The 111,936-nt window shown below is 73.9% G+C and carries 112 protein-coding genes and 6 pseudogenes (1 of these 118 only partly in view); 56 read left to right on the forward strand and 62 right to left on the reverse strand.

The genetic code is table 11. From position 1 onward, the window contains the following. The 6 genes and pseudogenes from BLW04_RS05045 to BLW04_RS29300 form a co-directional block, all read left to right on the forward strand. Nucleotides 1-251: pseudogene (locus BLW04_RS05045) on the forward strand (IS256 family transposase); the annotation flags it as partial. Nucleotides 252-277: 26 nt separating this feature from the next. Further along, nucleotides 278-622 (forward strand): annotated as a pseudogene (locus BLW04_RS05050) (thioesterase family protein); the annotation flags it as partial. A gap of 39 nt (nt 623-661) precedes the next feature. Beyond that, on the forward strand, nt 662-871 hold the full coding sequence (locus tag BLW04_RS05055) for a hypothetical protein (protein ID WP_091537704.1): 210 nt from the start codon (nt 662-664) through the stop codon (nt 869-871). 76 nt (nt 872-947) lie between these two features. Further along, nucleotides 948-2,342, forward strand: coding sequence for an amidase (locus BLW04_RS05060; protein ID WP_091537705.1), 1,395 nt, complete (start codon nt 948-950; stop codon nt 2,340-2,342). Nucleotides 2,343-2,419: 77 nt separating this feature from the next. After that, complete coding sequence (locus BLW04_RS05065; RefSeq protein ID WP_091537706.1) at nt 2,420-2,653, forward strand: ribbon-helix-helix domain-containing protein; 234 nt, start codon at nt 2,420-2,422, stop codon at nt 2,651-2,653. After that, nucleotides 2,653-2,751 (forward strand): annotated as a pseudogene (locus tag BLW04_RS29300) (type II toxin-antitoxin system PemK/MazF family toxin); the annotation flags it as partial. The gene BLW04_RS05065 and the pseudogene BLW04_RS29300, both read left to right, overlap by 1 nt. Nucleotides 2,752-2,989: 238 nt before the next feature. Here BLW04_RS29300 and BLW04_RS05075 read toward each other — a convergent pair. Both BLW04_RS05075 and BLW04_RS28060 read right to left on the reverse strand, forming a co-directional pair. Next, complete coding sequence (locus BLW04_RS05075; RefSeq protein WP_091537707.1) at nt 2,990-4,534, reverse strand: DUF4407 domain-containing protein; 1,545 nt, start codon at nt 4,532-4,534, stop codon at nt 2,990-2,992. Nucleotides 4,535-4,610: 76 nt separating this feature from the next. Continuing rightward, nucleotides 4,611-4,706, reverse strand: a complete 96-nt coding sequence (locus tag BLW04_RS28060; protein WP_254781072.1) for a hypothetical protein — start codon at nt 4,704-4,706, stop codon at nt 4,611-4,613. 52 nt (nt 4,707-4,758) lie between these two features. Between BLW04_RS28060 and BLW04_RS28065 the strand changes: the two genes are divergently transcribed. From BLW04_RS28065 to BLW04_RS28070, 5 genes are all read left to right on the forward strand, one after another. Continuing rightward, nucleotides 4,759-4,941, forward strand: a complete 183-nt coding sequence (locus BLW04_RS28065; RefSeq protein WP_254781073.1) for a hypothetical protein — start codon at nt 4,759-4,761, stop codon at nt 4,939-4,941. Between the two features lie 256 nt (nt 4,942-5,197). Then, nucleotides 5,198-5,323, forward strand: a complete 126-nt coding sequence (locus tag BLW04_RS29120) for a PIN domain-containing protein (protein ID WP_256375465.1) — start codon at nt 5,198-5,200, stop codon at nt 5,321-5,323. A gap of 62 nt (nt 5,324-5,385) precedes the next feature. Continuing rightward, on the forward strand, nt 5,386-6,393 hold the full coding sequence (locus BLW04_RS05095) for an alpha/beta fold hydrolase (RefSeq protein ID WP_091537709.1): 1,008 nt from the start codon (nt 5,386-5,388) through the stop codon (nt 6,391-6,393). A gap of 72 nt (nt 6,394-6,465) precedes the next feature. After that, nucleotides 6,466-7,011 carry a Fic family protein gene (locus tag BLW04_RS05100; RefSeq protein WP_254781074.1) on the forward strand — a complete coding sequence of 182 codons (546 nt, stop codon included), beginning with the start codon at nt 6,466-6,468 and terminating at the stop codon, nt 7,009-7,011. Then, complete coding sequence (locus tag BLW04_RS28070) at nt 6,968-7,159, forward strand: hypothetical protein (protein ID WP_254781106.1); 192 nt, start codon at nt 6,968-6,970, stop codon at nt 7,157-7,159. Before BLW04_RS05100 ends, BLW04_RS28070 begins: the two co-directional genes overlap by 44 nt. Here the strand turns inward: BLW04_RS28070 and BLW04_RS05105 are convergent. Then, nucleotides 7,149-7,580, reverse strand: coding sequence for a hypothetical protein (locus BLW04_RS05105; protein WP_091537710.1), 432 nt, complete (start codon nt 7,578-7,580; stop codon nt 7,149-7,151). The genes BLW04_RS28070 and BLW04_RS05105 overlap by 11 nt on opposite strands. After that, entirely contained in the window at nt 7,577-8,485 is a 909-nt protein-coding gene (locus BLW04_RS05110) for an alpha/beta fold hydrolase (protein ID WP_175483904.1), read from the reverse strand. Before BLW04_RS05110 ends, BLW04_RS05105 begins: the two co-directional genes overlap by 4 nt. A gap of 388 nt (nt 8,486-8,873) precedes the next feature. Between BLW04_RS05110 and BLW04_RS05115 the strand changes: the two genes are divergently transcribed. Then, a complete protein-coding gene (locus tag BLW04_RS05115; RefSeq protein ID WP_091537712.1) occupies nt 8,874-9,626 on the forward strand; it encodes a 2-keto-4-pentenoate hydratase in 753 nt (250 codons plus the stop codon). Nucleotides 9,627-9,629: 3 nt separating this feature from the next. Here the strand turns inward: BLW04_RS05115 and BLW04_RS05120 are convergent, their stop codons facing one another. Then, nucleotides 9,630-10,643, reverse strand: coding sequence for an LLM class flavin-dependent oxidoreductase (locus tag BLW04_RS05120; protein WP_091537713.1), 1,014 nt, complete (start codon nt 10,641-10,643; stop codon nt 9,630-9,632). A gap of 172 nt (nt 10,644-10,815) precedes the next feature. On the opposite strand from BLW04_RS05120, the gene BLW04_RS05125 reads away from it, so the two are divergent. The 4 genes from BLW04_RS05125 to BLW04_RS05140 all read left to right on the forward strand — a co-directional run bounded on the left by BLW04_RS05125 (nt 10,816) and on the right by BLW04_RS05140 (nt 14,336). After that, nucleotides 10,816-11,217, forward strand: coding sequence for a hypothetical protein (locus tag BLW04_RS05125; RefSeq protein WP_091537714.1), 402 nt, complete (start codon nt 10,816-10,818; stop codon nt 11,215-11,217). Between the two features lie 9 nt (nt 11,218-11,226). Beyond that, nucleotides 11,227-12,021: a class F sortase gene (locus BLW04_RS05130; RefSeq protein WP_254781075.1), complete on the forward strand. Its 795-nt coding sequence runs from the start codon at nt 11,227-11,229 to the stop codon at nt 12,019-12,021. 236 nt (nt 12,022-12,257) lie between these two features. Then, the gene (locus BLW04_RS05135; protein WP_254781076.1) at nt 12,258-13,781 is read left to right on the forward strand and encodes a protein kinase domain-containing protein; all 1,524 of its coding nucleotides are present in this window, start codon (nt 12,258-12,260) and stop codon (nt 13,779-13,781) included. A 129-nt stretch (nt 13,782-13,910) separates the two neighbouring features. Continuing rightward, nucleotides 13,911-14,336, forward strand: coding sequence for a hypothetical protein (locus tag BLW04_RS05140; protein ID WP_139306738.1), 426 nt, complete (start codon nt 13,911-13,913; stop codon nt 14,334-14,336). A 29-nt stretch (nt 14,337-14,365) separates the two neighbouring features. Here BLW04_RS05140 and BLW04_RS05145 read toward each other — a convergent pair whose 3' ends face one another. Beyond that, nucleotides 14,366-14,650 (reverse strand): hypothetical protein, encoded by a 285-nt coding sequence (locus BLW04_RS05145; protein WP_139306739.1) that lies wholly within the window; start codon nt 14,648-14,650, stop codon nt 14,366-14,368. 244 nt (nt 14,651-14,894) lie between these two features. Between BLW04_RS05145 and BLW04_RS05150 the strand changes: the two genes are divergently transcribed. Beyond that, nucleotides 14,895-15,143 carry a hypothetical protein gene (locus BLW04_RS05150; RefSeq protein ID WP_091537718.1) on the forward strand — a complete coding sequence of 83 codons (249 nt, stop codon included), beginning with the start codon at nt 14,895-14,897 and terminating at the stop codon, nt 15,141-15,143. A gap of 254 nt (nt 15,144-15,397) precedes the next feature. Here the strand turns inward: BLW04_RS05150 and BLW04_RS05155 are convergent, their stop codons facing one another. Both BLW04_RS05155 and BLW04_RS05160 read right to left on the reverse strand, forming a co-directional pair. Next, nucleotides 15,398-15,649, reverse strand: a complete 252-nt coding sequence (locus BLW04_RS05155) for a hypothetical protein (RefSeq protein WP_091537719.1) — start codon at nt 15,647-15,649, stop codon at nt 15,398-15,400. A 40-nt stretch (nt 15,650-15,689) separates the two neighbouring features. Continuing rightward, a complete protein-coding gene (locus BLW04_RS05160; protein WP_091537720.1) occupies nt 15,690-18,311 on the reverse strand; it encodes an ExeM/NucH family extracellular endonuclease in 2,622 nt (873 codons plus the stop codon). 261 nt (nt 18,312-18,572) lie between these two features. Here BLW04_RS05160 and BLW04_RS05165 point away from each other — a divergent pair, with 261 nt between their 5' ends. From BLW04_RS05165 to BLW04_RS05175, 3 genes are all read left to right on the forward strand, one after another. Further along, nucleotides 18,573-19,616 (forward strand): glutathione S-transferase family protein, encoded by a 1,044-nt coding sequence (locus BLW04_RS05165; protein ID WP_091537721.1) that lies wholly within the window; start codon nt 18,573-18,575, stop codon nt 19,614-19,616. Between the two features lie 71 nt (nt 19,617-19,687). Beyond that, the gene (locus BLW04_RS05170) at nt 19,688-20,008 is read left to right on the forward strand and encodes an EthD family reductase (protein WP_091537722.1); all 321 of its coding nucleotides are present in this window, start codon (nt 19,688-19,690) and stop codon (nt 20,006-20,008) included. 115 nt (nt 20,009-20,123) lie between these two features. Continuing rightward, nucleotides 20,124-20,969 carry a hypothetical protein gene (locus BLW04_RS05175; RefSeq protein ID WP_091537723.1) on the forward strand — a complete coding sequence of 282 codons (846 nt, stop codon included), beginning with the start codon at nt 20,124-20,126 and terminating at the stop codon, nt 20,967-20,969. Nucleotides 20,970-21,234: 265 nt separating this feature from the next. Here the strand turns inward: BLW04_RS05175 and BLW04_RS05180 are convergent, their stop codons facing one another. The 9 genes from BLW04_RS05180 to BLW04_RS05220 form a co-directional block, all read right to left on the reverse strand. Further along, nucleotides 21,235-22,401 carry a S53 family peptidase gene (locus BLW04_RS05180; protein ID WP_217630849.1) on the reverse strand — a complete coding sequence of 389 codons (1,167 nt, stop codon included), beginning with the start codon at nt 22,399-22,401 and terminating at the stop codon, nt 21,235-21,237. Between the two features lie 168 nt (nt 22,402-22,569). Then, entirely contained in the window at nt 22,570-23,613 is a 1,044-nt protein-coding gene (locus BLW04_RS05185) for a hypothetical protein (protein WP_091537814.1), read from the reverse strand. After that, nucleotides 23,610-24,644 carry a hypothetical protein gene (locus BLW04_RS05190; RefSeq protein WP_091537725.1) on the reverse strand — a complete coding sequence of 345 codons (1,035 nt, stop codon included), beginning with the start codon at nt 24,642-24,644 and terminating at the stop codon, nt 23,610-23,612. The genes BLW04_RS05185 and BLW04_RS05190 overlap by 4 nt, the downstream gene beginning before the upstream one ends. Continuing rightward, a complete protein-coding gene (locus BLW04_RS05195) occupies nt 24,641-24,859 on the reverse strand; it encodes a UGSC family (seleno)protein (protein WP_175483905.1) in 219 nt (72 codons plus the stop codon). The genes BLW04_RS05190 and BLW04_RS05195 overlap by 4 nt, the downstream gene beginning before the upstream one ends. Before the next feature lie 33 nt (nt 24,860-24,892). Next, nucleotides 24,893-26,095 carry an NAD(P)/FAD-dependent oxidoreductase gene (locus tag BLW04_RS05200; protein ID WP_091537816.1) on the reverse strand — a complete coding sequence of 401 codons (1,203 nt, stop codon included), beginning with the start codon at nt 26,093-26,095 and terminating at the stop codon, nt 24,893-24,895. Next, complete coding sequence (locus BLW04_RS05205) at nt 26,092-27,171, reverse strand: acyl-CoA dehydrogenase family protein (protein WP_091537726.1); 1,080 nt, start codon at nt 27,169-27,171, stop codon at nt 26,092-26,094. Before BLW04_RS05205 ends, BLW04_RS05200 begins: the two co-directional genes overlap by 4 nt. Continuing rightward, complete coding sequence (locus tag BLW04_RS05210; protein ID WP_091537727.1) at nt 27,168-28,307, reverse strand: acyl-CoA dehydrogenase family protein; 1,140 nt, start codon at nt 28,305-28,307, stop codon at nt 27,168-27,170. The genes BLW04_RS05205 and BLW04_RS05210 overlap by 4 nt, the downstream gene beginning before the upstream one ends. A gap of 64 nt (nt 28,308-28,371) precedes the next feature. Continuing rightward, nucleotides 28,372-29,109: an enoyl-CoA hydratase/isomerase family protein gene (locus BLW04_RS05215; protein ID WP_091537728.1), complete on the reverse strand. Its 738-nt coding sequence runs from the start codon at nt 29,107-29,109 to the stop codon at nt 28,372-28,374. A 50-nt stretch (nt 29,110-29,159) separates the two neighbouring features. After that, nucleotides 29,160-31,343, reverse strand: a complete 2,184-nt coding sequence (locus tag BLW04_RS05220) for an acetate--CoA ligase family protein (RefSeq protein ID WP_091537729.1) — start codon at nt 31,341-31,343, stop codon at nt 29,160-29,162. A gap of 129 nt (nt 31,344-31,472) precedes the next feature. Between BLW04_RS05220 and BLW04_RS05225 the strand changes: the two genes are divergently transcribed. Next, entirely contained in the window at nt 31,473-32,144 is a 672-nt protein-coding gene (locus BLW04_RS05225) for a TetR/AcrR family transcriptional regulator (RefSeq protein WP_091537730.1), read from the forward strand. Between the two features lie 42 nt (nt 32,145-32,186). Here the strand turns inward: BLW04_RS05225 and BLW04_RS05230 are convergent, their stop codons facing one another. The 4 genes from BLW04_RS05230 to BLW04_RS05245 are packed head-to-tail and all read right to left on the reverse strand — an operon-like array spanning nt 32,187 to nt 35,553. Beyond that, entirely contained in the window at nt 32,187-32,963 is a 777-nt protein-coding gene (locus tag BLW04_RS05230) for a fumarylacetoacetate hydrolase family protein (RefSeq protein WP_091537731.1), read from the reverse strand. Between the two features lie 24 nt (nt 32,964-32,987). Next, nucleotides 32,988-33,776, reverse strand: coding sequence for an SDR family oxidoreductase (locus BLW04_RS05235; RefSeq protein ID WP_091537732.1), 789 nt, complete (start codon nt 33,774-33,776; stop codon nt 32,988-32,990). A 4-nt stretch (nt 33,777-33,780) separates the two neighbouring features. Next, nucleotides 33,781-34,635, reverse strand: coding sequence for a fumarylacetoacetate hydrolase family protein (locus BLW04_RS05240; RefSeq protein ID WP_091537733.1), 855 nt, complete (start codon nt 34,633-34,635; stop codon nt 33,781-33,783). Nucleotides 34,636-34,665: 30 nt separating this feature from the next. Next, the gene (locus BLW04_RS05245; RefSeq protein ID WP_091537734.1) at nt 34,666-35,553 is read right to left on the reverse strand and encodes a dihydrodipicolinate synthase family protein; all 888 of its coding nucleotides are present in this window, start codon (nt 35,551-35,553) and stop codon (nt 34,666-34,668) included. Nucleotides 35,554-35,702: 149 nt separating this feature from the next. On the opposite strand from BLW04_RS05245, the gene lhgO reads away from it, so the two are divergent. From lhgO to BLW04_RS05260, 4 genes are read left to right on the forward strand one after another with little or no spacing between them, the layout of a single operon-like run. Then, on the forward strand, nt 35,703-36,920 hold the full coding sequence (gene lhgO / locus BLW04_RS05250) for an L-2-hydroxyglutarate oxidase (RefSeq protein WP_091537735.1): 1,218 nt from the start codon (nt 35,703-35,705) through the stop codon (nt 36,918-36,920). Then, nucleotides 36,917-38,128 carry an FAD-binding oxidoreductase gene (locus BLW04_RS05255; RefSeq protein WP_217630850.1) on the forward strand — a complete coding sequence of 404 codons (1,212 nt, stop codon included), beginning with the start codon at nt 36,917-36,919 and terminating at the stop codon, nt 38,126-38,128. The genes lhgO and BLW04_RS05255 overlap by 4 nt, the downstream gene beginning before the upstream one ends. Next, the gene (locus BLW04_RS27345; RefSeq protein ID WP_217630851.1) at nt 38,094-38,345 is read left to right on the forward strand and encodes an FAD-linked oxidase C-terminal domain-containing protein; all 252 of its coding nucleotides are present in this window, start codon (nt 38,094-38,096) and stop codon (nt 38,343-38,345) included. The genes BLW04_RS05255 and BLW04_RS27345 overlap by 35 nt, the downstream gene beginning before the upstream one ends. Beyond that, on the forward strand, nt 38,342-39,568 hold the full coding sequence (locus BLW04_RS05260; protein WP_091537736.1) for an MFS transporter: 1,227 nt from the start codon (nt 38,342-38,344) through the stop codon (nt 39,566-39,568). Before BLW04_RS27345 ends, BLW04_RS05260 begins: the two co-directional genes overlap by 4 nt. A gap of 22 nt (nt 39,569-39,590) precedes the next feature. Here BLW04_RS05260 and BLW04_RS05265 read toward each other — a convergent pair whose 3' ends face one another. From BLW04_RS05265 to BLW04_RS05300, 8 genes are read right to left on the reverse strand one after another with little or no spacing between them, the layout of a single operon-like run. Beyond that, entirely contained in the window at nt 39,591-40,484 is an 894-nt protein-coding gene (locus tag BLW04_RS05265) for an NAD(P)-dependent oxidoreductase (protein ID WP_091537737.1), read from the reverse strand. Beyond that, nucleotides 40,481-41,164, reverse strand: a complete 684-nt coding sequence (locus tag BLW04_RS05270) for an RraA family protein (RefSeq protein WP_091537738.1) — start codon at nt 41,162-41,164, stop codon at nt 40,481-40,483. The genes BLW04_RS05265 and BLW04_RS05270 overlap by 4 nt, the downstream gene beginning before the upstream one ends. Further along, nucleotides 41,161-42,426 (reverse strand): MFS transporter, encoded by a 1,266-nt coding sequence (locus tag BLW04_RS05275; RefSeq protein WP_091537739.1) that lies wholly within the window; start codon nt 42,424-42,426, stop codon nt 41,161-41,163. The genes BLW04_RS05270 and BLW04_RS05275 overlap by 4 nt, the downstream gene beginning before the upstream one ends. Beyond that, nucleotides 42,423-44,627: an Ldh family oxidoreductase gene (locus tag BLW04_RS05280; RefSeq protein ID WP_175483906.1), complete on the reverse strand. Its 2,205-nt coding sequence runs from the start codon at nt 44,625-44,627 to the stop codon at nt 42,423-42,425. The genes BLW04_RS05275 and BLW04_RS05280 overlap by 4 nt, the downstream gene beginning before the upstream one ends. Further along, the gene (locus tag BLW04_RS05285) at nt 44,624-45,466 is read right to left on the reverse strand and encodes a DUF6282 family protein (RefSeq protein WP_091537817.1); all 843 of its coding nucleotides are present in this window, start codon (nt 45,464-45,466) and stop codon (nt 44,624-44,626) included. The genes BLW04_RS05280 and BLW04_RS05285 overlap by 4 nt, the downstream gene beginning before the upstream one ends. A gap of 28 nt (nt 45,467-45,494) precedes the next feature. Beyond that, on the reverse strand, nt 45,495-47,738 hold the full coding sequence (locus BLW04_RS05290; protein ID WP_091537741.1) for a TRAP transporter permease: 2,244 nt from the start codon (nt 47,736-47,738) through the stop codon (nt 45,495-45,497). Next, nucleotides 47,738-48,316 (reverse strand): hypothetical protein, encoded by a 579-nt coding sequence (locus BLW04_RS05295; RefSeq protein WP_254781077.1) that lies wholly within the window; start codon nt 48,314-48,316, stop codon nt 47,738-47,740. The genes BLW04_RS05290 and BLW04_RS05295 overlap by 1 nt, the downstream gene beginning before the upstream one ends. Then, entirely contained in the window at nt 48,313-49,317 is a 1,005-nt protein-coding gene (locus tag BLW04_RS05300) for a TAXI family TRAP transporter solute-binding subunit (RefSeq protein WP_091537742.1), read from the reverse strand. The genes BLW04_RS05295 and BLW04_RS05300 overlap by 4 nt, the downstream gene beginning before the upstream one ends. A 172-nt stretch (nt 49,318-49,489) precedes the next feature. Here BLW04_RS05300 and BLW04_RS05305 point away from each other — a divergent pair, with 172 nt between their 5' ends. The 4 genes and pseudogenes from BLW04_RS05305 to BLW04_RS28075 all read left to right on the forward strand — a co-directional run. Further along, nucleotides 49,490-50,254 (forward strand): GntR family transcriptional regulator, encoded by a 765-nt coding sequence (locus tag BLW04_RS05305; protein WP_254781078.1) that lies wholly within the window; start codon nt 49,490-49,492, stop codon nt 50,252-50,254. A 69-nt stretch (nt 50,255-50,323) separates the two neighbouring features. Further along, a complete protein-coding gene (locus BLW04_RS05310; protein ID WP_091537744.1) occupies nt 50,324-51,082 on the forward strand; it encodes an SDR family NAD(P)-dependent oxidoreductase in 759 nt (252 codons plus the stop codon). Nucleotides 51,083-51,134: 52 nt separating this feature from the next. Beyond that, nucleotides 51,135-51,485: pseudogene (locus BLW04_RS29470) on the forward strand (MFS transporter); the annotation flags it as partial. Between the two features lie 46 nt (nt 51,486-51,531). Beyond that, nucleotides 51,532-52,050: pseudogene (locus tag BLW04_RS28075) on the forward strand (MFS transporter); the annotation flags it as partial. Between the two features lie 156 nt (nt 52,051-52,206). Here the strand turns inward: BLW04_RS28075 and BLW04_RS05320 are convergent. The 3 genes from BLW04_RS05320 to BLW04_RS05330 all read right to left on the reverse strand — a co-directional run bounded on the left by BLW04_RS05320 (nt 52,207) and on the right by BLW04_RS05330 (nt 55,731). Continuing rightward, nucleotides 52,207-53,430: a CaiB/BaiF CoA transferase family protein gene (locus BLW04_RS05320; RefSeq protein ID WP_091537745.1), complete on the reverse strand. Its 1,224-nt coding sequence runs from the start codon at nt 53,428-53,430 to the stop codon at nt 52,207-52,209. A 73-nt stretch (nt 53,431-53,503) separates the two neighbouring features. After that, nucleotides 53,504-54,568 (reverse strand): acyl-CoA dehydrogenase family protein, encoded by a 1,065-nt coding sequence (locus tag BLW04_RS05325; protein ID WP_091537746.1) that lies wholly within the window; start codon nt 54,566-54,568, stop codon nt 53,504-53,506. After that, nucleotides 54,568-55,731 (reverse strand): acyl-CoA dehydrogenase family protein, encoded by a 1,164-nt coding sequence (locus tag BLW04_RS05330; protein WP_091537747.1) that lies wholly within the window; start codon nt 55,729-55,731, stop codon nt 54,568-54,570. The genes BLW04_RS05325 and BLW04_RS05330 overlap by 1 nt, the downstream gene beginning before the upstream one ends. A gap of 170 nt (nt 55,732-55,901) precedes the next feature. On the opposite strand from BLW04_RS05330, the gene BLW04_RS05335 reads away from it, so the two are divergent. The 3 genes from BLW04_RS05335 to BLW04_RS05345 all read left to right on the forward strand — a co-directional run bounded on the left by BLW04_RS05335 (nt 55,902) and on the right by BLW04_RS05345 (nt 57,708). Further along, nucleotides 55,902-56,318 (forward strand): hypothetical protein, encoded by a 417-nt coding sequence (locus BLW04_RS05335; RefSeq protein ID WP_091537748.1) that lies wholly within the window; start codon nt 55,902-55,904, stop codon nt 56,316-56,318. A gap of 13 nt (nt 56,319-56,331) precedes the next feature. Next, nucleotides 56,332-56,757 carry a DUF1810 domain-containing protein gene (locus BLW04_RS05340; protein WP_091537819.1) on the forward strand — a complete coding sequence of 142 codons (426 nt, stop codon included), beginning with the start codon at nt 56,332-56,334 and terminating at the stop codon, nt 56,755-56,757. Nucleotides 56,758-57,084: 327 nt separating this feature from the next. Further along, the gene (locus tag BLW04_RS05345; RefSeq protein WP_175483907.1) at nt 57,085-57,708 is read left to right on the forward strand and encodes an antibiotic biosynthesis monooxygenase; all 624 of its coding nucleotides are present in this window, start codon (nt 57,085-57,087) and stop codon (nt 57,706-57,708) included. A gap of 36 nt (nt 57,709-57,744) precedes the next feature. Here BLW04_RS05345 and BLW04_RS05350 read toward each other — a convergent pair whose 3' ends face one another. Beyond that, a complete protein-coding gene (locus BLW04_RS05350) occupies nt 57,745-58,476 on the reverse strand; it encodes an alanyl-tRNA editing protein (protein ID WP_254781079.1) in 732 nt (243 codons plus the stop codon). A gap of 108 nt (nt 58,477-58,584) precedes the next feature. Here BLW04_RS05350 and BLW04_RS05355 point away from each other — a divergent pair, with 108 nt between their 5' ends. After that, nucleotides 58,585-60,993 carry a HelD family protein gene (locus BLW04_RS05355; RefSeq protein ID WP_254781080.1) on the forward strand — a complete coding sequence of 803 codons (2,409 nt, stop codon included), beginning with the start codon at nt 58,585-58,587 and terminating at the stop codon, nt 60,991-60,993. A 10-nt stretch (nt 60,994-61,003) separates the two neighbouring features. Here BLW04_RS05355 and BLW04_RS05360 read toward each other — a convergent pair whose 3' ends face one another. From BLW04_RS05360 to BLW04_RS05370, 3 genes are read right to left on the reverse strand one after another with little or no spacing between them, the layout of a single operon-like run. After that, a complete protein-coding gene (locus BLW04_RS05360; protein WP_091537750.1) occupies nt 61,004-63,259 on the reverse strand; it encodes a SpoIIE family protein phosphatase in 2,256 nt (751 codons plus the stop codon). 8 nt (nt 63,260-63,267) lie between these two features. Next, nucleotides 63,268-64,032 carry an alpha/beta fold hydrolase gene (locus BLW04_RS05365; RefSeq protein ID WP_254781081.1) on the reverse strand — a complete coding sequence of 255 codons (765 nt, stop codon included), beginning with the start codon at nt 64,030-64,032 and terminating at the stop codon, nt 63,268-63,270. Between the two features lie 39 nt (nt 64,033-64,071). Then, nucleotides 64,072-64,668 carry a cytochrome P450 gene (locus BLW04_RS05370; protein WP_254781082.1) on the reverse strand — a complete coding sequence of 199 codons (597 nt, stop codon included), beginning with the start codon at nt 64,666-64,668 and terminating at the stop codon, nt 64,072-64,074. On the opposite strand from BLW04_RS05370, the gene BLW04_RS28080 reads away from it, so the two are divergent. Next, nucleotides 64,655-64,921 (forward strand): hypothetical protein, encoded by a 267-nt coding sequence (locus tag BLW04_RS28080; protein ID WP_254781083.1) that lies wholly within the window; start codon nt 64,655-64,657, stop codon nt 64,919-64,921. The genes BLW04_RS05370 and BLW04_RS28080 overlap by 14 nt on opposite strands. 87 nt (nt 64,922-65,008) lie before the next feature. Here BLW04_RS28080 and BLW04_RS05375 read toward each other — a convergent pair whose 3' ends face one another. After that, entirely contained in the window at nt 65,009-65,644 is a 636-nt protein-coding gene (locus tag BLW04_RS05375; RefSeq protein ID WP_091537752.1) for a hypothetical protein, read from the reverse strand. A 91-nt stretch (nt 65,645-65,735) separates the two neighbouring features. On the opposite strand from BLW04_RS05375, the gene BLW04_RS29475 reads away from it, so the two are divergent. The 4 genes from BLW04_RS29475 (at nt 65,736) to BLW04_RS05395 (ending at nt 68,441) form a co-directional block, all read left to right on the forward strand. Further along, nucleotides 65,736-66,119: a DUF1206 domain-containing protein gene (locus BLW04_RS29475; RefSeq protein ID WP_091537753.1), complete on the forward strand. Its 384-nt coding sequence runs from the start codon at nt 65,736-65,738 to the stop codon at nt 66,117-66,119. Further along, a complete protein-coding gene (locus tag BLW04_RS05385) occupies nt 66,014-66,577 on the forward strand; it encodes a DUF1206 domain-containing protein (protein WP_091537754.1) in 564 nt (187 codons plus the stop codon). The genes BLW04_RS29475 and BLW04_RS05385 overlap by 106 nt, the downstream gene beginning before the upstream one ends. 118 nt (nt 66,578-66,695) lie before the next feature. Further along, nucleotides 66,696-67,532, forward strand: a complete 837-nt coding sequence (locus BLW04_RS05390) for a DUF1206 domain-containing protein (RefSeq protein WP_091537755.1) — start codon at nt 66,696-66,698, stop codon at nt 67,530-67,532. A 45-nt stretch (nt 67,533-67,577) separates the two neighbouring features. Next, nucleotides 67,578-68,441 (forward strand): DUF1206 domain-containing protein, encoded by an 864-nt coding sequence (locus BLW04_RS05395; protein WP_091537756.1) that lies wholly within the window; start codon nt 67,578-67,580, stop codon nt 68,439-68,441. Nucleotides 68,442-68,452: 11 nt separating this feature from the next. Here BLW04_RS05395 and BLW04_RS05400 read toward each other — a convergent pair whose 3' ends face one another. From BLW04_RS05400 to BLW04_RS05410, 3 genes are all read right to left on the reverse strand, one after another. Beyond that, the gene (locus BLW04_RS05400) at nt 68,453-69,406 is read right to left on the reverse strand and encodes an alpha/beta hydrolase (protein ID WP_091537757.1); all 954 of its coding nucleotides are present in this window, start codon (nt 69,404-69,406) and stop codon (nt 68,453-68,455) included. 76 nt (nt 69,407-69,482) lie between these two features. Continuing rightward, nucleotides 69,483-69,830, reverse strand: a complete 348-nt coding sequence (locus BLW04_RS05405) for an STAS domain-containing protein (protein ID WP_091537758.1) — start codon at nt 69,828-69,830, stop codon at nt 69,483-69,485. 200 nt (nt 69,831-70,030) lie between these two features. Continuing rightward, complete coding sequence (locus tag BLW04_RS05410; protein ID WP_091537759.1) at nt 70,031-71,152, reverse strand: 5-methyltetrahydropteroyltriglutamate--homocysteine S-methyltransferase; 1,122 nt, start codon at nt 71,150-71,152, stop codon at nt 70,031-70,033. 86 nt (nt 71,153-71,238) lie between these two features. Here BLW04_RS05410 and BLW04_RS05415 point away from each other — a divergent pair, with 86 nt between their 5' ends. Both BLW04_RS05415 and BLW04_RS05420 read left to right on the forward strand, forming a co-directional pair. After that, complete coding sequence (locus BLW04_RS05415; protein WP_139306741.1) at nt 71,239-71,577, forward strand: hypothetical protein; 339 nt, start codon at nt 71,239-71,241, stop codon at nt 71,575-71,577. A 196-nt stretch (nt 71,578-71,773) separates the two neighbouring features. After that, complete coding sequence (locus tag BLW04_RS05420) at nt 71,774-72,148, forward strand: hypothetical protein (protein WP_091537761.1); 375 nt, start codon at nt 71,774-71,776, stop codon at nt 72,146-72,148. 43 nt (nt 72,149-72,191) lie between these two features. Here BLW04_RS05420 and BLW04_RS05425 read toward each other — a convergent pair whose 3' ends face one another. Beyond that, the gene (locus BLW04_RS05425) at nt 72,192-75,155 is read right to left on the reverse strand and encodes a sacsin N-terminal ATP-binding-like domain-containing protein (protein ID WP_254781084.1); all 2,964 of its coding nucleotides are present in this window, start codon (nt 75,153-75,155) and stop codon (nt 72,192-72,194) included. Nucleotides 75,156-75,364: 209 nt separating this feature from the next. Here BLW04_RS05425 and BLW04_RS05430 point away from each other — a divergent pair, with 209 nt between their 5' ends. Next, a complete protein-coding gene (locus BLW04_RS05430) occupies nt 75,365-75,778 on the forward strand; it encodes a hypothetical protein (RefSeq protein ID WP_139306742.1) in 414 nt (137 codons plus the stop codon). 167 nt (nt 75,779-75,945) lie between these two features. Here the strand turns inward: BLW04_RS05430 and BLW04_RS05435 are convergent, their stop codons facing one another. Continuing rightward, nucleotides 75,946-77,133: an HNH endonuclease gene (locus BLW04_RS05435; RefSeq protein WP_091537764.1), complete on the reverse strand. Its 1,188-nt coding sequence runs from the start codon at nt 77,131-77,133 to the stop codon at nt 75,946-75,948. Between the two features lie 110 nt (nt 77,134-77,243). Continuing rightward, entirely contained in the window at nt 77,244-77,468 is a 225-nt protein-coding gene (locus tag BLW04_RS05440) for a hotdog family protein (protein WP_091537765.1), read from the reverse strand. Nucleotides 77,469-77,547: 79 nt separating this feature from the next. Here BLW04_RS05440 and BLW04_RS05445 point away from each other — a divergent pair, with 79 nt between their 5' ends. The 4 genes and pseudogenes from BLW04_RS05445 (at nt 77,548) to BLW04_RS28095 (ending at nt 80,499) form a co-directional block, all read left to right on the forward strand. Beyond that, entirely contained in the window at nt 77,548-79,143 is a 1,596-nt protein-coding gene (locus BLW04_RS05445) for an aldehyde dehydrogenase family protein (RefSeq protein ID WP_091537766.1), read from the forward strand. 119 nt (nt 79,144-79,262) lie between these two features. Further along, on the forward strand, nt 79,263-79,700 hold the full coding sequence (locus tag BLW04_RS28085) for a GMC family oxidoreductase N-terminal domain-containing protein (protein ID WP_371327772.1): 438 nt from the start codon (nt 79,263-79,265) through the stop codon (nt 79,698-79,700). Continuing rightward, nucleotides 79,612-79,929: pseudogene (locus tag BLW04_RS28090) on the forward strand (GMC family oxidoreductase N-terminal domain-containing protein); the annotation flags it as partial. The gene BLW04_RS28085 and the pseudogene BLW04_RS28090, both read left to right, overlap by 89 nt. 336 nt (nt 79,930-80,265) lie before the next feature. Next, nucleotides 80,266-80,499, forward strand: a complete 234-nt coding sequence (locus tag BLW04_RS28095; protein WP_254781103.1) for a GMC oxidoreductase — start codon at nt 80,266-80,268, stop codon at nt 80,497-80,499. A gap of 119 nt (nt 80,500-80,618) precedes the next feature. Here BLW04_RS28095 and BLW04_RS05455 read toward each other — a convergent pair whose 3' ends face one another. Then, nucleotides 80,619-81,941, reverse strand: a complete 1,323-nt coding sequence (locus BLW04_RS05455; protein WP_254781086.1) for an MFS transporter — start codon at nt 81,939-81,941, stop codon at nt 80,619-80,621. Between the two features lie 71 nt (nt 81,942-82,012). Between BLW04_RS05455 and BLW04_RS05460 the strand changes: the two genes are divergently transcribed. The 3 genes from BLW04_RS05460 (at nt 82,013) to BLW04_RS05470 (ending at nt 85,618) form a co-directional block, all read left to right on the forward strand. Then, nucleotides 82,013-83,029, forward strand: coding sequence for a GlxA family transcriptional regulator (locus BLW04_RS05460; protein ID WP_217630852.1), 1,017 nt, complete (start codon nt 82,013-82,015; stop codon nt 83,027-83,029). 201 nt (nt 83,030-83,230) lie between these two features. Beyond that, a complete protein-coding gene (locus BLW04_RS05465; RefSeq protein WP_217630853.1) occupies nt 83,231-84,964 on the forward strand; it encodes a DEAD/DEAH box helicase in 1,734 nt (577 codons plus the stop codon). A 168-nt stretch (nt 84,965-85,132) separates the two neighbouring features. Beyond that, nucleotides 85,133-85,618, forward strand: coding sequence for a hypothetical protein (locus tag BLW04_RS05470; protein ID WP_254781087.1), 486 nt, complete (start codon nt 85,133-85,135; stop codon nt 85,616-85,618). A 2-nt stretch (nt 85,619-85,620) separates the two neighbouring features. On the opposite strand, the gene BLW04_RS05475 is transcribed toward BLW04_RS05470, so the two are convergent. Next, nucleotides 85,621-86,319, reverse strand: a complete 699-nt coding sequence (locus tag BLW04_RS05475; protein ID WP_091537769.1) for an alpha/beta fold hydrolase — start codon at nt 86,317-86,319, stop codon at nt 85,621-85,623. A gap of 111 nt (nt 86,320-86,430) precedes the next feature. On the opposite strand from BLW04_RS05475, the gene BLW04_RS05480 reads away from it, so the two are divergent. Beyond that, nucleotides 86,431-87,828: an NAD(P)/FAD-dependent oxidoreductase gene (locus BLW04_RS05480; protein WP_254781088.1), complete on the forward strand. Its 1,398-nt coding sequence runs from the start codon at nt 86,431-86,433 to the stop codon at nt 87,826-87,828. Between the two features lie 132 nt (nt 87,829-87,960). Here BLW04_RS05480 and BLW04_RS05485 read toward each other — a convergent pair whose 3' ends face one another. From BLW04_RS05485 to BLW04_RS05495, 3 genes are all read right to left on the reverse strand, one after another. After that, complete coding sequence (locus tag BLW04_RS05485) at nt 87,961-88,920, reverse strand: hypothetical protein (protein WP_091537771.1); 960 nt, start codon at nt 88,918-88,920, stop codon at nt 87,961-87,963. 103 nt (nt 88,921-89,023) lie between these two features. Further along, complete coding sequence (locus BLW04_RS05490; protein ID WP_139306743.1) at nt 89,024-89,650, reverse strand: hypothetical protein; 627 nt, start codon at nt 89,648-89,650, stop codon at nt 89,024-89,026. A gap of 74 nt (nt 89,651-89,724) precedes the next feature. Continuing rightward, nucleotides 89,725-90,537 carry a sulfurtransferase gene (locus BLW04_RS05495; RefSeq protein ID WP_091537773.1) on the reverse strand — a complete coding sequence of 271 codons (813 nt, stop codon included), beginning with the start codon at nt 90,535-90,537 and terminating at the stop codon, nt 89,725-89,727. Nucleotides 90,538-90,725: 188 nt separating this feature from the next. Between BLW04_RS05495 and BLW04_RS05500 the strand changes: the two genes are divergently transcribed. After that, entirely contained in the window at nt 90,726-91,610 is an 885-nt protein-coding gene (locus tag BLW04_RS05500) for an alpha/beta hydrolase fold domain-containing protein (protein WP_091537774.1), read from the forward strand. A 31-nt stretch (nt 91,611-91,641) separates the two neighbouring features. On the opposite strand, the gene BLW04_RS27350 is transcribed toward BLW04_RS05500, so the two are convergent. The 5 genes from BLW04_RS27350 to BLW04_RS05525 form a co-directional block, all read right to left on the reverse strand. Further along, the gene (locus tag BLW04_RS27350; protein WP_217630855.1) at nt 91,642-91,869 is read right to left on the reverse strand and encodes a cupin domain-containing protein; all 228 of its coding nucleotides are present in this window, start codon (nt 91,867-91,869) and stop codon (nt 91,642-91,644) included. Nucleotides 91,870-92,089: 220 nt separating this feature from the next. Continuing rightward, nucleotides 92,090-92,410: an MDR/zinc-dependent alcohol dehydrogenase-like family protein gene (locus BLW04_RS05510; RefSeq protein ID WP_217630856.1), complete on the reverse strand. Its 321-nt coding sequence runs from the start codon at nt 92,408-92,410 to the stop codon at nt 92,090-92,092. 223 nt (nt 92,411-92,633) lie between these two features. Further along, a complete protein-coding gene (locus BLW04_RS05515; protein WP_091537775.1) occupies nt 92,634-95,519 on the reverse strand; it encodes a vitamin B12-dependent ribonucleotide reductase in 2,886 nt (961 codons plus the stop codon). Nucleotides 95,520-95,662: 143 nt separating this feature from the next. Then, a complete protein-coding gene (nrdR, locus tag BLW04_RS05520; RefSeq protein WP_254781089.1) occupies nt 95,663-96,160 on the reverse strand; it encodes a transcriptional regulator NrdR in 498 nt (165 codons plus the stop codon). A gap of 385 nt (nt 96,161-96,545) precedes the next feature. Next, nucleotides 96,546-97,139, reverse strand: a complete 594-nt coding sequence (locus tag BLW04_RS05525) for a LysM peptidoglycan-binding domain-containing protein (protein WP_091537776.1) — start codon at nt 97,137-97,139, stop codon at nt 96,546-96,548. Nucleotides 97,140-97,344: 205 nt separating this feature from the next. On the opposite strand from BLW04_RS05525, the gene lexA reads away from it, so the two are divergent. Next, nucleotides 97,345-98,145, forward strand: a complete 801-nt coding sequence (lexA, locus tag BLW04_RS05530) for a transcriptional repressor LexA (protein ID WP_091537777.1) — start codon at nt 97,345-97,347, stop codon at nt 98,143-98,145. Nucleotides 98,146-98,169: 24 nt separating this feature from the next. On the opposite strand, the gene BLW04_RS05535 is transcribed toward lexA, so the two are convergent. The 4 genes from BLW04_RS05535 to BLW04_RS05550 form a co-directional block, all read right to left on the reverse strand. Further along, nucleotides 98,170-99,249 carry a hypothetical protein gene (locus BLW04_RS05535; protein WP_254781090.1) on the reverse strand — a complete coding sequence of 360 codons (1,080 nt, stop codon included), beginning with the start codon at nt 99,247-99,249 and terminating at the stop codon, nt 98,170-98,172. Beyond that, nucleotides 99,221-99,910: a phosphatase PAP2 family protein gene (locus BLW04_RS05540; RefSeq protein ID WP_091537824.1), complete on the reverse strand. Its 690-nt coding sequence runs from the start codon at nt 99,908-99,910 to the stop codon at nt 99,221-99,223. The genes BLW04_RS05535 and BLW04_RS05540 overlap by 29 nt, the downstream gene beginning before the upstream one ends. A 163-nt stretch (nt 99,911-100,073) precedes the next feature. Next, complete coding sequence (gene hflX / locus BLW04_RS05545; protein WP_091537826.1) at nt 100,074-101,546, reverse strand: GTPase HflX; 1,473 nt, start codon at nt 101,544-101,546, stop codon at nt 100,074-100,076. 64 nt (nt 101,547-101,610) lie between these two features. Then, complete coding sequence (locus BLW04_RS05550; protein ID WP_091537778.1) at nt 101,611-102,147, reverse strand: ArsR/SmtB family transcription factor; 537 nt, start codon at nt 102,145-102,147, stop codon at nt 101,611-101,613. Nucleotides 102,148-102,217: 70 nt separating this feature from the next. On the opposite strand from BLW04_RS05550, the gene BLW04_RS05555 reads away from it, so the two are divergent. The 3 genes from BLW04_RS05555 (at nt 102,218) to BLW04_RS05565 (ending at nt 104,673) form a co-directional block, all read left to right on the forward strand. Beyond that, nucleotides 102,218-103,525 carry an MFS transporter gene (locus BLW04_RS05555; protein ID WP_091537779.1) on the forward strand — a complete coding sequence of 436 codons (1,308 nt, stop codon included), beginning with the start codon at nt 102,218-102,220 and terminating at the stop codon, nt 103,523-103,525. A 373-nt stretch (nt 103,526-103,898) separates the two neighbouring features. Then, the gene (locus BLW04_RS28105; RefSeq protein ID WP_254781091.1) at nt 103,899-104,390 is read left to right on the forward strand and encodes an MFS transporter; all 492 of its coding nucleotides are present in this window, start codon (nt 103,899-103,901) and stop codon (nt 104,388-104,390) included. A 97-nt stretch (nt 104,391-104,487) separates the two neighbouring features. Next, the gene (locus tag BLW04_RS05565; RefSeq protein ID WP_091537781.1) at nt 104,488-104,673 is read left to right on the forward strand and encodes a hypothetical protein; all 186 of its coding nucleotides are present in this window, start codon (nt 104,488-104,490) and stop codon (nt 104,671-104,673) included. A 51-nt stretch (nt 104,674-104,724) separates the two neighbouring features. Here BLW04_RS05565 and dapF read toward each other — a convergent pair whose 3' ends face one another. From dapF to BLW04_RS05580, 3 genes are read right to left on the reverse strand one after another with little or no spacing between them, the layout of a single operon-like run. Beyond that, nucleotides 104,725-105,615, reverse strand: a complete 891-nt coding sequence (gene dapF / locus BLW04_RS05570; RefSeq protein WP_091537782.1) for a diaminopimelate epimerase — start codon at nt 105,613-105,615, stop codon at nt 104,725-104,727. Continuing rightward, nucleotides 105,612-106,556: a tRNA (adenosine(37)-N6)-dimethylallyltransferase MiaA gene (gene miaA, locus BLW04_RS05575; protein ID WP_217630857.1), complete on the reverse strand. Its 945-nt coding sequence runs from the start codon at nt 106,554-106,556 to the stop codon at nt 105,612-105,614. The genes dapF and miaA overlap by 4 nt, the downstream gene beginning before the upstream one ends. Then, nucleotides 106,553-107,245 (reverse strand): class III extradiol ring-cleavage dioxygenase family protein, encoded by a 693-nt coding sequence (locus tag BLW04_RS05580; RefSeq protein WP_091537784.1) that lies wholly within the window; start codon nt 107,243-107,245, stop codon nt 106,553-106,555. Before BLW04_RS05580 ends, miaA begins: the two co-directional genes overlap by 4 nt. A 41-nt stretch (nt 107,246-107,286) precedes the next feature. Here BLW04_RS05580 and BLW04_RS05585 point away from each other — a divergent pair, with 41 nt between their 5' ends. Continuing rightward, nucleotides 107,287-109,023, forward strand: a complete 1,737-nt coding sequence (locus BLW04_RS05585) for a DUF349 domain-containing protein (RefSeq protein WP_254781092.1) — start codon at nt 107,287-107,289, stop codon at nt 109,021-109,023. Nucleotides 109,024-109,119: 96 nt separating this feature from the next. Here BLW04_RS05585 and miaB read toward each other — a convergent pair whose 3' ends face one another. Next, the gene (gene miaB, locus BLW04_RS05590) at nt 109,120-110,517 is read right to left on the reverse strand and encodes a tRNA (N6-isopentenyl adenosine(37)-C2)-methylthiotransferase MiaB (RefSeq protein ID WP_091537828.1); all 1,398 of its coding nucleotides are present in this window, start codon (nt 110,515-110,517) and stop codon (nt 109,120-109,122) included. A 91-nt stretch (nt 110,518-110,608) separates the two neighbouring features. Then, nucleotides 110,609-110,998: a hypothetical protein gene (locus BLW04_RS05595; protein ID WP_254781093.1), complete on the reverse strand. Its 390-nt coding sequence runs from the start codon at nt 110,996-110,998 to the stop codon at nt 110,609-110,611. Between the two features lie 201 nt (nt 110,999-111,199). Here BLW04_RS05595 and BLW04_RS05600 point away from each other — a divergent pair, with 201 nt between their 5' ends. Continuing rightward, a protein-coding gene (locus BLW04_RS05600) for an amino acid ABC transporter ATP-binding protein (protein WP_175483908.1) crosses the window boundary here: on the forward strand, nt 111,200-111,936 show its 5' portion. It continues 19 nt past the right edge of the window; 737 of the gene's 756 nt are visible here — the first part of the coding sequence; its start codon is at nt 111,200-111,202; the stop codon falls past the right edge of the window.

Below are 111,936 nucleotides of genomic sequence, written 5' to 3' on the forward strand. Positions count from 1 at the left end.
CGATGCGGTCGACGAACATGATCGAGTCGATGATCTCCATCTGCCGGGATCACGCCGGCAACGTCAAGCGCTGGCGCGACGGGCAGATGGCGCTGCGCTGGTGCGCCGCCGGGATGGTCGAGGCCGGCAAGCAGTTCCGCCGCGTCAACGGCCACCTCCACCTGCCCGTGCTACGCACCGCCCTCGAGCAGGCCACCACCGCAACCGTCCTACCCGCCGTGCATGATGAGCCCGTCAGCAACGCCGCCTAGTTGATCAACGGGCCGCCACCGAAGTTCCACGGAACTCGGGACATCCTCCGAACAAGCCCGGCCCCGCCGACGTCTGGACCCGCGTCCGCGTCCCCCTCATCGCCGACCAGGAACTCACCGGGCTCGACCGCACCCTCATCGCCGCCGACGCCGCCAACGGCATCTCCGCCGAGCTCCCGATCAGCGACTGGCTCTCCATCCCACCCGGCATGACCACCCACCTCACCCGCGAACCGGACGGCGAGTGGGTGCACCTCGCCTGCCGCACCCAGATCGCCGCCGACGGCATCGGCCTGTGCCTCGGCACGCTCTCCGACGCCCGCGGCTCGATCGGCGAGGTCTCCCAGCCGCTGCTCGTCCGGGCCCGCTGACCGGTTCCGAACGCCCGGTGCCCTGCCGAGAACAGCACCATGAGGACTCGGGGCAGTCTTGACGACAAGACGGACGGCGGGGACCTGGAGAGCTGGATCTCCGGCCTGACCGATGGAGAGACGTCCGCGCGCCGACTCCGGAAGCGCATCGGCTCCGCCGGCACCGCGGAGTGCCAGGCGTGCGAGCAGGCGGCGACCGGCGAGTTGCACCACGACCACGGAGACGGATCCCGCCGGCTGACCGCCTGACCTCAAGGGCTCCGCGAACTAGGGTCCGGCCGGACGGAGGCGGCCAGGTCCGCGCGCCGCGGAGCCGAGGAGCCCCATGCCCAGCACCGCCGACGACGTCGCGGCCACGCTCTCCGGGCTACCCGCCGCTGAGGCCGTCGCCGACCCGCGCTGGGCCGACCTGTGGCCGGCCCTCCCACGCCTGGCCGGGCACGTCGCGGCGCTGGCGAAAGGCATCGAGGACGGCGGTCGACTCCCCCAGCCGGCCAACCTCGACCTGCTCGCCGCCTACGAGAAGCTCGACCGCCTGGGCCGCCCGCTGGGCGCCGTCGTCCAGGTTCTCGACGCGCCGGCACGGGCAACGGACGGCCCGCTCCTCGGCATCGCAACAGCCGTCAAGGACATGATCGACGTCGCCGGCTGCGTCCGCGGCGACGGCAACCCGACGGCGATGGGCGGCTCCCCCGCCGCGCACGACGCCCCGGTCATCGCCCGCCTGCGGAACGCCGGCGCCGACGTCTTCGCCACCACCAGCCTGCTCGAGTACGCCGCCGGCGCTGCGCACCCCGACCTGCCCGAGGCGCTCAACCCCGTCCGCCCGGACCGCACCGCGGGCGGCTCCAGCGGCGGATCGGCCGCCCTCGTCGGCGCCGGCGTCTGCCCAGCCGCGCTCGGCACCGACACCGGCGGCTCGATCCGGCTCCCGGCGCACTACTGCGGCGTCGTCGGCGTCAAGCCGACCTTCGGGCTCGTCCCACTCGCCGGCGTGACCCCGCTGTCGCCGTCCCTCGACCACCTCGGGGTGCTGGCACGAGACGTGCAGACCGCCGCCCGCGTGCTGGCGGTCCTGGCCGACCGGCCTGCCATCGCAGCAGCCCAAAGCAGCAAGCCGCGGATCGGCGTCCTCACCGGTCAGCTCGCGCACCCCGCGCTCGACCCGGAGCTCGCCCGCCGCACCCGCGAGGTCATCGAAAGGCTGGCCGCCGCCGGAGCCACCGTTGTCGAGAGGGACGACGACGTCCTCGCCGAGCTCGGCGACCTGCTGGTGCCGATCCTGCTGCCCGAGGCCTGGGCCGTCCACGGCGAGCGCGTGACGGCCCGACCGGGCTGGTACGGCGCCGACACGCTGCGCCTCTTCCAAACCGCCGGCGAGGCCGACCCCGCCGAGCGCGAGGGAGCACTCCGACGGCGCGACGAGCTGCTGCCGCACGCCGAGGCCCTGCTCGACGGCATCGACGTCCTGCTCGGGCCGGTCGCCCCGTTCGCCGCCCCGGAGCTGACCCCGCCGATCGACACGCCTGAGGGCGAGGTGGAGGGCCTCTTCACCGGCCCGTTCAACGTCACCGGGCAGCCGGCCGTCTCGCTGCCGGCGGGCCTCACTGACGACGGGTTGCCCTTCGGCGTCCAGCTCGCCGGCCGGGTCGGCGGGGACGCCGAGCTACTGGCGGCGTGCGCCTGGATCGAGCGGGTCCTCGCTTCAGCGAAGTCCTGACGGCGGCCTAGCGGTGGACCGCAGCGACTGAGGGCGAGTGGTACCGGTCTGCATCCCACAGCGGTACCGTCCATCACGTGAGCACTCAGATGGCGGTACGCCTGCCCGACGAGCTGGTTCGCTTCGTGGACCAGCTGGTGGCTGACGGCCGCGCACCGTCCCGGGCGGCCGTGGTCAGCCAGGCGCTGCAGCGCGAACGACGCCGCGAGGTGGCCGAGCGGGACGCCGCGATCCTGGCGGCCGCTGACGACGACGATCTCGACGCACTGGCCGAACACGCCGCCCGGACGTCGCTCGACGACCTCGACTGATGCGCCCGATCCACCTCGCGTCCCTGGACAAGACGCGACCGGTGCTCGTGCTTACGCGGGAGCTGGTGCGCCCGCATCTCGCCCGGGTCACCGTTGCACCGATCACCAGCACAATCCGCGGCCTGTCCACCGAAGTGTCCGTTCGGCACCGCCAATGGGCTGGAGCACGCGAGCGTCATCAGCTGCGACAACGTGGTGACGGTGCCGACGACCGCCCTCGGCCGTCAGATCGGCCGCCTCCTGCCCGAGCAGGAAGTCGCGCTCACCGCAGCGCTGCACGCCGCCTTCGACCTGGACGACCTGCCGCCTCCGCGCTGAGGCGGAGCGGCTCGCCGGTCAGCGGTCGGCCGCCGCGCCGGTCAGCATGACGCCCTCCGCAGCCCGCGGCGCCGGCACGGCCGGCCGCCCCAGCGCGTCGCGCAGCACCTCGGCGGAGGTGGTCTGCGACGTCCCCCACATGCCCAGCGTCGTCGAGCCGGCGGTCAGCTGGTCGAAGAGATCGACCTCCGGCGCCGGCGCCGGAGCGACCTCGTCGGAGCGCCGCCGCAGCCCGCGCAGCACCCGGCCCAGCCCGCGCCGCTGCTTGCGACGCGCCGCCTCCTCGGCCGCCCGGGCCGCCTCGTCTCGGGCCGCGATCTCCCGGTCCAGCAGCTCCCGCGCCATCCGGTCGGTCTCGGCCGCGACCACCAGGTCCGCCCGGGCCTGCTGGGCGCGGCGCCGGCCCTCGCGGCGGATCTCCTCGAACTCGACCTCTTCGGCCTCGCGCAGCTCGACCAGCCGGTCGTACGCCGCCGGCTGCGCCATGTTCAGCAGCACCTTCACCAGCACCGGCAACAACTCGATCGAGAGGAACAGCAGGAACAGCACCAGGTGCGCCGCCCCGACCAGCGGCCGGTCCTGCGACAGCCGGTCCATCGCCTCCAGCCGGGCCAGGATCCCGGTGTTGTCGCTGTTCTCCGCCTCGAAGTTCGCCTGCCCGGCGGTGCGCGCATCGGTCAGCCGGGTCAACGAGGCCTGGTCGGTGACCAGGTCCGCCTGCGCGATCACCACGCTGCGCGCGTCCGCGCTCTCCGCCGCCGCCTCAGCGGCGTCCCGAGCCGACGCCAGCGAGACCTCGGACGCGTCGAGCGCGGCCTGCGCCGCGTCCCGCACCGCCGCCTGCTGACCGGCCGCAGCCGCCGCCGACAGGTAGGCGTCGCCAGCACCGGCGTGCCCGGACCCGCACGTACCGTCCAGCTCGCACTGCGCCTTCGCCTGCAGCTCGGCGAACGTCGTGGTGGCCGCGTCGAACACCGCCTGCTTGGCGTCCCGCTCCGCCTGGGCCGCGACGACCAGGGGATCGGCGTTCGGGTCCGCGGTGCCGCCGCTGGCGATCACCGCCTGCTCGTCGGCGACCTTCTGCTGCAGCTCCGGGATCGGCGCGTACCGGGGGTCGGCGTCCAGGCCGGCGGTGAACTGCTGCGCCGCCTCGGCCTGCAGCGTCACCATCGTCGCCTCGATCTCCTTGCTGAAGACCTGCAGCGTCAGCGGCGTCGAGATCACGGTCCCCAGCAGGACGGCGAGGGCGAGCCGCGGCACCGCCATCCCCAGGTTCCGTAGCCACGACGAGTCGTGCCCCATGCCGACCAGCAGCATGCGGTCCAGGTTGACAATGACCACGCCCCAGCCGAGGCCGAGCAGCAGCGCCAGCGGCCACCACGCGCTCAGCGCCATGTGCAGCGCGAACGACATCGACACGGCCGCCAGCGCACCGGTGCTCAGCAGAACGCCGCCGAGGGCGACGTACTTGCTGCGCGCGCCGGGCGTGACCTTCAGCAGGTCGAGCCGCGCGCCGGCGAGCACGGCCAGCCGATCGCCGGACGTACGGGTGCTGACCCTCATCGGGGACGTCCTCTCGCTGGGATCCATCAGACCCAGGTATCGGTCGCCCTCCCCCGATCCGGTACCGCCCGAGCCCTCACAACTGGAGATGCGTCCGCAGCGCCTCGTCCAACTCGAGCATCAGCTCCGGTGGGACCCGACCCAGCACCGGACCGACGCGCCCGACCGACACCGACCGGACCTGCTCGGCCTGGGCCTTGGAGTCCGTCCGCAGACCCGTGCTGGTGGAACGCCTGGAACGTCTGGCTGCCCGAGACGCGACGTCGGTCAGCGCGGTGGCCCTGCGCGAGCTGGCCGAGATCTCCCGGCGGGTCGACAACCCGATGCTCTTGGACGCCCTACCCGACCGCGATGTCGGCCCCGTGGTCATCACCGACGAGTTGGACGCGGAGCGCGCAGAGCGGTGATCGTGGTCGACGCCTCGGCGGCCTTGTCCGCGTTGCTCAATGCGGGACAGGCGCGGGCGGTGCTGGCGGGCGAGCAGGTGCACGTCCCTCATCTCATCGACTCGGAGATCGCCAGCCGGATGCGACGACACGTCCGCAGCGGGGCCGTGACGGCCGACGAGGGATGGACGGCGCTGGACACCTGGCGACGGCTCGGCCTCACCCGTCATCCGGTCGCCGGACTTCTCCCCAGAGGGTCTGGGAGCTCAGGGACAACGTGCCCGCCTACGACGCCTCGTACGTCGCCCTCGCCGAGGTACTCGGTTGCGCCGTGCTGACCGCCGACGCCCGGCTCAGCCGAGCTCCCGGGTTGCGGTGCGCCATCACCGTCGTCCCGCGGTGAGTGCCACACCGCCACCACCGGGCGCTGAAGGCCGCCTCGCCGCCGGCCGATAGCGTCCGGGCATGACCTGGCCGGTGGACCGCGGTGTGCTCGAGCTCGGCGACGTGACGGTGGAGCGGGGCGGGACGATCCGAGACGCGCAGCTGGCCTGGCAGACCCACGGGACCCTCAACGCCGCCCGGGACAACGTGATCGTCTACCCGTGCAGCTTCGGGGCGACCTCCGACGAGCTGGCCTGGCTGATCGGTCCCGATGGGGTGCTGGACCCGACGCGCTGGTTCGTCGTCGTCCCGGACATGTTCTCCAACGGCCGGTCCAGCAGCGCCTCGCGGGCCGACGACTACCCGTCCGTCGTGACGGCTGCCGACAACGTGCGCGCCCAGCACAGACTGGTCGCCGAGCACTTCGGCGCCTCGACGGTCGCGGCCGTCTACGGCTTCTCGATGGGCGGCATCCAGGCCTACCACTGGGCCGCGCTGTACCCCGACGAGGTGCAGCGGGCGATCGTCGTCTGCGGCAGCGCCCGCACCGCCGACCACAACAAGGTCTTCCTGTCCGGCCTGCTGCGCATCCTCGAGGCCGCCCCGGAGCACCTCGGCGGCGGCCGCTTCTCCGCGGAGCCGCAGGCCGCACTGCGCGCCTTCGCCCACGTCTACGCCGGCTGGGGGTTGAGCCAGGACTTCTATCGGGAGGGCCTCTACCGCACCGCCCTGGGCGCACCGGACCTCGAGACGTTCCTGCGCACCGACTGGGAGGGCCGCTTCGGCCTGGCCGCGGCCGATCTGTACGCCGAGCTGCAGACGTGGTCGCACGCCGACATCAGCGCGTCGCGGTACGACGGCGACCTGACCCACGCGCTGCAGGCCGTGCGGGCACGCGTGCTGCTGCTCCCGAGCGAGACCGACCTGTACTTCCGCGTCGCCGACAACGCAGCCGAGCTGCCGCACCTCGCCGCGGCCGAACTGCGCCCCATCCCCAGCGTGTGGGGGCACCGCGCCGGCAACCCGAGCACGAACCCGGCCGACTTCGCCTTCCTGCGCGCGGCCGTTCGGGAGTGGCTCGACGCCTGATCGGCGGACGAGCCGCCGCCCTGCTGTCGGAAGCCGGACGAGATCTCCGAAAGCCTTGGCTCCGTCGGCTATTTGGGCAAGGATCAACTTGATTCTTCGCCCGAGCGACTCCAGGCGGCCCTCGTCCATGCCCAGTTCGAGGCGATCCACCCGTTCACCGACGGCAATGGTCGAGTCGGCCGCGCGCTGATCCACACCGGCCTCACGCGGCGCGGATTGACGTCCGCATCCGTGCTGCCGGTGAGTCTCGTCCTCGCCACGCTCGGCCAGACCTACGTCGGCGGACTGACGAGTTGCCGCTATGAGGGAGCCTCCGACAGCGACGCGGCTCACCGGGCGGTGGAGGCCTGGCTGCGCGTGTTCCTCGATGCAGCGATCTTGGCCGCGGAGCAGGCCCAGCAGATCTCCGCGGACGTCGCCGCCCTCGCTGAGGAGTGGACCCAGCGTGTGCATGCGCACCGGACGAGCCTGGGACGGCGCGCATCTCCACGCACCGACTCCGCGACGCCCGGCTTCTCCTGCTGCTGCCCGAGGCGCCAGTCCCGACCATCCGCACAGTCCAGCGATCCTCGACGTGTCCGACGTCGCCGCCCGCAGCGGTCTCGACGAGCTGGCTGATGCCGGCGTGCTGGTGCGCAGGACGGTCGGTCCAGGAGTTACGGGCTACTCGGCCACGGAGGTCTTCTCCCTGCTCGGTCACGCCGAACGCACCCTGGCCAGCACCCAGTTCGACACCCGAATGTCCCCGCCACTGGCTACGGGCTGACCGGGCCGTCAGTGCTCGGCTCGGCCTCAGGGATGCGGTACAGCGCGGCCAGGCGGTCGAGCCCCTCCGGCGTCCACGGCTCGCCTGCCCGCTCGACGACCCAGCGGAGGAACTCCCACAGGTCGCGGTCGACAGCGCCCTGGTCCAGTGGGGTGAAGCGCTCCGGAAGTGCGGCGACCTCCAGGCCACCCGGGACCGGCTCGCCCGACCTCGCGGTGAGCACCACCTCGTAGAGGTTCCCCGCCGGAGTACGGAACCATCCGGGCGCCTCGGGCAGCGCGCGGCCGGTGACGGCGAAGTGGTCGACGAACACCTGGCGGAACGCCGGCACGTGGCCGAGCCCGAACTCGGTCAGCACGACCTGGCGCCGCAGCGCCGAGCGGTCCCCGAGCTCGCTGGGGTCCAGCCACTGGATGCTCATGCCTGCCCTTCCTCGACCTCGGCGAGGAAGCGCGCGACGAGCTCGCCGATCTCCCCGCCGGAGTCCTCCTGCAGGAAATGCCGCCCGGTGACCAGCACGGGGCCGCGGGCGTTGCCCAGGGCCTGCACGAAACGGTCGGCGTAGGACGGCGGGAACACCTCGTCCTCGCGGCCCCAGATCACCAGGGCCGGCATCTGCAGGGACGGCAGTTGCCCCTGCAGCCAGGAGAAGAAGCCGAAGGTCGGGGACTCCGGGTCCAGTGGAATCAACCGCGGGAACAGCACCGTGGGCAGCCGGCTTGCCGGGTCGGGCATGGCTTCGGCGTAGGCCCGACCGGCCCGTTCCCGGAAGCCTGCGCGGTCGACGACCGACAGGTAGACGCCCCGGTCGGCCAGGCTGTTGTGCCGGCCCAGCAGGTGCGGGCCGACGACGGGGGCGTGCAGCATCCGCCACGGCACGATCGAGGTGTGGAACGGCGAGGGCTCCGGCCAGGCCCACGTGCTCATCACCACCAGCGCCCGCACCGACTCCGGGTGCGCGGCGGCGAAGGCCAGGCCGATCGGACCGCCCCAGTCGTGCAGGACCAGGGTCACCTCGTCCAGCCCCAGCGCCTGCACCAACCCGGCCAGGTCGGCGACGCGGACCTCCAGCAGGTCATCGTGCGGGCTGCCCATCGGCATCGAGTGCCCGAACCCGCGTTGGTCAGGAACGAGGACCCGGTGCCCGGCCCGGACCAGCGGCTCGATCGCGTCGCGCCACAGGTAGGACCAGGTCGGATTGCCGTGCAGCAGCAGGACCGGCGGCCCCTCGCCCTCGTCGAGCACGTGCAGCCGGGTGTCGTTGACCGGAACGTCGTACCCGCGGGCGGCAAACTCCTCGACCGCCGACCGCTCCTGGCTTCCCATCGACCGACCGTATCCGATCGGAATCCCGGCCGGTGCGGTCGGAGCCGGGCGGGTGCCGTGGCCCGTTCGGATCCCACCGCGCGGTTCTGGTGCAGGTGACGATCGGCCAGGCGACGCCGTCGTAACAGCCGGACGAGCGCATGACCGTCGATCCTGGGGACGTCGGCTGTCCCTACCGTGACCGCGATGTCTCCTGCGGAAGCTCGTGCTCTGAGCCACCGGGCGACTCAGAGCACGAGCTTCCGCAGTGGACCCGTGCCGGTGCATGCCGCGACCGCCGCCGGACTGGCCCTCGGTGCCGCCGCCGACCTGCTGTTCGCCGACCCCCGCCGCGGCCATCCGGTGGCCGGCTTCGGCAGGGTGCCCGTTCCAGGGAAAGGATGCGGGCATGACCGAGTCCATACGCGTACTGGCCGCCCGTCAGCTGGCCGACTACCGGGCCGGGACGCCGGGCACGTTCTTCGCCGACCCCGGACGGCCCCAGCTCAGCCTGGACGACGCCTACCGGGTGCAGGCCGAGGTGGCGGCGCTGCGCGCTCCAGCGGAGCGGGTGATCGGTTACAAGGTGGGATGCACCGGGCCGGGAACCCGCGCGCAGTTCGGCTTGGACGGGCCGGTCCGCGGACTCCTGTACGACACCGAGCTGCACCCCTCCGGCAGCAAGATCTCCTATGCCGCCCACGCCGATCTGGCCATCGAGGGCGAACTGGCCGTGCGCCTGGGCGACGACGGCCGGATCGCCCAGGCCTTCCCCGTCATCGAGCTGCACAACTACGTCTTCCGCGGCCAGCCGCCGACGCTGCCGGAGCTCGTGGCCAACAACGGCATCCACGCCGGAGTGGTGCTCCCGCCCCCGGCGGCGGAGATGCCGTGGCGCGGGGACGAGCCGTTGACCGGGCGGTTGACGGTCCAGATCGACGGGGTCCGTGTCGAGGAAGGACCGATGGACGGCGTCCCCGGCGGACCGGCGGGGTCGCTGCGGTGGCTGGCGCGGCATCTGGCCGACCACGGCCTGTCCGTGCGCCCCGGCCAGCTGATCCTCACCGGCACGCCACTGGGACTGATCCGGGTGCGACCGGGCGACTCCATCCAGGTGACCGCCGAGCACCTCGGTACCGTCGAGGCCACGATCGGCGCCTGAGCATCACCCCGCCGGCTGCCACCCCAGCGCCGGGCCGAGCTTCGTGGCGATGTCGGTGAGGATCTGCACGTAGTCCTCGGCCTCGAAACTGAACGGCAGCGCGAAGACGACCTCGCTCACCTCGCGGAAGCCGGCGTGCGCGTACAGCTGCTCGGCGATCTCCGCCGACGTCCCCAGCAGGTCCGCGGCGAACATCATCCGCGCCGGGCCCTGCGGCGACCGGGTCCGCGGCGTGCGAGCCGCCACGTAGGCGGCGTACTTCTCCCGCTGCGCCGCCGACGCGGAGTCGGTCGGGATCACCACCAGCCCCTGCGACACCCGGCCGGCCGGGTGAGCGGCCTTGAACGCCTGCACCTGCGCCGTCTGCTCGGCGGCAAAATCAGCAGACGACTCCGCCTTCACCACGCTCGAGGTCAGGAAATTCATCCCGTTCTCCCCGGCCCACTGTGCCGAGCGCAGCGACGCCCCGCCGTACCAGAGCCGCGAGCGCAGCCCCGGCGAGTGCGGCTGCACCCGGTCCGACCACTCCTCGACCACGCCCTCGCGGCCGGCGAACGTGGACGCCGGCTCCCCAGCGATGAGCCGCAGCAGCCGGGACACCCGCTCGTAGCTGAAGTCCTCGACCTCGGCGGTGTCCGGGTAGAGAGCGGAACGGACGTCGTCCCAGTGCATCGGCGTCCCCACGCTGACCCCCGGGTTGAGCCGTCCGCCGGAGAGCACGTCGACCGTGGCCAGGTCCTCGGCCAGCCGCAGCGGGTTCTCCCACGCCAGCGGGATCACCGCCGTCCCCAGCTCGATCCGGGAGGTGCGCTGCGTGGCCGCCGCCAGGACGGCGACCGGTGAGGAGATGCCGTACTGCAGGTGCCGGTTCCGCAGCCAGGCGCTGTCGAATCCCAGCCGCTCTCCCAGCTCGATCACCTGCAGCGTGGTCTCGTGCCCCGGCCCGGGGTCGACGCCGTCGAACAGGCCGATGGTCAGGAAGCCCAGTTTCTGCAGCGGTACGCCGGGAGAAGGCATGCGCCGATCATCGTCGACGGCGCTGAGGCACCCCCGTGCCGGGCTGCGCAACAACAGCACCTGCCAAACCACCCGTCACACAGGCATCACGGCTCACCGTGCGAGCGCGCCGGCGCCGAACCGCGCCCCCACCAGGCTGAGACGTCCCAGCAGACGACCTCCGGGAGCGAACATGCGCCGCCGAACCACCGCAGCAGCCGGTGTCCTTCTCACCGCCGCCCTGTCCACCGGCTTCGCCGGCACGGCCAACGCCGCCGACCGGGACTGCGCGGACTTCCCCAGCCAGGCGGCCGCGCAGGCCGCCTACGACGCGGTGCCCGGCGACCCCGAGCGCCTCGATGCCAACAGCAACGGCCGCGCCTGCGAGGACTACCCCTACGCCGCCGCGGCCCCGGCCGCAGCGGTCACCTCCGCGGCCCAGGTCGCCACCCGCCCCGCCGGTGCCGTCGCCGCCGGTGACGGCAGCGCCGCCGATCAGAGCAGCGCGCTGCCCTACGTCCTCGGCGGCGTCACCCTGGTGGCCGCCGGCGGCGCCGCGCTGGCCGCCCGGCGCAGCTCCCGCGCCACGGCCTGACCTGCAACCGTGCGACACCGCGCACCCGAGACCACCCGCCCCGACCTCGACGAGGACGGGGCGGGTGGTCCGCTGCGCATCGGCGGGGCCTATCCCCCACGCCTGACGCCCACCCGGTACGACAGGTCGAGAGCGCACGCGCCCCGCGCCGCGCGGACCTGGGCGGGCACCTCCGCGCTGCTCGCCGTCGCGGGGGCGGCCAGCATCGTCGTCGGCCTCCAGGACGGCGCCCGGCCGACCCGGCTCGACGTCCCGGTCGCCGTCGTCGCGGCGCCGTTCCCCGCGCCGACTCCGGCCATGAACCGGATCACCCTTCCCCGGACGACCGAAGCTCCCCCGGTGCTGCAGCTGCCGGCCAGCGACCCGGTGCAGGTCCGGATCCCGGCGCTCGGCATCACGTCCCGGGTCATGCACCTGGGCCTGCAGCGCGACGGCTCGATGGAGGTCCCGCCCGCCGCCTACCCGGTCGGCTGGTACGACCACAGCCCCACGCCCGGCCAGCTCGGCCCCGCCGTCCTGGCCGGGCACGTCGACTGGAACGGGAACCCGGGCGCCTTCTACGGCCTGGCCGAGCTGCTGCCCGGCGACGAGGTCGTCGTCGACCGCGCCGACGGCACGGTCGCGACCTTCCGGGTCGACCGGGTCGAGGAGCACGCCAAGGACGAGTTCCCCGCCGACGCGGTCTACGACGACATCGACTCCGCCGGCCTGCGGCTGATCACCTGCGGCGGCAGCTTCGACGAGGACGCCGGCGACTACCGGGACAACGTCATCGTCTTCGCCAGCCTGGTCACCACATCCTGAACCGCAGGCGTCAGCCGCTGAGGCCGGCGAACAGCTCGGCGGCCAGGCCGGCGACGCGGGCGACATCCTCCCGGCGTCCAGGTGCCCGGGCCGCCCGGGCCGCCCGGGACGACCCGCACGGGTGGTCCCCGCCCCGATCAGGTGCCGTAGGGCTGCCGCCGAACCGCCTTGATGGGATGGTCGTTGTTCAAGCGACGCCCGCCGTGGACGCCGACCGAACCTGCAGGAGGACCGTCGTGGAACCGAGGGGCCGCACCTTCGGTGGCCGCTACGAGCTGGGCGACCTCATCGCCACCGGCGGCATGGGCCAGGTCTGGAAGGCCCGCGACACGGTGCTGAGCCGGGACGTCGCGGTGAAGGTCCTGCGCAGCGAGTACACCGGCGACCCGACGTTCCTGGCCCGCTTCCGGTCCGAGGCCCAGCTGTCGGCGAGCCTGGTGCACCCGAACATCGCGACGCTGTTCGACTACGGCGAGGTCGACCCCGGGAACGGGGGCGCCGAGCACCTCGCCTACCTGGTGATGGAACTGGTCCGCGGCGAGTCGCTGTCGGCGCTGATGGGCCGCGAGCACCGGTTGCCCGCAGACCGCACGCTCGACGTCCTCCGGCAGAGCGCCGCCGGGCTGGCCGCCGCGCACGAGGCGGGCGTCGTCCACCGCGACGTGAAGCCGGGCAACGTGCTCCTCGGCTCCGACGGCCGGGTCAAGATCACCGACTTCGGCGTCGCTCGGTCGGCCGCCACCGTCCCGCTCACCCAGACCGGCGCGGTGATCGGGACGGCGCACTACCTCTCCCCCGAACAGGCCCAGGGCGCCCGCGCCACCCCGGCCAGCGACGTCTACGCCCTCGGCATGGTCGCCTACGAGGCCCTCTCCGGGCGTCGCGCCTTCGAGGGCGAGAACCCCGTCCAGATCGCGCTGCTGCAGATCCGTGAGACCCCTGCCCCGCTTCCGGACGACGTTCCCGAGCCCGTCCGCCGGCTGGTCGAGCGCGCCCTGGCCAAGGAGCCCGCCGAGCGCTTTCCCGACGGCGCCGCGTTCCGGAACGCGGTCGACGACGTCATCGCCGGACGCCCGCTCGACGGCGCCGTCCCCTACGCCCCGACGGCGGTCCTCCCGGCCCTCGGCAGTCTCCCGCCCACCGGGACGGCACCGATCACCACGGCCAACGGAGAACGGCCCCAGGACGACGGACGACGGCGACGCCGGCTGCTCGTCCCGCTGTTCGCGCTGCTGTTCCTCGCCACCGTCGTCGTCGGCGCGCTGCAGCTGTCCGGCGGCACCACGCCCGCCGCCGACGGTGCCCCCGCCACCACCACGGTCGCCCCGACAACGACGCCGGCACCGACGACCAGCGCCGCCCCGACCGTGCAGCAGATCGCGCTGACCCTCGGCGACTACGTCGGCCGGCCCTATCCCGAGGTCCAGGCCGAGCTCCAGGCGCGCGGGCTCCAGGTCACCCTCCGCCCGCTGCAGACCGCCGACGTCCCCGACGGCCAGGTCATCGCCCTCGACCCGGTCGGCGAGCTCACCCCGGGAACCGCCGTCACGCTCACCCACGCCGTCGCCCCGCCGGTGCCCACCACCGTCGCTCCGCCGGTGGTCCCCGCCCCGCCCGCCGCTCCCCCGGCCGCCGCTCCCCCGCCCGCCGCGAACGACGACCAGTCGGGCGGGGACCAGGGAGGGAACGGGAACGGCAAGGGAACCGGCGGCGACAACGGCAAGGGGAACGGGAAGGGCAACGGCAAGAAGGACGGCTGACCCGCCTCTCCCCGACGATCATGGGGCTGCGGTGGCGACGCGCCGCCGTCGCCCGGGGTGTCGCCACGCCAGCGCCATGATCACGGCGCCGCCACCGGCGACGAACCGGCCGGGTTCAGGAAACCATCGGTGCCGCAGGGCAGGATGGCCGCCGTGGGCTACTTCGGCACCTTCATCTACCGCGACGGCCAGTGGCAGCAGCGCAGCGGCGCGAGCCCCGAGCTCGTCGTCGACGTCCACGACAGCGACATCGCGACGATCGACTACCGCCCGGCGCCGGCCGGCCTCGGCCGGTTCTACCTCGGCCATCAGCCGCGGAACTACTTCGGCGACCCCGAGGCCAGCAGGCCGGTCGACGTCCCGGCCGAGGTCGAGGCGTTCCGTGGCTGGGCGACCGACACGCTGGGCCGGGCCCCCCGGGAAGAGGACATTCGCCCGCTGCTGGCCGAGCGCGACGGGCAGCAGCCGGCCGACGATGCCGTGGAGGACACCGTCGTCCGGCTGCTGGACCTGCTGGGCGTTCCGGTGCCCGAGGGCTTCGCCGCGGCGGACTGACCGGCGGGGCGCCGGTTCGTCCGCCGGGGTCAGAACGCCAGCCCGCTGCAGGACAACGCGCAGTTGACCTTCCAGATCGACGACCCGAGCGAGCGGAGCGCCGCGGAGCGGACCAGCCGCTCGCCGTGCGGCCCGGGAATCCAGGTGGGGTCCGCCGGGGCCGAAGTCGTCGAGCCACTGCCCGGCGCGCTGCTGGCGGTGCTGCCGGCCGACGGCGACGGTGCGCTGCTCGCCGCCAGGTAGGTCAGCCCGCCGTCCAGCTCCGACGACCGGCCGTCGGGCGCGAACACGTACACGTCGTACGTGCCGGCCACCAGCGCCGGGTGGTGAACACCAGCCGCGTCGCCGACGCGGTGGACACCACTGCCGGGGAGGTGAGCCCGATCCGGACCGTGGCGCCGGCCGGGATGGCCGTGCCGGTGATGGTCACCCCGGGTGCCGCCGTCGACCGTCACCCGGGCCGGGCTGATCGAGGCGAGCCCGAAGTCTCCGACCGGCGGATAGCTGAAGCTGCCACCGGGCCCGCGGGCGCTGCTGCTCGACGGGGTCGCCGCCCGGGTGCCCGTCGGGGTCGCCGCCGCGGAGCTGCTGGTCGGGGCTGCGGCCGGAGCGCTGGTCGGGGCGCCCGGCGCCGAGGTGGTGGACGCCGGGGACGCGGACGTCGCGGGAGGCGTGGACCCGCCGACCCGCGGGGTGGCCGAGGCGCCGACGCTGGGGACGGCGACCGGTGCGGAGCTGGCCGACGAGCACGGCGTCGTCGGGCCGCGGCCCGCCGACGGCGCGCCGCCCGAGGTCGGTACCGCGTAGCCTGCGGTCGGTGCCGCGCCGGCCGCGGGCGTCGCCGGCCGGCCCACCAGCAGGGGGGCGGCGAACCGCAGCCAGGCCGGTGTACCGGCGGATGCCGTCCGGTCCGGTCACCATGCCGCTCCGGTCGAACGGGCCGAGGGGTGCAGCTGCGTCACGGTGGGACACGTCGTCTCCAGTTCCAGGCGGCTGGTTGCTGCCGGAAACCGTTCTGCGCGGGGTGTCCGCCCGTTGTGCCGGGTGGTCCGGCAGACCGGTCAGTCGGTGGGCTCCGCGGGTGCGTCGTCAGCCTGTTCCCCCGCCGCGTCCTGCTGCCGCCGGAACCGCAGCGACTCGATCGCCACGTAGCCGAACAGGACGCTCCAGGCGAAGGCGAGGAACGCCGCGCCCCACTCGCCGTCCACCAGCCGCAGGACGAGCCGCACGGCGTTGTAGATCAACGCCCCGGCAGCGAGCAGCTGCACCCCCCGGTTGGCGAACCAGGGCGGGCGGTACGGATCGGTGGCCACGAGGACGACGCTAGCCGCCGTACGGACCGAGGTCAGCCGATCAGGACTCCGGCCCCTCCGGCTCGACCGGGCCGGTGCCCAGCCCCTGATCGAGCACGTCGGTACCCGGGCCGCCGATCAGGGTGTCGCTGCCGTTCTCGCCACGCACGACGTCCTCGCCGAAGCCACCGAGCAGGACGTCGTCGCCGTTGTCACCGGCGATCGTGTCGTCGCCGGCGCCGCCGCAGATCACGTCGTCGGCGTTGCCGCCGGTGATCGTGTCGTCGCCCCCGAGCCCCATGATCACGTCGACGCCGTTGCCGCCGCGGAGCACGTCGTCGCCGGCGGTGCCGCGGATCGTCGGGACGAGACCGTGGCAGCGCTCCGCCAGGTCGATTCCGATGACCAGCGGGTCGTGGTCGCTGGAGCGGTAGGGGTCCGCCGCGTACAGGGCGGGGTCGCCGGTGTACTGGTAGGCGAAGGACTCCACCGAGTTGATGTTCCAGTGCGCCACGTCGGTGATCTTCGCGGTCAGCTCCGCCGTCGCCAGCGCGTGGTCCAGCGAGCCGGACAGCGCGTCGAACACGTAGCTGTACCGGCCGGCGTCGAACTCCTCGCCCAGGTCGGTGTAGCCCGCCGTCCGCAGCTCCTCGATCGGGTCCTCCTGGCTGTAGGCGTTGAAGTCGCCCATCAGCACCACGTCCGGGTCACCGGACTGCGCGCGCAGCGTCTCGGTGAACGCGGCCAACGAGGCGGCCTGCCGGACCCGGTCGCCGTTGTACGACCCCTGCCCGGTGTCGTCGGCGTTGTCGCCGGTGCCGTCCCCGCCCTTGGACTTGAAGTGGTTGGCCACCACCGTGAACGCGTCGCCGTCCTTGGCGAACGTCTGCGCGATCGGCTCGCGGGCGTTGGACCACACGGTCTCGTCGACCAGCCCGGCCGGCGCACCGACCGGTTGGACGACGCCCTGCTGGTAGATGATCCCGCTGCGGATCACGTCCCGGTCGACGGCGTAGAGCTCGGCCGGCAGCGGGACGTAGCTCCACTTGTCGTAACCGGCGGCCGCGTCGAGCCGGCCGACCAACTCGGCGAGCGCCGCGTCGGCGTTGCCGGGAGCGTAACCGGTGGAGTCGGTGTCCTCGATCTCCATCAACGTCACCACGTCGGCGCCGAGCGCCTCGATGGCCGGCACGATCTTGCCGGCCTGCTTCTCCAGCTGGGCCTGGTTCCGCGCACCGCGCCCCTCACCGCCGGAGGTGAGGAAGTAGTTCAGTACGTTGAAGGCGCCGAGCTGAACGTCACCGCCCACCTGCTCGGGTGCCACGGTGCGGGTGTTCTGTGGGGTGAAGACGCCGGCGGCGGTGCCGTCGGCCGGTTGCAGCCGGTAGGTGCCGAACCCGAAGCCCAGCACCAGCGGCTCGGTGAAGGTGAGTTCGTCGCCCACCCGCACCGGAGTCATCGGTGACAGGTACGGCCGGCTCTTCACGCTCGTCCCGGCGCTGGCCCCGTCGTCCAGGGTGATGCTGCGGAGCGCGTTGTCGGCGGCGACGGCCGTGGCCTCCGGGGTACCCGGCCGGGCGGCCTCGGTCGGCTGCACCAGGACCCCACCCTGCGACAGGACGAGCTCCCCGAACCGGGTCAGGCCGAAGACCTCGCTGACCGTGAGCGCGTCGACCGGGCTGACGAGCATGCCTTCGAGCCGCTCGCGGTCGGCGTCATCGGCGGGCAGGTCCAGCAGTGCCGGCGCGGGCAGTTGGACCAGCGGGAGGTCCGTGCAGACCTGGACGTCGTTGCTGGAGACGATCTGCGTCTGGCCGCCGAACTCCAGCGCCTCGCCGGTGACTCCCACGGTGTCGCCCCGGTCCACGGCCACCGGGCTGTAGACGAACACGCCGTCGGAGGTGGCGGTGTCCCCGTCTCCGTCGGCGTCCTGCAGGTAGAAGCCGGACAGGCCCGGCTCGTCGCCGACGACGACGCCGCGGACGGTGACCTGCTGACCGGCCAGCGGCGTCTGGGCACCGGCGCCCTGGACGGCGCCGATCTCGTGCGTGGGGGTGGTGTCGCAGGCGGCGGTGACCGGCTCCTCCGACGGGGGCGCCACGTCGGGGTTCACCTCGCCCGGGGTGGCGGCCGCCGGGCCTCCCCAGACGAATGCGTCGATGGCGGCGCTGTAGCCGCGCGACAGTGACTGTCCGGCTTGTGTGCTGGAGCCCTCCGTGACCCTGATGTCCGTGCTGGTCCGCCCGGCCGCTGGGCCGGCTGTGGCAGCGAACGCGCCCTCGTAGGAGAGGAACTCCAGGACCTCGCTGCCCCGCACGAGCGCGAGCCCATCCGGAGCACCGTTCTGGATGCCGGCTGTGGGTCCGTCGACGGTCACCACCGCAGCTCCACCGGCCAGCGCGGTGACCACCGGGAGCGGCAGCGTCGCGTAGGGAGCGCCCCCGCTGCCGTTGTAGAGCACGACGCTCAACCCGGTCGAGGTCGTCCCGTGCGGCAGCTGCACCTCGACGAACTCGCCGGTGTCGGTGTCAGCGTTGTCGTAGTGCAGCTCGGAGAGGAACGGGGTGCCGGGCGGAGCCGCGGAGGCGACCGCCGGGACGGCAAGGACGGCCAGTGACACGGCTGCGCTGCCGATGGCCGCGCGCCTCGCGAGGCTGCGGGTCCTGCCGGGGCGAACGGACACGGAGGATCCTCTCGGAGGCGGGCACAGCCAGCGGGACGCTTGGAGCCTGAGCCCGCGCTGTGAACGGTAGATCGACCCTAAGTGATGACGCGGTCACGTCAAGTCGTACGCAGCCCTCATCCGGGGCGGCGGCCAGCACGGTGTCGGCCAGCAACTGCTGGCCCTGCTGGCTCGGGTGACCATCGTCCGGCCGGACGAGCCCGGCCTCCGTGGACGACCCTGCACCGGGCGCGCACGCGCCGGACCGGCCAAGCTGGCCCCGTGATTACTGACACCAGCGGATCGGGCTACGTCGAGGCCGGCCAGGAGTTCAAGCGCGACCAGAACTACATCCCCGACCGGATCACCGCCGACGGGTCCAGCGGATGGCCGGTGGAGGCCGGCCGCTATCGGCTCGTCGTCGCCCGGGCCTGCCCCTGGGCCAACCGGGCGGTGATCGTGCGGCGGCTGCTCGGCCTGGCGCCGGTCATCTCGCTGGGCATCTGCGGACCCACCCACGACGAGCGCAGCTGGACCTTCGACGAGGACCCCGGCGGCCGCGACCCGGTGCTGGGCTACGAGCGGCTGCAGGAGGCCTTCCTCGCCCGCGACCCGGAGTACCCGCGCGGCATCACGGTGCCGGCGATGGTCGACGTCCCCACGAAGGCCGTCGTCACCAACGACTTCCTGCAGATGACGCTGGACTTCTCCACCCAGTGGACGGCGTTCCACCGCGACGGCGCCCCGGACCTCTACCCCGAGGCGCTCCGCCCGGAGATGGACGAGGTGATGCAGCGCGTCTACACCGAGGTCAACAACGGCGTGTACCGCTGCGGGTTCGCCGGCTCGCAGTGCGCCTACGACAAGGCCTACGACCGGCTGTTCACCGCACTGGACTGGCTGTCCGAACGACTGGCCGGCCAGCGGTACCTGATGGGCTCCTCGATCACCGAGGCCGACGTCCGGCTGTTCACCACGCTGGCCCGCTTCGACGCCGTTTACCACGGCCACTTCAAGTGCAACCGGCAGAAGCTGACCGAGATGCCGGTGCTGTGGGCCTACGCCCGCGACCTCTTCCAGACCCCGGGGTTCGGCGACACCACCGACTTCCCGTCGATCAAGCAGCACTACTACGTCGTGCACTCCGGCATCAACCCGACGCAGATCGTGCCGCTGGGCCCGGACACCGCCGGCTGGCTGACCGACTCCGGCCGGAACGAGATGGGCGGTCGTCCGTTCGGCGACGGCACCCCGCCCGGCCCGGTGGCCGCCGGCGAGGAGGTCCCCGTCGACCACGGGCCGGGAGGCATCGGCCGGCTGGCCTGAACCGCTCGCAACTGGTTGGTTCAGGACCGACGCCCGGGCAGCCGAGCCCGGGACCGAGCAGAGGTGGCGCGATGGTGCACAGACTGATGGTCTCGTACGGGCAGCCGACCGACCCGGCGGCGTTCGACCAGCACTACCGGAACGTGCACGCCGGGCTCGGCAAGGCGATCCCCGGGGTGCTCCGGTTCACCATCGGCCACGGCGCGCCGCTGGCCCCGGGCCAGCCGGCGCCCTACCTGGTGGCCGAACTGGACTTCGAGTCCGCCGAGGCGATGGCCGAGGCGATGGCCTCGCCGGCCGGCGCCGCGGCGGGCAGCGACGTGGGCACCTTCGCCACCGGCGGGGCGACGATGGTCAGCTTCGACGTGGAGGAGGTCAGCCCCGCCGGCTGACCCGACCCTCCCCGTGGGCAGAAATGGCAATTTCTGCCCACGGGCGGGGCGCTGCGGAGGAGGATCCGCGGTACGGCCGAGCCCGCGCCCCGATCTTCCCGGAGGGACCCCCGTCATGACCGATGCGGTTCGCGATCGCGACGTCGTGCGGGCTCCCCTCGGCCGCGGCGACCTGCCGGCGCTCGTGCTGGCCAGCACCGGCCCGGACCCGCTGCCTTGGGACACCGCACTGGCCGCCGTCCTCGGCTACGCCCGCGGCCGTCGTCCGCTGCGCTTCCGCACCCCCGACGACCCACAGGGCCGCTGGTTCTCGGTGCTCGCCTTCGGCTACGAGCGCTTCGACCGTCAGCCGGTGGCCGACGGGCCGCTCGGGGACGCCGACGTGCTGGTCGCCGAGGGGCTGCACGGGCGGCTGGGCCCCACCCGGTGGGCCGCCGTCCGGGCCACGCTGGACGATGTCCGCCCACTCGCCGAGGCCGCGGTCGCCCGGGCCGCCGGCCGGGCCTGCTGGGAGCTGCCGGCCGAGGAGTTCTCCGTGCTCGCCGAGCCCGGGACGGTCGGTGCCGCGCTGCGCGAGGTGTGGCAGCGCAGCCAGGACGCCGACCACCTCCGCCCCGACCTGGTCAGCGCGGCGCTGCACCACCGTTTCCCCACCCTCGTACCGCATGTCGACCGCACCACCCGGCGGCAGCTGTGGCCGCACGTGGTGGAGGGCGACAGCGGGGTGGAGGCCGTGGTGCACCGCGAGCTGCGGGACAACGCCGCCGCCTTCGCCGTCCTGGAGACGGCCGTCGCCGCGATGCTGGCCGACTCCGCCGGCCGTGCCGGCCCGTCGCTGACGCGGCTGCGACTGCACGACGTCCTGCTGTGGCTGAGTGGCAGTCTGCGCCTGGCGCACGCGGTCGCGCTGGGTCGGGCGACCGAGGAGTGGCGGCGGTACGAGGTCGGCGGGGTCCACTGATCCGCTCGTGACGTCAGCGGCTGGACGGCCGCCAGGCCGGATCCCGGCCGGTCTGCCCGAGGAGCCGGTCCAGCACGCGTGCGCCGGTCGGCACGGGGACGACCGGGACCCCGACACTGATTGTGGGGATCGGGAGAGTGACCCCGGCCCGACCGAGCGAGTGGCCACCTGGAGCGGCCGGAGCACCCGGGGCTGGGCCCCTCCCACACACCGACGCCCCGGCCATCGGCCGGGGCGTCGGTGTGTGGCAGGTGCGGAGGCGGGGTCAGAAGGCGGACGTGCCCCTCGGCGTGCCCAGACCGGTCGGGCCGTCCCAGCCGGTGCCGGCGGTGCACCAGACGGCGGTGGTGCAGGTGCCGTTGGAGCCGCTGACGACGTCGTTCAGCCCGGTGGTCGACACCCAGGTGTGCGCCGCCGGGTACGGCGTCGTCCCCACGCTGGGGCCCATCGCATACACGCTGGCGATGATCGGCGACGAGGCGCTGGTGCCGCCGAAGACCAGCCAGCCCTTGGTGCCCTGGTAGGCGTAGGAGTCGTAGACCGCGACGCCGGTGTTCGGGTCGGCCACAGCGGAGACGTCGGCGGTGGCCTTCGTGGTGCAGCCGGTCACCGTGTTGTCCTGCCAGAGCTCGCTGTTGAGCGTCGAGCAACCTGACCCGGCCCCGCTCCACGCCGTCTCGGTCCAGCCCCGGGTCGAGGAGGCTTTCTTCAGCGACGTGCCACCCACCCCGATGACCGTCGGAAAGGACGCCGGGGCCTCGACCCCGTAGCCGGCGTCACCGGTCGACGCGGTGATGGCGATGCCCTCGTGCTGGTAGGACGCGAGGACCGTCGGGGTGCCGAGGTCGCTGCCGCCGTAGCTGTTGCTGATCGCCACCGCGCCGAGCCGGGCGGCGGTGTCGACGGCGGCGGCGAGGTCGGCGAAGGAGGCGCTGTCGGCCTCCACCAGCAGGATGCTGCAGTCCGGGCAGGTGGCCGAGACCATGTCGAGGTCCAGCGAGATCTCCTGCGCCCAGCCGCCGTTTGCCTTGGGCAGCGGACTGGCCATGCCGTTCTGATTGACCTTGGTGAAGCAGCCGTCGTTCGCGGCGCAGGCCGGCAGACCGAACTGCTTGCGGTAGGTGGCGAGGTCGGCCTCGGCGGACGGTGCGTCGTAGGCGTCGACGATCGCGACCGTCTTCCCACCACCCGCCGCCGCCGTCAGGCCGTAGGCCGACCGGATGTCGGCGGGTCCGTATCCGGCCGGGGTGGTGGCCGGCGGGACCGGCTTGCCGTTGCGGTCCACCTTGTCGTGGCGGATGGCGTCACAGCTGGCCGCGCCCGCGGGGGCGTCCGCGCACACCGGGACGTTGCGGTGCTGTAGACCGGTGTCCCACGGGGCGGCGGAGGCGGTGGCCGCCAGCCCGACGCTGGAGAGGGACAGGGCTGTCACAGCCGTCAGGACGGCGATAGTTGGTCGGCGCATCTGCGCACCGAATCACGCAGAGCGAGGTTGCCCCGCGTGTCCGGTGCAGGACACGCGGAGAGGAACGCCGTCACCATATGCTCCGTCGGGTTCGGCGACCGGCGCGCAGCCCGTCGAGGACGTCGGGAGCTGGGCTCAGACCGGGGTGACGGGCACGGTCACCGATGTCGTGCCCCCGGCCCAGGTGGGCAGCAGCAGCATCTTGACCCCCGCCCCTCCGGTGACGACGACGTGCACGTCGTCCGGCGAAGCGGCCACCCGCAACCCGTCCGCGGCGTACGCCGACAGGCCCTGGGCGTCGAGCCGGGCAGCGGCCGAGCGCAGCAGGGCCGTGCCCTGCTCGAACAGGAACGTGGCGATCCGACCGCCGTCCCACCCGCGCGCGGTGAGCAGATCGGCCAGCTCCGGCGGCAGGAGCAGGAACTGCTCGCCCGACCCGGCCCGCCGGGGATCGCCGGCGGCCAGCGCGACCGAGGCCAGTGCGGCCGCCGCGGGTGCCAGCACCGAGGGGCCGTCCCGGTGGCCCTCCGCGGGCAGCACCTCCAGGGTCCCGCTCACCCCGACCACGGTGACCGCGTCCGTGCCGGGGGGCAGCCCGCGACGCAGCGCCAGGGAGGGGAACGGGGAGTCGGCCGCCTCCGCCGTGCAGCACGTGTACTTGGCCGGCTGGCCGATGGTCGCCATGTCCGTCAGTCCGGCCCGGGCGCCGCCGATGCCGGCCAGCGCCAGGGACACCGCCCGGCCGATGCAGGCGTTGGGCCGGTTGCCCGTCCCGAGCCCACCGGCCGCCGAGGTCATCCCGAGCCGGGCCGCGACCGGACCGTGCACCAGTACGGCCACTGCCGGCGAGCCGGTGGTCGTCGCGATGCCGAGCAGGTTGAAGCGCGGGTCCAGCGCCGCCCGCACCGCGGCCAGCACCACCGGCAGCTCGGCCGGCCGGCAGCCGGCCAGCACGGCGTACCAGGCGACCGCCCGGGCCGTCAGCTCTCCGAACAGCGGCGGGACCTGGCCGGTGGAGCGGTCCGGGTCGGCGACGCCGGCCAGCATCGCGTCGAGCCGGGCAGCTGTCGGGGGCACGACCGGCAGGCCGTCGCCGAGCCCGGCGGCGAGCAGCTCCGCCAGCACCAGCGCCGGGTCCGTGCCGTCGGCCACCAGCGGCAGATCGGCCGGCGACGTCACGTCGGGACGGGCACCGGTCGCGACACCGCGGCCGTGGCCCCGAAGGACGGGATCCATGCCGAGTGCTTCCCCGCGCCCCCGGCCACGAGCACGTGCAGCTGCTCCGGCCCGGTACTTACGGGAAAGGCGTCGCCGTCGGGCTGCACACCCCAGTCCTCGAACTGTCGCTGGTTGGCCCGGGACACCTTCTCGACCGGGATCCGCGCCCGTTCCCACAGCGCCTGCTGCAGGTCCGGCACGGTCCAGCCGTCGCGGTGCAGCGTGGCCGCGTGCTCGGGCCCGAGCACCAGGAAGTGCGGACCCTTGACATAGACGTTGTTCGACCCCGGCTGGGCCATCGTGCCGGCGATGGTCAGCAGCAGGTCCTCGCCGGTCGTGCTGCCGTGGTCGTTGATGTTGTGCGGCCCCTCGGTGGCCGCGACGGTGACCACCGACTGGCCGGAGCCGAACCCGCGGCGCACCGAGTACGGCTCGAACGGGCTCTCCTCCTCGTTCTCGCCGAAGCAGAACGAGTACTTCGCCGGGCCGCCCTGGGTGGACCGGTCCATCGAGCCCGGACGGGCGCCGCCGATGTGCGTGGTCACCAGCTGCACCGCCCGGCCGATCACGGCGTTGGCCCGGGTGCCCTGGCCGAAGCAGTTGGCGCCGCAGTTGATCCCGAGGTCCAGCCGCGCCGGTCCGTTGACCACCACCAGCGGTGCGCACGGGTGCGTGGTCGCGAGCACGCCGTGCAGGTTGTACTCGGGCGCGAGCAGCGCCCGGATCGCGACCAGCACCACCGGCAGGTCGGCGGGCCGGCAACCGGCCATCACCGCGTTCGCGGCGAAGCTCTCCCGGGTGGGCACCAGCCCGGACGGCGGCACCGGCGCCAGCTCCAGGTCGAAGCCCGCCAGCGCGGCCAGGGCCGCCTCGACCCGCGCCGGGGTCGGGGCGACCGTCGGCAGCCCGTCGCCCCAGCCGCGCCGGAACGCCTCCTCCTGCCAGCTCTCCTCCGTCACCCCCGGCAGGTCGAGCACACCGAGCTCGGTCACGACGTACCCCGGGCTTCGTCGGCCAGTGCCAGCAGCGCCGCGGCGGCAAAGGCGATCTTTTCGGCCAGCTCCGCCTCGTTCAGCCCGCCGATCGGGTGCGGCACGACGATGACCCGCGGGTCCACCCGCCGCGCCTTGGCCTGCGCCTGCACCAGCGGCAGGAACGTCGAGGTCACCACCAGCGGTGCCACGACGCCACGCTTCTCCAGTTCCACCGAGTCGTGGAGACTCCACGACGAGCACGAGCCCTAATCACCGGCGGCCACCAGGACCATGCGATAGCGCTGGGCCAGCCAGTCGATGGTGTCCCCGTCGGCGGGAACCGAGGCACTCTCCTTGCTGGCGAACCCGAGCTCGGGCAGGTCCCAGTGCGCGCGCAGCTTCGCGCCCATGCCCTGCAGCAGCTCGGTCGCGTTGGGCTTGGAGTTGGAGAACAGCGCGACCTGTGTCCAGTCGGTGGTGCCGGCCGGCGCCCCGGCAGCGGCTCCCTCGTCCTCCGGCAGGACGCCGTGTGTGGGGTCGATGATCCGCAGGTTGAGCCCGCCGTCCGCCGGCCGCAACGCGGCCACCGCGGCCTCCCCGGCGCGCGTCCCGTCGGCGGTCGCGGCGGCCAGCGACTGCTCGGCGCCGGCGCGCGCGTCACCGGCCACGAACACGGGGCCGACCGCGGCCGGGGCGCCGCTCCCGGCGTGCAACCGGCCCGCCGCGTCGGCCGGCACGCCGTCGACGAGCCCGGCCGGCCCGCGCCGCCCGACGTAGGAAAACAGACCGCTCACCGCCAGCTCCCGCTCCCCGCCGGCGGTGCGGACGATGACGCCGGACAGCACGCCACTCCCCCGCAGCGCCACCACCGACGCGGAGGTGAGCACCTCGACCCGGTCCGCGGCCGCCAGCCGCTCGGCGCGGGCCGCCGACCAGCGCGGCTCCCCCGGCACCAGCACGGTGACCGTCGAGGCGAGACCGGCCAGTTCCAGCGCCTCATCGGCGGTCCACTCGTCGTCGCCGACGACCGCCACCGACCTGTCCCGGAAGAGCGGCCCGTCGCATCCGGCGCAGGTCGAGACGCCGCGGCCGACGAGCTCCTCCTCGCCCCGGAGACCGAGCCGGCCGGCGCTCAGGCCCGTGGCGACGAGGACCGCACCGGCGGTGACCTCGCCGTCGGTGGTCGACAGGCGCGGCGGCGCGCCGGCGTGCACCCGGGTGACCTCCGCGAAGTTCATCGTGACGCCGGCGGCCGCTGCCTGCGCGACCAGCTCGGCCATCAGCTCGCTGGCCCCAGACACCAGTCCCGGCTGCGGGAAGTCGTGCAGGACCGTCAGGTTCACCAGCTGACCGCCCGGTGCCATGCGGTCATAGGCCACCACCCGCAGACCCGACCGCGCCGCCACGGTGGCCGCGGTCAGCCCGGCGGTGCCGGCGCCGACGACGGCGACGTCCCAGTCGGTGGTCATGCGCTCACCAGCCCGGTCGAGATCCGCGGCCACAGCTCATCGGCGCCCGCCTCGGCCAGCCGCCGGCCCAGCTCGCGGCTCCAGTACCGCTCGCTGCCGAACTCGTCGCGCCACGACCACAGCCGTCGGCTGAGCTGGCCGAGCTCGTACTCCTTGGTCATGCCGATGGCGCCGTGCGCCTGATGGGCCGCGGCCGCCGCCCCCGTCGCCGCCTCGCCGGCGACCGTCTTGGCCGCCGCCACGTCGAAGAACGACGGGTCGGGCGCGGCGTTCAGCGCGGCGACCGTGCTGGCCATTCCCGCCAGCTGCGCCTCCTCGGCGATGTGCACCAGGTGTGCCTGCACCGCCTGGAAGCGGGAGATGGGCCGGCCGAACTGGTGCCGCTCGTCGGTGTAGCGGACGGTCAACTCGGCGACCCGGGCCAGCGCGCCGGAGATCAGCGCCGCCCGGCCGAGAGCCCCGCGCAGCCGTAGCTGGTCGGCGTCCACCCCGGGTGGGGCCGGGGCGACCGAGTCGTCGGAGACCGCGGCGCCGTTCCAGCTGAGGGTGTCGCGCGGCTCGGCGGCGAGGTTGCGGCCCGGCGTTGCCTGCGCGGACGACGTCGGCGCCGACACGACGTACCGCTCGCCGCCGACGGCGGCGAGGACGACCACCCGCGTGCTCCGCCGTCCCCACGGAACGCGGTGCAGCCGGGCGGTCAGCCGCCAGGAGCCGGGGCTCCCGGTCAGCTCCACGACGTCACGCGGCCGGCCCACCCCCACGCTCACCGGGCCCGCGGGCAACGGCAGGCCGGCCGCGGCCAGCGCCCAGCCGCCCAGCAGCCCGGCCTCGGCCAGCGGCACCGGTGCGGCGTAGCGCCCGGCCACCGACAGCAGCGCGCAGGCGTCGGCGACGTCGCCCCCGGACCCACCGGCGGTCTCGGGCACCGACACGTACGGAAAGTGCGCCTCGGTCAGCGCCCGCCACAGCGGCTCGCTCCAGCCGGTGGCCTCGGCGGCGACGACGTCCTCGGGGGTGCACAGGTCGCGGAACAGACCCGCGGCCACCTCGGTCAGCAGAGTGCGCTCGTCGCTCATGTGGACAGCCCCTTCGCGGCGACGGACCGGAGGATCTCGGTGGTGCCGCCGCGCAGCGTGAACGACGGACCGGTCAGCACCGCCTCGGCCAGCAGCGCATGGAACAGCGAGCCGGAGTCCGCGTCGACCTCGGTCTCGGCGCAGGTACGCAGCACCTCGACGACCTCCTGCTCGAACCGGGTGCCGACCTCCTTGACCAGCGCCGCCTCGACGGCGGGGGCCGCACCGGCATCGAGGGCACGGGCGACCGCCAGCGACAGCTGCCGGATCGCCCAGTACCGCGCGGCGAGGCGACCGACGACGGTGGCCTCCTCGTCCGAGACCGCCTTGCCGGGGCCCTCGCGCAGGAACTCGCGCAGCACCGTGAAGGTGGACAGCCACCGGTCGGGCCCGCTGCGCTCGTAGGCCAGCTCGGACGTCACCTGCCGCCAGCCGGAGCCGATCTCGCCGAGCACCCGCTCGTCGGGTACGAACACGTCCTCGAGGGCCACCTCGTTGAAGTGGTGACTGCCGTCCAGGTACGGGATCGGCGAGACGGTCACCCCGGGCGCGTGCAGGTCCACGATGAGCTGGGAGAGCCCCGCGTGCCGGTTGCCGTCCTCGACCGGCGAGGTCCGGCACAGGACGGCGAAGAAGTGGTTGAGGTGGGCCAGGCTGGTCCACACCTTGGTGCCGGTGACCGTCCAGCCGCCCTCGACCCTGCTCGCCCGGGTGCGCACCGAGGCGAGGTCCGAGCCGGAGTCGGGCTCGCTCATCCCGAGGGAGAAGTAACAGTCGCCGGCGGAGATGGCCGGCAGGAACGTCCGCCGTTGCTGTTCGGTGCCGTAGTGCAGCAGGGCCGGGCCGGTCTGCCGGTCGGCCACGAAGTGCGCCCCGATCGGGGCGCCGGCGGCCAGCAGCTCCTCGGTGACGATGAACCGGTCGACCGCGGTGCGTCCCCGGCCGCCGTACTCCGGCGGGATCGCCATCCCGACCCAGCCGCGGGCGGCGAGCTTGCGGGAGAAGTCGGGGTCGTGCCGGGCGGCCATGCCCAGGCCGGGCCGGTGGTCCGGGGGAAGTTCCGCGGCCAGGAACTCCCGCACCTCGCGGCGCAGCGACTCCTCGGCGGGGCTGAGGGTGGTGGGACCGAACTGCATCGCAGGGCTCCTGGGTCGAAGTTCTCCGCCGGGCCGGCGTCGTCGACGGCCCGACGGAGATGTGTCAGCTGGTCTCGCGGCGGCGCTGGGACCACATCTGGGTCGCCCGCTCGAAGTGCAGCGCCGCGTCCCAGCCGATTCCGGGCGGTCCGGCCTCGGTGCGGAAGGAGCGCACCGCCTCACGGGCGAGCTCGGGGTCCTTCGCCGCCCGGCCGGCCAGCTCCAGGGCGAGGTCCTCGACCTGCTCGTCGGGGACGGCCTTCCAGGCCAGCCCGATCTCGGCGGCGCGCACGCCATCGACCTCCTCGCTGAACAGCCCCATCGCGGCGGTCGCCTCCCGGCCGGCCGTGCGCGAGGAGATGGTGAAATAGCCGCCACCGGGGTGCAGCCCGATCCGCAGGAAGCCGGCCATCAGCCGCGCGGTCTCCGACACGACGCGCAGGTCGGTGGACAGCGCCAGGTTGATCCCGGCGCCCACTGCCGCGCCACGGACCGCCGCGATCGTCGGCACCTGCAGGGTGCCGACCCGCTTGAACGCGGTGTAGACCGCGCCCAGCTCCTTGTAGGTGGTGTCCTCGGCCTGGTCGGCGCCGGCCGTCCAGCGCCGACGGTCGGCGCCGGAGCAGAACGTGCCGCCCGCGCCCCGGACGACGGCCGCGCCGATCGCCGGGTCGGCGTCGATGTCGTCGCACAGCGCCGACAGCTGCAGCCCCATTTCCGGCGTCAGGCCGTTCTTGACCTCGGGCGAGTCGACGGTCAGCACGGCGACGCCGCCCTGCTTCTCCAGCTGTACCTGTCCCACGGGGGATGTCCTGCCTCTCTGCTGCGGATGAGATCGGGGCTTGCGTGCGGCTACTCGCCCAGCGGGGCGCTCGGTCCCGTGCCGACGCCCACCAGGACGTCGACCGCGGTCGCCCCGCCGCCGCGGGCAGCGACGATGAGCGGGTTGACCTCGAGCTCGGTCAGCCGGTTCCCGGCCGCCACGACGGCTTCGGACAACCGCACGACCGCGTCGACGGCGGCCGGGACGTCGGCCGGCGGCGCACCACGGAAGCCGGCCAGCAGCGGCCAGGCCCGCAGGCTGCGAAGCATCGTCCAGGCCTGCTCCGGGCTCACGGGCGCGAGCCCCGACGCGATGTCGCGGTAGAGCTCGGTGGTCACCCCGCCCAGCCCCACGGTGACCACCGGCGGGAACCCGTCCTGTCCCGCGGTGGCGCCGATGATCAGCTCGATGCCCGGGGGGATCAGCTCTTGGACCAGCACGCCCGCGACGTCGGGGACGCGGTGGCGGGTCGCGGCGTCGAGCAGCTCCGTGAAGACCTGCGCCGCCTCGTCCGTGGCGACGCCGACCCGAACCCCCCCGACGTCGCTCTTGTGCGCGAGTTCGCCGGCGGACAGCTTGAGGACCCCGGGGCCGGGCAGCGCCGCAACGGCCGCGCGCGCGGCCTCGGGAGTCGTCACGAGCGTGGAGGCCGGCTGGGCGACGCCGATGGCGCGCAGCAGCGCCGGGCCGTCCACGACCGGGGCCGCCAGCTGGGCGCGCACCGCCTCGGCCGGGAGCCCGGGCGCCGGCGACAGCACGGGGGCGGCGCCGCGGTACGGCGGTGGGGCCAGCCGCGCGGCGCAGCGGACGAGGTCGCCGACCGAACCGAAGACCGGGATGGCGGCCTCCCGGAAGGCGGCCCGCCCCGCGGTGGTGAGTTCCTGACCGGCGATCCAGCCGACGAGCAGCGGCGTGGCGAGCTTGCCCGCGGTGACGACGAGGTCCTCGGCCAGCCGGGCACCGGCCTCGCCGACCACCATCGTCACGAAGACGGCCACGGCGTCGACGGAGGGGTCGTCGGCGACGATCCGGCAGACGTCCCCGAAGGCGTGCGCCCCCCGGTTGAACAGCTGCGCGGTGACGTCGACCGGGTTGGTCAGGGCGCCGAAGGCCGGGATCAGGGGACGGAGGCGGTCCTGCGTCTCCGCGGACAGTTCGGGCAGCTCGAGGCCGAGGTCCTCGCACAGGTCGGCGGCCAGGCTGCCGGCACCGCCGGAAGTGGTGACGACGACGACCCGCCGTCCCTCGGACCGCTTGCCGGTGGCGAGCACCGCGGCGACCGAGAGGAGCTCGTCGATGTCGTCGACGAGCACCACGCCGTGCTCCCGCGAGGTCAGCACGAACGCCACGTCGTCGCCGAGCATCGACCCGGTGTGGCTGGCCACCGCACGCCGCCCGGCGCTCGACCGGCCCGAGCGCAGCACGACCAGGTGCTTGCCCGCCGTGCGCGCCTGGCGGGCCAGTGCGGCGTAGGCCTTCCCGTCGCCGGCGGCCTCGACGTAGAGCATGAGCACCCGGACGGCCGGGTCCTCCAGGAGGGCCCGGGACACCTCGACCAGGCCGAGGTCGGCCTGGTTGCCGGTGCTGGCCCAGGCAGCCAGACCCAGGCCCATGTCGGTGGCCAGGTCGAGCACGGAACCGCCGACCGCCCCGCTCTGACCCACGTAGGCGACCCCGCTGTCAGAGGCCAGGGGCCGGTCCGCGGCGGCGGTGAAGGTGGCGACGACCCCGGTCGGCGCGTAGAGGAAGCCCTGGCAGTTCGGGCCCAGCACCCGGACCCCGGTCTCCCGCGCGACCGCGGCCAGCCGCTGCTGCAGCGCCACACCCTCCGGGCCGACCTCGGCGAAGCCCGACGCGTACACGACCGCAGCAGTGGCCCCGGCCGCCGCCGCCTGCCGGATCGCGTCCTCCACGGCCTCGGCCGCGACGAGGACCAGCACCAGGTCCACCGGCCCGGGCACGTGGGCCAGCGTCGGATAGCACTTCTGCCCGACCAGCTCGTCGTACTTGGGGTTGATCGGGTAGATGGCGCCGGAGTACCCGTGCTCGACCAGGTAGCGCAGCGGGCGGGCCATCAGGTTGTCCGAGCGGCCGGAGATCCCGAGCAGGGCGATGCCGCGGGGGCGCAGCAGTGCCTGCAGCTCCTCCGACCGCGGAGCCGACGACCGGTCCCCGGACGTCTCGAGCTGCGGAGGGGGCTGCGGCACGGGCATCGGGCGGCGCCTTCCGGTGGGCGTGGGGTGGGCTGGTCCCCCAGCTAAGTTGACATTGACATCGGTGTCAAGATTGACGGCGGTCCCGGCCGACCTCTTCCTGCCGGGAGGCGACGAGGAGGTACGGCCATGGGATCCGACGACCCCCAGGAGGACGCGGCCGACGCCGGCAGCCCGGCCCTGCCGGCCACCGAGCGCGGCCGCCGGATGCGTGCCCGGCTGCTGGACGCGGCCCGGACGGTGTTCGAGCGCGACGGGTTCCTCGACGCGCGGGTCACCGACATCTCCGCGACGGCCGGCGTCGCACACGGCAGCTTCTACACCTACTTCGGCTCCAAGACCGAGGTCTTCCGGGCACTGGTCGCCGGCACTATGGACGACCTCTACTCCTCCCTCGGCGACGCGGGCGCGCCACCGGCCGAGGACGCCGACCGGCACGGCGCGGTCGGCCGCATCGACCGGGCGAACCGCCGCTTCGTCGCGATGTACCTGCAGAACACGGCGCTGATGGCGCTGTTCGAGCAGGTGACGACCTTCGACCCGGAGGTGCGGGCCGTGCGCCAGGCTGCTCGCGAGCGGATGGTCGGCCGGGTGCGGCACAGCATCGAGCAGCTGCAGGCCGACGGCCTGGTGGCCGCCGACCTCGACGCCGCATACAGCGCCCACGCGCTGGTGGCCATGGTCAACGGCCTGGTGCACTACTGGTTGGTGCTGGGCGGGGACTTCGAGCAGGAGCGACTGGTCGCGACGATGACCCGGCTCTGGGTCCAGGCCCTCGGGCTGCCCCCGACCGGGACCTGAACGCCCCGGGCGCCCGGGCGGGTGCCCGGACGCCCGGGCGGCTCAGCCCGCGACGATCCGGGTGACGAGCGTGCCGATGCCGTCGATGCTCACCGCCACCTCGTCCCCGACCTGGATCGCCCCGACGCCTGCGGGTGTCCCGGTCAGGACCACGTCGCCGGGCAGCAGGGTCATCGCCTGGCTCACGAAGGACACGCAGGCGGCGACGTCGTGCAGCATGTCCGCGGTCGTGCCGTCCTGGCGGACCTCACCGTTGACCGTCGTCCGCAGGCCCAGCGCCGACGGGTCGACCTCGGTCTCCACCCAGGGCCCCAGCGGGCAGGACCCGTCGAACGCCTTGGCCCGGGTCCACTGCTTCTCGGCGCGCTGGAGGTCCCGCATGGTGAGGTCGTTGGCCACGGTGTAGCCGATGACCACCTCCGCGACCTGCTCCGGGGACACGCGGGTGCAGCGGCGGCCGATAACGACGGCCAGCTCACCCTCGAAGTGCAGGTTGCTGGTCAGCGCCGGATAGCCGACCTCCGCGCCGGGACCGACCACCGAGGTGGAGAACTTGGCGAACACCACCGGAATCTCGGGCACCTCGTTGCCCAGCTCCCTGGCGTGCTCGGCGTAGTTGCGGCCGAACGCGAGCACCTTGCTCGGCTCGACGGGCGCCAGCAGGGTGACCTCGGCGAGCGGGGTGCGCTCCCCGGTGGGGCGGACTGCCTCGTAGGGCAGCCCGTCGAGGGCGACGACGACCGCCTCCTCGCCGTCCCCCTCGAGAAGGCCGTAGGACGCCGGGCCGCCGGCGGCTGGGGTGTAGCGGACGATGCGCACAGCGGGTCTCCTGGGGACGGGGGGTCAGAGGGCCTTGACCATGCCGCCATCGACCAGGAACGCCTGGCCGGTGAGGTAGGTGTTTGCGCCGGAGACGAGGAAGGCAGCCACCTTGCCGAACTCCTCGGCGGTGCCGTACCGACCGAGGGGGATGGACTTCTCGGCCTGCGCGCGCACCTCCTCGATCGACATCCCGGACTTCTCGGCCCGGGTGGCGTCCAGGCCGGCGACCCGGTCGGTCGCGATGCGGCCGGGACCGATGGTGTTGACGAGCACGCCGTCGGGGGCGAACTCGATGGCCAGGCTCTTGGCCAACCCCAGGATCGCCACGCGGTAGGTGTTGGACAGCAACAGGTTGTCCAGCGGCTGCTTGATCGACGACGAGGCGATCGTCACGATCCGGCCCCACCCCTGGGCGCGCATGTGCGGCAGCACGCCACGCATCAGCCGGATGCCCGACAGCAGGTTCAACTCGAAGGCCTGCTGCCACGCGGCGTCGTCCAGGGCGTCGAAGCCGCCGGGACGCGGACCGCCGGCGTTGTTCACGAGGACGTCGACGCCACCGAGCCGTTCCTCGGTCTCCCGCAGCAGCCGGGCGAGGTCGGCGGCGTCGGACACGTCGGCCGGGCAGTGCTCCACCTGCGCGCCGGTCGCGGCGCTGATCTCGGCGGCGGTCGCCGCGAGCTGCTCCGCGCCGCGGCTGGAGATCATCACCCGGGCGCCCTCGGCGGCGAGCTGGGTGGCGGTAGCCCGGCCCAGCCCCTTGCTGGCTGCGGTGACGAGCGCGACCCTGCCGGTCAGTTCCAGGTCCATCAGGTCACTCCACGGGGTTCGAGAGGGTGCGGAAGCCGGCGATCGAGCAGCCGGCCACGTCACCGGGACGGATGTGGGCGGCACCGGGGGTGCCGGTGGAGATGATGTCGCCGGGCAGCAGGGTCATCACGCGGGAGTGGAAGGCGACCAGCCACCAGGGCCGGAAGGTCATGTTCGCCACCACGTTGCGTCGGTGCACCTGGCCGTTGTGCAGGGTGGCGACCTCCAGCGCCTCGACGTCGGCCACCTCGTCGACGGTCACCAGCTCCGGGCCGAAGCTGAAGAACGTGTCGAAGCTCTTCGACCGGGTCAGGTAGCGCGGGTTCTTCTCCAGGATGTCCTCGGCAGTCATGTCGATGATCGTGGTGAAGCCGGCGACGACGCCGGGGGCGTCCGCCTCGTCGACGTCCTTGCACTCCCGGCCGATGACCAGGCCCAGTTCCCCTTCGGCGGTAGTGCGCTGGGACTGCGGTGGGACCCGGATCGCGTCGCCGGGTCCGATGATCGCGGTGTCCGGCTTGAGGAAGCTGGCCGGCTCGGTGGACGGCGCCTTCTCCGACAGGTCCGCGGCGTGCTCGACGTAGTTGAGACCGATGCCCCAGACCTTGCGCGGACGGCGGTAGAGCGGGGCGTACGCCAGGCCTTCCTGCGGCAGCGCCATCCCGTTCAGCCGGGCGGCGTCGGCGTCGGCGACCCAGTCGCGCAACGCCTCCACCCGGCCCTCCTCCAGCAGCTCCTGCACCGTGGCCGGCCACGAGGTGCCGAAGGCGTCGTTGACCGCGGCCAGCGGCACCGCGCCGTCCGGGCGCACCAGCGCGCCGGGCTCCTCGCCGTCGATCCGCAGGGTGGTCAGTCGCACAGCGGGTGTCCTCTCGGTCGGGGGCGCGGGTCAGAGTCCGACGACGGAGATCAGGTCGTCGAGCTCGGCGAGGGTCAGTTCGTCCACCGGAGGGGCGGGAAACCGGGCGTGCGGGGAGCTGATCGCGCCGCGGCGGGCGAACACCTGCTTGCGGATCGTCACGCCCCCGACGCCCAGCTGGGCCTCGTAGCGGATCAGCGGCAGGTGCCGGAAGAAGTACTCCTGCGCCGCTGCGCGCTGGCCGGCGACGAAGCGCTCGTAGGTGCCGACCAGCACCTGTGGGAAACCGAAGCCGGTCATGATGCCGTCGGCGCCGCGCAGCAGCTCCTCGTACAGGTACAGCCCGCCCAGGCCACCGAAGATGCCCACCGGGCGCTGCACCCGCTCCCGGACCGCGGTGATCTTGGGCAGCGTCGGCGTCTCCTCCAGCTTGAGGTACCGGCAGCCCTCGATCTCCTCCAGCAGTCGAATCAGGAAGGGTGCGGGCATCGTCACGCCGGTGTTCACCGGCTCGTCCTGGACGACGACCGGCACGGACACCGCCCCGGCGACCTGGCGGAAGTGCTCGAAGACAAGCTCGAGGTTCCGGGTGTTGTCCGGCGGGGCGAGCATGACCGCGGCCGCCCCGGCGTCCTCGGCCCGCCGGGCGTAGTCCAGCGACATCCGGGTCGCCCGCGCCGACACCCCGACGACGACCGGGGCCCGGCCGGCGGTCGCCTGCACGTACCGGCGCAGCACCGTCTCCCGCTCGTCGTCGAGCAACTTCGCGGCCTCGCCCATGATCCCGAGGATGGTCAGCCCGTGGGCCCCGGCGCCGAGGTAGTCCTCCACGAGGGTGTCGATGCTGCCCTCGTCAACCGCGCCGTCATCGGTGAAGGGAGTCAGTGTGATGGGGAGCACACCCCGGAGCCCGGTCACCGCCGATTACCCTGCGACGCAGGTCGACGGAGGGTGTGGCTGGGGAAAACGGTGAGCCTGATCACGGTGCACACCGTAGCCACGCCGCGTTCCGCCCCCGCCCGGTACCCAGAAAGTGGCTCCCGCGCCGCCCCGAGGATCGGAGCACCATGTCTGTCCAGCGCTATGCCGTGGTCGGTGGCGGCATCATCGGCGCCGCGGTCGCCCGCCGGCTGCTCGAGGTACGGCCCGACGTCCAGGTCACCCTCGTGGAGAAGGAGGACCGGCTGGCCGCGCACCAGACCGGCCGCAACAGCGGGGTCGTGCACGCGGGCCTCTACTACCAGCCCGGCTCGCTGAAGGCGACGCTGTGCCGCCGGGGCGTGGGGTTGCTGAAGGATTTCTGCGCGGAGAAGGGGCTGCCCTACGACGAGGTCGGCAAGGTGCTCGTCGCCCTCGACGCCGAGGAGCAGCGGCGGCTCGACGACATCGCCGACCGGGCCCGGGTGAACGGGGTGCCCGGGGTCCGGGTCATCGACCGGGACGAGCTCCACGCCCTCGAGCCGCACGTCACCGGGATCGCCGGACTGCACTCGCCGACCACCGCGATCGTCGACTACGTCGGCATCACCGAGCAGCTGGCCGCGGACGCGCAGGCCCGCGGCGCAACGGTGCGCACCGGCTTCCCGGTCACCGGGCTCGAGCACACCGGGGGCGCCGCCGACGGGGAGGTCGTCGTCCGCGGCGCCTCGGGCGAGGAGGTCGTCGCCGACCGGGTCGTGCTCTGCGCGGGCCTGCAGGTCGACCGGCTGGCCGTGCTGGCCGGCGACGGCGACGCGCCCCGGATCGTGCCCTTCCGCGGTGAGTACTACAAGCTGGCGCCGGAGCGGCGCACGCTGGTGAACGGCCTGGTCTACCCGGTGCCCGACCCCCGCTACCCGTTCCTGGGCGTGCACCTGACGCCGCGGTTCGACGGCGAGGTGCTCATCGGACCCAACGCCGTCCTGGCGCTGGCCCGGGAGGGGTACCGGCGCCGCGACGTCTCGGCCCGGGACCTCGCCGAGATCGTCCGCTACGCCGGCTTCCGGCGTTTCGCCGCGGAGCACTGGCGCACCGGGATCGGCGAGATGCGCGGGTCGCTGAGCAAGCACGCCTTCGTCGCGGCGGCCCGGCGCTACGTGCCCGAGCTGCGGACCGCCGACGTGGTGCCGGCCGCGGCCGGGATCCGCGCGCAGGCGCTGGAGGCCGACGGCAGCCTGGTCGACGACTTTCGGATCACCCGGACGGGCTCGGTGGTGGCCGTCCGCAACGCCCCCTCGCCGGCCGCCACCTCGTCGCTGGCCATCGCCGAGCACCTCGTCGACCTGCTGCTCCCCGCGGCCGCGTGAGCGCCGCGCCCGTCCCGGACGGCGCTGGGGCCGACGCCGGGCACGACTTGGCCGACCGGCTGGCCCGCGTGGTGGGTGCCGGGCACGTCCTCCTCGACCCCGCGGTGACAGCGGGCTACGTGCGGGACTGGACCGGCCGGTGGCGCGGTGGGTGCGCGCTGGTCGTCCGCCCGGGGGACGAGGCGCAGACCGCGGCCGTGCTCGCGGAGGTGGCGGCCGCTGGCCGGCGCGTCGTCGTGCAGGGCGGCAACACCGGGCTCGTCGCCGGCGGCATCCCCGAGGCCGGCGACGTCCTGCTGTCCACCACCCGACTGACCCGGATCGGCCCGGTCGACCCGGTCGCCGGCACCGTGGTCGCCGAGGCAGGGGTGACCCTGGCCGCCCTGCAGGCGCACCTGCGGCCGCACGGCCTCGAACTCCCCGTCGACCTCGCCGCCCGGGACAGCTGCACGGTGGGCGGGATGGCCGCCACCAACGCCGGCGGCATCCGTGTGCTGCTCGACGGGATGATGCGCGCCCAGGTGCTGTCGGTGGACGCGCTCAGCGTCGACGGGCGCCCGCTGGTGCGGCTGCACCCCCTGGTCAAGGACAACACCGGGTACTCGCTGTCCGCCCTGCTCGTCGGCAGCGAGGGGACGCTGGGGGTCATCACCCGGCTGCTGTTGCGCGTCGTCCCCCGGCCGGTGAGCCGGGCCGTGGTGCTCCTCGGCCTGCCCGGCCTGCCCGCCACCCTCGGCGTGCTCGCCGCCCTTCGGGTGCGCCTGCCCCAGCTGCGCGCCGCCGAGTTCGTCGACGACGCGACGCTGCGGCTGGTCCTCGCCCACACCGGCGAGCCGGACCCGCTGCCCCGCCGGCACCCCGCCCACCTGGTGCTGGAGCTCGCCGGGGCACCCGGCCGGCTCGACGAGCTGCTCGGGGCGTTGGCCGGCGCCGGCCTCGGCGACGACCCCGACGTCGACGTCGCGGCCGCCGAGGACGTCGCGGGCGCGCGTCGCCTGTGGGGTCACCGCGACCGGGTCACCGAGTCGGTGGCCGCCGCCGGCGTGCCGCACAAGCTCGACGTCTCGATTCCGGCGATGCGCACCGCCGAGTTCGTGGCCCGCTGTGGCGAGCTGGCCGTCGGCGGGGCCGCCGCCCCGGCCGTTCTTCTTCGGTCACCTCGGCGACGGCAACATGCACCTGAACGTCCTGGACGCCGATCCCCGTGACGACGCGCTCGACGATGCGATCCTGCGACTGGCCGCCGAGCACGACGGCAGCATCAGCGCCGAGCACGGCATCGGGCGGGCCAAGGCCCACCTGCTGCCGCTCAACCGCACCGCGGACGAGATCGGTGCCATGGTCGCGGTGAAGCGCGCGCTGGACCCCGCGGGGCGCCTGGGCCGCGCGCTGTTGCCCGTCGCCGGCGACCGCCGGCCGGGATGAGCCGCGACCCAGCGGTGCGGCGGCCCGCGGGCTCCCGCTCGGCCGCCGTGGCCGCGGTGACCGTGACCACGGTCGGCGTCCTACCGGTCTACCTGGCGGGCGTGCTGTCGGTGCAGTTGCGGGCGGACCTCGGCTTCGGCCCGGCGCTGCTGGGCGTGCTCGTGGCGACCTTCTTCGCCACCTCGGCGGCATCCTCGTTCACCGCCGGCCTGATGGTTCGGCGGTGGGGCCCGGTCGCCGTCGTCCGGCTCTCCGCCGTGGTGGCCGGCGCGGCGCTCGCTGCCATCGCCCTCGCGGCACGCGACGTCCTGACGCTGAGCGCCGCCCTGGTCGCCGCCGGTTGGGCGAACGGCGTCGGGCAACCGGCGAGCAACGACCTCATCGCCCGGTCGGTGCCCCCCGAGCGGCAGGGACTGGCCTACGGCCTCAAGCAGGCCGCCATTCCGCTCGCCACCCTGCTGGCCGGTGTGGGCATCCCGCTGATCGCCATCCCCTTCGGCTGGCGGTGGGCCTTCGGCCTGGCTGCGGTGCTGGCGCTCCTCGTCGCGGTCTCCGTACCGGGCGGCGGCCGTCTCCGACCGACCGCCTCCTCCGCGCCATCGGAGGCCGCCGGGCCGTTCCGCCGCGCCCCGCTGCTCGTGCTCGCCGGCGGGCTGCTGCTGGGCGCGGCGACGGGCAACGCGCTGGGGGCGTTCTTCGTCGCCTCGGCGGTCGCCGAGGGCATCCCGCCCGCCACCGCCGGTGTGCTCGCCGCGGTCGCCAGCATCGCCGGGATCGGGACGCGCATCCTGATCGGCTGGCTGGCCGACCGGGTGCGCGCCCGCTGGTTGCTGATCGTCGCGGCCCAGATGGCCGTCGGCGGTGCGGCGTACGCGCTGCTGGGGAGCGGCCGGGAGGCGCTGGTGGCCGTCGGCGTGATCGTCGGCTACTGCTCGGGCTGGGCCTGGGCCGGCCTGGCGACCTACGCCGTCGCCCGGATGCACCACGGCATGGCCGCGCGGGCCACGGCCATCACCCAGGGCGGCATGGGCTCCGGTGCCGCCCTCGGACCCCTTGCCTTCGGCGCCGCGGCGGCCGCCACCTCCTATTCGGTGGCCTGGTACGGGACGGCGGTGCTCTCGCTGCTGGGTGCCGCAGTGTGCGTGCTGGGCCGGTCGATGCTGATGCGCGACCGGCCCGCGCTGGTGGCCGCGCAGCAGCAGCGGCGGGGCGCCCGCGCCTGAGCCGGCCGGCTCCGCGGCCCGTTCAGCCGGTCCCGTCCGCCGGCAAGGAGCGCAGCGCCTCCAGGGCCGCCGCCAGGGTGGGCGGCACCGCACCGGGCTCGTGCCCGGCGGCCGCCAGCCCGCGGGCGCTGAGCTGGTGGCGGGCCAGCAGGCCGGAGGTCAGCAGCGGCGGCACCCCGGTGCCCGCCACGGTGTCGCGGGCCATCGCCACCTCGGCCGAACGGCGGCCGGCGTGGGCAACGTGCGTGGTGACCAACATGGTGGCGAAGTCCCGGGTCGACCAGCGGTCGAGTGTCTCCTCGATCATGGCCATGAGCGGCTCGACCACGTCGAGCTCCCGGGCAGCGAGCAGGGCCTCGACCCACAGGCCCTCCATGCCCTTGACGACGACGCTGCGCAGCATCTTCAGCGCCGCCGCGGCACCGATCTCTGCGCCGACGACGGCGGCGGTCAGCCCTGCGCCGGTGAGCACCTGCGCGGCCTCGGCGGCATCCGGGCCGGCCAGGGAGATCGGGATGCGCGCGCCGTCGAGCTGGATGCCCCCACCGGTCATCACGCCGTCTACGACCCGCGCGCCGGTCAGTGCCGCAGCCATCGCGCGCTTGTCCGTCGGGGCGGTCGAGTTGAGGTCGAGGTAGAGCACCCCGTCCCGTGCGTGCGGAGCGAAGCCGACGGCGGCGGCCAGCGCCGTGGCCGGCGTGACCAGCGACAGCACCACGTCCCGGTCGGCCAGCTGCGCGACGTCCGCGACCGGGACGGCGCCGATCGCCGAGATGGCCTCGGCCAGTCCAGGACCGCGGGCAGGGTCGAGCAGCGCGCGGTCGTGCACCGCGAGGTCCGCACCCGCCCCGGCCAGCACGCCACCGATGACCCGGCCGGCCTCACCGAAGCCCACCAGCCCCCAGCGCAGGGTCACCGGGCCACCTGGTCGGCGACCGGGATCTCGGTGAGCGACTGCAGGACCCACGACCGCTCCAGCGTGCCCGCCGCGATCTGCGCGAAGACCGCCTCCTCCTCGCGCAGCCGCGCCCAGCCGGTGGCGACGACCTCCGCCGCCCGTTCCTGCGGGAGCACGACGACGCCGTCCGCGTCGCCGACCACGACGTCGCCGGAGCGCACCACCGTGCCGCCGACCTGCACCGGTCCGTACAGCTCGCCGGGGCCGTCCTTGTAGGGGCCCAGGTGGTTGACGCCGCGGGCGAAGACGGGCAGCGGCCCGGCGGCCAGCCCCTCGGCGTCGCGGACGGCACCGTCGACCACGAGGCCGGCCAGACCGCGGGCCGCGGCGTACCGGGCCATGATCTCGCCGAGCAACGCCCGGTCCACCGAACCGCCGCCGTCGACGACCAGCACGTTCCCGGGCTCGGCGAGGTCCAGGGCCCGGTGGACGACGAGGTTGTCGCCGGGCCGGGTCCGCACGGTGAGGGCGGGGCCCGCCACCCGCGGCCACCGTCCACCCGGGACCCAGTGCACGCCGCTGATCCCACCGACCCGCTCCATGCTGTCGGACAGGATGCTGGTCGGCAGGTCCAGGCACTGCTCGAGCAGGTCCGGGTCGGGCTGTGGTCCGGGACGGTGCATGCGGCAGGTGCTCACGTGGCTGTCCTCCTCGTCGGTGTCACGGGTGTCAGTCCGGTCCGGCGGTGGCCGCCGGAGGGACGGCGCAGGGCGGCCACCGGCAGCCCCCGCGACCGGCGGACCATCCGCCGGCCGGTCCGGATCATCAGCGCGGCGGCCAGGCTCAGCACCGCGGCGGACAGCCAGGCGACGGCGTAGGAGGACGACTGGGCGACGATCCCGAAGAACAGCGGCCCGCTCGCCGCGCCCAGCGACAGTCCGGTCTGCACGAAGCCGGTGACCGCGGCCGCCGCCCCCCGGTTGTCGCGGATGACCGCGAAGTGGAACAGCCCGGTCCATGCCCAGCCCAGGCCGTAGGCCAGCAACGACCCGACGACGAACACCGGCACCCGGCCAGTGGCCAGCAACAGATAGCCGACGGCCCCGGCGGTGAGCAGGTTGGCGATGAACAGGTAGCGACTGCGCTCGACGTGCCGGTCGGCCAGCCAGCCGAACCCGACCCGGCTGGACAGTCCGAGCACCGAGCAGCCGGCGAACAGCAGGCCGGCAGTCGCCGGCGTCGCCCCCGCGGCCACCGCGGAGTCGACGAGGAAGACCCCGGTGGGGGTCGCGGCCGCCGAGCCCAGGAAACCGCCGAGGGTCAGGACGACCAGCCCGCCCCGCGGAAGGCCCTTGTCCGGCTCCCGGGCCGCGTCCGGCCGTCGCCCGGTCGCGGCGACGCGCCAGCGGGTTCCCGACCACGCCAGCAGCAGGGCGGCGAGGGCCACGGCGGCGACCGCCGCCCACCGCCAGCCTAAGACGAGCGCCACCCCCGGGACGGCCAGGCCGCCGAGGAGGGTGGCCGCCGGGATGGCCGACTGCTTGATGCCGAAGGCCAGGCCGAGCCGCCGGTCGGAAACCAGTTGGGAGATCCCGAGGTTGGCCGTCGGCTGCGCCACGGCGTTGCCGAGGCCACCGATCGCCAGGGCGACCATCAGCCAGCCGGGCGACCGGGCCAGCGCCACCGTGCCCAGCGAGACGGTTGCGAGCGCGGCGGCCAGTGCCGCGCCCCGGCCGGCGCCCAGTCGCTGCACCAGGCGACCGCCGGAGCGGGCCAGGAGGCCGGAGACGGCGAACAGCGTGGCGGCGGCGATCCCGAACATGCCGAGGCCCATCCCCAGGTCCGCCCGGATCTGGACGGCAAGCGCCCCGACGAGGAAGGCCGGCAGCACGCCCAGGATGGCGACCGAGACGGCCTGCAGCGTGCCGCGCGTCGTCTCGCCCGCCCGGAGCCGGCTCATCCACGGACCGGCGCGCCGAGGGGCAGGCCGACGCTGTCGCCCAGGGCGCGAAGGGCGCGGTGGGTCTCCGCGTCCAGCGGGATGCCCGCCGCCCGCCGCCGGACACGCTCGGCCGCCGCCCGCTGCCCGGGGGTACGCACCGGAACCCCTTCCTCGACCGGGTCCAGGGCACGCAGCCCGGCGAGCAGCCGGTGCGCGCCGGAGCCCAGCTCCGCCGGGTCCCCCAGCCGTGCCGGGTCCAGGACGACCATGAGGTGGCTGGTCCCCGGCGGCCCGCCGCCGTCCCGGAAGGTCAGGTTCCCGACCCCTGGGCCGGTCGGCCCCGATGCCAGGACACCGGTCAGGACCTCGACCAGCAGGGCCAGCCCGTAGCCCTTGTGGCTGGAGCGTTCCCGGTCGCTGCCCAGGGGCAGCAGCGCGCCCCGGCCCGGAAAGACGTCGGCCGGGTCGGTGGTGGGCCGGCCCGCGGCGTCCAGCCCCCAGCCCAGGGGCACCGGTCTGCCGGTACGCAACGCGATCTCGAACTTGCCGGCCGCAACGGCCGAGGTGGCCATGTCGAAGACCAGCGGGTCTTCGCCGGCGACCGGCATGCCCAGCGCCAGCGGGTTGGTGCCGAGGTGGGGGCGGACGGCGCCGGTCGGGGCGACGACCGGCCCGGTGTTGGTGGCGACGAGGGCGACCAGGCCCTGCTCGGCCGCCTCGAAGGCATAGGCGCCGCTGGCCCCGTGGTGGCTGCTGTTGCGCACGTTCACCCAGCCGACGCCGTGCTGCCGCGCCCGGGCGACCGCCTCGGCGAGCGCGGTGCGGCTGACCGGGTGTCCGAGCAGCCCCTGTCCGTCGACGAGGGCGACCGCGCCGCCGTCGGAGCGGACGGTGGGTTCGCCCCCGGTGGCAATGACGCCCGAGCGGAGCGCCTGGACGTAGGCCGGCAGCCGGGCGCTGCCGTGCGAGTCGATGCCGGACAGGTCGGCGTAGGCCAGCACCCGGGCGGTGTCCCGGGCATGGTCGGGGCGTACCCCGACGGCCGCCAGGACGTCGGCCGACCAGCTCTCGAGCAGGTCCGCCGGCACCCACGCAGCCGGCTCGTCCATCACCGGCCGATCGGCCGGGCGGCTCGCGGCAGCTGCCGGGCGGGAACCCCCCGCGGCGTCCTCCTCCAGCGCTTCGTAGGCGGCGAGGACGGCATCGGCCACGGTCGAGGTCGACGCCGGCGCGCAGTCCACCGGCGCCAGGTCGTAGGTCCAGGGGCCCTGGCGCAGCACCGCGTGCGTCGCCGTCCGCAGCCGGGCTCCGAGTTCGCGAGTCACGTCGAAGTGCTGCAGGAGCGCGACGAGGGCCAGGAAGCCGCCGAGCGGATTGACCTGGTCGCGCCCGGCACGGCGCGGCGCCGAGCCGTGGGCAGGCTCGAAGAGCCCGACGCACCGACCCTGCGCCGGCTCCCCAGGGTGGATCGACGCCGAGCCGCACAGCGCGGGCGACCCCGCCCGTCCCGCCGCCAGGTCGCTCAGGATGTCACCGAGCAGACCCTCGGTGACCAGCACCGCGGGCACCTCGGCACCGGACCCCAGCTCGAAGGCGGCCCGGTCGACGTAGCGGTGCTCCACCGGCACCCCCCGCGCCCGGGTGACTTCCTCCGCGGTCTGCCGCCACAGCCGGCCGGTGGCATAGAGGTTGGCCTTGTCCACCGACACCAGCCGGCCACCACCCCGCTGCGCGAGCACGTCGCAGGCGGTGTGCACGACCTCGGCCACCCGCTGCGGGGTCAGCCGCAGGACGTCGAACGCCTCGCCGCCGTCCCGGCTCTCCTGCCGGTCGCCCGCCGCACCGTAGGAGCCGCCGATGAGGTTGCGGACGACGGTGAGGTCGCTGTGCTCGTCGACCGGGATCTCGCGCACGGAGATGCGCAGGTCGTACCGTTCGCGGAGCCGGTGCAGCGCCGCCTCCGGCCGCGGGCACACGTCGGCGGGCACGCGGGGGTCTTCCCCCACGGCACCCAGCAGCAGCGCGTCGGCGTCGTCGCAGGCCGCCAGCGTCTCCGGCGGCAGAACCGAGCCGGTGCTCGCCGCGCCGCGGGCGCCGACCGGCCACGGACCGCTCACCTGGACCAGCCCCTGCTCGGCCAGCCTGCGCAGCAGCCGGGTCGGCCCCGCCAGCACCTCGTCCCCGACGCCGTCCCCGGGGAGCAGCGCGATCCGGATCACCGCTGCACCAGCCGGCGGCCGACGGTGGTCATGATCATCTCCGTGCCGGACTCCCCCACGGACCGTTTCAGGTCGGCGAGCCAGCCCGGCAGGGCCTGCTCCATCGTCGGGTAGTGGGCGTGTCCGAGGTCGCCACCGAAGGCCAGCATGTCGTGCGGGTACACCTCGCCGAGCGTCGTCGACGGCGGCCCGTCGATGGTGAGGATGTCGGGCAGGATGCCGAGCTCCAGCACCACGCCGAGCCCGGCGAGCTCGGGCACCGCGGCGTCGTCCCAGCGGAGGAAGGGCATCCGCGGGTGGTTGAACAGCATCCGGGTCACGCCGGCCCCCCGCGCCGCGCGGAACAACACGAGAGCCTGCGCGCAGGTCAGGTGACCCGAGGCCAGGACCAGGTCGTGCGCGGCGACGACGTCGAGGACGTCCTGCCACCCAGGGAGCAGTGCGCCGCCGTCGTCGAGCACGTCCACCTGCCGGAACGCCAGGCCGCGGTGCACCGACAGCTCCGGGCTCGAGGCAGCGGCGATGTGCGCGGGTGCGGAGACGGTCGGCATCCACACCACCCGCCCACCGAGCCGCGCCGCGACCTCCACGGCATCGGCGTTGGCGCCTCCCACCGGCGAGTTGAGCACGATGCCGCCGACCACCTCGACCCCCGCGGCCTCCTCGCGCTGGCCGGCGAGCACCGCGCGCTCGACGGTCGAGCCCTCGTGCGCCTTGAGGACGGCGAAGTCGACGCCGACGGCTCCGTGCGCGCCCAGCACCTCGTGGTCGAAGCCGTGCCGTTCGACGAGGCTGGGCGCCCCGTGCACGTGCAGGTCGGCGACTCCGGAGATCAGCACAGCACCGGGCCCGGCACCTGCGACCACCTCAGGGGCTCTTGTCGCGGCGCGGGCCCGCTGCGGGGGCGTCCCGGTGCGCGTCGGCCATCGGCTGGGCCGGGGAGGCGGTCCCCGCCTGCTGGTCATCCGCGGTCCCGCCGGTGCCGGCCACCGTGGCGGGGTCCCCGGCTGCGGGCAACTGGTCACCGCCCTTCCGGCGCCCCCCCAGGTGGACCACCACACCGGCGGCGAAGAACGCTGCGCCGATCCCGATGGCCAGCGGGGTCATCACCAGCAACGCCAGCGCGGCGACGAAGAACAGCAACCGCTCCGGCAGCTTCGCCGGGCCGAACAACCAGGCCCCGGTCACCACGGCGAGCGCACCGACTGCGAAGCAGGACGTGATGAACGCGATGGCAATGGTGAGGAGGCCGCCTTCCAGGAGCAAGCCGATACCGCGGTCCGACAGCACGAAGATGAACGGCACCAGGAAGGCGGGCAGCGTGTATTTCCACGTCAGCCACATGGTCTTGACCGGTTTACCGCCGGTGATGGCAGCAGCGGCGAACGGCGACAACGCGGTCGGCGGGGAGACCTCGCTGAGCACCGCGTAGTAGAAGATGAACATTGCCGAGGCGTAGACCGGGACCCCCACCTGCTGCAGTGCCGGTGCGATGACCACGAACGAGATGATGAAGCTGGCCGTCACCGGCACGGCGAGGCCGAGCAGGGTCACCACGATGGCCGAGAAGATCGCGGTGAGCACCAGGTTGCCGCCGGCGAAGTCCACGATGATGCCGGCCAGCCGCAGGGCCAGACCGGTCAGCGTCATGACCCCGACGATGAGGCCGGCGGCCGCCATCACCGGAATGACCGAGAGCGCCCCGGTGGCGCCGGAGGCAAGCGCGGACCATGCCCGCTTCGGGGTGATCCAGGACTTGCGCTCGAGGAAGCTGAGCAGGAAGGCGAGGGCGGTGGCGTAGACGACCGCCCGGAAGGGCGTGAGCCCGAGGATGAGGAACACCACGATGGCGATCAGCGAGCTGAAGTGGTAGCCGAACCGCAGCAACAGCCGGCCGGCTGAGGCCGTCTGGATGTCGATGGTGTGGGTCTTGTACCGCCGGGCGTCCATCTCGATCGCCAGGATGATGCCGAGGTAGTACAGGATCGTCGGGATCGTCGCCCAGATCAGCACCTGCAGGTAGTTGACCTGCAGCAGCTGGGCGATGATGAACGCGGCGGCACCGAGCGTCGGGGGTGACAGAATCGCCCCGATGCCGGCCGCGGCCAGCACGCCACCGCCGCTCTCCGCCGGGTACCCCGCCCTGCGCAGCAGCGGCCAGGAGATGCCACCGAGGGTGACGGTGGTGGCGACACCCGAGCCGGAGACCGTGCCCAGCAGGAAGCCGGCGAGGGTCACGGTGCGGCCGGGGCCGGCCGGCGACTGCCCGAACGCGGCGAACGACACGTCGATGAAGAAGCGGCTGGCCCCGGACGCGGCGAGCACCGCGCCGTAGATGGTGAACAAGATGATGTAGGTGGCGGCGACGTCCGTCGGAACGCCGAACACGCCCTGGGTGCCCATGACGTTGTGCCCGACCAGGCGTTGCCACTGGAAGTCGGCGGTCGTGAAGGGCGCCGGCATGTAGGAGCCGAAGTAGGCGTAGAGCAGGAACCCGACGACGACCAGCGGCACCAGGACGCCGACCGTGCGCCGCGCGGCCTCCAGCACCAGCAGGATGATGAGCGTCCCCATGATCAGGTCGAGCTGGGTGGGGAGCACCGCCCGCCGGAAGAACGCGTCCCAGTCCGAGACGATGTAGGTGAACGGGATCAGCGACGCGATGGCCAGCACCCAGTCCACGACGTTGGGGTTGTCCTTCTTGCCCGCGGCCTTCGCCCCGCCGGGGGTCCCCCAGCCGCGGTAGGTGAGGAACGTCAGGAAGAGCCCGAGACCCAGGAACGCCGGCAGGTAGATCTGCTTGGCCATCGGGTCGAAGACCCAGTAGAGGCCGTAGAGGGACAGGGCGACGCCGAACACCTGGACCACCAGGCGGGGCACACCGGTCACCGCACGGGCCGGTTTCTCGGCCTCGTACTCGGCCAGCAGTGCCTCTTCGTCGATCGCGTCGTCGTCCTTGAGGGGCGGCGCGTCGCCGGTTTCGTCGAGGGTGGCAGCGTTCACCGGCTGCGCGTCCGAGGCACCCGGGGAACTTCCGTCCGCCACCCGGGTGGAGCCATGCGCCTCCGCTGCGTGATCAACCGGCTTCTGCGTGCGGCGTGGCAGCTTCATCAGCTCTCCTCGATGTCCAATATCACGGTCGGGTCGTCGGTGACGACGCGCTGCCAGATGGGGATCGGCACGTGCCCGGGCACGTGCAGGGTGCGTTCGCCGAGGTCGGTCGCTGCGATGCGCAGCGTCCGGAAGACGGCCGGCTGAGCCGGGTTGGGTTCCACCACGTAATTGCGCCGGTCGCCCACTGGGGCGGCGCGGGGCGCTCCAGGCACGGCGTAGTACTCCTCGAGGACCGCGAGCTGGTCGGCAGCGATCTCAACCAGCTCGAAGCGGCCGTCCGCCCGCACGCGGTACCGCTCCTCGGCGAGTGTGTGGTAGATGCTGTTGCGGTAGCTGACGGCGAAAGTGTCACCGGCGAGCGGGATCCGGGCGATCAGGTCGCCGTCCGGCGTCCGCACGGTGACGGCCGGCACGCCCGGCTCGTCGACTGCCGCCACCGCCGCTGCCGAGCCGGCCGCCACGACCAGCGCGACGACAAGGGCGATGACCCACCGCCTGTTCCGGGCGCGACGCCCAGGCGGCGTGCTACCAGGGCCGCGGGAGGCGCGGTCGACCGGCAGCACGCCGTCGGTCACTTGACGGAGTCGAAGTAGGCCTGCGCGCCCGGGCAGGTCTTGATGAAGTCGACCTCCCCGGCGGTCTTGGGGTCGAGCTCCTTGGCCGCAGGGTGCACCTGGATGAGTGCGTCCTTGTTCTCGAAGATCGTCTTCGTGATGTCCTGCTGCAGACTCTCGTCCATGTCGGTGCGAACGACCAGGATGTTGGGCGAGACGACGTTGGGCGAGGCCTTCTTCTGCCCTTCGTACGTACCGGCGGGGATGTCCGCGGCGAAGTAGAAGTCGCCGTACTTCTTCGCCATCGCGTCGGCGTACTGACCGGTGTCGATCAGGACGAGCTCGCCGGTGCTGGCCAGGTCGACGATGGCGCCGGTCGGGAGGCCGCCGGACCAGAAGCCGGCGTCGATGGTGCCGTCCTTGAGCGCGTCGACGGTCTCCGCCACACCCAACTGCGAACGCTCGATGTCCTTCTGCGGGTCGAGTCCCGCTGCCTCCAGGATGCGGTCGGCGGTGACCTCCGAGGCCGAACCCGGCGCGCCGACCGCCACGCGCTTGCCCTTCATCTGCTCGATCGACGTCACACCCGCCGAGGTGGTCGAGAAGACGTGGACAAAGTTGTTGTACAGGTTTCCCAGCGAGCAGATGTCGAGCGCCCCGTCGGAGAAGTCGTGCTCCCCGTTGGCGGCGTCGGAGACGACGTCGCCGAGGCCCAGTGCCATCTGAGCCTGGTCGGACTGCAGCAGCTTCATGTTGTCCACCGAGGCATTGGTCTCCTGCACGGTGACGACCACGCCCGGCAGGTCCTTGCTGAGGACGTTGGCCATGCCGCCGCCGTAGGGGTAATAGACGCCGCCGGTGCCGCCGGTGGCGAACGTCAGGTTCTCGTTGCGCTGCCCAGCGGCATCGCCGCCGCCCGAATCACCCCCACCGCAGGCGGTGAGGAGGACGCTCGCCGCGACCCCCGCGGTCAGGAGCAGGCGGGATCGCTGCCGTGAGGCAGTGCCTGAGGTGGAGGACATCGTCGGCCTTCCTGTGGTGTGCGGATCGGGCCTGGGAAGTGGCGACCGGCACCAGCAGTTCGCTCGCTGACCGCCTGTCTCCCGGCCGGTCAGGTCGTGAGCAAGGCGAGTGAAGCAGCTCACAGAAGGCTCTGTCTACTGTTTACGATGTTCCGAGAAGGTCACGATCTCGATGACCACACGGAGGGCGGACGCGGTGTTCGACGGGCAACCCATCACGGCGGCGCCGCTGCGTGAGCACGTCTACCAACGGCTGCAGGAACTCATGATCTCGCGGACGTTCGCGCCCGGCGACCACCTCGTGGAAGAGACCCTCGCGCAGCGGCTCGGCGTCAGCCGCGGTCCGGTGCGTGAGGCGCTGCAGCGGCTGCACCGCGACGGCTGGGTCACGCTGCGCCCCCGGTACGGCGCCTTCGTCAACCAGCCCACGACGCAGCAGGTACTCGAGTTCTTCGAAGCCCGCGAGCTGGTCGAGAGCTCGGCCGCACGGCTCGCGGCCCAGCGGTGCAGCATGCAGGACGCCGCAGACCTGCTGCAGATCTGTGACGAGGCGGACGAGGACCTGCGTCGGGGCGTTCCCCCGCAGCAGATGGCCGCCCACACCGCTCGCTTCCACCGGGCTGTGCTGAAGAACGCGCGCAACCACATCCTGCTCGAGTTCGGCGAGCAGCTGTCCCACCGCAGCCGGTGGTTCTTCGCCCCCCTGGTGGCGAGCATCGCCCCGCGCGCCTGGGTGGAGCACCGGGAGGTCGCACAGCTGATCATGGCCGGCCGCGCCGACGAGGCCGCCGAGTCCATGCGCGCACACGTCACGGTCTCCCGCGACACCTACCTCGCGACCCAGCCGGTGGCCGAGCCGGTGGCCGAGCCGTACCTCGACGAGGAGCCGGTCCGGGCGACGGCCCTGGCCTCGCCGCTGCACCCGGGCTCCTCGTGACGGCGGCACACCGGAGACAACACAGTCAGGGACCCTGCCGACCAGGTCGCACCCGACCGGAGGAGAAACGTGCACACCGATCAGGTAGTGCTGGTGACCGGCGCCTCGAGCGGCATCGGCCGGGCGTGCGTCAAGGCCTTCCTGGTCCAGGGGGCACGGGTCATCGCGGCGGCGCGCCGCGGGGAGCGGCTCGCGGAGCTGCAGGCCGGACGCGAGGACTCGGTGCTGCCGGTGACCATGGACGTCCGGGACCGCGCCGATGTCCGGGCCGCCCTGACCGGCCTGCCGGACGGTTGGGGGCCGATCGACGTGCTGGTCAACAACGCGGGCCTGGCCGCCGGGCGGGGGCCGATCCAGACCGACGACCCCGACGACTGGGACCGCATGATCGACACGAACGTCCGCGGACTGCTGAACGTCTCCGGCTGCGTCCTCCCGGGCATGGTTGAGCGCGGCGCCGGCCACGTCATCAACATCGGGTCGAACGCCGGGCGCGAGGTCTACCCGGGCGGCGCCGTCTACTGCGCGACGAAGGCCGCGGTGGAGCGGATCACCCGGGGGATGCGGATGGACGTGCTGGGCAGCGGCGTCAAGGTCAGCCAGGTCGACCCAGGCCTGGTCGAGACGGAGTTCTCGCTGGTGCGCTTCGACGGCGACGCGGACTCGGCGGCGGCGGTCTACGAGGGGCTCGAGCCGCTCGCGGCCAGCGACATCGCCGACGTCGTCGTCTGGGTGGCGACCCGCCCTCCGCACGTGGTGATCGCCGACGTGCTCGTGTACCCGCTGGACCAGGCCGGTTCCGGCAAGGTCGCGCGCAGGCCGCGCTGAGCACGTCCTGTCCGGGGACCCGCCGCGGCGCCGGGACTTCCCGGGCCGGCGCATGGCGTGGGCGCTGTCGGTCACCGAGACATTCGCCTACGGCGTGCTGTTCTACAGCTTCGCGGTCTTCCTCGTGCCCATGCGCGAAGCGCTGGACGCCAGCACCGCGCAGCTCTCCGCTGCCCTCAGCCTGGCCATGGGCGTCACCGGCGTGGCGGCGGTCGGCGTAGGGCGTTGGCTCGACCGGCACGGCCCGCGTTGGCTCATGACCGGCGGCAGCCTGCTCGGCGGCGCGTCCGTGGTCGCCTGGTCGCAGGCCCGCGACCTGACCCACCTGTACCTGGCCTTCGTCGGTGTGGGGCTGGCCGGCGCCGCGGTGCTGTACGAGCCGGCGTTCGCACTCATCAACACGTGGTTCCGACGGGGACCGCCCGGCTGCGCTGCTCACCCTGACGGTGGTGGCCGGCTTCGCCTCCACCATCTTCCTGCCGACCTCCCAGGCGCTCATCGACACGCTCGGCTGGCGGTCGGCGCTCCTGGCCGCTGTCCTGGCCGCCTGCACCGTGCCGCAGGCCGTGCTCCTCCGCCGGGCGCCCGCCGACCTCGGTGTGCACCCCGACGGCCGGAGCGAGGCGCCGGCCACCGGACCGACCTCCTCGCAGCGCGAAGACCTGGGCGGTCTGTTCGGACCCGGCGGTGCGTGGCGGCGTCCGGCGGTGCGCTGGCTGACGCTGGCCTCGGCCTTCGAGATGCTGGCGATCACCGCGGTCGCGGTGCACCTGGTCGCCCACCTCCGCCAGAACGGTGCGGCGCCGGGCGCCGCGGCGGCCGCGGCCGGGGCGCTCGGCGTGCTGTCGGTGGCCGGGCGGGTCGTGCTGACCTCGCTGGGCCGGCGGGTGGGGATCGGGCACGTGACCGCCCTGCTGGTCGCCGGCCAGTCCCTCGGCGTCGCCCTGCTGTTCCTGCTGCCGCAACCGGCAGGCACGGTGCTCTTCGTGCTGCTGTTCGGTGCCGGCTTCGGGGCCATGCACATCGCGCCGGGTACGGCGTCGCCTTCGCCGGCGTGGCCGGCTGCACCCTGGCCGCCGCGGCTCTCCTGGTGGCCGCCGAGCGGTCCGACCGGGGCGGGCCACTCAGGCCGGCGGGCCCGCCTGCGCCTGCACCGGCGGGTGATGGACGGCGCCGGTCGCTGCGCGCACCTCGTCCTCGTTGAGCCCCAGGGACCCCAGAGTCGCCGCCGTGTGGGCGCCGAGGGCCGGTGCGGCCGGCAGCGTCGGCGCCCCGCTGCGGGAGAAGGTCCACGGCAGCCGGGCCTGGACGAGCGGCCCCTCCGTGGGGTGCTCGACGTCCTCGAACAGCTCGACGGCGGCGAGGTGCTCGTCGTCGAAGAGCTCCTCGACGGTGTGCACCGGCATGACCGGGATAGCGTGCCGCGGCAGCAGCTCCAGCCACTCCGCGGTGGTGCGCAGGGCGAGCTGTTCCTCGACCATCCGGTACAGCTCGTCGATGCGTTCGGTCCGGCCCCGAATGGTGCGCAGCTGCGGGTCGCCGGCGAGGTCCGGCCGGTCGATGAGCGAGAAGAAGGAAAGCCACTGCCCGTCGGTGTAGGGCAACACGGCGACCGTTCCGTCGGACGTGCGATAGGGCTTGCGGTACGGCGAGTCGGTCCGCGCGTAGCCGGTGCCCCCACGTCGACCGGCGTAGACCCGGCCGCCCTGCTGCTCGAGCAGGAGGAAGGTCGCCATGGACTCGAACATGGGGACTTCGACGGCCTGGCCCAGACCCGACGTCGACCGTTCCTGCAGCGCGGCCAGGATCGCGGCCAGCGCCATGACCCCGACGGTCTTGTCGACGACCTGCGTCCGCACGTACTGGGGTTCCCCGGCCCCGCCCTGGACGGCGGCCAGGCCGGAGACCACCTGGACCACGTCGTCGTAGGCCGGCTGGTCGCGGTACGGGCCCCGCGACCCGTAGCCCACCGCGTGGCAGTAGACGACGCGGGGGTTGCGGGCCAGGACGGTGTCGGCGTCGATGCGCAGGCGGGTCATCGCGCCGGGGCGCATGTTGTGCAGGAAGACGTCGGCGCCGTCGATCAGCCGGTCCAGCGCCTCCCGGCCCGCCGGCGCGGTGAGGTCGAGGACGACGGACTCCTTGCCCCGATTGAAGTTCAGGAACGCCGGCCCCAGGCCCACCTCCCGCTCGTCGGCGACGTACCGGATGATGTCGCCCTCGCGGGGCTCCACCTTGACGACGCGCGCGCCCAGCTGGGCTAGCAGCAGCGAGCAGTACGGACCCAGGAAGGTCGACGTGAGGTCGACGACGGTGAGGCCGTGCAGGGGACCACGCGGGGACGTCACGGGGAGCCTCTCGGTCAGGCGGCCCGTCGCGGCAGGGCCAGCTCCCTGCCACGCCCGAGCCGCGTCGGGGCGGTCACACGACGTGCGTCAGCGCAGGCCAGAGCCCGTCGGGGTCGGCGATCAGGCCGGCGCCGAGCACGCGCGACCACGCCACCTCGGTGCCGGCCTCGTCCCGCCAGGACCAGCAGCGCCGGGTGAGGTGGTGCAGCTTGTGCTCCTGGGTGAAGCCGATCGCGCCGTGCACCTGGTGGGCGAGCTTCGCCACCACCTCGACCGCCGCACCGGCCCGTACCTTGGCCGCCGCGGCGGCGAGGGTGACCGACTCGCCCCGGTCGAGCGCCTGGACGGCGGCGTCGACGAGCGCCGCCACCGCGGTCACCTCACCGGCCATCTGCGCCAGCTCCATCTGGATGGCCTGGAACTTGCCCAGCGGCCGGCCGAACTGGTGCCGCTCGCCGGCGTACTGGACCGTCCAGGTCAGCACCTGCTCCAGTGCGGCCGACAGCTGCACGGCCCGGGCCAGGGCGTACCGGGCGCGGAGCTCGGCGACCCGGGCGTCGGTCAGCAGCGCACCGCTGGCGGCCACCCCGTCGAAGACCAGGGAGCCGCGCGGCTCGCCGGCCAGGTTGGCCGTGTGCGTCGCGGCGAGGCCGGCGACGTCGACCAGCGCCAGCACCGGCCCGGCCCCGCCGTGCGCCAGGACGGCGACGTGCCGGGCGACTCCGGCCCACGCCACGTCGGTCGCCGTCCCGGTCAGCGTGAAGCGGCCCGGGCCGTCACCGTCGTCGGAGGCCGCGGCGGTCACCACGCCGTCCACCGCGATGGTCAGCGGCTGCTCGGGCGAGGGTAGGTCGAGATCGGCGGCCAGCAGCGCCGGGCCGGCCACCAGTAGCTGCTCGGCGACCGGCACCGCCGCCGCCCCCGCGGCCAGAGTGGCCACGATGGCCACCGCGTCGGCCAGCTCACCGCCGGAGCCGCCGGCCTCCTCGGGCAGGCCGACGCCGGTCAGCCCGGCCTCGGCCAGCACCGACCAGAGACCCTCGTCCCACGGCCGCTCGCGGCTGAGCACGAACGGCTCGTGCTTGGTGAGGATGTCCCGGACGGTCTCGACGACCAGATCGGTGCCGGAGGTGGACATCAGCGCAGCCCCAATCCGCGAGCGACGATCCCTCTGAGGATCTCGTTGGTCCCGCCCCGCAGTGTGTAGCCAGGCGCGTGCAGCTGTGCCTCGGCCAGTGCCCGGCCCAGCGGGTCGGGGGCGTCCAGCGACGCATGGACGTCGACCGCCCGGCGCACCTCGTCGATCACGTCGGCCTCGAAGGTCGTCCCGACGTCCTTCACCAGCGCCGCCGGGATGTCGGGGAGCTCGCCGCGGTCGAGTGCCGCGGCGATCCGCAGCGACATCTGCCGCAGCGCGAGCAGCCGCGCCGACAGCCGGCCCAGCGCTGCGAGCCCGGCTGGCTCCTGCGTCTCGGCCACCCGGCGGGCGAACTCGGCGACAAGGGGATATGTCGACAGGAATCGCTCCGGCCCGGACCGCTCGAAGGCCAGCTCGGCGGTGACCTGGTGCCAGCCGGCGCCCTCCTCGCCCAGCAGCATGTCGGCGGGGATGACGACGTCGTCGAACACCACCTCATTGAAGTGGTGCCCGCCGTCCAGGATGCGGATCGGGTTGACGGTGATGCCCGGCAGCGACAGGTCGACCAGCAGCTGGGAGAGCCCGGCGTGCCGGTTGGCCGGGTCGGCCGCCGACGTGCGCACCAGGGTGATCGCGTAGTGCGACAGGTGGGCGTTCGACGTCCAGACCTTTGCGCCGTTGACCACCCAGTCGCCGTCGCCGTCGCGGGTGGCCCGGGTGCGGATGGACGCCAGGTCCGAGCCGCTGTCCGGCTCGCTCATCCCGATGACGAAGTAGCACTCCCCCGCGGCGATCCTCGGCAGGATCTCCCGGCGCTGGGCCTCGGTGCCGTAGCGCAACAGGTTGGGGCCGGACTGCCGGTCGGCGATCCAGTGGGCGGCGACCGGAGCCCCGGCGGCCAGCAGCTCCTCGGTGACCGCGTACCGCTCCATCGCGCTGCGCTCGTGGCCGCCGTACTCCTTGGGCCAGGTCATGCCCAGCCAGCCGCGTTCGCCGAGCTTGCGGGAGAACGCCGGGTCGACTCCGGACAGCCAGGTGTCGACGTGGGTCGAGAAGGCGCCGGCGGCGAGCTCGGCGGCAAGGAACTCGCGCACCTCGGCCCGGACCACCTCTGCGGCCTCCGAGCGCGGCGCGGGCGCCAGCGTCAGTGAGTTGGTGCTCATCGTGCGGCGTGCTCCCCACGTCGGTGTGGCCGTCGTCCTGGGTCGGTTCTACAGGGCACCTCCGACGGGCGCGCAGTGGAGGCGCCGGGACTGGTTCCGCCGGACCCGCGGACCCCCTACCCTCGGGGCCCGCGGGGTTTCCGTTCGAGTCGACGGCCAGGGAGGCCGACATGCGACGACAGACGCTGCTCCTCCGGTTCGAGCCCCGGGCCACCCCGCCCACCGACGACCCACCGACCTTCGACGTCACGTCCGGACCGGGCACGGTGACGCTGCTGGAGGGCGATGAAGACGGGGTGCCGACCTCCGCCCGGTATGCCTCCCACGTGACGATGACCGGCGAGGACACCTTCGAGGAGACCGGCGAGATCACCTTCGACGGCGGCTCCTTCACGCTCTCCACACCCATCCCCGGGGTCATGCAGGAGTTCCCCGAGAGCGGCATGGTCCTGGGCGCGGTCACCTGGCGCGTCCAGGGCAGCGGCCGCTTCAGCGGTGCGAGCGGTCTGGTGTCGTCGAACTTCGCGTTCCAGACGGACGGCAGTGGCGCCATCGAGGAACAGGTGGCGCGGATCGTGCTGCCCTGAGAGCGTGCGCGGGGTGAGCGACCCCTTCGACCTCCAGCGGTTCGTCGACGCCCAGGACGCCGGGGGCACCTACGACCAGGCGCTGCGGGAGCTGCGGGCCGGCGCGAAGCGCAGTCACTGGATGTGGTTCGTCTTCCCCCAGGTTGCCGGGCTCGGGCGCAGCGCCACCGCCCAGCACTTCGCCCTTACCGGGCTCGCCGAGGCACGCGCCTACCTGGCCCACCCGGTGCTCGGCCCCCGGCTGCTCGAGTGCACCCGCGTGCTGACCGGGTCGACCTGCACCAGCGCGGTCGCCGTCCTCGGCCCGGTCGACGCGCAGAAGCTGCGCTCGTCCATGACGCTGCTCGCTCGCGCGGCTCCCGACAAGCCGGTCTTCCGCGCGGTGCTCGACCAGTGGTTCGACGGCGCCGAGGACGACGGGACGACGTCCCGACTCTGAGCCCTTTCCTCCAGCCGGCGTCACCGCGGTGCTGGTCGGGCTCGCCCTGACGGCTGAGGGCTGCGGAGGGAGTTGTGCTCTGAGTTCCCGGGCGACTCAGAGCACGACTGTCCCGGGAGGACGTGCCAGCCCCCGGGACAGCAGCAAGGGTTGCGCTCGGTGCCCGTCCCCACGCCCGGCGTCCGCACGCGCCGCTCCCCGGCAGACCGGCCGACCGGGTTCCCGGAAGGCCGCCGCGGGGCCGTTCCGCTGGCCCGGGTGAGCGAGGACGCTGGCCCCTGCGGCGGGACCGCCGGGGCCTCGCCCGCACGGAGAGGAGTGGTGGGCATGTACGCCAGATCCACCACCGTTCACGGCAGCCCCCAGAAGATCGACGAGGGGATCGGCTACGTCCGGGACCAGGTGATGCCCATGGTCGAGCAGATGGACGGCTGCATCGGGCTGTCCATGCTCGCCGACCGGAGCTCCGGCCGGTGCATCATCACGACGGCGTGGGAGTCCGAGGACGCCCTGCGCGCGAGCGCCGAGGCGGTCAAGGACAGCCGGGCCCGGGCCGGGGAGGTGCTCGGGAGCGACCAGCCGGAGGTCGCCGAGTGGGAGCTCGGCCTCATGCACCGCGTCCACCCCGCGGACGCCGGAGCCTGCACCCGGGTCATCTGGGCCCACCGCGGGGCGGGCGCGATGGACGACGCCCACGACGTGATGCGGATGAGGATCCTGCCGCAGGTGGAGGAGCTGCCCGGCTTCTGCAGCCTGAGCTTCATGGTGGACCCGACGTCCGGCCGGACCGCGACGGCGGTCACCTACGAGAGCCGCGCCGCGATGGACCGGGCCGCCGAACGCGGTTCGGCGCTGCGGACGGAGTTCTCGCAGGCGGCCGGCATGGAGATCACCGAGGTAGCCGCTTTCGACCTGGTGATCGCCCACCTGCAGGTCCCCGAGCTGGTCTGACGGGCTGGTCTGACGGGGCCAGGGCGGCTGCGGGGCTCACACCACGCGCACCCGCAGCCGCCGAAAGCCGCGGCCCTTGTTCTCCATCTTGACCACCTCGACCCGGCCGACCAGCGCCGTGGAGGCCACGTGCGTGCCGCCGTCGGCCTGGGTGTCCAGCCCGACGATGTCCACGATCCGTACCTCCGCGAGGTCCGGCGGCAGCAGGTCGGTCGCCGTCCGGATGATGTCGGGGATCGCGTACGCCTCCTCCCGCGGCAGCACCCGCACCTCGATCCGCCGGTCGGCCACCAGTTCGGCGTTGACCGCCGCGGCCACCCGGTCCTTGAAGTCGGTGGGCACCTCGGCCAGGTCGAAGTCCATCCGTGCGGTCAGCGGCTCCATGCTGCCGCCGGTCACCCGCGCGCCGAAGTCCCGAAACACCACCCCGGTCAGCACGTGCAGCCCCGAGTGCGTCCGCATCAGGGCCGTGCGCCGCTCGTCGTCCAGGGCACCGCGCACGGCCGTCCCCACCGGCGGCAGCGGATCGCCCTCGACCGGTAGCAGGTACAGCTCGTCGCCCCGGCGGGTACCGGCGATGCGGGTGCGCACCCCGCCCCAGAGCAGCACCCCCTCGTCCGGCGGCTGTCCGCCACCGCCGGGGTAGAAAGCCGACCGGTCCAGCACGATGCCCTGCTCGGCGTCGGCGGACAGCACGGTGGCGTCCCACTCCCGAACCGTCGCGTCGAACAGGTCGAGCCGGTGCGTGTGCCCGTGCGCGGATGTCACCAGGCCATCCTGCCCCGCCGGGCACCTCCCGTCAGAGGGCGGGGAGCCCGACGGCGGCCGCCGGAGCAGGGGGACGACACTGGAGCTCCGCCTCCGTGGCACGCTGCCGTGCCCGCTGCCCTCGAGCAGTCCCGCGAGGAGGGCACCAGTGGACACCCACCCAGGGAGCAGCAGCAGTTGTCGAGTTCTGTGCCCGCCGCCGAGCCCGCCCCCGACCCGCGCCTGGCCGACGAGCAGGTGCACGTCACCGGCCTCTACCGGCGGCTGGACGACGCCCGGGCCCTTTCGGTCACCCGCCTGAAGCAGGCCATCTCGGGCCCGTCTGCGGGCAACCCGCAGTCCCTCGGCGAGCGGGAGGCGATCGTCCGCTTCCACACCGAGCGGATCACCGCGCTGGACGCCGCCGACCCGGGCCTGGTCATCGGTCGGCTGGACCGCACCGAGCGACCCGAGCCGCTCTATGTCGGGCGCACCGGCCTGCCCGCCGACGACCCGGCGGGTGACCCGGCGCTGATCGACTGGCGGGCCCCGGCGTCCCGGCCGTTCTACACGGCCACCGCGTTCCGCCCGGACGGCGTGCTGCGCCGCCGGCACATCCGCACCCTCGGCCGGCGGGTGACCGGCGTCGACGACGAGGTCCTCGACCTGGCCGACGCCGACGAGACCAGTACCTCCAGCCTGACCGGCGAGGCGGCGCTGCTCCGGGCGCTGACCGCCGACCGCACCGGCCGGATGACCGACATCGTGCGGACCATCCAGGCCGAGCAGGACGAGGTCATCCGCAGCGACGCCCAGGGCGTGCTGGTGGTGCAGGGCGGCCCGGGCACCGGCAAGACCGCCGTCGCGCTGCACCGCGCGGCGTTCCTGCTCTACACCCACCGCGAACGGCTGGCCCGCAGCGGGCTCCTCGTCGTCGGCCCCACCCCGACGTTCCTGCGCTACATCGCCGATGTGCTGCCCGCGCTCGGGGAGACCGGCGTTCTGCTCGCCGGCCTCGGCCAGCTGCGGCCGGGACTGGACGCTCGCGCCGACGAGGCACCCGAGGTCGCCGAGGTCAAGGGCCGGCTGACGATGGCCGGCGTGCTCGCCGCCGCGGTCAGGGCCCGGCAGACCGTTCCGCGCGGTGTCCGCGAGGTCGTGGTCGACCGGGAGGTGATCACGCTGCGTCCCACCGACCTGACCCGCGTCCGGACGGCGGGGCGGCGGGCCTCCCGGCAGCACAACCTCGGCCGGCCGGCCTTCGCTCGCGCCCTGGTGGAGCTGATCGCGGACCGGTACGCCGACCACCTCAGCTCCGCGGTGCGGGACACCGGCGAGCTCCTCGACGCCGAGGACCGGCGGTCGCTCCGCGCCGAGGTCGCGGCCGAACCCGCAGTCCGGGAGCTGGTCGACGAGCTGTGGCCCGAGCTCACCCCGGAGCAGTTGCTCACCGAGCTGTACGCCTCCCCCGCCCGCATCCGCGCCGCCACCCGCGGCTTGGACGACGCCGACCGCGCGCTGCTGGAGCGACCGGCGCCACTCCTGGGGAACTCCGTGGAGTGGACGCCGGCCGACGTTCCGCTGCTGGAGGAGGCCGACGAGCTGCTCGGCACCGACGACTCCGCCGAGCGGGCCCGCGAGCAGCGTCGGCTGCGCCGCGAGCGCGCCTACGCCCAGGAGACCCTGGACCTGCTGCACGGCTCGCGGTCCACCGACCTCGACGACGACTCCGACGGCGAGGAGCTCACCGCCGGTGACCTGCTCGACGCCTCCTCGCTGGCCGAGCGGGAGGCCGTCGCCGACTACCGGACGGCAGCCGAGCGGGCCGCGGCCGACCGCACCTGGACCTTCGGGCACGTGGTTGTCGACGAGGCCCAGGAGCTGTCGGCGATGGCCTGGCGACTGCTGGCCCGCAAGTGCCCGACCCGGTCCATGACCGTCGTCGGCGACCTGGCCCAGACCGGCAGCCTGGCCGGCGCCACCAGCTGGGGCGACGTGCTCCGGCCGCACGTCGGGGAGCGGTGGCGGCTGGCCGAGTTGACGGTCAACTACCGCACGCCGGCCGAGATCATGGAGGTCGCCGCGGACGTGCTGGCCGCCTCGGACGCGACCACCTCGGCGCCGCGGTCGGTCCGCAGCACCGGGGTGCCCCCCACCGCTGAGCGGGTGGCCGAGGCCGAGCTGCTGACCCGGACGGCGCAGGTCACCGCGGAGCTGGCCGCCCAGGGCGGCACCGTCGTCGTCCTCACCCCGCGCAGCCGGCTGGCCGACTCCGTCGCCTGCCTGGCCGAGACGCTGCCGTCGGTGTCGTCCGGCCCGGCCGCGGACTCCTCGGCGGGCCCGGTCGTGCTGCTCCCGCAGGAGGCCAAGGGGCTGGAGTTCGACTCGGTGCTGCTGGTCGACCCGCAGGCGGTGCTGGACGAGGGCGTCCGCGGGCACAGCGACCTCTACGTGGCGCTCACCCGGGCGACCCAGCGGCTGGCCGTGCTGCACCCCGGCGAGTTGCCGGTCGAGCTGCAGCGTCTGACCGAGGTCTGAGCCGAGCAGCTCAACGGGCGCGGGTGAGCGCGAGCAGCGCGATGTCGTCGGCGCGGTGGCTGCCGGCCAGGTCCGACAGCAGCCGGTCGCACAGCTCGTCCGGGTCGCTGGTCGCCGTCCGGACCGCCGAGGCGCGCAGCCGGGCGAGCCCGGCGTCGATGTCGTCGGCCCGGCTCTCCACCAGCCCGTCGGTGAAGAGCACCAGCGTGGCGCCGGGCGGGAGCACGCCGGTCCACTCCTGCGCGGGGGCCGGCGGGGCGCCGAGCATCGGGCTGGGCCGGACAGGCAGGTACTCCGCCCGCCCGCCGGTGAGCAGCAGCGGTGGCGGGTGCCCGGCCGAGGCGATCCGGAGCCGGCCGGAGGTCAGGTCCAGCGTGGCGAACAGCGCGGTCGCCAACCGCTGCAGCCCCAGCAGCGGCCAGCTGGCCTGCAGCCGGTCGATGACCGCGCTCGGCGCCGGGCTCTCGACCAGCAGCGACCGGTAGACGCTGCGCAGTTGGCCCATCGTCGCCGCGGCGGTGATGTCGTGGCCCACCACGTCGCCGACGGCGATCGCCACCTGCCCGCCGGGCAGCGGCGCGACGTCGTAGAAGTCGCCGCCCACCTCGACCCCGCGGGTCGCCGCCAGGTACCGGACTGCGACGGCGATGCCGGGCACCTCCGGCGGAGGCGGCGGCAGCAGGTTGGCCTGCAGGGTGTGCGAGGTGCGTGACTCGAACTCGTAGCGCTGCGCCTTGGCCATCACCAGCGACAGCTGGGCGGCCAGCTGCTCGGCGACGTCGACGTCCGCCGCGGTGAAGCCGCCGCGGCGGCGGTCCGCGCTGAGGGTGACCACGCCCAGCGCCTGCCCCTCGGCGACCAGCGGGACCGCGACGATGCTGGCCAGCTCCAGGCCCTGGACGGCGGCCAGCTCACGCGGGTCGCGGACGGCGGACTCGAGCCAGTCGGGGGCGATCACCGGGAACCACTGGGTGCGCCGCAGGTTCAGCGCCTGCCGCGCCGGGTACGGCAGATCGCGGGCCGGCGGAGCCCACTCCCGCAGCTCGTCGACCAGGTGCTGGCGCGCCGGGTCGGCGTGCCGGGCGCCCACCCGGCGGACTCCGTGCTCGGTCACCAGGTCGATCATGCAGACGTCGGCCAGCCCAGACACGGCCAGGCCGGCCAGCCGCTCGACCATCTCCTCCACCCCGGCGGCGCCGGCCAGCAACCGGGCCGCGTCGAGCAGGAAGGCCGAGCGCTCGCCCTGTCGGGCGGTCTCCTCGTGCAGCTGGGCCCGTTCCAGCGCCTGTCCGGCCTGCCGCCCCAGGGTCCACAGCAGGTCGACGTCCCGGGCGGACAGCTCACCGGGCACGGGCTGGTCGAGGTCGATCAGGTCGCCGGCGCGGGCCTCGCCGAGGGCCAGCACGAGCACGCCCAGCGCCCGGCTGGCCGCCGACACCGGGACGACGACCAGCGAATGCAGCCCGGCGTCGGCCATCGCGGCGGCCAGCCGCGGCCGCTGTGCGGTCAGCCGGTCGCCGAGGACCAGCGTGCGCAGCCCCTCGGCGAGCTCCAGCGCGACCCGGCCCTCCGCGGCCGTCGCCAGTTCCGCCAGCAACCCGTCGGGCAGGCCGTCGCTGCGCGCGACCACCAGGCTGGGGCGGTCGGCTTCCCCCGCGGCGCGGTCGGTCACCAGCCACAGCGCGGCGCCGCGGGCCCGCAGCGCACCCCGGGCCTGCTCGACCACGACCGTGGCGACGTCGGAGACGGTGGTTGCCCGGGCGAGCTCGGACACCACCTGCTGCAGCGTGCGCGACCGGGCCTCGGACTCCTCGGCGGCCCGGTGGGCGGCCAGGATGTCCCGCTCGTAACGCCGCCGCGCGGTGGCCTCGAACAGCGTCGCCCGCACCATCAGCGGCGCCCCGGTGTCGTCGCGCAACTCGACGGCGTTCACCAGGCAGGGCAGCAGCGACCCGTCGACCCGGACGACGTCCAGCGCCACCTCGCGGACCGCGCCCTGCATGCGCAGCAGCGGCGCCAGGTGGGTGTCGTGGAAGACCTGCCCGCCGACGCTGAGCACGTCGCGCAGCCGGGTGTGCAGGAGCTGCTCGGGCGTGCGCCCGGTCCACGCGCAGAACGTCCGGTTGACCTTGACGATCCTGCCGTCGGGCAGCGTGGACAGGTAGCCGCAGGGCGCGTTCTCGTACAGGTCTGCCGGGTCGTCCTCGAGCAGCTGGTCCAGCTGCGCCCGGACGTCGCTCCCGGACCGCCGTTCCGCGTCGGGCATCTCGGCGCCTACTGCAGGAACGCCCGGATGGCGGCGGCGGTCTCCTCGGGCGCACTCAGGTTGGGGCAGTGCCCGGTGGCGGCGAGCTGGGTGAAGGCGCTCCCCAGCACGTGCTCGTGCACGTAGCGGCCGGCCGACTCCGGGGCGATGACGTCCTGGCTACACTGCAGCACCAGCGTCGGCACCTGCACGCGGGGCAGGTCGGCCCGGTTGTCGGAGAGGAAGGAGACCCGGGCGAACTGACGGGCGACGTCGGGACTGGTGCGGCAGAAGCTGTTCGTGAGCTCGGCAGCGAGCTCGGGGCGGTCGGGGTTGCCCATGATCGCCGGGGCCATGGCGGCCGACCAGCCCAGCTGGTTGGCGTCCAGGCTGTCCAGCAGTTCACGGATCTGCTCCCGGGAGAAGCCCCCGGCGTAGTCGCCGTCGTCGACGTAGCGGGCGCTCGGGCCGACCATCACCAGGACGCCGAAGCGCTCCGGCGCCTCCAGGTAGGCGAGCACGCCGATCATCGCGCTCACTGAATGGCCCACGAAGACGACATCGGTGAGTTCCAGTTCGCGCAGCATCTCCACGACGTCCGCGGCGTAGCCGCGCAGCGAGTTGTACTTGACCGGGTCGTACGCCGACAGGTCCGACTGCCCGAAGCCGACGTGGTCGAAGGTGACGACCCGGTGGTCGACCTCGAAGTCGGAGACGACGAAGCGCCACATGTTCTGGTCGCAGCCGTAACCGTGGGCGAAGACCATCGGTCGCCCGTCGGGGACACCGCTCACACGGACGTCGTTCCGTGTGCACACGACCATGCGGTGAACCTACGGGACGGCGCTGTCCGGTTTCCACTGTCCGGTGCGCCCAACCGAGGCTCGGCCGGGGCGAACTCCGGTCAGCAGAACCCGGCTGGCCGAGCGCGCCGGGATGCGCCGCAGGGAGATCGACAGGTGCTGATCGGGCGGCACGTACTCCAGCCAGGCCAGCCGGACGGCAAGGGCCGACAGCAGCGCCACGGTGATGTCCTCCCCCGGGCAGCGGTGCCCGGTGCGGAGGTCGCCGGCGCCCTGCGGCACCAGCTCCCAGGCGCAGATCGACCGGCCCAGGAAGCGCTCGGGGCGGAAGGCGTAGGGCTCCTCCCGCAGCTCCGGGTCGTGGTTCTGCCCGAACAGGTTCTGCAGCACCGTCGCCCCGGCGGGCACCGCCTCGCCGTCCCGGTCCACCTCGCGCGGCGTCCGGCCGCCGATGAAGGGCGCGAAGGGGTAGAAGCGGCGCACCTCGTGGGCGAAGGCGGTGGCGAACTCCTCGTCGCCAACGCGGAGCCGCTCGTGGGAGTCCGACCAGCGGTGCAGGGCGTGGGCGGCGAAGGCGACGAACCGGCAGGCGGCGACGGTCGGCCGGACAACGTTGAGCACCTCCACGGCCGGCCACCCGCGGCTCGAGCAGCTCGCCATCGGAGTCGCGGTGCCGGGAGACGACGTCGACCACGCTGCCGGCCGGCACGGGCACCGTGCCCACGCTCACGCCGCCGACCAGCCGGCCCAGCCACGTCTCCCACCGCTGACGCACCCGCCGGGCCCGCCAGGCGCGGTGTGCGAGAAGGGCACGGTGTGGACGTCCGTCGACGCCGCGGGCGCGGCGCACCTGCGGGCCCTGGTGGAGCAGCTGGGCTGACTGCGATCGAGGCTGGGCCGCGGTCAGCCCCGGCCCGGTGGGGTCAGTGGCGGTACGATCCGTAGCCGGTGCAGCGCCGGCCGGGCATCAGCGCAACGAGCCGCACCCGCCCGCGCCGCAGGCGCAGCCGCCACAGCCGGCCGCCGGCTCGGGAGCCGGCCGCCGGGCGAAGCGCCGCATGCCGACCGCGCCCAGCAGGTTCGCCCCCCCGAGCGCGGTCACCCCGACGGCGACCACGGCGGTGCCGACGGCGAGCAGCGCGCCCGTCCCGCCGAGCACACCGAGCAGCACCGCGCCGGCGACCAGGACGGCGGCGCCGGCCAGCACGGGCGCCGAGCGCCGGCCGCCGAGGACCAGCGCGGGCATGGCGAGCACGAGGACGGCGGTGAGCACCCAGGCGGCCGCAGTCCCCGACAGCAGAGCCACCGCGACGGCGACCAGGCCTAGCCAGGCGGCCAGCGCGCAAGAGGTGGCCGCGGCTCGGGACAGCCGACCGGCGCGGGCGGCGCGGAGCAGATCCGCGCCGCGCACCGCCGCCCCGACGCCGAGCCCGGCCAGCAGCACCCGGTCGCCGCCGTCGTCCCGGACCAGTGCGATGACGCCCAGCACCACCAGGACCAGCCCCAACAACGCCATCCGCCGCCACGTCGTCCGGGCGGTCCCGGGGGTGGCCGGCGTGGTGCCGGCGCTCAGCCGGGCGCTCGAGGTCGCAGCGTTCGTCACGGGGGCAGTGTCCCACCGGCCCGTGCCGGGCGCCGTGCCTCCTCCCGTGTGAAGCTGACCGCGGGCCGCGGTCGCGCCCGGGAGGAGCGCAGTGACACGGACCGGTGAGCCCGACGTCGCCCGGCAGGCGGCGCACAGCACGACACTGCGGCGGCTGGCCGCCGTCGGACTGGCCGGCTACGGGGTGGTCCACCTGCTGGTCGCCTGGCTGACCGTGCAGCTGGCCTGGAGCTCGGGCGGCGCCGGCCAGGAGCCCACCGCCGACCCCGCGGGTGCGCTCGCCGTCCTGGCCGCATCCCCGGGAGGCCGGGGGGTGCTGGGTCTCTGGCCGTCGGCCTCGCCGGCCTGGCGCTGTGGCAGGCCGTCGAGGTGCTCCGGTCCCGGCACTCGCTCACCGGTACGGGCCCGGACCGGCGACGGGCGTGGCTGCTGCTGGCGCGGACGCTGGGCACCGCCGTGGCCTACGGCTGGCTGACCGTCACCACCGCGCGCGCGGTGGTGACCGGTGGACAGGAACGCTCGGACGAGGAGCGGTCGGTCCGGGGCGTGCTCGCACTGCCCGGCGGCCAGCTGCTGGTCCTCGCGGTGGCGGTCGTGGTCGTGGGAATCGGTGGCTATCAACTGCAGAAGGGCTGGCGGACGGCGTTCCTCGACGAACTCGACCTCGCGGGCCTGTCGCCCCGGGCCCGCATGGTGACCCTCCAGCTGTGCCGCGCCGGCTTTCTCGGCAAGGGCGTGGCCTTCGTGCTGGTCGGTGGGGTCGTCGGCTGGGCGGCCGTCACCTTCGCCCCCCGCCGGGCCACCGGGCTGGACGGCGCCGTGCGGGCCATCGCCGACGCGCCGCTGGGCGCCTGCGCGCTGACTGGCGTCGCCGCGGGGATCGGCCTGTTCAGCGTCTACTGCTTCACCCGCGCACGTCACCCGGTCAGCTGAGCGACCTGGCTCCGTGCCGAGCGCCGGAGAGGCGGTGGACCTCCCGTTGTGCCACCCTGAGCCGCCACGGGGGGACCGTCTCCGGCGCCGGACGCGTCGACGATCGAAGGGACGCACCGTGACCACGTCCGGCACCGCGCGGGCGGCCGACCAGGCCGGCAACTCCGACGGCCTGGAGGCCCTGGCCCGGGTCGGGCTGCTCGCGTACGGCCTCGTCCACCTGTTGGTGGCCTGGCTGTCGCTGCAACTGGCCTGGGGCGGCGGTGGTGGGTCGGCCGACCAGTCCGGGGCGATGGCCACCCTGGCCGAGAAGCCCTTCGGCCAGGGCCTGCTGTGGGTGCTGGCGATCGGGTTGGTCGCGCTGGCGGTCTGGCAGCTGGCCGAGGTGCTGCGGTACCGCGCGCAGCTGGGCTCTTCCGGGAACGCCAGGAAGAAGGCGATTCCGAAGATCGTCAAGGCCGTCGCGAAGGCGGCCGTCTTCGCCTTCCTCGCCGTCACCGCGCTCCGGTTCGCCAGCGGCAGCGGGAAGTCCAGCTCCGGTCAGCAGCAGCAGACGGTGTCGGGGGTGCTGAACTGGCCCGGCGGCCGGGTGCTCGTCGCCATCGCCGCACTGGTGATCATCGGCATCGGCGTCCACCACGTCCGCAAGGCGGTGAAGAGCAGCTTCCTCGAGGAGATCGACACCGCGCAGGCCTCCCCCGGTGAGCGCCGGCTGATCGAGCGGCTCGGCCAGGTCGGCTACCTGGCCAAGGGCGTGGCCCTGGCGCTGGTCGGCGGTCTGATCGGCTGGGCGGCGATCACCTTCGACCCGGCCAAGGCCAGCGGCCTGGACGGCGCCATGCGGACCCTGCTGGACGCGCCGTTCGGCAGATGGCTGCTGACTCTCGTCGCATTGGGCTTCGCGGCGTTCGGCGTCTTCTGCTTCTTCCGCGCCCGTTACCCGCAGCGCACCTGAGCCGGGTCGCGGCGCGCGGGTGCGGTCCTCGGGCATGCTCACCGGGTGAGCGAGCTGACGCAGCGGGCGCAGGAACTGGTCACGCGCGCCCGGGCGATCACCGACCGGCCGGCGCTCACCCACCTCGCCCGGGTCGGGCTCATCGCCTACGGACTGGTCTACCTGCTGATCGGCTGGCTGGCCGCACAGCTGGCCTGGTCCGGACATTCCGCCGAGATCGACGCCGACCAGGGCGGTGCGCTGGGCACCATCGCGGCAGCGCCCGGCGGGCAGGCCCTGTTGTGGGTGCTCGGCTTCGGCCTGCTGTGCCTGGCGCTGTGGCAGGCCACCGAGGTGCTGCGCTGGTGGACCGGGCTGCTCAGCGCCGACCACCGGTGGCGGGTGGCGTACGTGTGCACGAAGTGCCTGCTGAAGGGCGTGGCCTACGCCGCCGTGGGCATCACCACGCTGGTGTTCGCGGTCGGCGCCGGTTACGACGCCGGCCGCCGCTTCAGCACGCTCACCGACGACGTGCTGGAGATCCCCGGCGGCTCCTGGCTGATCGGCGCGGTGGCGGTCGGGGTGGTCGCCGTCGGGATCTATGAGCTGGCCCGGGGAGTGACCGGCGGCTTCCTCAAGGACATCGACCTGGACGCCGCGCCGGACCGCTACGAGCCGGTCATCCAGCGGATCGGGCAGGTCGGCTACCTGGCCAAGGGCATCGCGTTCGTGGTCACCGGCGGGTTGCTGGTCTACGCCGCGGCGACCCGGGACGTGTCGACGGCGACCGGGCTGGACGGGGCGATGAACGCGATCGGCGCCATCCCGACCGGGCAGTGGCTGCTCACCGCCGTCGCCGTCGGCTTCGCCGCCTTCGGCGTCTACGCGCTGGCCCGCGCCCGCTATCCCGACCGCGACCCGTCGAGCTGAGCCCGACGGCCTCAGCCGGCCGGGTGCCCGTGCAGCAGCTGCGACGCGCGGGCGAGCACCTCGGCCAGCGCGGCGTCCGCGGCCGGAGCGAGCGCGACCAGGTGCGCGAACCCGTGCGGCATGCCGGGCAGGTCCACCCACTCGACGCGGCCGGCGGAGCCGTGGATCGCCTCGGCGTAGGCGCGACCCGAGTCGTGCAGCGGGTCCACTCCGGCGGTCACCACCAGCGCCGGCGGCAGGCCGGCGACGTCGCCCTCGGCGGGTGAGATCCGCGGGTCGGCCAGGTCGGTCCCCCGCGGCACGTACTGGCGGGTGTACCAGGCCATGTCGGCCAGGGTGAGGAACGGGAGGTGCCCGAACTCCCGCACCGAGGACTGGGCGGCGCCGCGGGCGACGTTCGGGTAGAGCAGCAGCTGCGCGGCCGGCTGTGGGCCGGCCGCGTTCCGCAGCAGCTGGCAGACGACCGCGGCCAGGTTGCCGCCGCCGCTGTCGCCGGCCACCGCCACCCGCCCCGGTTCCCCGCCGAGTTCGGCCGCGTGCGTCAGCGCCCAGCGGGTGGCTGCGACTGCGTCCTCCACCGCCGCCGGAAACGGGTGCTCGGGGGCGCGGCGGTACTCCACGGACACGACCACGGCGGGCAGCCGGTCGGCGAGCCGGCGGGCCAGCCCGTCGTAGTCCTCGACGCCGCCCACGGTCCAGCCGCCCCCGTGCAGGAACACGACGGTCGCGCCGCGCGGATCGGCCGGGCGGTAGGTACGGGCGGTGAGCCCCTCGCCGAGGGCGACGTCGGCGGTCTCGACGTCCGGGGCACCGGCCAGCCCGGCGGACAACAGGGCGCTGAACCGGCGGCGGGCCTCGGCCAGGCCGGCCTCGCGGGCCGGTGGCGTCATCAGGGAGGTGAGCCGCGGGAGCAGGGCGGCGAGGTCAGGGTGCAACTGCGGGGGCACGGCTCCGTCGGCGTCCATCGGGCCATCCTGGCCCCAAGGCCCTCTCCCGGGTCCCGCCCCGAGCCTGCGAGGGGTGGGGAGGAGAGAGCCTTTCTCAGACGTCGACGACGGCGAAGACGTCCCAAAGGCCGGTGATCTGCAGGGGCCGGACGACCGCGCGGGCCGTGCCGCACCGCACCGTCATCGTGCGGCCGGCGCTGACCGCTGCGCGATGGGCGACGGCGAGCGCGGACAGCCCGGCGGAGTCCAGGAAGGTGACCTGGGAGAGGTCGACCCGGACGCCGGACAGACCCGGGCGCTCCAGGACCTCCAGCAGGCAGTCGCGCAGGCCAGGGGCGGTCGAGGAGTCGACCTCGCCGTGCACGGCGACGGAACAGTCTTCGGCGGAGGTGGTGATCCGGACGTCGATGCGCGCAGGATCGTCAACGGGAAGAGCGGTCATGGACGCCTCCAGCGGGTCGTGCCGCCGGCGTCAACCGGCAGCCCGTGCGTCAGGGTGGGCACACGATCGCGGCCTGTGGTTGAACCGCGGACAGGACGCTAGGGACCGAAAGGGTTGCGCACAAGGGTCTTCGGCGTGGCGGACCGCGCCACGCCGGGGACCACAGCACACTGCCAGCCTCGCTGGGTCGAGCCTCGCACTCAGCCCCAGACCTCCTGCGCCGTCTCCACGACGAGGGCCAGTTTGGCGCTCTGCTCCTCCCGGGTGAGCGAGTTGCCTTCCACAGTGGAGGAGAAACCGCACTGCGGGGACAGCGCCAACTGCTCCATCGGCACGTGTTCCGCCGCCTCGTCGATGCGCCGCTTCAGGTCGTCCTTGCTCTCCAGGTCCGGGCGCTTGGTGGTGACCAGGCCCAGGACGACGCGCTTGCCCGGGGGCACGAAGCGCAGCGGCTCGAAGGTCCCCGACCGGGCGTCGTCGAACTCCAGGAAGAACCCGTCGACCTCCAGCCCGCCGAACAGCGCCTCGGCCACGAAGTCGTAGCCGCCCTCGGCCACCCACGAGGAACGGAAGTTGCCGCGGCACATGTGCGTGGTGACCGTCAACCCCGCCGGCCGCCCGGCGAGCGCGGCGTTGATCTGGCGGATGTACCGCTCGTGCTGGTGCTCGGCATCCCGGCCCTGGCCGGCGAGCTCGGCGCGCTGCGCCGGGTCGTTGAGGTAGGCCAGGCTGGTGTCGTCCAGCTGCAGGTATCGGCAGCCCTGCGTCGCGATGGCCTGCACCTGCTGGCGGTAGGCCGCCGAGAGGGCATCCCAGAAGGAGTCCTCGTCCGGGTAGACGGCCGGGTCGATCGCGGCCGCACCGCCGCGGTAGTGGACCATCGACGGCGACGGGATGGTCAGCTTGGCCGTCTGCGCGCCACTGACCTGGCTCTGCAGGTACCCGAAGTCCGGACCGAAGATCGGTTCGTCGATCGACAACGGACCGTCGACCCGGAGCCCGGCCGGGGTGAAGTCGATCGTGCTGTTGGCGTTCTTGAAGTGGACCTCGATGTTCTCCTTCACCTTGCTGATCCCGTTGATCGCATAGATGAAGTCCATGTGCCACGACGCGCGGCGGAACTCGCCGTCGGTCGCGGTCGACAGGCCCACGTCGCCCTGCAGGCGGACCACGTCGGCGATCGCCTCGTCCTCGGTGCCCCGCAGCTCGGCCGCGTCGATCTCCCCCGCGGCGTACCGGGCCCGCGCGTCGAGCAGCGACTTCGGGCGCAGCAGGCTGCCAACGTGGTCGGCGCGGAACGGAGGGCCGGAGGCATCGGACATGGCCTCATCCTGCTCGCCGTCCGCGCTGCCGTCCCGCGGCGGGAGGCCGGCGGACGTGCACAGGCGACGGGCGGATACTGGTGGCCATGTCGAAGCGGGTCGTCGTCGCCGGGGTCGTGTGGGTGGTCGTCACGGTGCTGGCATTCCTGGTCGATCCGATCCTGGGCTCGGTGGTGGGCATCTTCGGTGCGACCGGGGTCGTCGTCCTGTCCCTGGGCAACTCCTGGGACCGGCACCCGGACTTCGAGGAGCGCGAGCTGGACCGGTCCCGCCGGCGGGCGGCCAAGAAGGCGGAGAACTGGGACAAGAACGCCGACGTCCGCGAACGCGACCGCGCGCGCTACACCGCCCACCAGGCCAAGCTTGCCGTCAAGGCGGAGGCCAAGGAGGCCAGGCGCCAGTCCACCGAGCGACGCGCCTCCTGAGGCGAAAACCCCTCGACCCAGGACGGCGGCACCCCTAGGGTTTGCGGACATGGGCTCTTCCTCCGTGCGGCTGCGCACCTCCTGAGCTGACCGTCGCGGGCGCTCCCCAGCGCCCGCCGTCACTCCCCCCACCCCGTTCCCCGGCCGGACCGCCGGATGCCGCGGGCTGCCCCACACCCACAGGAGAGGTCTCCCCATGTCACGCCCCATCCCTGCCCTGACCGACGCCGCCGCGCAGGCCCGCGCCGAGCTCGCCGAGGACGCACACGCCGGCTTCGACCGGCTGGTGCACGCGCTGCTCCCCTCGCCGTCCCGCCAGCCCGCGCTGGGCGCCGCGTTGCGCGGGCAGCTCCCCGGCACCGCCGGGGTCCGGTGGTTGCACGCCGAGGGGCTCGCACCCACCGCCCGGGCCGCCGACCTGACCACCGCCCAGTGGTTGTCGCTGCACACCGCCTGGCTCACCCACGACCAGGCGCCGCGCGGCGGGAACCGGCCGGCCGGGCGGACCGGGCGCGCCGACAGCCGGCACGGGCACGCGCCCGGCGCCCAGGCCGCGCCGCGCTGGTTCTGAAAGAGGACCCCGTCCTCCTCGCGACGGGGCCGCCGGGACGTCGTCAGCCGACGGCGTCCTCCGCGGCCAGCTCCGCCGCCCGCTCCGGAGCGGCGAACGCCTCGGCGAGCGCCTGCCGCTGCGGCCAGGCACCGGCCCGCCAGGCCAGGGCCCGGCCGAGCGCGGCCGGGCTGCCGTCGACCGCGTCGGTGTCGCGGCCGGGCCACCAGGCCACTCCGCGGTCGCCGGTAACGGTCAGCGGCTCGTGCACCGCCACCCGGCCGGTCAGCACCGGCACGCCCAGCCGCGCCGCGGCCAACTCCGCGCCGGGGACGTCGGCCCAGGCCAGCACCCGGACCGCTTGGCTGGTCACCTCCGCCTGCAGCACCTCGCTGGCCATCGGCAGGTCGAGGAGATCGGCCACCGCTCCGGGGACACCACCGGCCGGGACGGCGGCCCGATCGACCAGTGGCTGTAACCACGGCGCGTCGAGCACGACCGCGTCGCCGCTGACCTGCGCCGGGGCGACCCGCACGCGGTCCGGCGGCTCGGCCTCCACCCCGTCCAGGGCGGCGGCGAGCCGGGCGTAGACGTCGCGGAGGACCGGCGCGGGCACCGTCCGCGCCGGGTCGCCGAGGCGGTCCAGCAGCTCGAGCGCGTCGTCCACGTCAGCGAGTACGTCGGCCACCGTGCCGGGAGGCTGCAGCAGGTCCAGGACGGCGGCGGGAAGCTCGGGCATCGGTTCGTACAGTCCCTGTAACTCGGTGCTGTCGGCCGCATGCAGGCGGTCCGGGCGCCGGCCGCCCAGCACCGGCGACGTGCGCAGCCACCAGCGCAGGTAGCCGGGCACGACGGTGCCGTCGAGGTCGAGGTCGGCCCGCGCCGCCGCCGGCAGCGCGGCCAGCAGCGGCAGCGCGGCCGGCCAGTCCGCCACCAGCTCCAGGTCCCGGACGGCGGTCAGCGGCGGCCAGTGCGGCGGCGGCGCACCGGCGGGCAACCGGTCCACGACGGCGTCCACCCAGTCGGCGACGCGGTCGACGTCCAGCTCGTCGGGGTCCTCGGCGGTGATCAGCGCGAAGGTGTCCAGCACGCCGGCAGCCCGTAGTGCGGCAGGCTCCTGCCCGGCGGCGAAGTCGGCGTCCAGCGTGCCCAGCGAGCCGGGTTCCAGGACGGCGGCCAGCGGTGAGCCGGGCAGCACCAGTTCGCCGGCCGCCGCCCAGCCGCCGTCGGCGTCCGGAAGGGCGAGCTCGGCCAGCCAGGGCAGGTCCCCCGGTGCGGTGCCGGCCGCAGCGACCAGGGTCAGCACCGCCGCGGCGAGGTCCTCCACGTCGTCCGCCTCGTCCATCCCGCCGTCATCCGCTCGTTCCAGCGACGTCTCCACTGCCGCACGAACCTGCGGGTCGGCGAGCACCGCGCCCGCCGTGGCCGGCAGCGCGCCCAGCCGCTCGAGCACCCGGGCTGCGGGGCCCGCGGTGGCATCCGGGTCGGCGATCCGCAGCCCCAGCGGAGCCAGCCGGGCCACCGGCAGCCCCTCGTCAGCGAGCAGCACCCCGGCCGGGCTCTGCGCCGTCCGCCCGTCGGCGAGCGGCACCGGCAGGCCGCCCAGCTCGTCGCGGTCGGCGTCGGCGAGTGCGGCGTAGAGGGCCGCCCACCAGGACGGCGGCCGCTGCACGCTCCGAACCGCCTCCACCACCTCGGCCAGCCCGGCCCGCCGCCCGCCCAGTGCCCGCAGCGCCCGGGAGTCACCGCGCCGTGACCAGCCGGCCGGCAGCAGTCCGGGCAGCACGCCGGTGAGCGCGGCGACGCGGTCCTCCGTGGGGTCGTCGAGGGCGACCGCGCGCTCGGGGCGCTGCAGCTCCGTCTCCTCCCCCGCCACCGGCAGCCACGCAGTCAGGGTCAGCCGGTCGAGCACCGCGGTGCCGACGGCGGCGTCCAGCTCGGCGGCGGCCAGCGCGGCCTGCGGCACGAACTGCAGCAGCACCGGGTCGGGCGGCAGCTCGGCGAGCAGGTCGGCGTAGGCGTTGGCCGCAACCTGCACGAGCGCGTCGGTGACCGGGCCCGGGACGACGTGCCGGCGATCGGGTCCGAGCGGGAAGGGGGCGATGAGGCGGGCCGGCAGGGAGAGGGGCTCGTCGCCGGCGGTCGGCGCGTGCAGCACCTGCCGTCCGGTCAGCGGGCGCGGAACGCCGTCGGCGTCCAGCGGCACCGCCCAGGTAACGGTGTAGCCGCGGCGCTCCCGCTCCTCGACCGGCCGCTGGGCGAACAGCTGGGCCGGCAGCTCCCCGGAGCGTTGGAGAACGTGCCAGGTGGTGGCGCGGTCGCCGTCGGCCAGCCGCGCCGTCCCGCCCACCAGCCGGCTGGTCAGGGTCCGCGGGACGCCGTCCACCACGACGTCGATCTCGGTCAGTCCCGGCAGGGCGAGCAGCAGCTCCGGCTCGAGCGCGACCAGCGCCGTCCGGACGACGTCCTCGGTGCCCGGACGCAGCGGCAGCACGACCTCGGTGGACCAACCGGCCCGCGGCACGTCGTCGACCTCGAAGGGCAGCCGGAGGACCGGGACGGCGCCGCCGCGCCGGGCCAGCTCCTCGGCCAGCGCGGAGACAGCGGTGACGGCCTGCCGGGTGCGGTCGGCGCTGAAGGCGACCGAGCGCACGGTGGACAGCACGGCGGGTTCGTCGCTGACCGCGAGCACGGCGGCGAAGCCGACCCCGAACCGGCCGACGGTCCCGGCCTCGTCCCGCTTGGCCGAGGCGCGCAGGGTGGCCAGCGCCTGCACGCCACCGTCGTCCAGGGGCGCGCCGGTGTTGGCGGCCCACAGGACCCCGCCGGTCAGCTCCAGCCGCAGCCGGCCGGGCACCCCGGCGCGGGCCGCGGCATCGGCGGCGTTCTGCGCGAGCTCGACCAGCAGCCGATCGCGGTACCCGCCCCGGACCAGGTCCTCCTCGGCGTTGGCGTCCTCCCGGAAGCGGGCCGGGGAGTCGGTCCAGGCGGCCAGTACCCGGCGGCGGAGTTCAGCGGGATCGGGCACCCGGGCAGCATGCCGCAGGCCGTCCGGGCATCACGACCTGTACGGGCGGCATCCGTCGTTCGCCGGTCGGTCACCGGTGTGGCGATGGACCCCGATGACCGGGCATGTCTCTGCAGGAGGCCCATGGAACAGGTCCAACCCGCGGGCTCGTCGAGGGCGACGGAGCCTGGTCCGCGGTCATGCGTGGGCCCTCAACGATGGACCGTGCGGTGCTCGACGTCGTGCAGCAACAGCTTGCCGTGTACGGCGACGTTGCTGACATGCGGCACATCTGGGGTGATTCCGCCGAGATGTGGTTCGTCGAGGTGCAGCCGGTCAATTTCCGAGCCGCGCCGATGAGCCTTGCCTTCGACGGCCAGGACCTGCTCAACGTGAACGTGGGTGCGACGTGGTTCGAGGTCTTTCCCTTTCGTGAGGACTCGCTCAACTGGTTGCGCGGCATCGTCCGGGCCGTGCTCGCCGGCCGCGTCGAGGAAGCCCGCACATGGGGCGATGCCTTCGCCCGCCTGCACACGGAGGCCGGGACCATGAGAGTCGGACACGTCCACTGGCCGTTGCCCTGGAGATGGCGACCCGTCCGGCGCTACGAGTCGTACGGCGACCGCGTCACCTCGGGCCAATGAGCCGGCGGCCCTCACCGGCATCTGCCGCCCTCACGGCAAGACGCCCCTGTCCCTGAGTGGGGCCGCTCAGGAACAGCGCCGAAGCAGTCGAGGGACTCGGTCCGGGGGCGCGCCGCCGAGAGCTCCCGAGGAGCCGATCGGTGCGGCAGGCGGCCTCCTGCGGCGGTTCAGGTGATGCGGATCTCGGTGCCGTCGGGGCGGTAGGTGCGCCATCGGCCGTCGGGTGGTCGCTCGACCCGGAACCCGTGATGGACCTTGGTGTGATGGCGTTCGCAGAGCAGCGCGGAGTTCGCCCGCGACGTCTCGCCACCGAGGGCCCAGTGGACGAGGTGATGCACATCACACCAGTGCGAGGGAGCTCCGCAGCCGGTGAACACGCAGGTGCGGTCGCGATACTCGACCGCCCGCCGGAGATGGGGCGGGACGACGCGGTGGGTGCGGCCCAGGTCCAGTGGCTGACCGTCGGGGCCCAGGACGATCCGGGTGACCACCGCGTCGCAGGCTAACCACCGGGCCCGGGCGGCGGACAGGGTCTGGGCGAAGCCGGTGGTCGCGGCGTGCGGGCCGTCGGCCGGGTCGACCAGATCGTCGACCCCGAGGGTGAGCACGACGTGCGGCTTCACCGTGCGCAGTGTCGGCAGCGTCCCCGCGGCTAGTTGGTTGTCGACCAACTGCACCAGCGCGTCGGCCAACTGCTGGGACCGCGACCGTGCGTCGCCCTTGGGGCGGTCGGCCTGCACGATGGACTCGAGTGCTGCCTGCAGCTTCTCCCCGCCGATTGCGTCCAACTGTCCACCGAAGCCGAGGGCTCCGTCGCCGTGGCGGCTCATCCACATCCGCCGCTGCTCGGTCGGGTCCGGCTCGGGACCGTCGGGGTCCAACGCGTCGCGGTAGCGGCGCACGGTGGTCACGACCTGCTCGTGCAGGTGGACCGAGGCGAGCCGGGCGAGGTCGGCGTCTATCGCGGCCAGGTCGACGCCCTGCTGCTCGGCGGCGCTGATCTTGTCCGGGGTGGCGATCTGGCTGATCTGGTCGACCTTGGCGGCGGTGATCGCCCCGTCGGCGAACCCGCCCGCGACCGCGGGCAGGTGCTCCAGCGCCCGCCCGGCGCGCACCACCCGACCGTCGACCGCCGAAAGCAGCGCGTGACCGACCAGCCAGGACCGCACGCTCTTCAGCCCGTCGTGCTCGGCGGCCTGGGTGCTCTCCGCGTGCCGCACGGTGCGAGTCAGCTCGGCGGTGGCGCGGTTGACCACCCGCACCAGCTCCGCCACCCGATCCAGCACTTCCGGAGCCACCATCGCGTGCAGGTCATCGGCTGCCAGGGAGTCCAGGGCCGACGACAACTCGCCCACGACACCTCCCCAGCGTTTCGAACTTCTGTTCGAAGTCTATCGCCTGACAACGCTCGCGACAAGACAAAGCGCAGGTCAGAACCCCGATGAGAGTCAGCCGCAGTACCGGATCAGGGCCGTCGCCATGCAGGCCGGCCGGGGCTGCCCGGCCGCCTCGACGGTCCAGGGTCAAGGACGGGATACCCAGGGACGCCGGCGTCCCGGTGGTCGCCGGCGGCGTCGGTGAAACCGTCGACCCGCTCCCGGCTGATCTCGGTCCAGTTCCCCGGGCCCAGCTGCCGCCCGACCAGGCCGGCCGGGCCGGCGACGCCCTCCACGGTCACGGGGGTGGGCACGAAAGGTCTCCTCGGTGATCGGCGTCCAGCGCGACAGCCTCCTGGAGCGCCCGGCTACCGACGGGTAACCTGCCGCACCATGCCGCTCGGCGAAGAGTTGGACAACACACCTCCGGTGCCGGAGCGGAACCGCTCCGCGGTGCCGTCGAGCATTCTGACGGGCACCTCGGCCACCACCGCCGGGACCGTGGACCGCCACACCACCGACGAGACCTTCTCCTCCACCGACCCTGCCACCGGCGCGGTCGTCGGCGTCTTTCCCATGCACGACGCCCAGGCGGTCGCCGAGACCGTCGCCCGCGCCCGGGTCGCCGCGGAGAAGTGGGCCGCGCTCGGCTTCGGGGAGCGCAGGCTGCGGCTGGCCGCCTACCGCGGCTACCTCGCCCGGCGCATCCACGAGCTCGCCGACCTGGTGCACCGGGAGAACGGCAAGCCACACGCCGACGCGATCCTCGAGATCACCCTGGCCGTCGACCACCTGGCCTGGGCCGGCGCGCACGCGGCGAAGACCCTGGGCCCGCGAAAGGTCAACCCCGGCCTGCTCGCGGCCAACCACGCCGCCTACCTGGAGTACCAGCCGCTCGGCGTGGTCGGCATGATCGGGCCGTGGAACTACCCGGTGTTCACGCCGATGGGCTCGATCGCCTACGCGCTCGCCGCCGGGAACGCCGTCGTCTTCAAGCCCAGCGAGTTCACCCCCGCCATCGGGGCATGGTTGGCCGCCGCCTGGCGCGCCGCCGTCCCCGACGTCGCCGACGTCTTCCAGCTGGTCACCGGCAACGGCTCGACCGGTGCGGCGCTGTGCCGGGCGAAGGTCGGCAAGCTGGCCTTCACCGGCTCGGCCGCGACCGGCCGCAAGGTCATGGCCGCCTGCGCCGAGACGCTCACCCCGGTGCTCATGGAGTGCGGTGGCAAGGACGCGATGATCGTCGACGACGACGCCGACGTGGTCGCCGCCGCCGACGGCGCGGTCTGGGGCGGCATGAGCAACGCCGGGCAGACCTGCATCGGCATCGAGCGGGTCTACGCCACCGCCGCGGTCTACGACCGCTTCGTCACCGAGGTGACCCGGCAGGTCGCGGAGTTGCGCCCGGGTTCGGACGACGGGGCGACCTACGGCCCGATGACCATGGTGAGCCAGACCGACGTCGTCCGCCGCCACGTGGACGACGCCCTCGCCACCGGCGGCCGCGTGGCGGTCGGCGGCACCGTGGATGGCGGCTTCATCGCCCCCACGATCCTGTTGGACGTGCCGGAATCGTCGTCCGCCGTCCAGGAGGAGACGTTCGGCCCGACGCTGACCATCACCAGGGTGGCCGACGCCGAGGAGGGCCTGGCCCGCGCCAACGCCACCCCGCTCGGGCTGGGCGGCTCGGTGTTCAGCGGGTCAACCGACAAGGCGATGGACCTGGCCCGCCGGATGCGCAGCGGGATGACCTCGATCAACTCGGTGCTGACCTTCGCCTCGGTGCCCTCGCTGCCTTTCGGCGGGGTCGGCGAGAGCGGCTTCGGGCGGATTCACGGCGAGGACGGGCTGCGCGAGTTCACCCGGGCCAAGTCGATCACCCGCCAGCGGGTCGGGCTGCCGGTGAACCTGATGAGCTTCGGCCGGCCGGCCGCCGCGGCCGACGCACTGGCGCGGGTCCTGGGCATCGTCCACGGGAGGCACCGGTAAGCCCGCCCAGCGGCCTGGCCGGGCGGCTGACCGAGGATCCCTCGCTCCGGGTGCTGATCCTCGAGGCGGACGGGAGCGACGACGTCCTCGAGGTGCAGATCCCCCGCGGCCCTCTGCAGGTGTGGCGCACCCGCCGCGACTGGAACTACGCCACCGACCCGCAGCCGGGGCTGGCCGGCCGGCAGCTGTTCTGGCCGCGCGGCAAACTTCTCGGCGGCTCCTCGTCGATCAACGCGATGAGCTACATCCGCGGTGCGGCCGCCGACTACGACGAGTGGGCGCAGCTGACCGGTGACGACGCCTCGTCGTATGCGAACGTGCTGCCGCTGTTCCGCCGCGGCGAGGACGACTCGCGCGCGGAGCTGACGAGTTCCACGACGCCGCGGGCCGCTGCGGTTGGAGAACCTGCGCTCCCCGCACCGCTGGACCCGCGCCGTCGTCGAGTCCGCCGTCGCGGCCGGGTACCCGCGCAACGACGAATTCAACGGCGCGAGGCAGGAGGGCGTGGGCACCTACCAGGTGACCCAGCAGCGGGGACGGCGCTGGTCGGCCGCTGACGCCTACCTGCGGCCCGCGCTGGACCGGCCGAACCTCACGGTCCGCACCGGCGCGCACGCCACCCGGGTGCTGCTGTCGGGTGGGCGGGGCACCGGCGTCGAGTACCTGCAGAACGGACGGCGGGACACCGTGCACGCCCCCGGCGACGTGTTACTGGCCGGCGGCGCGGTCAACTCCCCGCAGCTGCTGATGCTCTCGGGCATCGGGCCGGCGGACCACCTGCGCTCGGTCGGCGTCGACGTCGCGCACGAGCTGCCCGGGGTGGGCAGCGGGCTGCAGGACCACCCGCTGGTACCCACCATCTGGCACGTGCGCTCGGGGAAGTCACTGTTCCGGGCGGAGTCGCCGTCCGGGTACGCGCAGTGGTTCGGTGCCCGCCGCGGACCGCTGACCTCCAACCTGGCCGAGGCCGGGCTGTTCACCCGGTCCGCCGACGATCTGCCCGAACCCGACCTGCATTACCACTTCCTGCCGGTCGAGTTCTGGCGTCAGGCCGAGGTCCACCCCGACGTCGACGCCTTCACCGCGGCCACCGTGCTGGTGCGCGTGCACTCCCGCGGCTCGGTGCGGTTGCGCTCGGCCGACCCGACCTGGGCCCCGGCGATCGACGCCGGCTACCTGACCGACGACTGCGACCTCGAGGCCCTGGTCACCGGCATGGAGCGGGCCCGGGACATCGCCGCCGGTCCGCTGGCCCGCGTGCTGGCCGAGGAGTGGTCGCCCGGCGGCACGGTGCGCGGCCGGGAGGCGCTCCGCACGAAGGCATCGAGGGGCTGCGGGTGGTCGACGCCTCGGTGATGCCGACGCTGGCCCGCGGCAACACCAACGCCCCCACGATCATGATCGCCGAGCGCGGCGCCGACCTGGTGAAGGAGCCTCGGCGCGTCGCCGGTCCCCGCGTGACTTGGCCTGAACGGTCAGCCGTGGGCCTCGGCGGCCGCGGCGGGGGTCGGCTCGACGGGCATCGTGGTCGGGGTCGCCGGTGGCGTCGGACGCCGGCGGATCGAGATCGACAGCGCGGCGGCGAACACGCACAGCACCGCGGCGCCGTACCAGGCGCCGTCGTAGGAGCCGGTCACCTCCCGGATGACGCCCGCACCGAACGCGGCCAGCGCGGCGCCGATCTGGTGGGAGGCGAAGACCCAGCCGAACACCACCGGCGCCCGGGTGCCGAAGTACTGCCGGCACAGCGCCAGCGTCGGCGGCACGGTGGCCACCCAGTCCAGGCCGTAAAAGACGATGAACGCGATCATGCTGACCCGGATGTCGGTGCCGAACAGCTGCGGCAGCAGGAACAACGACAGCCCGCGCAGCGCGTAGTACGTCAGCAGCAGCACCCGCGGGTCGGTCCGGTCGGTGAGCCAGCCGGAAAAGATGGTCCCGGCGACGTCGAACACCCCGACCACTGCGAGCAGCCCGGCCGCCGTGGTCACCGGCATGCCGTGGTCGTGCGCAGCGGAGATGAAGTGCGGCTGCACGATCCCGTTGGTCGAGGCGCCGCAGATCATGAACCCGCCGGCCAGCAACCAGAACACCGGCGTGCGCACGGCACCGGTCAGCCCGCGGATCGCCGTCCGGGCCGGGTTGCCGTGCACCGGGTCGGCGTCGTCGGCGGCCGTGCCGCCGTAGGGCGTCACGCCCAGGTCTCGCGGGCGGTCCCGCAGCAGCCAGGCGACGAATGGGACGACGGCGAGCGCGGCGACCGTCGTCCCCAGCGCGGCCGGTCGCCAGCCCGCCCGCTCGCTGATCGCGGCGACCACCGGCAGAAAGATCAGCTGACCGGTGGCACCGGCGGCAGTGAGGATGCCCGAGACCAGACCGCGCCGGGCGACGAACCAGCGGCCGGTGACCGTGGCGACCAGGGACATCGCCATCGACCCGGTGCCCAGGCCGACCAGCACGCCCCAGCACAGCACCAGCTGCCAGCTGGCGGTCATGAACACCGTCAGGCCGCTGCCCAGCGCGACCACCAGCAGCGCGGCGACCACGACCCGGCGGATGCCGAAGCGCTCCATCAGCGCGGCGGCGAAGGGCGCGGTGAGCCCGTAGAGGGCCAGGTTGATCGCCACCGCCAGGGAGATGGTCGACAGCGACCAGCCGAACTCCTCGTGCAGCGGGTCGATCAGCACCCCGGGGACGGCGCGGAAGGCGGCTGCCCCGATCAGCGCCAGGAAGGTCACCGCGGCGACCCACCACGCCGGGTGGACGCGACGGGTTCGGGGCGGCAGCACGCTGGTCACGCTGCACATCGTGGAGGCCCGCCGTCGCGAAGGCCAGTGGCCCGGCGGCCAGCATGTGCAACGATCCGGCCATGTCCACAGCTGAGGCCCCGGAGCGGCACGAGGTCGTCGTCCTGGCCCTGCCGAACACGGTCGCCTTCGAGCTCGGCCTTCCCTCCCGCTTCCTCGGCGGCGCGGTCGACGCCGCCGGCCGGCCGCTCTACCGGGTCCGGGTGGCCACCCTGGACGGCGGGCCGGTGCGCACCTCGGCGGGCTACTCGGTGCTGCCCGAGCACGACGGCTCGGCGCTGGCGACGGCGCAGACCGTCGTCGTCCCTGGCGTGTACGGGAGCCCGGCCATGACCGACGGAACCCTCCTGCCCGAGCTCACCGCGGCGTTGCGGGAGGCCGCCGGCCACGCCCGGTCGGTGTCGATCTGCACCGGCGCCTTCGTGCTCGCCGCCGCCGGGCTGCTCGACGGTCGCCCGGCGACCACCCACTGGATGCACAGCGCCGCGTTCGCCGCGCTGTACCCGGCCGTGCGCCTGGACCCGGACGTGCTCTTCGTCGACGACGGCGACGTGCTCACCTCCGCGGGCAACGCGGCCGGCATCGACCTGCTGCTGCACGTGGTGCGGCGCGACCACGGCGCGGAGGTCGCCAACCGGATCGCCCGGCGCAGCGTCGTCGCCCCGTGGCGGGACGGCGGCCAGTCGCAGTTCATCGAGCGCCCGGTGCCCGAGCCCGGCGACAGCGGGACGGCGGCCACCCGGACCTGGGCGCTGGACCGACTGGGCGAGCCACTGTCGTTGGCCGACCTGGCCGCGCACTCGGCGATGAGCGTGCGCAGCTTCACCCGCCGGTTCCGCCAGGAGACCGGACTCAGCCCCGCCCGCTGGCTCGCTCAGCAGCGCGTCGCACTGGCCCGGCAACTGCTGGAGGCGAGCGACACCCCGGTCGAACGGATCGCCGTCGACGCCGGATTCGGGACGACGGCCTCGCTGCGCCAGCACCTGCATGCCGCCATCGGGGTGGCCCCGCTGGCCTACCGGCGCACCTTCCGCGGCACCCCCGATGTGATCAGCAACTCCTCCGCTTCCACCCGCTGAGGTACCGCATCTGGCACAGTGGGGGGCACCGGCGCCGCCCACCGCTCATCCGAGAGCGGATGGACTCGACGTCGGCGCGAGGCTGCGCCACCGAGGCGCGCCGGCGACCCGACGTTCGACCGGATGTGCGAAGCGGCCCCCCTGAGGCGGCCCCGCGCCCGGTGGATGAACGGTGGCCACCGAACTGTTGAGGACTTCCGTATGACCACCCCCTCGTTCCCCCCTGCCCAGCACGACGGCGCTGACCGCCCGCGCCGTCACGCCATCCGCCCGGCGAGCGCAACCGACGCCGCCGCACCGACCACCACCCCTGCCGTCGGACCGGGCACGCACCTGTCCACCGACGTCGCCGGCGAGCGCAACCGCCGCCGCCGCGGTGGCCGCGGCCGCGGCACCGGCCCGCGCACCGAGGAGACCGGCGTCGAGGTCGCCACTCCGCGCTCCGAGCCGGCCAACCCCCGCCCTCAGGCCGCCCCGGCCGTCGTCCCCGCCGGCGACGTCCCGACCGTGCTGCCGACCGACACCACCTTCGCCGAGCTCGGCGTGCCCGCCCCGCTCGTCGAGGTGCTCACCGCCAGCGGCATCACCGCACCGTTCCCGATCCAGGTCGCGACCCTGCCCGACACCCTCGCCGGGCGCGACGTGCTCGGCCGCGGACGCACCGGCTCGGGCAAGACGCTGGCCTTCAGCATCCCGCTCGTCGCCCGGCTGGCGGCCTCCACCACCAAGCGGCAGCCCCGCCGCCCGCGCGCTCTGATCCTGGTGCCGACCCGTGAGCTGGCCAACCAGGTCGCGGCCGTGGTCGACCCGCTGGCCCGAGCGCTGGGCATGAAGACCACCGTGGTGTTCGGCGGCGTCGGCCAGAACCCGCAGGTGCAGGCGCTCGCCGGCGGCATCGACGTGCTCATCGCCTGCCCCGGCCGACTGGAGGACCTGATCGGCCAGGGGCACGCCGACCTCGGCGCCGTCGAGATCACCATCCTGGACGAGGCCGACCACATGGCCGACCTGGGCTTCCTGCCCGGCGTCAAGCGGCTGCTGGACCGCACCCCCAAGGTCGGCCAGCGGCTGCTCTTCTCGGCCACGCTGGACAACGGCGTCGACGTGCTCGTCAAGCGGTACCTGGACCGCCCGACGACCCACTCGGTCGACCCGGCCGTGGCGCCGGTGTCGACGATGACCCACCACGTGTTCCGGGTCGACGCTGCGGACAAGGGCGACATCGTCCGCGAGCTGGCCTCCGGCCTGGGCCGCACCCTGCTGTTCACCCGCACCAAGCACCAGGCCAAGAAGCTGGCCAAGCAGCTCACCGCCGCCGGGGTCCCCGCCGTCGACCTGCACGGGAACCTGAGCCAGAACGCCCGCGAGCGCAACCTCGAGGCGTTCAGCACCGGTGAGAGCCGGGTGCTGTGCGCCACCGACATCGCCGCCCGCGGCATCCACGTCGACGACGTCGCCATCGTCGTCCACGTCGACCCGCCGGCCGAGCACAAGGCCTACCTCCACCGCTCGGGCCGCACCGCCCGCGCCGGTGCCGGCGGCATCGTGGTCACCATCGCCACGCCCGACCAGGCCGGCGAGGTCCGCCTGCTGGCCCGCCAGGCCGGCATCCAGCCCGAGGTGTCGGCGATCAAGCCCGGCGCGCGGGAGATCGTGGCGCTGACCGGCCCGGCCGCGCCCTACGTCGAGCCGGCCCCGGTCGCCGCCCCGCAGCCGCAGGGCACCGGCGGTGGCCGTCGCCGCAGCGGTGGCGGCGGCGGTGGCGGTGGCGGGTCCGCGTCGTCCACGGCGGGGCGGTCCGGCGGCCGGGCGTCCTCCGGCGGCTCGTCCGCCGGTCGCTCGTCGGGCCCGGCGCGCACCCGGGCCGAGCTCGCCGCCCGGGCGGGGCAGGCGCCGTCCGGCGCCGGCCGCAGCCGCGGGCGCGCCGGCCGCTGACGGCCTGCACCACCGACCACCCCGGGCTGGTCGTCGTCTCCTGCACGTCGAGACGGCGACCAGCCCGGAGTCGTCTCCGGGTTCAGGACCTGACCGGATGGGCACCTGGCTCCGGGAGAAGGATGCAGTTGAACACTGCACCAACCCCGTCACCCCAGTGAGGTCCCCATGCGCCTGCCCATCACCCTCAGCGAGATCGCCCCGCGCGTCGCGACCGGTGCCTTCATTCTCAACTCCGGCCTCGGGAAGCGGAACGCCGACGAGGGCACCGCCGCCGGCCTGCACGGCTTCGCCGCCGGCACCTATCCCTTCCTCAAGGGCGTCAAGCCCGCGACTTTCGCCAAGACGCTGTCGACCACCGAGATCGTGATCGGGGCAGCCCTGCTGACCCCCTTCGTGCCGACCGCGGTCGCCGGCGCGGCCCTGACCGGCTTCTCCGCCGGCCTCATCGGCCTCTATCTGCGCACCCCCGGCATGACCAAGTCGGGCGCGAGCGTCGCGCCGACGCAGGAGGGCCTGCCCATCTCCAAGGACGTGTGGATGCTCGGCATCGGCATCGGCCTGCTCACCCGCGGCCTGGTCGACCGCGGGACCCCGAAGGCCGGGGTGTCCCGACGAGACAAGAAGAAGTCGGCCCGGCAGCTGTTCGCCTGAGCTCAGCCGCGCCGCCCCGGCCGTCCCCGCGCGGGCCCGGCCGGGGCGGCGCCCAGCTCCCGCAGCAGCCGGACGACGTCGTCCGGACGGGTCTGCGGCGTCATGTGCGCCGCTCCCGGCAGCTCCACCAGCCGCCCGTGCGGCGCGCAGCCGGCCAGGTGCAGCGCCCAGTCCCGGGGGCACAGCGCGTCCCGGGTCCCGCGGACGACGACCACCGGCACCGCGACGCCGCGCAGCCGGTCGTCGACCGGGTCCGGTGCGGTCCGCCGCCACAGGGCGGCCATGGCCCGGGGGCCGGTCCGCAGCCACTGCGCCATGACCAGCGGGACCTGCCACACCGGCTCGCGCACCGCCGTCCGCACCCAGCGTGCCGCAAGCACCGGCAGCCGCCGCATCGGCGGATCGGTGGTGGGCCCGAGCAGCAGCACCCCGACAATCCGCTCGTCGCGCGCAGCGGCCACGGCCGCGACCTGGCAGCTCTGCGAGTGACCGACCAGCAGCACCGGCCCGGGCCCGAGCCGGGCCAGGAGCAGCCCGGCGAGCTCATCGGTCGAGGGCACCGCCGTCCGCAGGCCCATCCCCGGCAGCAGGACGACGTCGGCGGCGATCCGCCGGCGCACCCGGACCCAGGACCGCCGGTCCAGGCCCAGGCCAGGGACGAGCAGCACATCGGGAACACCCCGCAGCGCCACACTGCTCATCTTGATAAGGACCGTCCCGGCGGCCGCGACGACGCCTCCCGACCGGGGGTGGCCGCAGGAACCGGGGACCCAATGGGAGGATCAGTCATCATGACGACATCAGGAGGCACCGTGAGCAGCGGCCAGACCCCCGGACGACGACCCCGGGTGGTCATCATCGGCTCCGGCTTCGGCGGGCTGTTCGCCGCGCAGCGGCTGCGCAAGGCCCCCGTCGACCTGACTCTGGTCGCCAAGACCACCCACCACCTCTTCCAGCCGCTGCTCTACCAGGTGGCCACCGGCATCCTGTCCCCCGGCGAGATCGCGCCGGCCACCCGGGAGATCCTCAGGCACCAGGAGAACACCCGCGTCGTCCTCGGTGAGGTCACCGACGTCGACCTCGACGCCCGTACCGTCACCTCCACGGTGCTCGGCCGCACCACGGTGCTCGCCTACGACGAGCTGATCGTCGCCGCCGGCGCCGGTCAGTCCTACTTCGGCAACGACCACTTCGCCGAGTACGCGCCCGGCATGAAGAGCATCGACGACGCCCTCGAGCTGCGCGGCCGCATCTTCGGCGCCTTCGAGCTTGCCGAGCTCGCCACCGACCCGGCCGAGATCGACCGGCTGCTGACCTTCATCGTCGTCGGCGCGGGCCCCACCGGCGTGGAGATGGCCGGCCAGATTGCCGAGCTGGCCCGCCGCACGCTGCACCGCGACTTCACGACCATCGACCCGAGCTCGGCCCGGGTCATCCTCCTCGACGCCGCCCCGCAGGTGCTGCCGCCGTTCGGCCCGCTCGGGCAGAAGGCGCACAAGCGGCTCAACGAGATCGGCATCGAGGTCCAGCTGGGCGCAATGGTGACCGACGTCGACGCCGACGGCATCGTGGTCAAGGACGGCGACGGTCACCAGCGCCGGATCCACGCAGCCACCAAGATCTGGGCCGCCGGCGTGCAGGCCAGCCCGCTCGGTGCGCAGCTGGGCGAGCAGTCCGGTGCCGCCGTCGACCGCGCCGGGCGCATCTCGGTGTTGTCCGATCTCACACTGCCGGGCCACCCCGAGGTGCACGTCGTCGGCGACATGATCAGCCTCGACCGGCTGCCCGGCGTCGCCCAGGTCGCCATCCAGGGCGGCCGCTTCGCTGCTGACGCGATCACGGCCCGGACCGCCGGCCGCCCGACAGCGCCAGAGTTCCACTACCACGACAAGGGCAGCATGGCGACGATTTCCCGGTTCTCCGCGGTCGCCCAGGTCGGCAAGCTCAAGTTGTCGGGCTTTCTCGCCTGGATGATGTGGCTGGTGGTCCACCTGGCCTACATCGTCGGTTTCCGCAGCCGCGTCACCACGGTGCTGCACTGGATGGTCAGCTTCCTCGGCCGCGGCCGCTCCGAGCGGGTCGCCACCCAGCAGCAGGTCTACGGCCGGCTGGCCCTGGAGGAACTCGGCCCCGACTTCGAGGTCTCCAAGGCCGGCGGCCAGCACCACCACGGCGAGCCCGTCGACGTCACCGGACGCCAGTCCGCCTGACCACGGCAGGGACGAGTTCGTGACTGCCTGACCGCCCTGGCGCAGCGCGCGGACCCCGCGCTGCACCGCGACAAGCGGCAGCGTCGGTCGGCGGGCTCCGGACCGGGCGTCGCCCCGCCCGGCTGCCCCCGGTCAGCCGTCGGCCGCCCGCAGCTGTTCGAACCGCGCCTGCGAGCGGTCCCGGATCGAGGCGGCGGTCTCGGCCCGGCGGGCCGCGGCGTCGCGGCGCCGCTCGGCCTCGGTGACGTCGGTGGCCGCCCTGCGCTCTTTCTGCTCCGTACACCGCAGCTCGTCGGTGAGCTCGGCCACCCGGGCCTGCAGCTCCTCGGCGCGGGCCCGGTGTTTCTCGACCCGTTGCCCGGCCGCCTCGGCCGCAGCCGCGGCGTCCCGCGCCACGGCGGCGGACTCCTCGACGTCCTGCTCGGCCTGGGCCAGTTCCCGGCAGCGCTGCTCCTCGGCGTCCCGTCGGCGCTGCTCCTCCGCCGCCCGCTCGCGGGCCGCCGCGTTCTCCCCTGCCTTCGCGTCCCTGCCCGACTTCGGGGCCTTGCCTGGCTTCGCAGCCGGCGCCGGTGTCCGCTTCGCAACCCCCACCGGGGTGGCCGCCGCTCCGCCGAGGTCCACCGGCCCGAGGCCGGTGTAGCTGAGCGCGGCGGTCAACTGCCCGCCCAGCAGCGCCTCCCCCGCAACGGAATCGGCGACCGCGGCGCGCAGCGTGCCCTCGACCTGCTCGGCGATGGCGCTGCTCACGTCGTGCCCCTGCCGGTGGGCGAGCGCCCGGGCCTGCCGGGTGAGCGCGGCAATGACCTGTGCGCGCTGCCTGCCCAGCTCCTTCAGCTGCTCGCCTGACAGCGAGAGCTGGGCCCCGCGCATCGCCCCGCCCAGCTCGACCAGCTGGACGATCTCCTTCCGCTGGGCGCGGACCAGCAGGTTGCACACCCAGGCGGCCGTGGAGGGCTTCGGCAGCGCGCCGATGCCCGCGGCGAGCGCTTTCTCCCCGACCGTCCTCGCCCGGTCCTGCGCCACGGTGCGGGCCGCCACGAAGTCCCCCGGCGGGACGCCGTACAGCTCGTCGGCGACGTCGGCGAGGTCCATCCCCGCATCGTGCCGGAGCGGGCGCGTCAGCGGGTGACCGGCTGACCGTCGGCCAGCGGCACGCAGATCGCGTCCGGGTCGTCGGCGCAGGCGGTGCCGCCGGTCAGCAGGCCCACGGTGAGCGGTCGTTCCCGGCCCGAGTCGCTGCGCAGGCGCAGGTTCGAGACACGCAGCTGCAGCGTGGGGAGGACCTCGGGGCGCCCTCGGGGGTCGCCGGGGTGACCGCCTGGGCCAGGACGACGTACCCGGTGACCCGCGAGGTCCCCCGGGCGTAGAAGGTGTCGGTGGTCGGCAGCGGCGGGGGGTCCTGGCAGTAGTGCTCGTCCTTGGTCGCCGGCTCGACGAAGACGCCGAGGTCGCCGAGGTTCGCCGGCGTCGCGGGCCCAGGGGTGACGGTGAGGTGCCCGGTCAGCCCGCCGGTGGACCCGCCGGCGGCCTCGAAGGTGAACACGACCGGCACCGTCTGGGCCGAACGGCAGTCGACCCCGCAGTCGTCGGCCACCTGGGAGAACGGCGGAACGACCCCGGTCCGCACCTGATCCATGGAGACCGTCAGGTGGCCTCCTCCCCGGCCGTCGACGGCCGGGACGTCGCCCTCCGCCAGCACGAGCGGGTACCGGACGGGCGACGCAGGAGACGTCGCACCGGCCGCCGTCATCACGACGGCAACACCCACCGCGAGGACCCGCACACCACGACCGACCCGGCCCTCGACCTGCACAGACGGCACGGACTCCTTCTCGGTCCTGATTGCGGGCCGAGAGCGTCCCATTCCGGGGCGTCCCGTGAGAAGAGGCGAAGGAATCAGTCGCCGAGCGCGACCGGACGGTCCGCGACGTGGCTGTACTGGGACCACGAGCCGGGGTACAGCCGGCCCGGCGCGAAGCCGGCCAGCTCGAGGGCCAGGAGGTTGTGGCAGGCGGTCACGCCCGAGCCGCAGTAGGACACGACCGACGCCTCGCCGGTGACCCCGACCTCCTGGAATCGGCGCCGCAGCTCCTCGGCCGGAAGGAATCGGCCGTCCGCGTCGAGGTTCGTGCGGCAGGGCACGTTCCGGGCGCCCGGGACGTGCCCGGGGCGCGGGTCGACCGGTTCCTGCTCGCCCCGGAAGCGGTCGGCGTTGCGGGCGTCGAGCACCACGTTCGCCGGGTCGCCGGCGTCGTCGATGTCGGCCAGCCGGTCGGCCGACCAGGGGCGGGGGGTGAAGTCGGCGCGCGGCCGCGCCGGCGTCGCCTGCTCCAGCGGGCCGTCGTAGGCCGACAGGCCGCCGTCGAGCAGGGCCGCGTCGTGACCGGTCACCCGCAGCATCCAGACCAGCCGGGCGGCGATGACACCGCCGGCGTCGTCGTAGGCCACCACCGGATCGACGTCCCCGATGCCCAGTTGGGCCATGCCCTCGGCGAAAACCTCCGGCGCCGGCAGCGGGTGCCGGCCGGACTCCGGGTCGCCCTGCGCGGCGAGCCAGCGGTCCAGGTCGACGAACAGCGCGCCGGGGAGGTGCCCCGACTCGTAGGCCGCCCGGCCGGACCGGCCGTCCAGGTACCAGCGCACGTCAGCGAGGACGACGGAGTCTCCCCGCGCCTGGCACCAGGAACTGTCGACGACCGGTGGGATCACCGGCCGAACGTACAGCCGGCGTCCGACGCGTCCACCGGGTCACCTGCCCAGCTGCCGGGGCCAGGTCCGGGCGCCCGCCGGGTGGGGTCGCCCGGCTGATGAGCTGGAGCGCCGCCGGCCTACCGTGCGCCATGGCCCGGCGCGTACGGCGGCGGCGCGAACGCCGAACGACAGCAGAGACGGGGGACATGGCCAGCCCGCAGATGAGAGCGGTCGCGGTGTTCCTGCGGCTGACCAGCAAGCCCCGGATGGCCACCGTCGAGCGCGCGCGGAAGCGCATCGCGGCGCCCAAGGGCACGTCGGAGCCGCCCGCGGCGGTGCGCGAGCGGCACGAGGTGAGCACCCGGCAGGTCGAGGGGTTCAACTGCCACACGGTCGCACCGCGGGGGCGCCGTGCGGAACGCGCCGCGGTCTACCTGCACGGCGGCGCGTACATCAACGAGATCGTGCCCCAGCACTGGGCGCTGGTCTCACGGCTGGCCGACGCCGGCGTCCGGGTGGAGGTGCCCATCTACGGTCTCGCCCCCCGGCACACGCACCGGGAGGCGTATCCGTTCGTGACCGCCGTCTACTGGCAGCTGCTGGCCGCCGTGGGCGCCTCTGTGGTGGCCCTCGTCGGGGACTCCGCCGGCGGTGGCCTGGCGCTGGGCGTGGCCCAGACCCTGGGCGCGGCCGGCCTGCCGCAGCCGCGGCGACTGGTCCTGCTGTCCCCCTGGCTGGACCTGACCCTGCGCAACCCCGGCCTTCCCGCCGTCGAGGCCCGCGACCCCTGGCTGAGCAGCGCCGGTTTGATCGAGGCGGGGACGGCGTGGGCCCGCGGGAACGACCCGACCGACCCACGGCTCAGCCCGTTGAACGGACCACTCGCCGGCATCGCCCCGATGGACGTGTACGTCGGCACCCGTGAGCTCTGCCTCCCCGACGTCCTCCGCCTGCAGGATCGGGCCGCGGCCGCCGGCGCCCACCTGGAAGTGACGGTCTGCGACGGCGCCGTCCACGTCTACCCGCTCACCCCCACACCCGAGGGCCGGGCGGCCGCCAGGACCATCGTCGAGACGGTGTCCCGGGGCTGAGCCGGCCGGGGACGTCCGGTCCCGGTGCGGGTCAGACCGGCTGTTGGCCGTACTCGTCGTCGGTGACGAGGTTGCCCCAGGTGGTCTCGCTGCCGTCGGGGTCGCCGTCCCAGATCGCGGTGTGGACCATGAACTGGTCGGGCGCGGCACCGTGCCAGTGCCACTTGCCCGGCGGCGTCCAGATCACATCGCCGGGGCGGATCACGACGACGTCGCCGCCGCGCGACTGGACCAACTCGATCCCGTCGGTGACGTGCAAGGTCCGCCCGTAGGCGTGCGTGTGCCACGCGGTCCGCGCGCACGGGCGAAGCGGACGGTGTTGACGCGGAGCCGGGAGGGCGCTTCGCCCTTGGTGATCACGTTGAAGTGGCCGGTGAACCATTGCTCCGGGCCCTTGACCGTCGACTGCTTGGGCGGGATCTCCCCTGTCTTGTCTCCTTGTTCTGGCCTACATGGCCGTCAGGGCTGGACGAGGACCTTCAGGCCTCACGGGTGTCCATGGCGCGGTAGGCGTCGAGGGCGCCGTCGAGGTCGACGGTGCGGTCGAACACCTTGCTCGGCTCGATGCGGCGCTCCAGGACGTCGGGCAGGGGCTCCTCGATGTAGGCGCGGACCGGGGCCGGCCCACCGGTGAGGGTGATGTTGCCGCCGAACGGGCTGCCGAACCCGATCGGCGTCTCCTCGTACCGGGGAACGCCGACCCGGCTGATCACATCGCCGGGGCGCACGACGCCGTAGGCCACCTCGCAGGCGGGCAGGTGACCGACGCACTCCAGTACCGCGTGCGTGCCCTGACCCACACCGCAGAGTCGGCCTCTCCGTCAGCTGATGCGCTGCGCGTTTTCGCCAGCTGGGCGGCCACCGTCGAGGGCGCAGCCGTCCTCCCCGACGGGACGACCGAGCCCCGCCAGGCCTGAGCGCGCCGACCGCCTGACGTGGGGACGACAAAGCCCCGCACGGAGGCGTCCGTGCGGGGCTCAGTCGCGCTCAGCCGGTGCTCACCGGCGCCACGTTCGGGCTACCTCAGCTGCAGCCGCTGGTCGAGCCGCAGCCCTCGCAGACGTAGCAGCTGCCGGCCGGGCGCATCTTCGTGCCGCAGGTCATGCACAGCGGCGCGTCGGTGGCGGTCCCGGTGACCAGCTCGAGCAGCTCGGCCGAGGAGTGGGCCTCCTTGACCGACTTCGGGCCGGCCGGGGTGACCTTCTCCTCCACCTTGGCGATCTCGATCGGTGCCGAGCCGCGCAGCTGCTCCAGGTCGACGTCGTCCTCCTCGACCGCGGGGGTCGAGGCCGAGGTGCCGTAGGACCCGGCCACCTGGGCGGCCCGCTCTTCGGCGGTGAAGATGCCGAGGTTGGCCCGCTTGTCGACGGACAGGTGGTCGAGCGCCAGCCGCCGGAAGATGTAGTCCATGACCGACTGGGCGATCCGGATGTCCGGGTCGTCGGTCATGCCGGCCGGCTCGAAGCGCATGTTGGTGAACTTCTGGATGTAGGTCTCCAGCGGCACACCGTGCTGCAGCGCGAGCGAGATGCCGATCGAGAAGGCGTCCATCACACCGGCCAGCGTTGAGCCCTGCTTGCCCAGCTTGAGAAACACCTCGCCGAGGCTGCCGTCCTCGTACATCCCGGCGGTCATGTAGCCCTCGGCGCCGGCGACGCTGAAGGACGTGGTGACGCTGGTGCGCTTCTTGGGCAGCCGCTTGCGCACCGGGTGCGAGAGCGAGGCGGCCGGGGTGGCCACCGATGCCTCCGCCGCGGCCTTGGTGCCGTCGTTCTTGCCCTTGCCACCGGACAGCGGCTGGCCGACCTTGCAGTTGTCGCGGTAGATCGCCAGCGCCTTGAGGCCGAGCTTCCAGCCCTGGAAGTAGATGTGCTCGACGTCCTCGATGGTCGCCGACTCCGGCATGTTGACCGTCTTGCTGATGGCACCGGAGATGAACGGCTGGACCGCGGCCATCATTCGGACGTGGCCCATCGGGGAGATGGCCCGCTCCCCCATCGCGCAGTCGAAGACCTCGTAGTGCTCCGGGCGCAGGCTCGGGGCGTCGACGACGTGGCCGTGCTCGGCGATGAACTCGACGATCGCCTCGACCTGCTCGTCCTGGTAGCCCAGGCTCTTCAGTGCCCGCGGCACCGTCTGGTTGACGATCTGCATGGAGCCGCCGCCGACCAGCTTCTTGAACTTGACCAGCGAGAAGTCCGGCTCGATGCCGGTCGTGTCGCAGTCCATCATGAAGCCGATGGTGCCGGTGGGGGCCAGTACGGAGGCCTGCGCGTTGCGCCAGCCGTTCTCCGCGCCGATGGCCAGGCACTCCTGCCACTGGCCGGTCGCGGCCTTCAGCACGTCTGCGTCGTCGGCGCCGACCGGACGGATGGCGTCGTTGGCCGCGGCGTGCTTGCGCATCACCCGGGCGTGCGCGTCGGCGTTGCGGGCGAAGCCGTCGTAGGCGCCGACGATGCCGGCCAGCTCAGCGGAGCGACGGTAGGCGGTCCCGGTCATCAGCGAGGTGATCGCCGCGGCCAGCGTCTGGCCACCGCGCGAGTCGTAGGCGTGGCCGGTGGCCATCAGCAGGGCGCCGAGGTTGGCGTAGCCGATGCCCAGCTGCCGGTAGGCGCGGGTGGTCTCCCCGATGGGCTCGGTCGGGAAGTCGGCGAAGCAGATGGAGATGTCCATCGCGGTGATGACCAGCTCGACGGCCTTGACGAAGGTCTTGGCGTCGAACGTGCCGTCGTCCTTGAGGAACTTCATCAGGTTCAACGAGGCGAGGTTGCACGAGCTGTTGTCCAGACTCATGTACTCCGAGCAGGGGTTCGAGGCGTTGATCCGCCCCGTCTCGGGGTTGGTGTGCCAGTCGTTGATGATGTCGTCGTACTGGATGCCCGGGTCGGCGCACTCCCACGCCGCCAGGGTGACCTTGCGGAACAGTGCCTTGGCGTCGACGGTGTCGATCACCGAGCCGTCGGAGCGGGCACGCAGGCCGAACTCGGTGCCGTCCTCCACCGCGCGCATAAACTCCTCGTTGACGCGGACGGAGTTGTTGGCGTTCTGGTACTGGACGCTGGTGATGTCCTTGCCGCCGAGGTCCATGTCGTACCCGGCGTCCCGCAGCGCGCGAATCTTGTTCTCCTCGCGCGCCTTGGTCTCGATGAACTCCTCGACGTCGGGGTGGTCGATGTCCAGCACGACCATCTTCGCCGCGCGGCGGGTGGCGCCACCGGACTTGATGGTGCCGGCGGAGGCGTCGGCGCCGCGCATGAAGGAGACCGGGCCCGAGGCGGTGCCACCGGAGGACAGCAACTCCTTGGAGGAGCGGATCCGGGAGAGGTTGAGCCCGGCGCCGGAGCCGCCCTTGAAGATCAGGCCCTCTTCCCGGTACCAGTTCAGGATCGAGTCCATCGTGTCGTCGACGGCCAGGATGAAGCAGGCGCTGACCTGCTGCGGCGAGGCGGTGCCGACGTTGAACCAGACAGGCGAGTTGAAGCTGAACACCTGGTGCAGCAGCATCCAGGTCAGCTCGTGCTCGAAGATCTCGGCGTCGCCCTCGGTGGCGAAGTAGTCGTACTCGCGACCGGCCGCGCCATAGGTGAGCACAACGCGGTCGATCAGCTGGCGCAGGCTGGTCTCCCGCTGCGCCGAGCCGACCGCCCCACGGAAGTACTTCGTGGTGACGATGTTGGTGGCGTTGAGACTCCACCCGGCCGGGAACTCGACCCCGCGCTGCTCGAAGTTGATGGAGCCGTCCCGCCAGTTGGTCAGAACGACGTCCCGACGCTCCCAGGTCACCTCGTCATAGGGGTGCACACCAGGGGTCGTGTAGACGCGCTTGACCTTCAGCGCCTTGCCGCGGTTGGGCGACTTGCCGCCGCTGCTACGGCGGTTGGTCGAGAGGCGGTCGGTGGTCTCGGTCATCGTGCGGGGCTCCCCTGTAGTAGCTCTGCGACAGGACCGGCGGCTGGGAAGTCGGCGGGCGCCGAAGCCGGGGCGGTTCCTGGTGGTGCGGGTCGTGCGGGAACAGGCCCACCGCCATCTCTAGCAGTGGGGTCTGACGGTTCTCAGGTGACGGCGGCGCTGCCGGGGTCTGGGGAGCGGGTCGACTCGGCGGCCCGCAGTTCGGCGATCTCCTTCTCGAAGTCGGCGACCGAGGAGAAGTTGCGATAGACGCTGGCGAAGCGCAGGTAGGCGACCTCGTCGAGGTCCCGCAACGGCTTGAGGATGGCCAGCCCCACCTCGTGGGCGGGGATCTCCGCCGCACCGGTGCCCCGGACGGCGTCCTCGACCCGCTGGGCCAGTAGCGCCAGCTGGTCCTCGTCGACCGGGCGGCCCTGACAGGCCCTACGGACGCCGGCGACCACCTTGGCGCGGTCGAACGGCTCGCTGACGCCGCTCCGCTTGACCACGGCCAGGACCGCCTCCTCGACGGTGGTGAACCGTCGTCCACAGCCGGGACAGGACCGGCGGCGGCGCGTGGCGGCTCCCTCGTCGGTCTCCCGCGAGTCGACGACGCGGCTGTCGGGGTTGTGGCAGAAGGGGCAACGCATGCGGTGGTTCACCCCCTCTCCGAGGTGTCGGAACGCCTCCGCCCGTGGGTACGTGACACCCTCGGCGGAGCGACCTGGAGCCGTCCTGTGGACTCGTCCGGGGACATCCGGTGGATGGCCCGGGGAGAACGTGTGGAACGGCCTGTGGACGGTCTTACAACTTTGTAACTACTAGATGTTGTGGTGGAACCGTACGACTACCCCTACAGGTGTGCAAGCCCTGACGCGCATGTCGTGTTCCACCCTGACCCCCGGGGACCGCCCGGCCCCTCTGGTCACACCGGCGGGAGCTCCGGAGCAGTCGCTCGATGGGGGCCCGCGGAGGGCGTGCGGCAGGGCGGCGGCGGCGGCAGTGGGCGCGGCGGCACCGCCCAGGACTGACTGCCGGCCGCGGGGGTCAGGGGAGCTGGAGAACCTGCCCCGGCGCCAGCAGCGTGCCGCCGAGATCGTTGGCGTCCTCGATCGCGTCGACGACGGCCCGCACGTCCTCCTCCGGGGCCACCTCGCGCGCGATGGACCACAGCGTGTCGCCCGCCTGGACGACGACGCTGCTCTGCCCGGCGAGTTCGAGCCGGGGGCCGGCGCCGTCGAACTCGGCTACCAGGAGCACCGAGGCAATGGTCAGCCCGGTGGCGACGGACAGGGCCGCGACGAGACGGCGACCGCGGCGGGTCAACCGCAGCGGAGCAGACGTCGCCTCCCCCGCGTACCGCTCCCTCGCCGTCCGGGCCACTCCTGCCGGAATGGACGGGCACCCGCCGCGGACCGGCCGCGCACCCGCGACGCCGTCGTGCCGTCCGGCCCGAGCACCCGGCCGGACGGCGTCGCGACGCGCGGTGGCAGGCGCGGCCGACTGCGGACCCCGGGCAGTCGACGCGTCCGGCCGGGCCGCCGGGCGGCCGGGGAGCGGCCGGGCGCCGGCCGACCGGACGGGCAGCGGCGGCGGCGGCGGCGGCGGAACAGGGGTCTCACTGAACTCTGCGCTGGTCATCGTCTCGCTCCTCACATCCGGGCGCCGACCGGGTCGAACGTCTGTTCGATTCGAACGCCTGTGCGATGTCTACCGGAGCCCACCGACGAAATCACCTCGACACGGCGTTCTTCGAACAACTGTTTGAACGAGAGGCGGGGAGACGTTACTGTCCGTGTTGATCACCAGAGTTCGCACCGCGGGGTGCGCCGGGCGAGGGGGACACATGGCGGTCGACAGTCGTACGACGGAGGACACGGCGGGCACGCCCCGTCGGAAGCGGGCCACTCCGAGGCCGGCGGACGAGTCCGGCGGCGGCGCGGTGCGCGAGTTCCCTGACCGCGGCGAGGCCGGCGACGGTCTCACCCAGCGCCAGCGCCGGGTGCTCGACGTCATCCGCGACTCCATCGAGCGGCGCGGCTACCCGCCTTCGGTCCGGGAGATCGGCGAGGCCGTCGGTCTGTCCTCCGCGTCCTCGGTCGCCCACCAGCTGTCGGTCCTGCAGCGCAAGGGCTGGCTGCGCCGCGATCCCAACCGGCCGCGCGCCCTCGACGTCCGCCTGCCGGGCGAGGTCCCCGGCGGTGCGTCGCCGTCGGCGCAGGCGCTGGCCGACGCGGGTGGGGGGAGCGGCACCGACGAGGCGCACGCCCCGGTGCCGACCTACGTCCCCCTGGTCGGCCGCATCGCCGCCGGTGGTCCGGTGCTGGCCGAGCAGGCCGTCGAGGACGTCTTCCCGCTGCCCCGCGAGCTCGTCGGCGAGGGCACCCTCTTCATGCTCAAGGTGACCGGTGACTCGATGGTCGAGGCGGCCATCTGCGACGGCGACTGGGTGGTCGTGCGCCAGCAGCCGACCGCGGAGAACGGCGAGATCGTCGCGGCGATGATCGACGGCGAGGCGACCGTGAAGACCTATAAGCGACGCGACGGTCACGTGTGGCTGATGCCCCACAACCCTGCCTACGAGCCCATCCCGGGCGACGACGCCACGGTCCTGGGCCGGGTCGTCACGGTGCTGCGCCGAGTCTGACCCAACCGGTGCGACGGGGAGGCCTCAGGCCCGACGGCGCAGCCTTCCCCAGCTCCAGACGAGGATGGTGGCCACCGCCGCGGCGATCGCCGCGGCGGTGAGGACGCCGGCCCGCCCCGTGTCCGGCAGCGCGGCCGCCGCCGGGCCGGCCGGCGCGGTCGACGCAGCGGGGGCGACGGCGCCGTCCACGGGGAGCACCGTGACCACGGCTGGCATCCCCTCCCCGGAGACGAGCAGGTCGCGCCCGTTCTCGGCGAAGGCGATCGCCTCGCCCTGTGGCGACTCCGGGAGCGGCACCCGCGCGGGCGCGCCCTGCAGGGCGCCCACGATGTCGGACCCCTTCAGCGGCCAGACGTAGGCGTCGGTGTACGTGCGCAGCGCAATGCGCTGCCCGTCGCCGGACACGGCCCCGCCGGTGACGAGCAGCTGCCCGGCCCGACCGACCGGGCCGCCCGGCGTGCCGGTGAGCGTGAAGCCCAACTGGGCGACCTTCGACATGGTCAGCGTCGCCCCGTCGACCATCGGAGCGTCGGGCCGGTACACCGCGCTGGCACCCAGGACCTCCTTGGTCACCAGATACGGCGTGCCGTCCGGGGCCAGCAGCAGGGCCTCGGCGTCGTGCGCGCCGTCGGGGTAGGTGAGCCGGGTCAGCGACGCGCCGCCGTCCGGACGCATCCCGATCATTGCCACCGTGGTGCGACTCTGGCGGTTGTCGCCGGTGTCGGCCAGCCAGATCGTGCCGTCGGCGGCCGGCGCGAGGTCCTCGGGGTCGAAGGGGTCGACCGGGGCCGACCGCACCTCGCTCACTGCGCAGGCAGCGTCGAGCACGTAGACCACGGCCGAGTCCCCGCCGTCGTTCATCGCCAGCAGGCTCGCGCCCGCGGTGGCCAGGCCGGAGAGCTCAGGCAACCGAGGATCGGTGATCGTGCACTGCGTCGCGGGGGCGCCGTAGGCGTCGACCACCGGCCCGGCCGTCGACTCGGCGGCCACCGGGGAGGCGGGGAGCACGGCCCACAGCAGGCCCAGCGGGACGGCCACCAGCGCACCGGCGGGGCGGACGGCGCGGCCGGCCGGGCTACGCCTGCCGACGGCCTGCTCTGGCACGCACCCAGCGTGTCAGCACCAGCGCATCGAGCAGGTGCACCACGCCCAGGAGCAGGACGCCGACGGCGGCGCCGACGACCGCATCGGTGACCCAGTGGAAGTCCAGCGCCACCATGGCCACACCCGTCGCCACCGGCCCCGCCAGGCTCAGCACCCAGGCGGCCCGCTGGACCCGGTCCGGCAGGCCGAACTCCACGACCTGCCAGCGAGCCACGCCCCACATGAGCACGGCGTTGGCCACGTGACCGGAGGGGTAGCTGGCGCCCTCGCGGTGGAAGAAGGAGCCGGGGTAGGCCGGCGCGGTGCGCCCGGTGCCCCACTTGAAGGCGTAGACGACCCCGGTGAGCAGCACGAGGGCCAGCAGGACGCGGACCAGCGGCACCAGCGTGCGTTCCCGCCACCACAGCCAGCCGACCAGGCCGGCCAGCACGATGAGGATGAAACCCCGGCCCCCGGCCTGGGTGAACACCCACACGGGCCAGTACGCCGAGGAGTGCCGCAGATCCCAGGAACTGACCACCTCGGAGACCCGCAGGTCCATGCCCTCCAGCCTGCCCCGGGTGAGCAGGTCGACGGTGACCACGAGGGCGACCACCGCGGCCAGCGCCAGCGCCCACCACGGCGGCCGGCCGGTGCCGATCACCCGCGCGCGCACAGGCACGGACGGTTCCCCGAGGGGTTCCGCCGTCCGCTGCACCGCACCGCTGGCCACGACCTCACGGTACCGGGACCGTGACCTGCCCGTGACCGTCTCGACACGCCGTTCCGGAACCCGCCGCGGACCGGCCCGGGTCCTCCGTCGAGGACCCGGGCCGGGACGGCGGTCAGGCGACCGGTGCGGTGAACACGGCCAGCGCTGCGGCCAGGCCGGCGTCGACCCGGGCCGACAGGCGCGTGCCCTCGGCCTCGTGATCCTCGGTGAGCACCTCGCCGTCCCGGTGCACCCGGGCGACCAGGTCACCCCGGTCGTAGGGCACCAGCACGTCGACGTCGACTTCGGGGTGCGGCAGCCGTCCGGCGATGACCTCGCGCAGCGCGCCGATGCCCTCCCCGGTCCGGGCGGACACCCACAACGCGCCGGGCAGGGCCTGCCGCAGGAGCAGCACGTCCTCCTCGGTCATCGCGTCGACCTTGTTGACCACGATCAGCTCCGGCACCGCCGCGGCGTCGATCTCGTTCAACACGACCCGGACGGCGTTGATCTGGCCGAGTGGATCGGGGTCGGAGCCGTCGACGATGTGCAGCAGCAGGTCGGCGGCCGCCACCTCCTCCAGCGTCGACCGGAAGGCGTCGACGAGCTGGTGCGGCAGGTGCCGCACGAACCCGACCGTGTCGGTGAGGGTGTACTCGCGGCCCTCGGCGGTCTCCGCCCGGCGGACCGTGGGGTCCAGCGTGGCGAACAGCGCATCCTGCACCAGCACCCCGGCGTCGGTGAGCTGGTTGAGCAGGCTGGACTTCCCGGCATTGGTGTACCCGGCGATGGCCACGCTGGGCACCGCGTTGCGGTCCCGCGAGGAGCGCTGGGTCGCCCGTGCGGTGGCCATCCCGGCGATCTCCCGGCGCAGCTTGCTCACCCGCGACCGGATCCGCCGACGGTCGGTCTCGATCTTCGTCTCACCCGGACCACGGGTACCGATGCCGCCACCGCCTGCGACGCGACCACCGGCCTGCCGGCTCAGCGACTCACCCCAGCCGCGCAGCCGCGGCAGCATGTACTGCATCTGGGCCAGCTCGACCTGGGCCTTGCCCTCCCGGCTGGTCGCGTGCTGGGCGAAGATGTCCAGGATCAGCGCGGTCCGGTCGACCACCTTGACCTTGAGCACCTTCTCCAGCTGGTTGAGCTGGCCGGGGGTCAGCTCACCGTCGAAGACCACGGTGTCGGCGCCGGTGTCCGCGACGATGTCACGGATCTCGTTGGCCTTGCCCGACCCAACGTAGGTGGCCGGGTCGGGCTTGTCCCGCCGCTGCACGAGGGCCTCGAGCACCTCGGAGCCGGCCGTCTCGGCCAGCGCGGCCAGCTCGACCAGCGAGCGCTGCGCGTCGACCGCCGTCCCCTCGGTCCAGACCCCGACCAGCACCACACGCTCCAGGCGCAGCTGCCGGTACTCGACCTCGGTGACGTCGGTGAGCTCGGTGCCCAGCCCGGCGACGCGGCGGAGGGAACCACGCTCCTCCAGGGCGTAGGACCCGGTGGTGTCGTCGATCGGGGGCTCCTCGGACCGGGGCGCGGAACGCGCGGCCGTGTCGGCGCGCGCCTCCGCCTGGTCGGGCAGGGCTCGGTTCTGGGCTGTCGTCATCGTCTCCAGCGTGGCACGCCCCAGCGTCAGGGGCATCTGAGTTGTCATCGCCGGGTACAACGCCTCAGCCGTCCGGGTGCATCCCGAGATAGACCGACCACTTCTCGCCGGCCGGGTCGGCCGGCCGGCGGGCGAACTCGTCCAGCAGCCCGTACAGCCGGTCCCGGAACTCCGCCAGCTCCGCCACGGACAGCCGCAGGCCCAGCCGGGTGCTGGACAGCTGGTCCTCCCCCACGCCGGCGACCTCGTCGAGGAACGCGGCCAGCAGCGGGTCCCGGGCCGGGGCGGGACGGCCGTCGAGGTCCATCAGCCAGCTCTTCCCGGTCGCCCGGTAGGGCACCTCGCGAGCGCCGCGGCTGCCCCGCCGCTCCTGCTCCGGTGCCAGAAAGCCCGCGTCGACCAGCGTCCGGACGTGGTGCAGCACGCTGGCCGGGTTCCGGTCCAGCCGGGACGCAATCTCCCGGTTGGTCAGCGCCTCATCCAGGCACAGCCGCAGCACCCGCAGCCGGACGGCGGAGGCCAGTGCGCGGGCCTCGGCGTCGGTCGCCGGACGGCGGATGCCGTCCCTCCCCGGGCGCTTCACCGGGCCGTCCCCGCTCATGGGACAGAGCCTAGGCGGACACGCCGATAAGTGATTGACATTGCCCAATGGGAGGCCCAGGCTGCCGCGCGTGACCCCTCCGCGCAGCCTCTGGCGGCACCGCGACTTCGGGCACCTGTGGGCGGCGGAGACCGTCAGCCAGGTGGGCACCCAGGTGACCCAGCTTGCGCTGCCGGTGCTGGCGGTCACGTACCTGGCCGCGTCCCCGCTGCAGATGGGCTACCTGACCGCGCTGGAGACCGCGGCCTTCCTGGTGATCGGGCTGCCGGCCGGCGCGTGGGTGGACCGGTGGCGCCGCAAGCGCGTGCTGGTGTTCGCCGACGTCGTCCGGGCGGTCACCCTGGCGACGCTGCCGACCGCCTACCTGGCCGACCTGCTGACGCTCGGGCAGCTGTTCGTCGTCGCCGCGGTCACCGGCACGGCGACCGTCTTCTTCGACGTCGCCTACCAGAGCTACCTGCCGGCGCTGGTCGACCGGGATCAGATCGTCGACGGCAACGGGAAGCTGGAGGCCAGCCGGGCGGTGGCCCAGGTCGCCGGGCCGGGCGCGGCCGGTGTCCTCCTGCGCGTGGTCGGCGCCCCGCTGCTCATCACGGTCGACGCGGTCTCCTTCCTGATCTCCGCGCTGCTCATCGGCGGCATCCGGCAGCCCGACCGGGTGCCCGACCGCGCCACCCGGCGACCGATGCGGACCGAGATCGCCGAGGGGCTGTCCTTCGTCGTCCGTCACCCGCTGCTGCGCCGGATCGTGGCCTGCACCGGGACGTCGAACTTGTTCTCCACGATCGCCTACACGCTGCTGGTCCTCTTCGCGCTGCGCCAGCTGGGCCTGTCGGAGAGCCAGCTCGGCTTCATCTTCTCCGCCGGCGCGGTCGGCGGGCTGGTCGGCGCGGTGACCGGCGCCCGTTTCACCCGGTGGGTCGGTGAAGGCCGGGCCATCCCGCTGTCCATCCTGGTGACCGTTCCGTTCGCCGCGCTCACCCCGCTGGCGTCCGTGGGCGCTCCGGTGGTGCTGTTGGTGCTCAGCCAGTTCGCGTTCAGCTGGGCGGTGGTCGTCTACAACGTCACCCAGGTCAGCTTCCGCCAGCGGCTGTGTCCGCCAACGCTGCTGGGCCGGATGAACGCCTCGGTCCGGTTCCTGGTCTACGGCACGATGCCGGTGGGCGGCCTGCTCGGCGGGGCGCTCGGCACCTGGCTCGGCGTCGTCCCGACGCTGTGGATCGCCGTCGGCGGCCAGGCCCTGGCCGCAGCCTGGGTCGTACTGAGCCCACTGATCGGAATGCGCGACCTCCCCGACGGGTGGGACGGCGGCCGGCTGCCCGATGATGCGGAACCGGTGGCGCCGGGGACCGGGCTCCAGGGGCACGAGGGACAGTGATCGATGCTCCTGGTCCCGGCGCCCCGACCGCCGCGGTGGGCACTCCGCGCAGCCTCTGGCGGCACCGCGACTTCCGGCAGCTGTGGGCCGCGGAGACGGTGAGCCAGGTGGGCAGCCAGGTGACCCTGGTGGCCCTGCCACTGCTGGCGGTCACGATGCTGGCGGCGACGCCCTTCCAGATGGGCGTCCTGACGTCCCTGGAGACGCTGGCCTTCCTGGTCATCGGGCTCCCGGCGGGTGCCTGGGTGGACCGCTGGCGCCGCAAGCGGGTGCGCGTCACCGGGGACCTGGTGCGGGCGGTCGCCATCGGCTCGCTGCCGGTCGCCGCCGCCTTCGACGTGCTGACCCTGGGCAGCTCTACGTGGTCGCACTGGTGTCCGGGACCGCCACCGTGTTCTTCGACGTCGGCTACCAGAGCTACCTGCCCTGGCTGGTGGACAGGAACCAGATCGTCGACGGGAACTCCAAGCTGGAGGCCAGCCGCGCGGTCGCCCAGGTCGCGGGCCCCGGTATCACCGGCGTGCTCATCCGGGTGCTCGGTGCGCCGGCCCTCATCGCCGTCGACGCGTTCTCCTTCCTGCTGTCGGCGCTGTTCATCGGGCGCACCAGCCGGCCCGACGTCGTTCCGGACCGGGCTGCTCGCCGGCCGCTGCGCGTGGAGATCGCCGAGGGGCTGTCCTTCGTCGTCCGCCATCCGCTGCTGCGCCGGATGGTGGCCTGCACCGGGCTCGCCAACCTGGCCGGCTCGTTCACGGGGGCGCTGCTCGTCCTCTACGCGATCCGCCGGCTCGGACTGAGCGAGTCCGTCGTCGGGCTGGTGTTCTCCGCCGGCGCCGCTGCTGGGCATGCGCGACCAGCCCGATGAGTGGGACGGCGGCCGGCTGCCCGTCGCGGAGCCGGTTGCGCCGGGGGCCGGCGGGTAGGGCCGCTGCGACCGCGCTCCACGCACGGAGGGACAGCCCATGAGCACACCGCAGGAACCCGACGACCCCGGCCGCGACCCCGAGGGCCTGGACCCGCCACGCGACATCCTCGACGCGCCGGGGGCCACCCCCGAAAAGGGCAGCTACCAGCCGCACCGGCCCACCCAGCCACGCGACCGCCCCTCCGACGAGCCGCCGACGTCGACGGAGGGCGGCGGCCCCTGAGCACGGTCAGCACGGCCCGGCCGTTCCGCTTCTGCACCGGAGGTGGGTCGGTCAGCCGGCCAGCCACGCCGGGGCGAGGTGGCCGGCGGCGACCACGACGGCGGGCCCGCTGAGCACCGTCGTCCGGCCGTCGAAGCCGACCGACAGCCGGCCACCGGGAACGTCGACCACGACGGTTCCGGTGCTCCTGCCGGCTGCGGTCAATGCCGCGGAGGCGACTGCGCAGGCACCGGTCCCGCACGAGCGGGTCTCCCCCACGCCCCGCTCGTGGACCCGCATCCGGGCGTGCGCGTCGGCGCCGTCAGCAGTCGGGAGGACGTTGACCACCTCGACGTTCACGCCCTCGGGGAACATCGCCGCGTCGACGGGCGGCACGGTGGAGAGGTCGACCTCGGCGACCGGCTCGTCGAGCAGGACCACCAGGTGCGGGTTGCCCATCGAGATTCCCACGCCGAGCACCGAGCGGCCGCCCAGCACCATCGCGCCGTCGCCGAGCGGGCGGGCCGGACCCATGTCGACCCAGTAGCCGCCCTCAGGCAGAGCCCCGACCCGGCGCGGTCCGCCGCGGGTGCCGACCAGGACGCCGGCCTCGGCGGCCGCCCGGTCCAGCAGCCCCTCGGCGAGCAGCACGTGCAGGAAGAGCCGGATCCCGTTGCCGCACATCTCCGCGTGCGAGCCGTCGGCGTTGCGGTGGTCCATGAACCACTCGCACCGGGACAGCGCCTCCCCCAGGACGGCGGCGGCGTCGGGGACCAGGGCGCTGGGCACGACCCGCAGGACGCCGTCCCCACCGAGGCCCGCCCGCCGGTCGCAGAGCCGGCGCACCAGTGCGGCGTCCAGCCGGCCCTCGGGCCACACCGACCCGTCGGGGTCGGGCAGGACGACGAAGTCGTTCTCCGTGCCGTGGCCCTGCAGGACCCGGGGGCCGGCGCTCTCGATCACCCGTCGATCGTACGGACGCCGCGCACCCCGCCGAGCAGGTCGAGCACCCGGCCGGCCAGGTCGGGGGCCGACGCGTCGAACCAGGTGGTGGCAGCGTCCCGGCGGAACCAGGAGCGCTGCCGCCGGACGAAGCGCCGGGTGGTGGTGACCGTCCGCTCGCGGGCCTCCTGAGCGGTGAGGACCCCGTCGAACTGCTGCAGCACCTGTGCATAGCCCAGCGCCCGGGAGGCGGTCGGCCCCTCGCGCAGCCCGTCGGCGGCGAGCGACTCGACCTCGGCGACGAAACCGGCGGCCCACATCCGGTCCACCCGCTCGGCGACCCGGCGGTCCAGCTCCTCGGCGGCCCGGTCCAGGCCCACGGTGAGCGCCCGGTAGTGCGGCCGGGGCGCCGGCAGCTGGGCGACGAAGGGTCGGCCGGTCAGCTCCACCACCTCCAGCGCCCGGACCACTCGCCTGCCGTTGCTGGGCAGGATCGCCGCGGCGGCGGCCGGGTCGACGGCGGTCAGCCGGGCGTGCAGCGCCTCCTGCCCGTCCGCATCGAGCTCCGCGGTCAGACGGGCCCGGATCGCCGGATCGGTGCCGGGGAAGTCCAGCTCGTCCAGCACCGCCCGCACGTAGAGGCCCGAGCCGCCGACGACCAGCGGGACGACGCCGGCCGCCCGCAGCCGGTCGACCTCTGCGCGGGCCCGCAGCCGGTACTCCGCCACCGACGCCGGCTCCCGCACGTGCCAGAGGTCCAGCAGGTGGTGGGGCACCCCGGCGCGTTCGGCGAGGTCGGGCTTCGCCGTCCCGATGTCCATCCCGCGGTAGAGCTGCATCGAGTCGGCGTTGACGACCTCTGCGCCCAGCCGGTTCGCGAGCGCGACGGCCAGCGCGGTCTTGCCGGTCGCCGTCGGGCCGACGATCGCAACCACCGGCGGTCCGGCGTCCGATGCGGTCACGGCGTCCGCCACTCGGCGACGAGGTAGCCCACGCCGAACGGGGCGGCGGCGTAGCGGAGGTGCCCGACGACCGGCCGCCCGCGGAGGGCGGTGCCGACCCCGCGCCACACCGGAACGCCTGCGGCGAGCAGCCGTTCCCCCTCCACCGGGTCGAGCTCGGCCAGCGCGGCGGCGTTCCCGGCGGCGAGGGCCGCAGCGACGGCGTCGTCGAACGGGGCGGCGTCCGGGTCCAGGTGGCCGGGCGCCTTCTCGCTGCGGCGGGCCGAACCGTCGCCCATCGCCAGGACGCCGGTCCGGGCCGGCAGGTCCGCCAACGCGTCCGCGACGTCCTCGGGCCCGACGCCGAGCCGGACGCCGGTGTGCCCGGCCTGGTCCAGCAGCCAGGCACCGAGCGTGTGCGCCAGAGGCAGCCGACGCCCATCCGGGCGCACCCGCCCGGCGAAGGGCACTTCGAGGTCGACGCCGAATCCGCGCAGGTCACCGGCGTCCCCGGGGCCGAACCGGACGTGCGGGGCGCCGTTCCCGACCACCACCACGACCTCGGGCATCTCATCGAGCATGGACTGCACGGTCCGCGTCACGGCGGCCCGCAGCGCCGAGACGGCGTCGCTCGGGGCACCCGCCACGGCCGGCACGAGCAACGGCGGCTGCGGGCAGAAGGCCACCGTCACCGGCGCGGGAGGGCTCACGGAAGGGAGTGTCGCCGATGCATCGTGGAAGACTGCTGCCCGTGTCGAGCACGGAGAACACCGGAGACCAGACGCCCCAGGCCACTCCCCCCGCGGAGACCTCCTCGGAGGAGACGGAGCAGGGGGCGACCGGCGATGCGCCGACCGCGGACCTGACCGGCGCGGAGGCGACCGCCGAACCCTCGGGCACCGAGAGGCCGTCCTCCCCGCAGGAGGCCTCGGAACTGGCCGCCGCAGCTGCCGCCGGCGACCTGGGCGCAGCTCGAGATGACGCGGTGACGTCCAGTCCGGGCGCCCTCGCCTCGACCGCTGCCGCCGGTGACGTCCCCACCGCCGAGCCCGTTGCCGAGCAGCCCGCCGAGCAGCCCGCCGAGCAGCCGGCCGAGCACGCCACCCCGGAGGCCCTGACCGACACGGTCCCCGAGTCCGTCGGCGAGATCTCCGCCGTCCCGACGCCGGGGCCACGGCCGATGGCGCCGAGGCACGCACCGGTGCCCACCCCGCCGGCGCAGGCCCCCGCGGCCGCAGCAGCGCCGGCGGCCGAGGCCGCCCCGGCCGAGCCGGCCTCGGACCCCACGCTGTGGGGCCGGGTCGACGAGGAGGGCACCGTCTACGTCCGCACCGGCGACGACGAGCGGGCGGTGGGCTCGTGGCAGGCCGGCGAGCCGGCCGAGGGCCTGGCGCACTACGGACGGCGCTTCGACGACCTGGCCACCGAGGTCGTGCTGCTGGAGGCCCGCCTCGGCGCGCACACCGGCAACCCGAACGAGATACGGGCCAAGGCGCAGACGCTGGCCGAGACCATCCCGCTGGCCACCGCCGTCGGCGACCTCGACAGCCTGGCCGCCCGGGCCCGCGCCATGGTCAGCATGGCCGACACTGCGGTCGCGGCGAACCGGGCCGAGAAGGCCGCCGCCCGCGCCGTGCAGGTGCAGCGCAAGGAGGCCCTCGCCGCCGAGGCCGAGCAGATCGCCGCGGACTCCACGCAGTGGAAGGCTGCCGGCGACCGACTCAAGGCGATCGTCGAGGAGTGGAAGACGATCAAGGGCATCGACCGCAAGACCGACGACGCGCTGTGGCAGCGCTTCGCCGCGGCGCGGGACGCCTTCGGCCGCCGCCGCGGGGCCCACTTCGCCTCGCTGGACGTCCAGCGCACCGAGTCCCGGACGGCCAAGACCGAGCTGATCGAGGAGGCCGAGCGGCTGTCCCGCTCGACCGAGTGGGGTCCGACGAGCGCGGCGATGCGCACGCTGATGGACCGCTGGAAGGCCGTCCCCCGCACCGGCCGGGACACCGACGACGACCTCTGGAAGCGGTTCCGCGCCGCCCAGGACGTCTTCTTCGCCGCCCGCACCGGGAACGACAAGGCGCGCAGCAGCGAGGAGCAGTCCAACCAGCAGGAGAAGGAGGAGCTGCTGGCCGAGGCGGAGAAGATCGACCCGTCCAAGGACCTGCGCACGGCGCAGAACACCCTGCGCAAGATCCAGGAACGCTACGACGCCGTCGGGCACGTCCCGCGCGGGGCGATGCGCGACCTGGAGGACCGGATGCGCGCGGTCGAGGACAAGGTTCGCGGCGCCGCCGACTCCACCCGCCCCCGGGTCGAGCCGGAGAACCCGCTGCTCACCTCCATGCGCGCGGCGGTCACCAAGGCTGAGGAGCAGCTGGCCAAGGCCGAGGCGTCAGGGAACGCGAAGCGGGTCAGCGAGGCGCAGGCGAACCTGACCACGCGCCGTGAGTGGCTGACCGAGGCCGAGAAGTCGTCGTCCCGGCGCTGAGGCCCTGCCCCGGCCATTGAGGCATAGGAGGCTTTCCACCCGGTCCGCCGCGCGATACCGGGTGAAGAGCTTCCTGTGCCTGGGGCGGCGCGCCGGTCAGGCGGGTGTGGGGACGCCGATCCGCGGCATGCCCAGCAGCACGCCGGGCGTGGTGGGCCGGGTGTCGGCCGCACTGGCGTCGCCCGCCCGGGTGCGCCGGTGGGTCAGCAGCGCACCGTCGGCGACCAGGAAGTGCGGAGCCGCCTGGGTCACGACCGTCTCCACGACGTCGCCGGGTCGCACGCCGTCCGCCGTCGTGAAGTGCACCAGCCGGCCGTCGCGGGCCCGGCCGGACAGCCGCCCGCGGGCGGCGTCCTTGCTCCCCTCGCCGGAGGCGACCAGCAGCTCGACGGTCGACCCGATCAGCGCCCGGTTCTCCGACCAGCTGATCTCGTCCTGCAGGGCGGTCAGCCGCAGGTAGCGCTCCTGGACGACGTCCTTGGGCAGCTGGCCGTCCATCTCCGCGGCCGGGGTGCCCGGCCGCTTGGAGTACTGGAACGTGAAGGCGCTGGCGAACCGGGCCTGCGCGACGACGTCCAGGGTGGCCTGGAAGTCCCCCTCGGTCTCGCCGGGGAAGCCGACGATGACGTCGGTGGTGATCGCCGCGTCGGGCATGGTGGCCCGGACCCGGTCGATGATGCCGAGGTAGCGCTCCTGCCGGTACGCGCGGCGCATCCGGCGCAGGACGTCGTCGGACCCGGACTGCAGCGGCATGTGCAGCTGGTGGCAGACCGCCGGCGTCCCGGCCATCGCATCGATGACGTCGTCCGTGAACTCGCGCGGGTGCGGGCTGGTGAACCGCACTCGCTCAAGTCCCTCGATCGCTCCCGTAGCGCGCAGCAGATCGGCGAACGCGCCGCGGTTCCCGAACTCGACGCCGTAGGCGTTGACGTTCTGGCCGAGCAGGGTCACTTCGAGCACGCCCTGGTCGACCAGCGCCTGCACCTCGGCGAGCACGTCACCGGGACGGCGGTCCTTCTCGGTCCCGCGCAGCGACGGGACGATGCAGAACGTGCACGTGTTGTTGCACCCGACGCTGATGGAGACCCAGCCGGAGTATGCGGAGTCGCGCTTCGCCGGGAGGCTGGAGGGGAAAACCTCCAGCGCCTCGACGATCTCCACCTGGGCCTCGGCGTTGTGCCGGGAACGCTCCAGCAGCACGGGCAGCGAGCCGACGTTGTGCGTGCCGAAGACGACGTCAACCCAGGGGGCGCGGCGGACGATCTCGCCGCGATCCTTCTGCGCCAGGCAGCCACCGACGGCGATCTGCATGCCGGGGTGGGCGTCCTTGACCGGCCGCAGGTGCCCGAGGTTGCCGTACAGCCGGTTGTCGGCGTTCTCCCGGACCGCGCAGGTGTTGAGGACGACGACGTCGGCGTCAGCACCCTCGGCAGCAGCCCGGTACCCGGCCTCCTCGAGCAGGCCGGAGAGCCGCTCGGAGTCGTGCACGTTCATCTGACAGCCGTAGGTGCGCACCCGGTACGTCTTGCCTTGGTCCACGGGCCGATCGTACGGACGGGCGCGGCCCGCCCCGTCGGTGCGGCGGTCAGCGGGCGGGGTCGAGGAACCGGTCGAAGACGAAACCGGTCGCCTGCGCCTGCACGTACTTGTCCACGACGTCGATCGCCCAGTCCTTCGCCGTCCAGCTCGACGGGTGATAGACGCCCAGCGCGGTGCTGAGCAGCAGCTCCGTCGGGTAGACGGTGGCGGAGGTGACATTGACGGCCTTCTGCCCCCGCAGACCCGCCTTGGCGGCCAGTCCGTAGGCCGTGCCCCAGTTGACGCTGAGCCCGAAGTGCGCGGCCCAGTTCAGTCGGGTCCGCGCCTGCTGGGTCTCGGGGTGGACCGGGAGCAGTGTCTCCGCCAGGTGTGCCGGCGCGTAGCTTTCCTGGCGGCCGGTGAGGGGCATCTCGACGAACTTCTGGAAAGCGCTCATCACTGCGGTCCCGGCGACGGCGGCCAGGACGCCGCGGCTGATCAACGTGGCCGAACTCGTGGTTCCAATAGGAGAAGCCCTACCCGACCGCGCAGGGTTCATCCCGGGCCGCCGCATCCCACAGCCGACGCCGGTCTTCGTTACAGCTTCGTGATGGCAGCGCGACGTACCGAAGACCGGCGCGGCCTAGGGTCACAGGCTGTGACCGAACGCCCGAACGGAGAACCTCTCGTCCGCCTGACCGGCGTCAACAAGTGGTTCGGCGACCTGCACGTGCTACAGGACATCGACCTGACCATCGATCGCGGCGAGGTCGTCGTGGTCATCGGCCCGTCAGGTTCGGGCAAGTCCACGTTGTGCCGCACCGTCAACCGGCTGGAGTCCATCGAGAGCGGCGAGATCACCATCGACGGCCAGCGGCTGCCGGAGGAGGGCAAGGAGCTCGCCCGGCTCCGCAGTGACGTCGGCATGGTGTTCCAGAGCTTCAACCTCTTCGCGCACAAGACCGTGCTGGAGAACGTGACGCTGGGGCCGATCAAGGTGCGCAAGCAGTCCAAGACCGACGCCGAGAAGCGCGCCCGCGAACTGTTGGAGCGGGTCGGCGTGAGCGCCCAGGCCGACAAGGTCCCCGCCCAACTGTCCGGCGGCCAGCAGCAGCGCGTCGCCATCGCCCGGGCGCTGGCCATGGACCCCAAGGTGATGCTCTTCGACGAGCCCACCTCCGCCCTGGACCCCGAGATGATCAACGAGGTCCTCGACGTGATGACCGCGCTGGCCCGCGACGGCATGACGATGGTCGTGGTCACCCACGAGATGGGGTTCGCCCGTCGCGCCGCGAACCGGGTCGTGTTCATGGACAACGGCCGGATCGTCGAGTCCTCGACGCCGGAGACGTTCTTCACCGACCCGAGCTCCGACCGGGCCAAGGACTTCCTCTC

The organism is Modestobacter sp. DSM 44400 (assembly GCF_900107175.1).
In the GTDB taxonomy this organism is placed as follows: domain Bacteria; phylum Actinomycetota; class Actinomycetes; order Mycobacteriales; family Geodermatophilaceae; genus Modestobacter.

What these genes read in the sequence shown, in the direction of transcription:
- BLW04_RS27345 (WP_217630851.1), top strand. Translation starts at nt 38,094, where the DNA reads ATGCACCTGAACGTCCTGGACGCCGATCCCCGTGACGACGCGCTCGAC.
- BLW04_RS05410 (WP_091537759.1), bottom strand. Translation starts at nt 71,152, where the DNA reads ATGTCCGATGCCTCCGGCCCTCCGTTCCGCGCCGACCACGTTGGCAGC.
- BLW04_RS05170 (WP_091537722.1), top strand. Translation starts at nt 19,688, where the DNA reads ATGGTGCACAGACTGATGGTCTCGTACGGGCAGCCGACCGACCCGGCG.
- BLW04_RS05210 (WP_091537727.1), bottom strand. Translation starts at nt 28,307, where the DNA reads ATGCAGTTCGGTCCCACCACCCTCAGCCCCGCCGAGGAGTCGCTGCGC.
- BLW04_RS05525 (WP_091537776.1), bottom strand. Translation starts at nt 97,139, where the DNA reads ATGACCAGCGCAGAGTTCAGTGAGACCCCTGTTCCGCCGCCGCCGCCG.
- BLW04_RS05515 (WP_091537775.1), bottom strand. Translation starts at nt 95,519, where the DNA reads ATGACCGAGACCACCGACCGCCTCTCGACCAACCGCCGTAGCAGCGGC.
- BLW04_RS05075 (WP_091537707.1), bottom strand. Translation starts at nt 4,534, where the DNA reads ATGAGGGTCAGCACCCGTACGTCCGGCGATCGGCTGGCCGTGCTCGCC.
- BLW04_RS05095 (WP_091537709.1), top strand. Translation starts at nt 5,386, where the DNA reads ATGACCTGGCCGGTGGACCGCGGTGTGCTCGAGCTCGGCGACGTGACG.
- BLW04_RS05125 (WP_091537714.1), top strand. Translation starts at nt 10,816, where the DNA reads ATGCGCCGCCGAACCACCGCAGCAGCCGGTGTCCTTCTCACCGCCGCC.
- lexA (WP_091537777.1), top strand. Translation starts at nt 97,345, where the DNA reads ATGGCGGTCGACAGTCGTACGACGGAGGACACGGCGGGCACGCCCCGT.
- BLW04_RS05360 (WP_091537750.1), bottom strand. Translation starts at nt 63,259, where the DNA reads ATGCCCGACGCGGAACGGCGGTCCGGGAGCGACGTCCGGGCGCAGCTG.
- BLW04_RS05200 (WP_091537816.1), bottom strand. Translation starts at nt 26,095, where the DNA reads ATGACCACCGACTGGGACGTCGCCGTCGTCGGCGCCGGCACCGCCGGG.
- BLW04_RS05290 (WP_091537741.1), bottom strand. Translation starts at nt 47,738, where the DNA reads ATGAAGCTGCCACGCCGCACGCAGAAGCCGGTTGATCACGCAGCGGAG.
- BLW04_RS05485 (WP_091537771.1), bottom strand. Translation starts at nt 88,920, where the DNA reads ATGGACCTCGCCGACGTCGCCGACGAGCTGTACGGCGTCCCGCCGGGG.
- BLW04_RS05460 (WP_217630852.1), top strand. Translation starts at nt 82,013, where the DNA reads ATGTCCACAGCTGAGGCCCCGGAGCGGCACGAGGTCGTCGTCCTGGCC.
- BLW04_RS05060 (WP_091537705.1), top strand. Translation starts at nt 948, where the DNA reads ATGCCCAGCACCGCCGACGACGTCGCGGCCACGCTCTCCGGGCTACCC.
- BLW04_RS05055 (WP_091537704.1), top strand. Translation starts at nt 662, where the DNA reads ATGAGGACTCGGGGCAGTCTTGACGACAAGACGGACGGCGGGGACCTG.
- BLW04_RS05305 (WP_254781078.1), top strand. Translation starts at nt 49,490, where the DNA reads ATGACCACACGGAGGGCGGACGCGGTGTTCGACGGGCAACCCATCACG.
- BLW04_RS05225 (WP_091537730.1), top strand. Translation starts at nt 31,473, where the DNA reads ATGGGATCCGACGACCCCCAGGAGGACGCGGCCGACGCCGGCAGCCCG.
- BLW04_RS05115 (WP_091537712.1), top strand. Translation starts at nt 8,874, where the DNA reads ATGACCGAGTCCATACGCGTACTGGCCGCCCGTCAGCTGGCCGACTAC.
- BLW04_RS05500 (WP_091537774.1), top strand. Translation starts at nt 90,726, where the DNA reads ATGGCCAGCCCGCAGATGAGAGCGGTCGCGGTGTTCCTGCGGCTGACC.
- BLW04_RS05175 (WP_091537723.1), top strand. Translation starts at nt 20,124, where the DNA reads ATGACCGATGCGGTTCGCGATCGCGACGTCGTGCGGGCTCCCCTCGGC.
- hflX (WP_091537826.1), bottom strand. Translation starts at nt 101,546, where the DNA reads ATGACGACAGCCCAGAACCGAGCCCTGCCCGACCAGGCGGAGGCGCGC.
- BLW04_RS05550 (WP_091537778.1), bottom strand. Translation starts at nt 102,147, where the DNA reads ATGAGCGGGGACGGCCCGGTGAAGCGCCCGGGGAGGGACGGCATCCGC.
- lhgO (WP_091537735.1), top strand. Translation starts at nt 35,703, where the DNA reads ATGTCTGTCCAGCGCTATGCCGTGGTCGGTGGCGGCATCATCGGCGCC.
- BLW04_RS05475 (WP_091537769.1), bottom strand. Translation starts at nt 86,319, where the DNA reads ATGAGCAGTGTGGCGCTGCGGGGTGTTCCCGATGTGCTGCTCGTCCCT.
- BLW04_RS05325 (WP_091537746.1), bottom strand. Translation starts at nt 54,568, where the DNA reads ATGTCCACCTCCGGCACCGATCTGGTCGTCGAGACCGTCCGGGACATC.
- BLW04_RS05235 (WP_091537732.1), bottom strand. Translation starts at nt 33,776, where the DNA reads ATGGACCTGGAACTGACCGGCAGGGTCGCGCTCGTCACCGCAGCCAGC.
- BLW04_RS05400 (WP_091537757.1), bottom strand. Translation starts at nt 69,406, where the DNA reads ATGGACGCCGACGGAGCCGTGCCCCCGCAGTTGCACCCTGACCTCGCC.
- BLW04_RS05465 (WP_217630853.1), top strand. Translation starts at nt 83,231, where the DNA reads ATGACCACCCCCTCGTTCCCCCCTGCCCAGCACGACGGCGCTGACCGC.
- BLW04_RS05470 (WP_254781087.1), top strand. Translation starts at nt 85,133, where the DNA reads ATGCGCCTGCCCATCACCCTCAGCGAGATCGCCCCGCGCGTCGCGACC.
- BLW04_RS05105 (WP_091537710.1), bottom strand. Translation starts at nt 7,580, where the DNA reads ATGAGCATCCAGTGGCTGGACCCCAGCGAGCTCGGGGACCGCTCGGCG.
- BLW04_RS05415 (WP_139306741.1), top strand. Translation starts at nt 71,239, where the DNA reads ATGTCGAAGCGGGTCGTCGTCGCCGGGGTCGTGTGGGTGGTCGTCACG.
- BLW04_RS05110 (WP_175483904.1), bottom strand. Translation starts at nt 8,485, where the DNA reads ATGGGAAGCCAGGAGCGGTCGGCGGTCGAGGAGTTTGCCGCCCGCGGG.
- BLW04_RS05260 (WP_091537736.1), top strand. Translation starts at nt 38,342, where the DNA reads ATGAGCCGCGACCCAGCGGTGCGGCGGCCCGCGGGCTCCCGCTCGGCC.
- BLW04_RS05120 (WP_091537713.1), bottom strand. Translation starts at nt 10,643, where the DNA reads ATGCCTTCTCCCGGCGTACCGCTGCAGAAACTGGGCTTCCTGACCATC.
- BLW04_RS05330 (WP_091537747.1), bottom strand. Translation starts at nt 55,731, where the DNA reads ATGAGCACCAACTCACTGACGCTGGCGCCCGCGCCGCGCTCGGAGGCC.
- BLW04_RS05420 (WP_091537761.1), top strand. Translation starts at nt 71,774, where the DNA reads ATGTCACGCCCCATCCCTGCCCTGACCGACGCCGCCGCGCAGGCCCGC.
- BLW04_RS05220 (WP_091537729.1), bottom strand. Translation starts at nt 31,343, where the DNA reads ATGCCCGTGCCGCAGCCCCCTCCGCAGCTCGAGACGTCCGGGGACCGG.
- BLW04_RS05335 (WP_091537748.1), top strand. Translation starts at nt 55,902, where the DNA reads ATGCGACGACAGACGCTGCTCCTCCGGTTCGAGCCCCGGGCCACCCCG.
- BLW04_RS05445 (WP_091537766.1), top strand. Translation starts at nt 77,548, where the DNA reads ATGCCGCTCGGCGAAGAGTTGGACAACACACCTCCGGTGCCGGAGCGG.
- BLW04_RS05595 (WP_254781093.1), bottom strand. Translation starts at nt 110,998, where the DNA reads ATGAGCGCTTTCCAGAAGTTCGTCGAGATGCCCCTCACCGGCCGCCAG.
- BLW04_RS05345 (WP_175483907.1), top strand. Translation starts at nt 57,085, where the DNA reads ATGTACGCCAGATCCACCACCGTTCACGGCAGCCCCCAGAAGATCGAC.
- BLW04_RS05300 (WP_091537742.1), bottom strand. Translation starts at nt 49,317, where the DNA reads ATGTCCTCCACCTCAGGCACTGCCTCACGGCAGCGATCCCGCCTGCTC.
- BLW04_RS05405 (WP_091537758.1), bottom strand. Translation starts at nt 69,830, where the DNA reads ATGACCGCTCTTCCCGTTGACGATCCTGCGCGCATCGACGTCCGGATC.
- BLW04_RS05205 (WP_091537726.1), bottom strand. Translation starts at nt 27,171, where the DNA reads ATGAGCGACGAGCGCACTCTGCTGACCGAGGTGGCCGCGGGTCTGTTC.
- miaB (WP_091537828.1), bottom strand. Translation starts at nt 110,517, where the DNA reads ATGAACGTGCACGACTCCGAGCGGCTCTCCGGCCTGCTCGAGGAGGCC.
- BLW04_RS05565 (WP_091537781.1), top strand. Translation starts at nt 104,488, where the DNA reads ATGAGCACACCGCAGGAACCCGACGACCCCGGCCGCGACCCCGAGGGC.
- BLW04_RS05275 (WP_091537739.1), bottom strand. Translation starts at nt 42,426, where the DNA reads ATGAGCCGGCTCCGGGCGGGCGAGACGACGCGCGGCACGCTGCAGGCC.